106 protein-coding genes, 4 tRNA genes, 2 other RNA genes and 3 pseudogenes (1 of these 115 running past the window's edge) are annotated in these 115,343 nt (G+C 64.9%); 54 read left to right on the top strand and 61 right to left on the bottom strand.

Annotated features, from left to right (window positions below):
- A protein-coding gene (locus CFR72_RS02540; RefSeq protein WP_244182139.1) for a lytic transglycosylase domain-containing protein crosses the window boundary here: on the top strand, positions 1-54 show its end. 1,626 nt of this gene lie to the left of the window's left edge; the window shows 54 of its 1,680 coding nt (coding positions 1,627-1,680); its start codon lies off the left edge, out of view; its stop codon occupies positions 52-54.
- 391 nt (positions 55-445) lie between these two features.
- On the opposite strand, the gene CFR72_RS02535 is transcribed toward CFR72_RS02540, so the two are convergent.
- A complete protein-coding gene (locus tag CFR72_RS02535) occupies positions 446-1,009 on the bottom strand; it encodes a DsbA family protein (protein ID WP_110912484.1) in 564 nt (187 codons plus the stop codon).
- Between the two features lie 107 nt (positions 1,010-1,116).
- Between CFR72_RS02535 and CFR72_RS17445 the strand changes: the two genes are divergently transcribed.
- Positions 1,117-1,365 (top strand): hypothetical protein, encoded by a 249-nt coding sequence (locus tag CFR72_RS17445; RefSeq protein WP_167400280.1) that lies wholly within the window; start codon positions 1,117-1,119, stop codon positions 1,363-1,365.
- Here CFR72_RS17445 and CFR72_RS02530 read toward each other — a convergent pair.
- Positions 1,353-1,427, bottom strand: a tRNA-Thr gene (locus tag CFR72_RS02530). The two genes, CFR72_RS17445 and CFR72_RS02530, sit on opposite strands and share 13 nt — an antisense overlap.
- Positions 1,428-1,567: 140 nt before the next feature.
- On the bottom strand, positions 1,568-3,802 hold the full coding sequence (locus CFR72_RS02525) for an AsmA family protein (protein WP_110912547.1): 2,235 nt from the start codon (positions 3,800-3,802) through the stop codon (positions 1,568-1,570).
- A gap of 220 nt (positions 3,803-4,022) precedes the next feature.
- On the opposite strand from CFR72_RS02525, the gene ilvD reads away from it, so the two are divergent.
- Positions 4,023-5,885, top strand: coding sequence for a dihydroxy-acid dehydratase (ilvD, locus tag CFR72_RS02520; protein ID WP_110912483.1), 1,863 nt, complete (start codon positions 4,023-4,025; stop codon positions 5,883-5,885).
- Positions 5,886-6,054: 169 nt separating this feature from the next.
- On the opposite strand, the gene CFR72_RS02515 is transcribed toward ilvD, so the two are convergent.
- Both CFR72_RS02515 and CFR72_RS02510 read right to left on the bottom strand, forming a co-directional pair.
- Positions 6,055-6,288: a hypothetical protein gene (locus CFR72_RS02515; RefSeq protein WP_110912482.1), complete on the bottom strand. Its 234-nt coding sequence runs from the start codon at positions 6,286-6,288 to the stop codon at positions 6,055-6,057.
- A gap of 440 nt (positions 6,289-6,728) precedes the next feature.
- Positions 6,729-8,117 (bottom strand): NAD-dependent succinate-semialdehyde dehydrogenase, encoded by a 1,389-nt coding sequence (locus tag CFR72_RS02510; protein ID WP_110912546.1) that lies wholly within the window; start codon positions 8,115-8,117, stop codon positions 6,729-6,731.
- Between the two features lie 295 nt (positions 8,118-8,412).
- Between CFR72_RS02510 and CFR72_RS02505 the strand changes: the two genes are divergently transcribed.
- Positions 8,413-9,000 carry a hypothetical protein gene (locus CFR72_RS02505; RefSeq protein WP_233044473.1) on the top strand — a complete coding sequence of 196 codons (588 nt, stop codon included), beginning with the start codon at positions 8,413-8,415 and terminating at the stop codon, positions 8,998-9,000.
- A gap of 134 nt (positions 9,001-9,134) precedes the next feature.
- Here CFR72_RS02505 and CFR72_RS02500 read toward each other — a convergent pair whose 3' ends face one another.
- Entirely contained in the window at positions 9,135-9,323 is a 189-nt protein-coding gene (locus CFR72_RS02500; protein WP_110912481.1) for a hypothetical protein, read from the bottom strand.
- Positions 9,324-9,433: 110 nt separating this feature from the next.
- On the opposite strand from CFR72_RS02500, the gene CFR72_RS02495 reads away from it, so the two are divergent.
- Together CFR72_RS02495 and CFR72_RS02490 are read left to right on the top strand one after the other, a co-directional pair.
- Complete coding sequence (locus tag CFR72_RS02495) at positions 9,434-10,255, top strand: DNA/RNA non-specific endonuclease (protein WP_244182138.1); 822 nt, start codon at positions 9,434-9,436, stop codon at positions 10,253-10,255.
- 155 nt (positions 10,256-10,410) lie between these two features.
- Positions 10,411-10,683: a hypothetical protein gene (locus CFR72_RS02490; RefSeq protein WP_110912479.1), complete on the top strand. Its 273-nt coding sequence runs from the start codon at positions 10,411-10,413 to the stop codon at positions 10,681-10,683.
- Positions 10,684-11,049: 366 nt separating this feature from the next.
- Here CFR72_RS02490 and rpsI read toward each other — a convergent pair whose 3' ends face one another.
- Complete coding sequence (gene rpsI, locus CFR72_RS02485) at positions 11,050-11,553, bottom strand: 30S ribosomal protein S9 (protein WP_110912478.1); 504 nt, start codon at positions 11,551-11,553, stop codon at positions 11,050-11,052.
- Positions 11,554-11,558: 5 nt separating this feature from the next.
- Entirely contained in the window at positions 11,559-12,041 is a 483-nt protein-coding gene (gene rplM / locus CFR72_RS02480) for a 50S ribosomal protein L13 (protein WP_110912477.1), read from the bottom strand.
- A 186-nt stretch (positions 12,042-12,227) separates the two neighbouring features.
- Between rplM and CFR72_RS02475 the strand changes: the two genes are divergently transcribed.
- Both CFR72_RS02475 and CFR72_RS02470 read left to right on the top strand, forming a co-directional pair.
- On the top strand, positions 12,228-13,604 hold the full coding sequence (locus CFR72_RS02475; protein ID WP_244182137.1) for a hypothetical protein: 1,377 nt from the start codon (positions 12,228-12,230) through the stop codon (positions 13,602-13,604).
- A gap of 13 nt (positions 13,605-13,617) precedes the next feature.
- Entirely contained in the window at positions 13,618-14,496 is an 879-nt protein-coding gene (locus tag CFR72_RS02470; RefSeq protein ID WP_110912476.1) for an NAD(P)H-binding protein, read from the top strand.
- A gap of 26 nt (positions 14,497-14,522) precedes the next feature.
- Here the strand turns inward: CFR72_RS02470 and CFR72_RS02465 are convergent.
- Together CFR72_RS02465 and CFR72_RS02460 are read right to left on the bottom strand one after the other, a co-directional pair.
- Positions 14,523-14,598 (bottom strand) — tRNA-His (locus CFR72_RS02465).
- Positions 14,599-14,684: 86 nt separating this feature from the next.
- Positions 14,685-15,860, bottom strand: coding sequence for an aminotransferase (locus CFR72_RS02460; protein ID WP_110912475.1), 1,176 nt, complete (start codon positions 15,858-15,860; stop codon positions 14,685-14,687).
- Positions 15,861-16,059: 199 nt separating this feature from the next.
- Between CFR72_RS02460 and CFR72_RS02455 the strand changes: the two genes are divergently transcribed.
- From CFR72_RS02455 to CFR72_RS02430, 7 genes are all read left to right on the top strand, one after another.
- The gene (locus CFR72_RS02455) at positions 16,060-16,398 is read left to right on the top strand and encodes a P-II family nitrogen regulator (RefSeq protein ID WP_110094874.1); all 339 of its coding nucleotides are present in this window, start codon (positions 16,060-16,062) and stop codon (positions 16,396-16,398) included.
- 134 nt (positions 16,399-16,532) lie between these two features.
- Positions 16,533-17,993, top strand: coding sequence for a type I glutamate--ammonia ligase (gene glnA, locus CFR72_RS02450; protein ID WP_110912474.1), 1,461 nt, complete (start codon positions 16,533-16,535; stop codon positions 17,991-17,993).
- Positions 17,994-18,101: 108 nt separating this feature from the next.
- On the top strand, positions 18,102-18,305 hold the full coding sequence (locus CFR72_RS17085) for a hypothetical protein (protein ID WP_146220637.1): 204 nt from the start codon (positions 18,102-18,104) through the stop codon (positions 18,303-18,305).
- A gap of 172 nt (positions 18,306-18,477) precedes the next feature.
- A complete protein-coding gene (locus CFR72_RS02445; protein WP_208629946.1) occupies positions 18,478-19,500 on the top strand; it encodes an NAD(P)H-quinone oxidoreductase in 1,023 nt (340 codons plus the stop codon).
- Positions 19,501-19,521: 21 nt separating this feature from the next.
- Entirely contained in the window at positions 19,522-20,313 is a 792-nt protein-coding gene (locus CFR72_RS02440; RefSeq protein ID WP_110912473.1) for an alpha/beta fold hydrolase, read from the top strand.
- A 158-nt stretch (positions 20,314-20,471) separates the two neighbouring features.
- The gene (locus CFR72_RS02435) at positions 20,472-21,626 is read left to right on the top strand and encodes an energy transducer TonB (protein WP_110912472.1); all 1,155 of its coding nucleotides are present in this window, start codon (positions 20,472-20,474) and stop codon (positions 21,624-21,626) included.
- 201 nt (positions 21,627-21,827) lie between these two features.
- A complete protein-coding gene (locus CFR72_RS02430) occupies positions 21,828-23,288 on the top strand; it encodes an AMP nucleosidase (RefSeq protein ID WP_244182135.1) in 1,461 nt (486 codons plus the stop codon).
- Between the two features lie 157 nt (positions 23,289-23,445).
- Here CFR72_RS02430 and CFR72_RS02425 read toward each other — a convergent pair whose 3' ends face one another.
- From CFR72_RS02425 to CFR72_RS02405, 5 genes are all read right to left on the bottom strand, one after another.
- Positions 23,446-24,261, bottom strand: coding sequence for a TIGR00282 family metallophosphoesterase (locus CFR72_RS02425; protein WP_110912470.1), 816 nt, complete (start codon positions 24,259-24,261; stop codon positions 23,446-23,448).
- 18 nt (positions 24,262-24,279) lie between these two features.
- Positions 24,280-24,885: a 5-formyltetrahydrofolate cyclo-ligase gene (locus CFR72_RS02420; RefSeq protein ID WP_110912469.1), complete on the bottom strand. Its 606-nt coding sequence runs from the start codon at positions 24,883-24,885 to the stop codon at positions 24,280-24,282.
- Positions 24,886-24,891: 6 nt separating this feature from the next.
- Positions 24,892-25,051, bottom strand: a non-coding RNA gene (gene ssrS, locus CFR72_RS02415) — 6S RNA.
- Positions 25,052-25,060: 9 nt separating this feature from the next.
- Entirely contained in the window at positions 25,061-25,402 is a 342-nt protein-coding gene (locus CFR72_RS02410; RefSeq protein WP_040511332.1) for a cell division protein ZapA, read from the bottom strand.
- 2 nt (positions 25,403-25,404) lie between these two features.
- Positions 25,405-25,737 (bottom strand): hypothetical protein, encoded by a 333-nt coding sequence (locus tag CFR72_RS02405; RefSeq protein ID WP_110912468.1) that lies wholly within the window; start codon positions 25,735-25,737, stop codon positions 25,405-25,407.
- 63 nt (positions 25,738-25,800) lie between these two features.
- Here CFR72_RS02405 and CFR72_RS02400 point away from each other — a divergent pair, with 63 nt between their 5' ends.
- Together CFR72_RS02400 and thiE are read left to right on the top strand one after the other, a co-directional pair.
- A complete protein-coding gene (locus tag CFR72_RS02400; protein WP_233044483.1) occupies positions 25,801-26,247 on the top strand; it encodes a hypothetical protein in 447 nt (148 codons plus the stop codon).
- 60 nt (positions 26,248-26,307) lie between these two features.
- Complete coding sequence (gene thiE, locus CFR72_RS02395) at positions 26,308-26,940, top strand: thiamine phosphate synthase (protein ID WP_110912467.1); 633 nt, start codon at positions 26,308-26,310, stop codon at positions 26,938-26,940.
- A 134-nt stretch (positions 26,941-27,074) separates the two neighbouring features.
- Here the strand turns inward: thiE and epmA are convergent, their stop codons facing one another.
- Complete coding sequence (epmA, locus tag CFR72_RS02390) at positions 27,075-28,079, bottom strand: EF-P lysine aminoacylase EpmA (protein ID WP_110912466.1); 1,005 nt, start codon at positions 28,077-28,079, stop codon at positions 27,075-27,077.
- Here epmA and CFR72_RS17440 point away from each other — a divergent pair.
- From CFR72_RS17440 to CFR72_RS02360, 7 genes are all read left to right on the top strand, one after another.
- Positions 28,078-28,281, top strand: a complete 204-nt coding sequence (locus tag CFR72_RS17440) for a hypothetical protein (RefSeq protein WP_167400279.1) — start codon at positions 28,078-28,080, stop codon at positions 28,279-28,281. The genes epmA and CFR72_RS17440 overlap by 2 nt on opposite strands.
- Positions 28,282-28,290: 9 nt before the next feature.
- Positions 28,291-29,382, top strand: a complete 1,092-nt coding sequence (locus CFR72_RS02385; RefSeq protein WP_110912465.1) for a lysine-2,3-aminomutase-like protein — start codon at positions 28,291-28,293, stop codon at positions 29,380-29,382.
- Positions 29,383-29,429: 47 nt separating this feature from the next.
- Positions 29,430-29,996 (top strand): elongation factor P, encoded by a 567-nt coding sequence (gene efp / locus CFR72_RS02380; protein ID WP_110094863.1) that lies wholly within the window; start codon positions 29,430-29,432, stop codon positions 29,994-29,996.
- Between the two features lie 111 nt (positions 29,997-30,107).
- A complete protein-coding gene (locus CFR72_RS02375) occupies positions 30,108-30,938 on the top strand; it encodes an inositol monophosphatase family protein (RefSeq protein WP_110912464.1) in 831 nt (276 codons plus the stop codon).
- A gap of 119 nt (positions 30,939-31,057) precedes the next feature.
- Positions 31,058-31,852, top strand: a complete 795-nt coding sequence (locus CFR72_RS02370) for an OmpA family protein (protein WP_110912463.1) — start codon at positions 31,058-31,060, stop codon at positions 31,850-31,852.
- A 14-nt stretch (positions 31,853-31,866) separates the two neighbouring features.
- Entirely contained in the window at positions 31,867-32,913 is a 1,047-nt protein-coding gene (locus CFR72_RS02365; protein ID WP_110912462.1) for a flagellar motor protein MotA, read from the top strand.
- A gap of 19 nt (positions 32,914-32,932) precedes the next feature.
- Positions 32,933-33,898, top strand: coding sequence for a peptidoglycan -binding protein (locus CFR72_RS02360; protein ID WP_110912461.1), 966 nt, complete (start codon positions 32,933-32,935; stop codon positions 33,896-33,898).
- A 255-nt stretch (positions 33,899-34,153) separates the two neighbouring features.
- Here the strand turns inward: CFR72_RS02360 and CFR72_RS02355 are convergent, their stop codons facing one another.
- The 3 genes from CFR72_RS02355 to CFR72_RS02345 form a co-directional block, all read right to left on the bottom strand.
- Positions 34,154-34,834 (bottom strand): tetratricopeptide repeat protein, encoded by a 681-nt coding sequence (locus CFR72_RS02355; RefSeq protein WP_110912460.1) that lies wholly within the window; start codon positions 34,832-34,834, stop codon positions 34,154-34,156.
- 13 nt (positions 34,835-34,847) lie between these two features.
- Positions 34,848-34,973 carry a type B 50S ribosomal protein L36 gene (ykgO, locus tag CFR72_RS02350; protein WP_003617324.1) on the bottom strand — a complete coding sequence of 42 codons (126 nt, stop codon included), beginning with the start codon at positions 34,971-34,973 and terminating at the stop codon, positions 34,848-34,850.
- Positions 34,974-35,063: 90 nt separating this feature from the next.
- On the bottom strand, positions 35,064-36,032 hold the full coding sequence (locus CFR72_RS02345; protein ID WP_110912459.1) for a hydrogen peroxide-inducible genes activator: 969 nt from the start codon (positions 36,030-36,032) through the stop codon (positions 35,064-35,066).
- 134 nt (positions 36,033-36,166) lie between these two features.
- Between CFR72_RS02345 and CFR72_RS02340 the strand changes: the two genes are divergently transcribed.
- From CFR72_RS02340 to CFR72_RS02325, 4 genes are all read left to right on the top strand, one after another.
- Positions 36,167-36,709, top strand: coding sequence for a peroxiredoxin (locus CFR72_RS02340; RefSeq protein ID WP_110912458.1), 543 nt, complete (start codon positions 36,167-36,169; stop codon positions 36,707-36,709).
- A gap of 208 nt (positions 36,710-36,917) precedes the next feature.
- Complete coding sequence (locus CFR72_RS02335) at positions 36,918-37,451, top strand: carboxymuconolactone decarboxylase family protein (protein ID WP_110912457.1); 534 nt, start codon at positions 36,918-36,920, stop codon at positions 37,449-37,451.
- Positions 37,452-37,582: 131 nt separating this feature from the next.
- Positions 37,583-37,659 (top strand) — tRNA-Asp (locus tag CFR72_RS02330).
- A 143-nt stretch (positions 37,660-37,802) separates the two neighbouring features.
- Positions 37,803-38,900 (top strand): NADH:flavin oxidoreductase/NADH oxidase, encoded by a 1,098-nt coding sequence (locus CFR72_RS02325; RefSeq protein WP_167400278.1) that lies wholly within the window; start codon positions 37,803-37,805, stop codon positions 38,898-38,900.
- 116 nt (positions 38,901-39,016) lie between these two features.
- Here CFR72_RS02325 and CFR72_RS02320 read toward each other — a convergent pair whose 3' ends face one another.
- The 10 genes from CFR72_RS02320 to tkt form a co-directional block, all read right to left on the bottom strand.
- Positions 39,017-39,490, bottom strand: a complete 474-nt coding sequence (locus CFR72_RS02320; RefSeq protein ID WP_110912541.1) for a low molecular weight protein-tyrosine-phosphatase — start codon at positions 39,488-39,490, stop codon at positions 39,017-39,019.
- Between the two features lie 95 nt (positions 39,491-39,585).
- The gene (locus CFR72_RS02315; protein WP_110912455.1) at positions 39,586-40,152 is read right to left on the bottom strand and encodes a gluconokinase; all 567 of its coding nucleotides are present in this window, start codon (positions 40,150-40,152) and stop codon (positions 39,586-39,588) included.
- Entirely contained in the window at positions 40,149-40,853 is a 705-nt protein-coding gene (rpiA, locus tag CFR72_RS02310) for a ribose-5-phosphate isomerase RpiA (RefSeq protein WP_110912454.1), read from the bottom strand. The genes CFR72_RS02315 and rpiA overlap by 4 nt, the downstream gene beginning before the upstream one ends.
- 97 nt (positions 40,854-40,950) lie before the next feature.
- Positions 40,951-41,688 carry a 6-phosphogluconolactonase gene (gene pgl, locus CFR72_RS02305; protein ID WP_110912453.1) on the bottom strand — a complete coding sequence of 246 codons (738 nt, stop codon included), beginning with the start codon at positions 41,686-41,688 and terminating at the stop codon, positions 40,951-40,953.
- Complete coding sequence (locus CFR72_RS02300) at positions 41,688-42,530, bottom strand: Cof-type HAD-IIB family hydrolase (RefSeq protein WP_110912540.1); 843 nt, start codon at positions 42,528-42,530, stop codon at positions 41,688-41,690. Before CFR72_RS02300 ends, pgl begins: the two co-directional genes overlap by 1 nt.
- Positions 42,531-42,557: 27 nt before the next feature.
- Positions 42,558-43,385 (bottom strand): Cof-type HAD-IIB family hydrolase, encoded by an 828-nt coding sequence (locus tag CFR72_RS02295; RefSeq protein ID WP_110912452.1) that lies wholly within the window; start codon positions 43,383-43,385, stop codon positions 42,558-42,560.
- A gap of 19 nt (positions 43,386-43,404) precedes the next feature.
- A complete protein-coding gene (gene zwf / locus CFR72_RS02290) occupies positions 43,405-44,937 on the bottom strand; it encodes a glucose-6-phosphate dehydrogenase (RefSeq protein ID WP_110912451.1) in 1,533 nt (510 codons plus the stop codon).
- Between the two features lie 112 nt (positions 44,938-45,049).
- Positions 45,050-46,051, bottom strand: coding sequence for a phosphogluconate dehydrogenase (NAD(+)-dependent, decarboxylating) (gnd, locus tag CFR72_RS02285; protein WP_110912450.1), 1,002 nt, complete (start codon positions 46,049-46,051; stop codon positions 45,050-45,052).
- A 126-nt stretch (positions 46,052-46,177) separates the two neighbouring features.
- Positions 46,178-49,045: a bifunctional transaldolase/phosoglucose isomerase gene (locus CFR72_RS02280; protein ID WP_110912449.1), complete on the bottom strand. Its 2,868-nt coding sequence runs from the start codon at positions 49,043-49,045 to the stop codon at positions 46,178-46,180.
- Positions 49,046-49,172: 127 nt separating this feature from the next.
- Positions 49,173-51,239 carry a transketolase gene (gene tkt / locus CFR72_RS02275; RefSeq protein ID WP_208629945.1) on the bottom strand — a complete coding sequence of 689 codons (2,067 nt, stop codon included), beginning with the start codon at positions 51,237-51,239 and terminating at the stop codon, positions 49,173-49,175.
- 678 nt (positions 51,240-51,917) lie between these two features.
- Between tkt and CFR72_RS02270 the strand changes: the two genes are divergently transcribed.
- The 3 genes from CFR72_RS02270 to CFR72_RS02260 all read left to right on the top strand — a co-directional run bounded on the left by CFR72_RS02270 (position 51,918) and on the right by CFR72_RS02260 (position 54,068).
- Entirely contained in the window at positions 51,918-52,466 is a 549-nt protein-coding gene (locus tag CFR72_RS02270; protein WP_110912448.1) for an ankyrin repeat domain-containing protein, read from the top strand.
- Positions 52,467-52,569: 103 nt separating this feature from the next.
- Entirely contained in the window at positions 52,570-53,640 is a 1,071-nt protein-coding gene (gene hisC / locus CFR72_RS02265) for a histidinol-phosphate transaminase (protein ID WP_110912447.1), read from the top strand.
- Positions 53,641-53,789: 149 nt separating this feature from the next.
- Positions 53,790-54,068: a hypothetical protein gene (locus tag CFR72_RS02260; RefSeq protein ID WP_110912446.1), complete on the top strand. Its 279-nt coding sequence runs from the start codon at positions 53,790-53,792 to the stop codon at positions 54,066-54,068.
- A 240-nt stretch (positions 54,069-54,308) separates the two neighbouring features.
- On the opposite strand, the pseudogene CFR72_RS02255 reads toward CFR72_RS02260, so the two are convergent.
- Positions 54,309-55,630, bottom strand: a pseudogene (locus tag CFR72_RS02255) (MFS transporter).
- A 497-nt stretch (positions 55,631-56,127) separates the two neighbouring features.
- The gene (locus CFR72_RS17435) at positions 56,128-56,325 is read right to left on the bottom strand and encodes a hypothetical protein (protein ID WP_167400277.1); all 198 of its coding nucleotides are present in this window, start codon (positions 56,323-56,325) and stop codon (positions 56,128-56,130) included.
- A 45-nt stretch (positions 56,326-56,370) separates the two neighbouring features.
- On the opposite strand from CFR72_RS17435, the gene CFR72_RS02250 reads away from it, so the two are divergent.
- On the top strand, positions 56,371-56,835 hold the full coding sequence (locus tag CFR72_RS02250; RefSeq protein WP_233044507.1) for a hypothetical protein: 465 nt from the start codon (positions 56,371-56,373) through the stop codon (positions 56,833-56,835).
- A gap of 134 nt (positions 56,836-56,969) precedes the next feature.
- Here the strand turns inward: CFR72_RS02250 and mdoH are convergent, their stop codons facing one another.
- From mdoH to CFR72_RS02235, 3 genes are all read right to left on the bottom strand, one after another.
- Positions 56,970-59,111, bottom strand: a complete 2,142-nt coding sequence (mdoH, locus tag CFR72_RS02245; RefSeq protein WP_110912444.1) for a glucans biosynthesis glucosyltransferase MdoH — start codon at positions 59,109-59,111, stop codon at positions 56,970-56,972.
- Positions 59,099-60,643, bottom strand: a complete 1,545-nt coding sequence (locus CFR72_RS02240; protein WP_110912443.1) for a glucan biosynthesis protein — start codon at positions 60,641-60,643, stop codon at positions 59,099-59,101. The genes mdoH and CFR72_RS02240 overlap by 13 nt, the downstream gene beginning before the upstream one ends.
- A 128-nt stretch (positions 60,644-60,771) precedes the next feature.
- Positions 60,772-61,113, bottom strand: coding sequence for a winged helix-turn-helix domain-containing protein (locus CFR72_RS02235; protein WP_110912442.1), 342 nt, complete (start codon positions 61,111-61,113; stop codon positions 60,772-60,774).
- A 131-nt stretch (positions 61,114-61,244) separates the two neighbouring features.
- On the opposite strand from CFR72_RS02235, the gene CFR72_RS02230 reads away from it, so the two are divergent.
- Positions 61,245-61,751, top strand: coding sequence for a GNAT family N-acetyltransferase (locus CFR72_RS02230; RefSeq protein ID WP_110912538.1), 507 nt, complete (start codon positions 61,245-61,247; stop codon positions 61,749-61,751).
- Positions 61,752-61,892: 141 nt separating this feature from the next.
- Here the strand turns inward: CFR72_RS02230 and CFR72_RS02225 are convergent, their stop codons facing one another.
- The 5 genes from CFR72_RS02225 to CFR72_RS02205 form a co-directional block, all read right to left on the bottom strand.
- Positions 61,893-63,356 carry a mannitol dehydrogenase family protein gene (locus CFR72_RS02225; protein ID WP_110912441.1) on the bottom strand — a complete coding sequence of 488 codons (1,464 nt, stop codon included), beginning with the start codon at positions 63,354-63,356 and terminating at the stop codon, positions 61,893-61,895.
- Between the two features lie 220 nt (positions 63,357-63,576).
- Positions 63,577-64,665: an FUSC family protein gene (locus tag CFR72_RS02220; RefSeq protein WP_110912440.1), complete on the bottom strand. Its 1,089-nt coding sequence runs from the start codon at positions 64,663-64,665 to the stop codon at positions 63,577-63,579.
- Positions 64,665-66,263, bottom strand: a complete 1,599-nt coding sequence (locus tag CFR72_RS02215; RefSeq protein ID WP_110912439.1) for a DegQ family serine endoprotease — start codon at positions 66,261-66,263, stop codon at positions 64,665-64,667. The genes CFR72_RS02220 and CFR72_RS02215 overlap by 1 nt, the downstream gene beginning before the upstream one ends.
- Positions 66,264-66,331: 68 nt before the next feature.
- Positions 66,332-67,024: an SGNH/GDSL hydrolase family protein gene (locus CFR72_RS02210; RefSeq protein ID WP_110912537.1), complete on the bottom strand. Its 693-nt coding sequence runs from the start codon at positions 67,022-67,024 to the stop codon at positions 66,332-66,334.
- A 45-nt stretch (positions 67,025-67,069) separates the two neighbouring features.
- Positions 67,070-68,251, bottom strand: a complete 1,182-nt coding sequence (locus CFR72_RS02205) for an OpgC family protein (protein WP_110912438.1) — start codon at positions 68,249-68,251, stop codon at positions 67,070-67,072.
- Between the two features lie 281 nt (positions 68,252-68,532).
- Here CFR72_RS02205 and CFR72_RS02200 point away from each other — a divergent pair, with 281 nt between their 5' ends.
- The gene (locus CFR72_RS02200; RefSeq protein ID WP_110912437.1) at positions 68,533-69,669 is read left to right on the top strand and encodes an Mrp/NBP35 family ATP-binding protein; all 1,137 of its coding nucleotides are present in this window, start codon (positions 68,533-68,535) and stop codon (positions 69,667-69,669) included.
- A gap of 167 nt (positions 69,670-69,836) precedes the next feature.
- Here the strand turns inward: CFR72_RS02200 and CFR72_RS02195 are convergent, their stop codons facing one another.
- From CFR72_RS02195 to queA, 5 genes are read right to left on the bottom strand one after another with little or no spacing between them, the layout of a single operon-like run.
- Complete coding sequence (locus tag CFR72_RS02195) at positions 69,837-70,664, bottom strand: TerB family tellurite resistance protein (protein ID WP_110912436.1); 828 nt, start codon at positions 70,662-70,664, stop codon at positions 69,837-69,839.
- A 27-nt stretch (positions 70,665-70,691) separates the two neighbouring features.
- Positions 70,692-70,976: a ribbon-helix-helix domain-containing protein gene (locus tag CFR72_RS02190; RefSeq protein ID WP_110912435.1), complete on the bottom strand. Its 285-nt coding sequence runs from the start codon at positions 70,974-70,976 to the stop codon at positions 70,692-70,694.
- Positions 70,973-72,070, bottom strand: coding sequence for a tRNA epoxyqueuosine(34) reductase QueG (gene queG / locus CFR72_RS02185; protein ID WP_110912434.1), 1,098 nt, complete (start codon positions 72,068-72,070; stop codon positions 70,973-70,975). Before queG ends, CFR72_RS02190 begins: the two co-directional genes overlap by 4 nt.
- A gap of 3 nt (positions 72,071-72,073) precedes the next feature.
- A complete protein-coding gene (gene tgt, locus CFR72_RS02180) occupies positions 72,074-73,234 on the bottom strand; it encodes a tRNA guanosine(34) transglycosylase Tgt (protein ID WP_110912433.1) in 1,161 nt (386 codons plus the stop codon).
- Positions 73,231-74,289: a tRNA preQ1(34) S-adenosylmethionine ribosyltransferase-isomerase QueA gene (gene queA / locus CFR72_RS02175; protein ID WP_110912536.1), complete on the bottom strand. Its 1,059-nt coding sequence runs from the start codon at positions 74,287-74,289 to the stop codon at positions 73,231-73,233. Before queA ends, tgt begins: the two co-directional genes overlap by 4 nt.
- 242 nt (positions 74,290-74,531) lie before the next feature.
- Between queA and CFR72_RS02170 the strand changes: the two genes are divergently transcribed.
- From CFR72_RS02170 to CFR72_RS18240, 3 genes are all read left to right on the top strand, one after another.
- A complete protein-coding gene (locus CFR72_RS02170) occupies positions 74,532-74,753 on the top strand; it encodes a hypothetical protein (RefSeq protein ID WP_110912432.1) in 222 nt (73 codons plus the stop codon).
- A gap of 118 nt (positions 74,754-74,871) precedes the next feature.
- On the top strand, positions 74,872-75,360 hold the full coding sequence (locus CFR72_RS02165) for a kinase inhibitor (protein ID WP_110912535.1): 489 nt from the start codon (positions 74,872-74,874) through the stop codon (positions 75,358-75,360).
- Positions 75,357-75,485: a hypothetical protein gene (locus tag CFR72_RS18240; protein WP_265176071.1), complete on the top strand. Its 129-nt coding sequence runs from the start codon at positions 75,357-75,359 to the stop codon at positions 75,483-75,485. The genes CFR72_RS02165 and CFR72_RS18240 overlap by 4 nt, the downstream gene beginning before the upstream one ends.
- Before the next feature lie 98 nt (positions 75,486-75,583).
- Here the strand turns inward: CFR72_RS18240 and CFR72_RS02160 are convergent, their stop codons facing one another.
- The 4 genes from CFR72_RS02160 to ssrA form a co-directional block, all read right to left on the bottom strand.
- Positions 75,584-75,976 carry a VOC family protein gene (locus tag CFR72_RS02160; protein WP_110912431.1) on the bottom strand — a complete coding sequence of 131 codons (393 nt, stop codon included), beginning with the start codon at positions 75,974-75,976 and terminating at the stop codon, positions 75,584-75,586.
- 51 nt (positions 75,977-76,027) lie between these two features.
- Positions 76,028-77,698, bottom strand: a complete 1,671-nt coding sequence (locus tag CFR72_RS02155) for a fumarate hydratase (protein ID WP_110912430.1) — start codon at positions 77,696-77,698, stop codon at positions 76,028-76,030.
- A 102-nt stretch (positions 77,699-77,800) separates the two neighbouring features.
- Positions 77,801-78,409: an SspB family protein gene (locus tag CFR72_RS02150; protein WP_110912429.1), complete on the bottom strand. Its 609-nt coding sequence runs from the start codon at positions 78,407-78,409 to the stop codon at positions 77,801-77,803.
- 184 nt (positions 78,410-78,593) lie between these two features.
- Positions 78,594-78,942: a transfer-messenger RNA gene (gene ssrA, locus CFR72_RS02145) on the bottom strand.
- Positions 78,943-79,030: 88 nt separating this feature from the next.
- Here ssrA and thyX point away from each other — a divergent pair.
- The 3 genes from thyX (at position 79,031) to CFR72_RS02130 (ending at position 81,798) form a co-directional block, all read left to right on the top strand.
- A complete protein-coding gene (thyX, locus tag CFR72_RS02140) occupies positions 79,031-79,984 on the top strand; it encodes an FAD-dependent thymidylate synthase (protein WP_110912428.1) in 954 nt (317 codons plus the stop codon).
- A gap of 440 nt (positions 79,985-80,424) precedes the next feature.
- On the top strand, positions 80,425-81,156 hold the full coding sequence (locus tag CFR72_RS02135; protein ID WP_110912427.1) for an MlaA family lipoprotein: 732 nt from the start codon (positions 80,425-80,427) through the stop codon (positions 81,154-81,156).
- A 24-nt stretch (positions 81,157-81,180) separates the two neighbouring features.
- Complete coding sequence (locus CFR72_RS02130; RefSeq protein ID WP_110912426.1) at positions 81,181-81,798, top strand: MlaC/ttg2D family ABC transporter substrate-binding protein; 618 nt, start codon at positions 81,181-81,183, stop codon at positions 81,796-81,798.
- A 269-nt stretch (positions 81,799-82,067) separates the two neighbouring features.
- Here CFR72_RS02130 and CFR72_RS02125 read toward each other — a convergent pair whose 3' ends face one another.
- Positions 82,068-82,595: a GNAT family N-acetyltransferase gene (locus CFR72_RS02125; RefSeq protein WP_110912425.1), complete on the bottom strand. Its 528-nt coding sequence runs from the start codon at positions 82,593-82,595 to the stop codon at positions 82,068-82,070.
- Between the two features lie 479 nt (positions 82,596-83,074).
- On the opposite strand from CFR72_RS02125, the gene CFR72_RS02115 reads away from it, so the two are divergent.
- The gene (locus tag CFR72_RS02115; protein ID WP_244182133.1) at positions 83,075-83,371 is read left to right on the top strand and encodes a DNA-binding protein; all 297 of its coding nucleotides are present in this window, start codon (positions 83,075-83,077) and stop codon (positions 83,369-83,371) included.
- A gap of 164 nt (positions 83,372-83,535) precedes the next feature.
- Entirely contained in the window at positions 83,536-84,282 is a 747-nt protein-coding gene (locus tag CFR72_RS02110) for an OmpH family outer membrane protein (RefSeq protein ID WP_208629943.1), read from the top strand.
- Positions 84,283-84,361: 79 nt separating this feature from the next.
- Here CFR72_RS02110 and ybaK read toward each other — a convergent pair whose 3' ends face one another.
- The 6 genes from ybaK to metH form a co-directional block, all read right to left on the bottom strand.
- The gene (ybaK, locus tag CFR72_RS02105) at positions 84,362-84,835 is read right to left on the bottom strand and encodes a Cys-tRNA(Pro) deacylase (RefSeq protein ID WP_110912423.1); all 474 of its coding nucleotides are present in this window, start codon (positions 84,833-84,835) and stop codon (positions 84,362-84,364) included.
- A 202-nt stretch (positions 84,836-85,037) separates the two neighbouring features.
- A complete protein-coding gene (locus CFR72_RS02100; protein ID WP_208629942.1) occupies positions 85,038-85,787 on the bottom strand; it encodes an SDR family NAD(P)-dependent oxidoreductase in 750 nt (249 codons plus the stop codon).
- Positions 85,784-87,259 carry an amidophosphoribosyltransferase gene (purF, locus tag CFR72_RS02095; RefSeq protein WP_208629948.1) on the bottom strand — a complete coding sequence of 492 codons (1,476 nt, stop codon included), beginning with the start codon at positions 87,257-87,259 and terminating at the stop codon, positions 85,784-85,786. Before purF ends, CFR72_RS02100 begins: the two co-directional genes overlap by 4 nt.
- Before the next feature lie 91 nt (positions 87,260-87,350).
- Positions 87,351-87,875, bottom strand: coding sequence for a CvpA family protein (locus CFR72_RS02090; protein WP_110912421.1), 525 nt, complete (start codon positions 87,873-87,875; stop codon positions 87,351-87,353).
- A 375-nt stretch (positions 87,876-88,250) separates the two neighbouring features.
- On the bottom strand, positions 88,251-88,691 hold the full coding sequence (locus tag CFR72_RS02085; RefSeq protein WP_110912420.1) for a phosphoribosyl-ATP pyrophosphatase: 441 nt from the start codon (positions 88,689-88,691) through the stop codon (positions 88,251-88,253).
- Between the two features lie 76 nt (positions 88,692-88,767).
- Positions 88,768-92,277: a methionine synthase gene (gene metH / locus CFR72_RS02080; protein ID WP_110912419.1), complete on the bottom strand. Its 3,510-nt coding sequence runs from the start codon at positions 92,275-92,277 to the stop codon at positions 88,768-88,770.
- Positions 92,278-92,588: 311 nt separating this feature from the next.
- Here metH and CFR72_RS02075 point away from each other — a divergent pair, with 311 nt between their 5' ends.
- From CFR72_RS02075 to CFR72_RS02045, 8 genes and pseudogenes are all read left to right on the top strand, one after another.
- The gene (locus CFR72_RS02075) at positions 92,589-92,981 is read left to right on the top strand and encodes a hypothetical protein (protein ID WP_110912531.1); all 393 of its coding nucleotides are present in this window, start codon (positions 92,589-92,591) and stop codon (positions 92,979-92,981) included.
- A gap of 80 nt (positions 92,982-93,061) precedes the next feature.
- A pseudogene (locus CFR72_RS02070) lies at positions 93,062-95,240 on the top strand (peptidase domain-containing ABC transporter).
- Positions 95,237-96,721 (top strand): HlyD family type I secretion periplasmic adaptor subunit, encoded by a 1,485-nt coding sequence (locus CFR72_RS02065; protein WP_110912418.1) that lies wholly within the window; start codon positions 95,237-95,239, stop codon positions 96,719-96,721. The pseudogene CFR72_RS02070 and the gene CFR72_RS02065 overlap by 4 nt, the downstream one beginning before the upstream one ends.
- Positions 96,722-96,733: 12 nt before the next feature.
- Entirely contained in the window at positions 96,734-98,575 is a 1,842-nt protein-coding gene (locus CFR72_RS02060; RefSeq protein ID WP_110912417.1) for an SEL1-like repeat protein, read from the top strand.
- Positions 98,562-98,891 carry a tetratricopeptide repeat protein gene (locus CFR72_RS17930; protein ID WP_244182132.1) on the top strand — a complete coding sequence of 110 codons (330 nt, stop codon included), beginning with the start codon at positions 98,562-98,564 and terminating at the stop codon, positions 98,889-98,891. The genes CFR72_RS02060 and CFR72_RS17930 overlap by 14 nt, the downstream gene beginning before the upstream one ends.
- Positions 98,892-98,915: 24 nt before the next feature.
- A complete protein-coding gene (locus CFR72_RS02055) occupies positions 98,916-101,582 on the top strand; it encodes a glycosyltransferase (RefSeq protein ID WP_244182130.1) in 2,667 nt (888 codons plus the stop codon).
- A gap of 142 nt (positions 101,583-101,724) precedes the next feature.
- On the top strand, positions 101,725-103,053 hold the full coding sequence (locus tag CFR72_RS02050) for a hypothetical protein (RefSeq protein WP_167400276.1): 1,329 nt from the start codon (positions 101,725-101,727) through the stop codon (positions 103,051-103,053).
- A gap of 104 nt (positions 103,054-103,157) precedes the next feature.
- On the top strand, positions 103,158-104,417 hold the full coding sequence (locus tag CFR72_RS02045) for a glycosyltransferase (protein ID WP_110912415.1): 1,260 nt from the start codon (positions 103,158-103,160) through the stop codon (positions 104,415-104,417).
- Positions 104,418-104,509: 92 nt separating this feature from the next.
- On the opposite strand, the gene ppa is transcribed toward CFR72_RS02045, so the two are convergent.
- Complete coding sequence (ppa, locus tag CFR72_RS02040; protein WP_110912414.1) at positions 104,510-105,037, bottom strand: inorganic diphosphatase; 528 nt, start codon at positions 105,035-105,037, stop codon at positions 104,510-104,512.
- Between the two features lie 271 nt (positions 105,038-105,308).
- Between ppa and CFR72_RS02035 the strand changes: the two genes are divergently transcribed.
- Positions 105,309-105,382, top strand: a tRNA-Ile gene (locus tag CFR72_RS02035).
- A 96-nt stretch (positions 105,383-105,478) separates the two neighbouring features.
- On the top strand, positions 105,479-107,158 hold the full coding sequence (ettA, locus tag CFR72_RS02030; protein ID WP_110912413.1) for an energy-dependent translational throttle protein EttA: 1,680 nt from the start codon (positions 105,479-105,481) through the stop codon (positions 107,156-107,158).
- 369 nt (positions 107,159-107,527) lie between these two features.
- Here the strand turns inward: ettA and CFR72_RS02025 are convergent, their stop codons facing one another.
- Together CFR72_RS02025 and xseA are read right to left on the bottom strand one after the other, a co-directional pair.
- The gene (locus CFR72_RS02025; RefSeq protein WP_208629941.1) at positions 107,528-107,875 is read right to left on the bottom strand and encodes a BA14K family protein; all 348 of its coding nucleotides are present in this window, start codon (positions 107,873-107,875) and stop codon (positions 107,528-107,530) included.
- A 38-nt stretch (positions 107,876-107,913) separates the two neighbouring features.
- A complete protein-coding gene (gene xseA / locus CFR72_RS02020; RefSeq protein WP_110912412.1) occupies positions 107,914-109,374 on the bottom strand; it encodes an exodeoxyribonuclease VII large subunit in 1,461 nt (486 codons plus the stop codon).
- 64 nt (positions 109,375-109,438) lie between these two features.
- Between xseA and purD the strand changes: the two genes are divergently transcribed.
- Positions 109,439-110,725, top strand: coding sequence for a phosphoribosylamine--glycine ligase (gene purD / locus CFR72_RS02015; RefSeq protein ID WP_110912411.1), 1,287 nt, complete (start codon positions 109,439-109,441; stop codon positions 110,723-110,725).
- 101 nt (positions 110,726-110,826) lie between these two features.
- Positions 110,827-112,212: an MFS transporter gene (locus CFR72_RS02010; protein WP_110912410.1), complete on the top strand. Its 1,386-nt coding sequence runs from the start codon at positions 110,827-110,829 to the stop codon at positions 112,210-112,212.
- Between the two features lie 9 nt (positions 112,213-112,221).
- On the opposite strand, the gene CFR72_RS02005 is transcribed toward CFR72_RS02010, so the two are convergent.
- The 3 genes and pseudogenes from CFR72_RS02005 to CFR72_RS01995 all read right to left on the bottom strand — a co-directional run.
- Positions 112,222-112,725 carry a nucleoside deaminase gene (locus tag CFR72_RS02005; RefSeq protein WP_110912409.1) on the bottom strand — a complete coding sequence of 168 codons (504 nt, stop codon included), beginning with the start codon at positions 112,723-112,725 and terminating at the stop codon, positions 112,222-112,224.
- The gene (locus tag CFR72_RS02000) at positions 112,722-114,065 is read right to left on the bottom strand and encodes a nucleobase:cation symporter-2 family protein (protein WP_110912529.1); all 1,344 of its coding nucleotides are present in this window, start codon (positions 114,063-114,065) and stop codon (positions 112,722-112,724) included. The genes CFR72_RS02005 and CFR72_RS02000 overlap by 4 nt, the downstream gene beginning before the upstream one ends.
- A gap of 245 nt (positions 114,066-114,310) precedes the next feature.
- A pseudogene (locus CFR72_RS01995) lies at positions 114,311-115,174 on the bottom strand (TonB-dependent receptor domain-containing protein); the annotation flags it as partial.
- Positions 115,175-115,343: the final 169 nt, after the last annotated feature.

Raw genomic sequence — 115,343 nt, 5'->3', positions numbered from 1 at the left:
GCCGAGGGCAAGAAAGCCCAACTTCCCTTGGAAGCGGAAACATCCCTCCAGTAAAGAAGGCACATCCTTTCAGGAGTTTTCTGGCGCCCCGGGAATTCCTGCCCGATGGAACAGGCAGGCCTTTGCTTTAATCTGCATGTCGGGAATAAATTCCAATTTTTATCATGCTATTTTTCTGTGCATCTTCGTGCGGATGACGGCCTGCATCCGCCCCCAGCGATTACCAGAAAGCGGTCAAGATACTGGAACCTCCGCCTACCTGCCATCAACCCGGTCAGATCAGGGCCGCACCATCTTCGACAACAGCAGCATCTCTCTGCGCCCCTACCCCGGCCAGAAAATCCCCGAAAGTTCATGAGATGCATGCAGCATGATGCTCCCCATGAACCATTTTTGAAAAAAGCTTCACCAGATCTTTCATCTGGCAGACAGGCGGGATGCAGGATCAGGCGAAAATCCGCTCCATCCATGCCTCCACCGTATCCCCACTGCTGATCGCAGGATCAATCAGGCCATCGACCATGAAGGTGGGCGAGACATGGATGCCGTTCTGCCGTGCGTATTTGCAGTGCCATTTGATGGCCTTCTGCAACTCCGGCACGGCAAAGGCCTGCGCCAGCGCGACGCCGCTATACTGTTCCATGCGCCGGATGATGTCGTTGGGCGTGGCATCCATGTTGGGGCCGGCGCAATGATTGGTGAACTCGAACTCCTCGCGATGCGCGCCAACGGCATCCATGACCCTGCGCGCCGTTTCCTTGCCCCCTTCCAGCGTGGAGGCGGCGAGGATGGCCCGCACGATCACGCCCGAAAACATGTGCCATGGCTGGGACTGGAACCGGATCTTGATCGTGATCCGGTCTTCCCCCGCCTGCCGCAGCAGCGCATCAAGCTTGCCAAGCGCCCGGACCGAGAACGGGCATGTTGGCTCCACGAAAATCTCGAACACCCGGGGGCCATGCCCCCAGACAAGGGGATCGACATGATAGGGCGTGGATGGACCTGACATATGTGGGACTCCCTAATGTTCTGGACGTGTCCGATGGCGCACCGATCAGGCACGCGACTTTTTTTACCGCCTGTTCCCGCCAACCAAAAGCCTGCCCATGAAACATCGTGAAATTCAAAGAAGTTTTTGGTGAAGCTTTTTCCAAAAAGCTTCAGAAGACGCCGCCTTTTTGGAAAAAGGCGGCACCCAAAAACTTCTGTTCATCATCATGGGGCCGGTTTACAGCCGTCCCTGTCATGCACGACTGCTGGCATGTTGCTGCCATGACGGCTTTTTGCCGGGGTCATGTGCAATGCATGCGCCCCGTGCGTCACTTCCAACATCTTGTTTTAACAAAAAAATCTGGTGCCGGGTGAGGGATTTGAACCCCCGGCCTTCGGTTTACAAAACCGCTGCACTACCACTGTGCTAACCCGGCAACTGGCCCCTTTGGAAGGAGGCGGCTTCTGGAGGAAACGGGCCATGGAAAGCCCCATCCCCGGCCCGCCATGGGGCCATGGTTTTTCTTTTGCCCATATCCCCCCGCATGGTCAAGCGGGGATTCCACCCCACCACGCATCAGTGCGACGCCTTCATGCGCGCGGCCCAGACCGACCGGATCCGGGCGCGTTCAGCGGCACTCAACTGCCCTGCCCCCGTGGCCTGTGCGGCTTTGCCATGACGGGCGGCACCATGATGGCGGCGTGGCTGCGGCCGTCCCGCAATCGGTGCCTGACCGGATGCGGGGTTATTCTGCATATCCCGGATGGCCTGCGCACACAGCGACTGCTTGCCCACCCCGGCCTCGATCGTTGGCAGCAGGGCCACCGGCGTCACCACGCCGAGCAGGACGGATCCCACCGCCCGCGCGATCGTCTCCGTGCTCGGCGTGATGGACGGTTTCTTCAGCAGTCCCGTGATATGCAGCGTCCCCGGAAAGGACCCCACCGCGAAATGCCGTGAATCCGTCATCAGCGCGTAATCGATCGTGTTGTTGCGGAAATCGAGGCTCCCCTTGCCAACCGTGCGGGTATCCCCCGTCTCGATCAGGAAGGTGCGCGTATCCAGTATGCCCTGGCGCAACGGCATGTCCGCGATCATGCATTTCAGGTCCGTCTTGCCCGGCAGGCCAAGGATCGACAGCAGCGCCTTGCCAAGTTCCAGTCCCAGCAGGTCCGGCAGCACGGCGGAGATATCGCCCCCCTGATCCAGCGCGACCGTCATGCCGCCATCGCCATTGGCGACGATACCGGCCAGGGACGTGCCGGTGCCATGGATCGCCAGATGCCCGCCAAAGACGCCATTGCCCTCGAACTTGCCCGCGGCCTGCATCAGGCGCGAAAGGTTGATGCGCACAAGGTCGATCCCGATCTGCGCCTCCACCGCGTCACCATGGGGCGTGAACGTGCCATTACTGGCCAGCGTGCCCGACCCCACCGCGAAATTCAGGTGATGGACATCAATCACGCCATCGCGGATATCGGCCAGCACGTCGATATTGTCCAATGGCGTATGGCGGTTTTCGATATGGTCCCCGTGATAGGCGAAATGGACATTCGTCGCACGCAGCTTCGGCATGTTGATCGGCGTGCTGGGCAGGACGGCGTTGCTGTTGGCATGGGCGCGGGCTTCGGCCTGCTGCTGCGCGGTGGAAGGTCTGTCCCCCGGCGTCGCGCCAAAGAACCCGCCAAGGTCGGCAAGGTCCACACGCCGCGAATGTAGTTCCGCATCCACGAACGGCACCGCTTGGTGCGGGTCGATCGACAGGTCACCGCCAAGGTCGCTGGAGCCGACATGCCCGTCAAGGTCACGGAAACGGACATGCGCCGCGCTGTAATCAAGGTTCCCCACCACGCGATAGGGCGGGGTCTGCGGGATGACCACCCCCGTCAGCGGATAGAGCAGCGACATGTCCGGCCCCGCCAGCGACAGCCGCAACCGCGCCCCGGCAAGGGTCAGGGGATCATCCACCGTCCCGCGCAGCGTCAGGCGGGTCGCGCCATGGCGGATGTCGAGGTCAACCGGATAGGGCTGCGTGCGGTCCTGTAGCGAAACCAGCGTCCCGCCGGAAAAATGGCCGACGATCGCCTGCCCGACATAGGTGCCCTTTGCATCCATCAGCAGGCGTGCATCCTCCTTGTCCGTGGCGTCGGTCGTATGGACCTCGCCGCGCATGTCGGTATGCAGCCTGGCATGCGCGACATGCAGTTGCCCGCTGGCGATCCGTATCGCACCGATGCGCGGCATCGTCGTGGTGGCATCATTGGTGGCGGCCGATGTGTCCTTTGCTGCCGTGGCGTCCTGCGGCGCGGGGTGCTTCGCGTCCGCTTTCCTTACCCTCGCCTGCTGTGTCGCCGGGGTCGCCTTGGGATCGGAAAAATCGTAATTCGTGCTGCCATCCGCGCGTTCGCGGAGTTCCACGACCGGGGTGTCGAGCGCGATCAGCGGCAGGTCCAGCCCACCACCCGACAGCAGCGGCCACCAGCGGATGGCGACGTCAAGCCGCCGCACGGTGGCAAGTGGCGGCAGGTCGCCAAAGCCCTCGGGCTGTTCGATCCGAACATCATCGGCCCCGATCGTAATGACCCGGCCGGGATGGACATGCAGGTGCGCGATCGTGACCCTGCGATGGATCGCGGCCCCCGCCCTGCGCTCCACCAGCGGAATGAACCAGTCCCATGACCACAGGATCACCAGCGCAAGCACCGCGACACACAGCGTACCCGCCACGATCGCGCGCACGGGCGGAACCGCGCGTCCCTTGCGTGGTGGGGGATCCTGCCTGCGTACGATTCCCCTGCCTGTCTCGGTCATGCCTGCCCTTTCTTCCGGATTGATGCGAAACGCCTGCCATTGCACGAAGTTTCGACCCGCGTCCCGCATCCCCCGTCCCCATGGCCCTGCATGACCCCGGCATGGGGAACCCGCATGGGCGAAACAACGGGGTGGCGTGGAAGGATGCGGTCCTGTAATTGCCGTGTAGTCATACCCATATCATCACTGGCTGTCCCAGTTACCGCAGAAAGGTTTACCGATGCCTGCCTATCGTTCCCGCACCACGACACATGGCCGCAACATGGCCGGTGCGCGCAGCCTGTGGCGTGCGACCGGCATGCAGGACCAGGATTTCGGCAAGCCGATCATCGCGGTGGCCAATTCGTTCACGCAATTCGTGCCGGGGCATGTCCACCTCAAGGACCTGGGCCAACTGGTCGCGGGCGCCGTGGCCGAAGCCGGCGGCGTCGCGCGGGAATTCAACACCATCGCCGTCGATGACGGGATCGCCATGGGCCATGGCGGCATGCTCTACAGCCTGCCGTCGCGCGAACTGATTGCGGACGCCGTGGAATACATGGTCAACGCCCACTGCGCCGATGCGCTGGTGTGCATCAGCAACTGTGACAAGATCACGCCGGGCATGCTGATGGCGGCGATGCGGCTGAACATCCCCACGATCTTCGTCTCCGGCGGGCCGATGGAAGCGGGGAAGATCCTGAACGAAGGCGTGGAGCGTCGCGTTGACCTGATCAGTTCGATGGTCGCGGCCGCCGATAGCCGCGTCAGCGATGACCAGTCGCAGCAGATCGAACGCTCCGCCTGCCCCACCTGCGGGTCGTGCTCCGGCATGTTCACCGCCAATTCCATGAACTGCCTGACCGAGGCGCTGGGCCTTGCCCTGCCCGGCAATGGCAGCCTGCTGGCCACCCATGCCGACCGGCGCGACCTGTTCGTGCAGGCCGGGCATCGCATCGTCGAACTGGCGCGGCAGTGGTACGAACGTGACGACGCCACCGCCCTGCCGCGCGGCATCGCCACGCTGCCCGCCTTTGAAAACGCGATGTCCGTCGATATCGCGATGGGGGGATCGACCAACACGGTGCTGCACCTGCTGGCGGCCGCGCATGAGGGCAAGGTGCCCTTCACCATGGCCGACATCGACCGCCTGTCGCGCCGGGTGCCGAACCTGTGCAAGGTCGCGCCCTCGCGCTCCGACATCCATATGGAGGACGTGCACCGCGCGGGCGGCATCCCCGCCATCATGGGCGAACTGATGCGCATGGGCCTGATCCATGACGACGTGCCGACGGTGTACGCCCCCACCCTGCGCGCGGCGCTGGCGAAATGGGACATCAGCAGCCCCGACGTGGACGGGGCCGCGCAGACCCTGTTCCGTGCCGCCCCCGGTGGCGTGCGCACCACGCAGGCCTTTTCGCAGGCCAGCCGCTACACCGAACTCGACACCGACCGGGCAGCGGGCGCCATCCGCGACAGCGAGCATGCCTACAGCCGTGACGGCGGCCTTGCCGTCCTGTTCGGTAACATTGCCGAGGACGGGGCCATCGTGAAGACGGCGGGCGTTGCGGCGAACCTGCTGACCTTCACCGGGCCTGCGCGGATTTTCGAAAGCCAGGATGATGCCGTGTCCGCCATCCTTGGCGACCGGATCAAGCCGGGCGATGTCGTCGTCATCCGTTACGAAGGGCCGAAGGGCGGTCCGGGCATGCAGGAAATGCTCTATCCCACCAGCTACCTGAAATCCAAGGGGCTGGCGGAAAAGTGCGCCCTGATCACCGATGGCCGCTTTTCGGGCGGCAGTTCGGGCCTGTCGATCGGCCACATCTCCCCCGAGGCGGCGGAAGGCGGCCTGATCGGCCTGCTGGAGGAAGGCGACACCATCGAGATCGACATCCCCGCGCGCGTGCTGCGCACCACGGTGGGGGACGCCGAAATGGCCGCACGCCGCGACCGCATGGAAGAGCGCGACGAACAGGCATGGCAGCCCAGGCGCGATCGTGTCGTTTCCACCGCGCTGCAGGCCTATGCCGCGCTGACTACCAGCGCCTCGCACGGGGCGGTGCGCGACGTGACGCAGTTGCGTCGCCGCGTCATCCGCTGATGCGTTCCGCCGGGCGTGGTCATTCCTGTTCGGCGGCACTGCTGTTCTTTTTTGAAAAAAAGAACCAAAAAACTTCTATTCATTAAAAGTTTTTGGTGAAGCTTTTTTCAAAAAGCTTCAAAAGGACGCCACTTTCCTGAAAAAAGTGGCTCCTATATCCCTGAATACTTCAGGCCTGCCCCTGCGGACGCAGGCGGCCAAGTGCGCCCATGTCACAGCGCGCCATACGCCGGAATGTCTGCGCCACGCGATGCTTCAGCGCCGTCATGTCCTGCACGATCATGTTGTGCAGCGAACGTACGTTGTCATGCGTGGCATAGAAACGATGGGTCTGGTTCCTGTCCACCAGGATCGCCGTGCCCACGAAGATCCCGTCTATCTCGATAACCTGTGAATCAAGCATGGTATCCTGCCTTCCTGCGACCGGTTGGACCAACGAAGCGGAGCATGGGGGTGTGCCTTACTCCCGCCTTCCTGCTGGTTCCGGTACATATTCTTATTGTCGTCACTGGCGCCCGGAGCATGCTGTCCGCACGTCCTGCCACCCATGCCCCCTGCGATGCCGGCCCTTGCGGCCTGTATGCCAGCGGACATGACGACGCATATTGCCTATCACAGGACAGCATTCAATCGGAAAAACAATATTTTGATGTGAATTTTAAAATAACATCCCGGATATACTTTTGGAAAGCGTGAACCAAAAGTGGAATATTATGTCTTTTTTATGCCGCGCTGTTACTTTTACTTAATGACGCCTGCGAAACGGACTGCGACGGCCCACCATGCGCGACAGGGCACGGACGAAAGCGGGTCGCGTCCGTGCCCTATGCTGCTGCCACCCGATTACGGGGCGTCGATATTGACGACGTTGATCAGTTTCTTGTTGACGAATTCATCAATGCCCATGCCCGAAAGTTCACGCCCGTAGCCCGACTTCTTGATGCCGCCGAACGGCAGTTCGGGGGCGGTCCAGGTCGGATGGTTGATGAACACCATGCCGGTGCGCACCTGACGGGCCACCGCCACGCCGCGCTTCTCGTCACGGGTGAAGACGGAACCGCCAAGGCCGAATTCGGAATCATTCGCCAACGCGATCGCTTCCTCATCGCTGCCCACGCGGAAGACCATGGCCACGGGGCCAAAGAATTCCTGGAAGTAGGCCGGATTGTCACGCGCCACATCCGTCAGGATGGTCGCACGGACGAACGCACCCTGCTTCGGCACTTCCGCCCCGCAATAAAGCGGGCGCGCACCATGGGCGACGGCCTGGCGGACCTGCTCGTTCAGTTCGTCGGCCGCCCCCTGGGAGGACATCGGCGGCAGGGTCGTGGCCGGGTCGCGCGGATCGCCCGCGACCAGTTTGTCCAGTGCTTCCTTGAACTTCGCGATGAACGCATCGGCGATGGACTCCGCGACGATGAAGCGCTTGGACGCCACGCAGCACTGCCCGCCATTGTTCAGGCGGCCCCAGACGGCCCATTTGACCGTCTTGTCGAGGTCCGCGTCATCCAGCACGATGAACGCGTCGGCCCCGCCAAGTTCCAGCGTCGTCTTCTTCAGGCTCTTGCCCGCGCGGGAAGCCACCGAACCGCCGGAGCGTTCGCCACCCGTCAGGCACACGGCGGCAATGCGCGGGTCCTCGATCAGGCGGTTAAGCTGGTCGCGCGTGGCGAACAGGTTGGTATAGGCCCCATCCGGCGCGCCCGCATCGCGGAACAGCCTGTCAAAGGCAGCCGCGCACTGCGGCACGATGGAGGAATGTTTCACGACCACCGTATTGCCCGCCATCAGTTGCGGGCCTGCGACGCGCGCAAGCTGGTAATACGGGAAGTTCCATGGCTCCACCGCCAGCAGCACCCCGATCGGGTCGCTGACGATCATCGGGCGCATGGTCTCGGTCTGCGCCTCCGTCAGCGGGACCGGGGCGAGGAAACGCTCCGCATTGTCGGCATAGTAGTCGAGGATATCGGCCGACAGCCTGACCTCGCCCTGTGCCTCGCGGGCAAGCTTGCCCATCTCCAGCGTCAGGAGCGCGGCGTACTGGTCCGCCTGTTCGCGCAGCAGGGATGCAGCCTTTTTCATGATGGCGCGACGCTCCGCAAAGGAGGTGCGCGACCATGTCTCGAACGTGTCGGCCGCCTGGGTCACGAGGGCCTCGAGCTGCGCGTCGTCAAGATCCGCGAAGCGGGCGACCACTTCGTTGGTATAGGGGTTTGTGGTAATATATGCCATGATTTCGCTTTGGCACATCAAAACAGCCAAGAAAAGAGCGCATCGCCGACGGTGCGGGACATGGCCACAGGGGACAGGCCGCCCCCTTGCGAACACTGCGCGCGCCCATGATCCGGACATGCGATTTTCCCTGCAGGATGCTGGATTTCTGGACATGGCATGGCGCAACAATCGGTCCCGTGCGGATAACCTGCCCGAAAGTTTAAGAAAAAATTTAATGCGAATTTGCTCGTTTCTGTTCCCATCCGAACATTCAGGGACATCTCCTGCCGCCCGATTCGGCGGGACTGCCCGCATGGCCATGATGGCGACGGCCATGCTGGTGCCGGGTGTCGTGGCCCATGCCGCGACCTATCCCGCCGCGCTGCTGCCGCCCAATTCCACCGCACAGGCATGGGGGGTCAGCGCACGGATCGACCATGCGGCGCATGACTGCACCGTGCATGCCACCATTGACCAGGCGCGCTTTACCACGCAGATGCCGCAGATGATCGCCGCCGGCATCTTCAGCGCCCGCCTGACGCCCGACCTGATCCGCAGCACGCCGCATTACCTGATGAACACATTGCAGACGGATATCAGCCCCGGCTTCGTCCATGCCCTGTTCACACAGACAGGCGCCCCGGCGCGATGCCGCTTCACGTGGGATTATGTCGCACCCGGCCCGTCGGGGGCGCTGATATCCCATCCCATGCTGTCATTCGATGTCACGCGCGCGACCCATGACCGGATTGACTGGCCACACCTGAAATTCGGGGACATGGCAGACCACGAGGACGCCGTCAGCGTGGACCGCATCTTTGACGCGCAGGTCAATCAGGAAACGCTCGACATCACCATGGCGCTCGCCCATGACGGCACGGACACGGATGCACCGCCCTGATACAGCCATTGGACAGAAGTTTTCGGTGAGGCTTTTTTTCAAAAAGCTTCAAAAGACGCCACCTTTTTGAAAAAAGGGACACCCGGAAACTTTTATTTTTTACCAGTGGGTTGTCCTGAAATACCTTCCGCCCTTCAGGCGGGGCGCAGCCAGTGCAGCACCATGTCGCCCACCGCCACACAGGCCAGAAGGATCACCAGCACACGAATGCCGACATACAGTTTCCGCTGCACCGGGGTCAGCGGCTTTTCACGTCGCCGCAGCACCACCTTGTCCGGGTCGGGGGCCTGCACATAACGCACATGCGGGGTCTCGTCCGTCATGTATTCACCTTCGCTCTGCTGCCGCCGTCATTAACAGACATGACAGGATTCGACCACCACATGTTCCTCCGTCCCCGTCCCGCCGCCGCCACTGTGCCGACCCCATGAGAATGCGTGTCCCTTCCCTGCTGGCATGCGCCATGCTGCTGATGCTGGCCTCGGGGGCACGGGCGGCGCCATGCGAGTCCATGGGGCCGGACGGACGCCTGCCGGCCCTGACGAACGAAAAACTGTCGGCACAGGCGCGCCTGCTGTGCAATACGGCCTTTGTGGTGCTGCATTCCGGAATTGCGCACGAACCGATCTGGTCCGCCGAGCACCTGACGGCCGAAAGCATCCGCGCGGCCGAATCCACACCCCGGCGGGGCGAATTCCAGCCCGATGAACGCCTGCCCGCCGGCGAAGGCGCGCAGTTGGAGGATTACGTCCATTCCGGATATGACCGGAGCCACATGACGCCGTCGGGGGACATGCCCGATGAGGCCACGCAGGCGGAAAGCTTCCGCCTGTCGAATGTCGTGCCGCAGAGCGCCGCGCTCAACCGTGGCAGGTGGGAGGAAATCGAAAGCGCGGTCCGCCGCCTCGCCGAGAAAGATGGTGAGGTCTATGTCGTGACCGGCCCGGCCTTCCGTGCCCGCCGCCTGTCGAGCATCGGGCACGACCGTGTGCTGGTCCCGACCTCGACATGGAAGGCCATCTATGACCCGCGCCAGCACGCGGCAGGGGTCTATGTGTGCCACAATACGCTGCGCAATCCCACCTGCGCGCGCGTCACGATCGCCGTGCTGATCCGCACGGTGGGGGTCGATCCGTTCCCCGCACTCCCCGCCGCGCTGAAACAGACCTATATTACCCTGCCCCTGCGGACCGTCCGGCACACGACATCACGGCGTCACAAGCGCCGTGTCCATCAACTGGCGGTACTGATATGATGTCCGCATTCCCTTTGCCTTATGGATGGCATCCCATCCGTAACATTCATATTCATCCTGCCGGGAATTCCGCTTCCGGCAGGGGAACATCAATACAGTCGGGGCCCCGAGACTGATGCCCCACGCACATGCATGCCCGATACCGGAGTCACAACATGAAACAGCCCACCCCACCGGCGCTGGTCCCATTTGCCGATGACAGTGCATCCTGCACGATTGACGGGATCACGATCGAAAACGGCACCGACAGCATCGCCTTTTACGGACAGACCGACCTGACCCGTGACAGGGCGGGACTGCGCAAGGCGCAGGACCTGCTGGCGTTCCTGCAGTCGGTGGTGGACAGACTGCAATCCACGCCGGACCTGCCCGCCGCCATCAAGCCCCCATCGCACAAGGGCGGGAAGGTGGATAATCCGTTCATGTAGGGTGTTGGGGCGTAAGCCGGGGCATATGATGCCTCCGCGCCATTCGACCCCGGATCATGGCTCTGCCCTGAAACCTGCCAAAGGGCATTGCCCTTTGGAAACCATGACCTGGCAAGTGTCTGGAACCCGGATCAGGTAACACACTCAAAATAATAAACGTTTTTGGTGAAGCTTTTTTCAGAAAGCTTCAGGACGCCCTGTTTTTTGCCAATCATCGTGCGCGCAACCGGACGCTCCCACGTGCGGTTCCTGCTGCCCAAAATGCAAAAAACGGGACGGACCATGACTGGCCCACCCCGTTTTCCGATAATCGCCTGACCCATCGCATCCCCCGCAAGAGCGGGAGAGACGCAACAGGATCCGCAATCAGCGCTTGCTGAACTGGAAGGAACGACGTGCCTTGGCGCGACCGTACTTCTTGCGTTCGACAACACGCGGATCGCGCGTCAGGAAGCCCGCGGCCTTCAGGATGCCACGCAGGGCCGGTTCGTAATGCGTCAGTGCACGGCTGATGCCGTGACGGACCGCACCCGCCTGACCCGACAGGCCACCACCGGTCACGGTGCAGTAGACGTCGAACTGGTTGTAGCGATCAGCCACCAGGAACGGCTGCGTGATCAGCATGCGCAGGACAGGACGGGCGAAATAGGTGCCGACCGGACGTCCGTTGACGATGATGTCGCCCTTGCCCGGCTTGATCCACACGCGCGCGGCGGCGTCCTTGCGACGGCCCGTGGCATAGGAACGGCCCTGCGCATCGCGCTTGGCTTCGTAAACCGGTGCGGCGTTTTCAGTGGCCTCGATCTGACCCGACGCGACTGCTCCCTGCAGGTCGGCCAGCGTGCCTGTACGTTCTTGGGTTTCAGACATGGTGATCAGGCCCCGTTCTGGTGGCTGGAGACGGAATTCTTGCGGTTCAGCGCCGCAACGTCGAGAACCTGCGGCTTCTGGCCTTCATGCGGATGCTCGCTGCCTGCATAGACATACAGGTGCTTCATCTGCGCGCGCTGCAGCGGGCCGCTGGTGATCATGCGCTCGACAGCCTTGCGCACGACATGGCCGGGGTTCTTGCCCTCAAGGCGCTGGGTGATCGTGCGCTGCTTGATCCCACCCGGATAGCCGGTGTGGTAATGGAACAGCTTCTGCGACACCTTGTTGCCGGTCAGGCGGACCTTCTCGGCGTTGATGATGACGATGTTGTCGCCACAATCAACATGCGGGGTGAACTGCGGCTTATGCTTGCCGCGCAGGCGCTGCGCGACAATGGCGGCCAGCCGGCCCAGGACCAGGCCTTCGGCGTCGATCAGGGTCCAGCCCCGTGTCACCTCGGCAGGTTTCAGGGAAAGTGTGGTCTTCATGGATTCAGTGTTCCGTCTTGATATGAGCGGTAACGGGTGGCGCGTTATCCTCGGACACGACGCAAACGTCAAGAGGACATTGCCAATTTTCCGCACTTTCCCGCAGAAAATCGCCTTGTGGTAATATGATACCACAATATTTGCCACCAGAAGATTGCCCCGCCCCCTGTGAATGATATAGCTGACATGCAAGAGATCACTGTGGACACCGCGCTCGTGAAGAAAATATTTCCCGCCTTACCGATGGTCGCACTTGTCCTTGTGGTGGGCGGCTGGGGCCTCCATCACTTCGCCCAGCGCAGGCTGGAGGCCGGCATAGCGGACTTCCGCGCCGCCATCGGGCCGGACGCCAGCTTCAGCTACGCCACGGCGAAACCCCGCACACTGGCGCGTGGCGCCCGCTTTACCGCCGTGACCTACCATAACCCGGCCATGACGCTGACCGCCGCGAACGTGAAGCTGGGCGGCATGAAGGGGAACAATGTCCAGGGGGAAAAGATCGGCAGCATCGTCCTGCAGAAGGTGCAGGTCATGGCCTGGGGCAACACCTTCTCCCTTGACGAGGTGGACCTGTCGGACCTGACGCTGCCCAACAGCGCGCGGCCCGCGGGCAATGCGCCGCAGTCCCTGGGCTTCGATTCGCTGGTGCTGGGCGAAGGTGACTTCACCAACCTGCACATCGCCGCCCCCGCGACCCAGACGGACATGACGGTCGCGCACATGCGGGTCAGCGATTACGGGCTGGGCCAGTCCTCCCACCTCGACCTCGATCACCTTGCGACACAGATCAACCTGACCCCCACCCGCCGCATCACGGTGGACCACATGCAGCTTGACGGGCCGGATTTCGCCGGACAGGTCGCAAGCCTGACGCAGTCGGGACACCTGATCCATGAAACCCATCCCTACAAGCTGGAGCTGAAGAAGGGGGCGATCGACAGTTCGCACCCGCTTCTGCAGGTGGACAGGCTTGTCTCCTCACGCACCTCGACCGAGGTGGAGGACAAGATGGACACCCGCCTGACCAACCTTGCGGTCTGGTCCACGGGCACCGACAGTCCGTCGCTGCTCAATGCGTTCGGCTATGACCATTTCATGGGCAACGTCCATGCGGTCAGCGCGGGCGACCGCACGGCGGGGCACATGCGGCTGGAACCCCTGACGGTGGAGGCGCCCGACATGGGCAACCTGACGGTGATCGCGGAACTGGACCAGATTCCCTTTGACGACATGACCGTCATCCCGGAAACGGCGCGCGTCGTCTCTGCCGCCATCACGTGGGATGACAGGTCACTGGCCGGGCATGTGATCGAAAGCCTCGCGCGTAGTCGCAACACGCCGGTGGATGAATACCGCCAGGCGCTGCTGTCGGGACTGGCCGCGTCCGACGACGCCTCCATGCGCGCACTGGGCCGGTTCCTGCAATCGCCTGCCGACCATCCGCTGCAGCTTGCGCTGCGGCCGATGAAGCCGGTGAACCTGATGATGATCGGCATTGCCATGTCGATGGCAAGCGACCCGTCCATCGCCGCCCCGCTGGGCCTGACGATTTCCACCCCATAAGGGCCGCCGTCCGATGCGCCCGCCCCCCGTCCCGCACGCCCCGGTCCATGTGATCGGGGCATCGGGCCGGTCGGGACGCGCCCTGTGCGCGGCGCTACTGCGGGCGGGGGTCCCGTATGTGCCGCTGGTGCGCGATGTCGCACGATGGCGGGCGACGGGCCTGCCGGGGGTGGCGCGGCGCCTCGACCTCACCGATCCACCATCCGCCGTGGCATCTGCGCTGCAGGATGCGCGACGTATCGTCTCCACCGCGCATGCACGCCATGTCGGGGCCATCGTGGCCGCCGCCCCGCCTGCCGCGTCGCTGGTCTGCCTGGGCAGCACGCGCATGTTCACGCGCTGGCCCGACGCCCATGGCATGGGCGTGGCGCAGGGACAGCAGGCGCTGCTGTCCTCCGGCCGCGACGGGGTGATGCTGCATCCGACGATGATCTATGGCGCGCAGGGGGAAAACAACATCCGGCGCCTGCTCGGCCTGATCCGGCGGCTGCCGGTCCTGCCGCTGCCTTCGGGCGGGCGGGCGCTGGTGCAGCCCATTTTCCAGGACGACGTGACCAGCGCCATCATGGCGGCGCTGGGGCGTGAGTGGCAGGGCGGACATGCGCTGGTGATCGCGGGGGGACAGGCCGTCGCCTATCACGAACTGGTCGCGCTGGTGGCGCGCCATGCGGGCCTGCGGCGGCGTCCGGTCCTTGATGTCCCGGCATCCGTGCTGATGGGACTGTGCCGCGTGACATCGCGCCTGCCGGGCCTGCCCCGCGTCACCCCGGCGGAGATCCGCCGCCTGACCGAGGACAAGGCGTTCGACATCACCCCCATGCGCGCGGCGCTCGGCTTTACGCCACGCACGCCCGACGAGGGACTGCGCCAGTTTCTTGGCGCGTCGCAATAACCGAACAGTTTTTCAAAGGGAAATGATGGGGCGAATGACGGGGCTCGAACCCGCGACATCCAAGACCACAACCTGGCGCTCTACCAACTGAGCTACATCCGCCGCAACGAGGGGTGATTTAGAGGCTCTTCTGCGGCGCGTCAATAACCCTTTTTACGCCATGTTGCGTTTCGGCGGACACCACCGCGTCATCCCCGCAGTTCTCCTGCCCGGCGCAGGCGCCGCACCGCCTCGGCAATGACTTCGGGCCGCTTGCAGAATGCAAAGCGCACCAGCGTGCGCGGCCCCGGTGCGCCATTGGGGTCATAGAAGGCGGAAACCGGAATGCCGGTGACGCCCAGCGTGCTGGTCATCGCCCGGCAGAAGGCGACATCATCGCCGCCAAAGCCCAGCGGGGCGAAATCGGCGATGACGAAATAGCTGCCATCGCAGGGCAGGACATCGAATCCGGCCTCCCGCAGGCCCTGCGTCAGGATATCGCGCGACTGGCGCATGCTTTCGGATAGCTGGAGGAAATACGCCCCGTCCTTTTCCAGCCCTACGGCCACCGCGCGCTGCAGGTTCGGCGCAACGGTGAAGGTCAGCAACTGGTGCGCCTTCGCCACCAGGGCCGCAAGCGGCGCGGGCGCGGTGACGTATCCGACCTTCCATCCCGTCATGGAAAAGCTCTTGCCCGCGCTGCCGATGCGGATGGTGCGCGCCTTCATCCCCGGCAGGGACATCAGCGCGACATGGCGCACCGGGGCGAAGGTCAGGTGTTCATACACCTCGTCACACACGGCATAGACATCGTGGCGCGCCATCAGGCCGGCGATGAATTCCAGTTCCGCGCGGGTGAAGACCTTCCCCGTCGGGTTCATGGGGGTGTTGAGCAGGATCGCCTTCGTCCGCGGGCCGACCGCCGCCTCCAGCGCCTCGCGCGGCAGGGACCAGTCCGGCGGCAAAAGGCGCACCGGGCGCGCCACCGCACCCAGCATCCGCAGCACCGGCAGGTAGGTGTCATAAAGCGGTTCGAAGACGACCACCTCGTCCCCCGGATTGACCAGCGCCATCAATGACGCGGTAATCGCCTCCGTCGCGCCGCAGGTCACCACGACCTCGGTCGCGGGATCGACCTCGATCCCGCAGAAACGCAGGTTGGCCGACGCCACCGCCGCGCGCAGTTCCGGCAGACCCGCAAGCGGCGGATACTGGTTGCGGCCATCGCGCAGGGCGGCGGCGGCCACGTCGATCAGGTCCGCCGGGCCTTCGGTATCGGGGAACCCCTGCCCCAGGTTCACGGCGTCATGTTCCAGCGCCAGTGCCGACATGACGGAGAAAATAGTCGTCGGCAGCGCCGACAGCATCGCATTTGCGGGTTTCATACCTGCCATCCTGTCCATAAGCGGCAATGACTGACGCCAAGGTTGCGATTTTTGCAATACCATCCGATTGCCTGAAACCCCAACCCGTGCAAACCTGTAGGCGAAAAGAACCTGGTACGGCATCTGCGTCCGTTCCCGCAGGAAACGATCTGGTACCGGAATGCCGCCGGTCCGCAAGACTGGAGATTGACGACGCGGCATGAAAAAGATCGAGGCCATCATCAAGCCCTTCAAGCTCGACGAGGTGAAGGAAGCCCTTCATGAAATCGGCCTGATGGGCATCACCGTGACCGAAGCCAAGGGATTCGGCCGGCAGAAAGGTCATACCGAACTGTATCGTGGCGCCGAATACATCGTCGATTTCCTTCCGAAGGTGAAGCTGGAAATCGTATGCTCGGACGATCTGGCGGACCGGGCGATCGACGCCATCATCAGCGCCGCGCGCACGGGCCGCATCGGCGATGGCAAGATTTTCGTCTCCCCCATCGAGGACGTGATCCGTATCCGTACCGGCGAACATGGCGAGGATGCCGTCTGACATGTGACATGTCCGTGCCCGCACGTCCGCGCGCACCGGCACGGCCCCCTCGACACGGGCATTCCTTTTTCGTAACCGTTTCGGTCTCCGCGTCATTTGCTGCGGAACCGTTCACCACAGGCAGGTAGAGAACAATGCCAAAAAAAGCATCGGGTACCCCTTCTTCCCCGACCTCCGGCGTTTCGGCTGAAGCAGTCGCCAAGGTCTTCAGCCTGATCAAGGAAAACGCTGTCGAGATGGTGGACCTGCGTTTCACCGACCCGCGCGGCAAGTGGCATCACACCACGCAGTATGTCACCACCATCGAGGAAGACACCTTCCACGAGGGCTTCATGTTCGACGGTTCGTCCATCGCGGGATGGAAGGCCATCAACGAAAGCGACATGATCCTGCTGCCGGACCCGACGACGGCGGTCATGGACCCGTTCTCGGCCAAGCCGCAGCTGATCCTGATCTGCGACATCGTCGAACCCTCCACGGGGCAGTTCTATAACCGTGACCCGCGTGCGACGGCGAAGCTGGCGGAACAGTACCTGAAGTCCACCGGCCTGGGCGATACGGCATTCTTCGGCCCCGAAGCCGAATTCTTCATCTTTGACAGCGTGCGCTTCGGCACCGGCCCGAACTACGGCAAGTACGAGCTTGAAAGCATCGAAGGCCCCGGCGCGTCGCTCAAGGACTATCCCGAAGGCAACATGGGCCATCGCCCGGGCGTCAAGGGCGGGTATTTCCCGGTTGCCCCGGTGGACAGCGAAGGCGACCTGCGCGCCGAAATGCTGACCACGATGGGCGAGATGGGCCTGCCGATCGAAAAGCACCACCACGAAGTCGCGCAGTCGCAGCATGAGCTGGGCACCAAGTTCGCGACGCTGGTGGAATCGGCCGACTTCATGCAGATCTACAAGTACTGCGTGCACAACGTCGCCCATTCCTATGGCAAGACGGCGACGTTCATGCCCAAGCCGATCTATGGCGACAACGGTTCGGGCATGCATGTCCACCAGTCGATCTGGAAGGCGGGCAAGCCGACCTTCGCCGGCAACGGCTATGCCGACCTGTCGGACGAGGCGCTGTACTACATCGGCGGCATCATCAAGCACGCCAAGGCGCTCAACGCGTTCACCAACCCGTCCACCAACTCCTACAAGCGCCTGATCCCCGGGTTCGAAGCGCCGGTGCTGCTGGCCTATTCCGCGCGCAACCGCTCGGCCTCGTGCCGCATCCCGTATGCGACAAGCCCGAAGGCCAAGCGCGTCGAGGTCCGCTTCCCCGACCCGACCGCGAACCCCTACCTCGCATTCGCGGCCATGCTGATGGCGGGCATTGATGGCATCAAGAACAAGATCCATCCGGGCGAAGCGATGGACAAGGACCTGTATGACCTCCCGCCCGAGGAACTGAAGCAGATCCCGACCGTCGCAGGCTCCCTGCGTGACGCGCTCAAGGCGCTGGAAGAAGATCACGAGTTCCTGCTCGCCGGTGACGTGTTCACCAAGGACCAGATCGAAAGCTACTGCGCGATCAAGTGGGAAGAAGTGTTCAAGTTCGAACACACCCCGCACCCGGCCGAGTTCGAGATGTACTACTCGGTCTGAGGACCGGTTACGACGCACCTGTTGCGGCGTGACGCAAAAGGCGTCGGGATCACACGATCCCGGCGCCTTTTTTCATGCGTGTCACTTTGATCCGGGACGCCGGTGGCTTTGAAGCTTTTTGAAAAAAGCTTCACCAAAAACTTTTATTATTTTCAGTGTTTTGCCGGGAAAAGTCATGGTTTCCAAAGGGCAATGCCCTTTGGCGGGTTTCAGGGCGGAGCCCTGAGCGACACACCAGAACCCACCCTGCGCCTCCGGCGTTACGCACCGCACGCGGACATGTCATCGGGCCGGGACGTGATCGGGGCATGATACCGACGCACGATATGCTATCCCCCGGTGAGGATATCCGTTGCGGATATTTCCCCGATGGCCTTCCCATGCGCGCTTCCCCCGAGGCGCGCGCCACACATGCCCGTAACGGGCGGGCCTGCCACCGGGCTGCTTTTCCTGTCATGCGTGCGATACGGACGAAAGGACGATCATGAACCCCACCCTTCCGGTCATGATGCAGGCCGTCACCACTGCCGAACCCGGCCCCCCCGATGTCATGACGATCAGCGAGGTGCCCCTCCCCACGCCTGCCGAGGGCGAAGTGCTGGTGCGTGTCATGGCGGCAGGCGTCAACCGCCCCGACATCATGCAACGCAAAGGACTGTATCCGCCGCCGCCGGGGGCAAGCCCGCTTCTGGGGCTGGAGATCGCGGGCGAAGTCGTCGCCCGTGGCCCAGGCATTGCCGATGACGCCTTCCCCGCCATTGGCGCGCGCATCTGCGCCCTGTCCAACTGGGGCGGATATGCGCAGTACTGCGTGGTACCGGCGGGTCAGTGCCTGCCGTGGCCCGCAGGATTCGACGCCATCCACGCCGCCGCCCTGCCGGAGACGTTCTTCACCGTCTGGTCCAACCTGTTCATGACCGCCCACCTGCGCGCGGGGGATCGGGTGCTGGTCCATGGCGGCAGCAGCGGCATCGGCACCGTGGCCATACAGCTTGTCCGCCAGATGGGGGGCATTCCCTATGTCACCGCGGGCACGGCCGAAAAGTGCGAACTGTGCACGACCATCGGGGCGGAGGCCGCCATCAATTACCATGAGGAGGATTTCGTCGCCCGCATCGCCGAACTGACGGACGGGCGCGGGGTGGACATCATCCTCGACATGATCGGCGGTGCCTATCTTGAACGCAACCTGCGCTGCCTTGCCCCCGACGGGCGTCTGGTGATCATCGCGCTGCAGGGGGGCGCGCGGGCGGAAAATATCGGCCTGGCGCGCATCATGACGCGGCGCCTTGTGGTGACGGGCACGACGCTGCGCCCGCGCAGCAATGCCTACAAGGCGGAAATCGCACGACAACTGCACCAGCAGGTCTGGCCGCTACTGGAAAAAAAGACCGTCCGTCCGCTGATCCACGCCACCTTCCCCTTTGCGCAGGTCGTCGATGCCCATAAGCTGATGGAAAATGGAGCGCATAGTGGAAAGATCATCCTGAACCTCCAGACGGCTTGAACCAGGGACAAGGTAATCTCGGTGCTACTGAATGTGATTGAACGCGGTCCGGAGGAAGCATCGGGACAGGATGCGGGGCGGCCGCCGGTCGTCCTGCTGCACGGGCTGTTCGGGCGGGCCCGCAACCTTGGCTTTTTCCAGCGCAGGCTGGCACGCACGCGCCGGACGCTGGCCATCGACCTGCGCAACCATGGCGCAAGCCCGCACGGGCTGATGGATTACAACACGATGTCGGCCGACCTGCTGGACACGCTGGCCCATCACAACGCGCTGCCTGCGACGCTGGTGGGACATTCGATGGGGGGCAAGGTGGCGATGACGCTGGCGCTGATGCGACCGGGCATGGTCCACAGCCTGCTTGTCGCCGACATCCCGCCCGCGCGCACCGGCCATGGGCAGTTCGGGCTGGGCGAACAGATGCTGCATGTCTCCTTCCCGCCTTACCTGAACCGTGCGGGCGCGGACATGCTGCTGCAGCATTACATCCCCAATGCCGATGTCCGCGCGCTGATGCTGCAGAACATCCGCGTGGGGGAAAATCCGGGCTGGTGCATCGGGCTGCGTGAAATCGTGGAGTCGATGCCCAATGTCGAAAGCTGGCCCTATATCCCCGAAGGCTACAGCTATCCGGGGCCGACGCTGTTCCTCGCGGGGGAGAACTCGCCCTATATCCGCCCCGAACATTACATGACGATGCGCCGGCTGTTCCCCAATTACCGGCTGGAACTGATCGAAAAGGCCGGGCACTGGCTGCATGTCGAAAATCCGGAACGCTTTGCCGAACTGCTCGAAAACTTCGTCGAAACCTACTGAAACACCCACAATGGCGGGACATGTGCGGCATCGCTCTTGACATCGTGACCTGTCCCCGCAGTTATGCTGGCAAGCTGGGGCAGGTGATGGCACGATAGTGACGGCACCCTGCCGTTGCGATTGCAGCCATCCACCAAGGCGGAGAAACGCGCCCTTTCATGACGGTGACACTCAGTCCTTCTTCCCGGTACCGCCATGCCGTGGAACCAGTACTGATCCCGCGCGGGGACGGATCGGACCGTCCTGCCGCCCCGCCGCCTGCCGCGCCGTCCCAGCCCGACACACGTGAGAACGAACGGCTGGAATCGCGCGAAATCGTCCCGCGTCCCCCCGGCTATCGCGCGCTGCGGCCTGTCACGTCCGGCCTGATCCGCCCCGATACGCTTGAGGAACCGGGCGCGGGCAAGGCCGCCAGCATCTCCATCCTGCTGCACACGGCCCTGCTCAGCGCGATCATCATCAGTTCCGCCCACCACAACCCGCACGGCGATCCGTCCTCCTCCTCTGAATCCCCGCAGGTGGAGATGGTGTTCTCCCCCCCTTCTTCCAGCGGGATGCAGGGGCAGTCCTCGCCCGACATGGCCGGTGGCGCGGACGCCCCGCGCAAGGAAAGCGAGCACAGCACGTCCGAAAGCGCCACCGCGCCCAAGGAACAGAGCGAGGATTCCTCCCCCGCGCCCAATATCCCGACGCCGGAGACCCCGTCCTCTCCCCCGCTGACGCAGGCGCCTTCCGACCTGTCGGTGCCGCAGTCGCAGGATCAGCAGCAGTTCAATCCCGGCATGCAGAGCCCCGGTCATTCGACCCATCCCGCCCAGCAGCCACGCCATCAGTCTTCCAGCAGGTCGCATTCGTCGCTGCATTCGCCCATGGACCTGTCATTCGCGCCGTCGCCGCTGCCACATCGCAGCAGGCATGGCCGCGCGGGTGGTTCTGGATCGCCCATCGACCTGTCCGTCGGCCCACTGGTCAGCAACGGGAAGATCAACGCCCCCTATTCCACCAATACGCAGATCCATGGCGTGAGCGACGATTACGCCTCCGAACTGGACCAGTGGATCCGCAGCCACATGTACTACCCCGAAGAAGCCGCCCGCGCGGGCGAGGAAGGGCCATCGTCGGTGCATGTCGTGCTGGACCGCAACGGGCAGGTGGCGAAGGTGCGCCTGACGGGGCAGTCGGGTTCGTACTACCTCGACGCCGCGACGACGGGGATGTTCCGCAATGCGCAACTGCCGCCCGTGCCGCCCGACATGTCGGGGGACCATTTCGATATCGACCTGACGATCAATTACATCCTGATCCGTCACTAAAATACTGTTTTAAAACAATACTTTCATAAAGATAAAAGTTTTTGGTGAAGCTTTTTCCAAAAAGCTTCGAAAGACGGCACCCAAGAACTTTTATCAGTTCCCACCCGGCATGTTCCCCTGCGGGCACCATGCCGGTGCGTTAGTTGATTGTTTTTCCCGTCCTCTTCATAGTTTCCACAAGATGGAAGGGAAAAAGCCGCCATGACGCCCACGACGATGCGCCTGCTGGACGAAGTCGGGACCGATTTCGAAGCCTTCGACAATGCGGAAGCCGCGGTCGCACGGATTACCGAACTGTATGACACGGCAGCACGCCTGCTGCGCGACGCCTTTGCCACGCGCGACACCAGCGGACTGGCACGCGGGGTATATCCCTACCTCGCCTTTGCGCAGGAAGGCGGCTTGGCGCGCGACGTGCCACGGCCGCCATTCGACATCGTGCTTGAACCGGGGTTCTACGGCACGACACTGACGCACCCGGAACTGTATCATACCTACTGGCGCGAACAGATCGGCATCCTGCTGCGCCATTACGGACAGCCGGTGCTGGTCGGGCGTTCACGCAGGCCCATTCCCCTGTCCTATGTGATGGAAGACGCCGTAACCTCGCTCAGCGAAGGGGACATGGCATGGCTGCAGCAGCATTTCGCGCTGCCCGATTTGTGGATGACCGACGATTCGATCGCCAACTGCGAACAGATCCCACGTCCGGGCACACCGCGTCCGCTGGCGCTGTTCACCGCCGAACGCACCGATTACTCCCTTGCCCGGCTGCATCATTACACCGGCACCGCGCCGCGACATTTCCAGCGTTTCATCCTGCTGACCAATTACCAGCGCTACGTCGATGCCTTTCGCGAATATGGCCACCGCCAGGTCGATTCCGGCGGGGAATATGACGCCTTCGTCGAACCCGGCGGCATCATCCACCATCGGGGCGACACGCCCGATACCCCCGGCAGCGCGGGCAGCCTGCCGCAGATGCCGGCCTATCACCTGTGCCGTCCCGATGGCGATGGCATCACGCTGGTCAATATCGGGGTCGGCCCGGCCAATGCGAAGACGATCACCGACCATCTGGCCGTGCTGCGCCCGCATTGCTGGCTGATGGTCGGGCACTGCGCGGGGCTGCGCCGGACGCAGCGGCTGGGCGATTACGTGCTGGCCCATGGCTACCTGCGTGACGACAACGTACTGGACGAGGACCTGCCGCCATGGGTGCCCGTCCCCCCCATCGCGGAAGTGCAGATGGCGTTGCAGGATGTGGCCGAACGGGTAACGGGCCTGCATGACGCGGAACTCAAGACCCGGCTGCGCACCGGCACGGTCATGACCACGGACAACCGCAACTGGGAACTCCGGCTGGAGGCGCTGTTCACGCGCATCAACATGACGCGCGCCATCGCGGTGGACATGGAATCGGCCACCATCGCGGCCAACGGGTTCCGGTTCCGCGTTCCCTACGGCACGCTTCTGTGCGTCTCGGACAAGCCACTGCATGGGGAGGTGAAGCTGCGCGGCATGGCCAACGCCTTCTATCGCGAACGCGTGCGCCAGCACCTGATTGTGGGGATCGAGACCATGCGGCAGTTACGCGCGCAGGGCGTGGACCGCCTGCATTCGCGCAAGCTGCGTGGCTTTGACGAACCGGCCTTCCGTTGATGGCAGCCGCCCGCGTGCCGTCAGACGCCATCCGATCAGGAGATAAAAGTTTCTGGTGAAGCTTTTTCCCAAAAAGCTTCAAGGAACGCCGCCTTTTTGAAAAAAGCCGGCACCCAAAAACTTTTATTTATTTTCATATCCTTGCTGGAATGTCTTTTCAGAAATCCGGCAGCGTCTGCGCCAGATGCCCACCCAGCCGCACCGGGGCCATCCGCCGGGCAAGGCCGGTGGCGTCGTCGGTTTCGACCATCATGCCCGCGATGCTGGCCTCCCCATCCGCCGGTTGCAGGCGATCGCCGGGCATCTTGCGCACGAAACGCGCGATGGCGGCATCCTTGCCCATGCCGATGACACTGTCATAATCGCCACACATGCCCGCATCGGTCTGGAACGCCGTCCCCTTGGGGAAGATGCGATGGTCGGCGGTGGGCGTGTGGGTATGGGTGCCGATCACCAGCGACACGCGCCCGTCGCACACATGGCCCATGGCCCATTTCTCGCTCGTCGCCTCGGCATGGACATCGACGACGATGGCCTGCACCGTGACGCCAAGGCGATGGCGCGAGAGGATGTCCGACACCGCGCGGAACGGATCGTCCATCGCATCCATGAACTGCCGCCCCATAACACTGACGACCAGCGCCCTGTGCCCGTTCACCAGTTCGACGACCACGCTGCCCTGCCCCGGCGTGCCGGGGGGGTAGTTGGCGGGACGGATGATCCGTGGCTCGGCGTCGATATGGCCGATCATGTCGCGCCGGTCCCAGCTATGGTTGCCCAGCGTGATGACATCGGCCCCGGCCTCGAACAGGTCACGCGCGATGGCGGGCGACAGGCCGAACCCGTGGCTGGCATTTTCGCCGTTGACCACCACGAGGTCCAGCGACAGTTGGTTGCGCAATCCCGGCAGGCGGCTGATCACCGCCTCCCGCCCGACGCGGCCGACAATGTCGCCCAGAAACAGTATCCTCAAAAAACCCGACCTTCCTGTTTACGCCCGCACCGGTCCGTCCCCGTGACTGCCGATCCATCCATGGTCCGTGACAATGCCCGACAGCCTTGCATCATGCACGCCCATGGGAATGTGCGCGACCTCCTGCGTGGCAAGACCATAGCCGATAGCAACCGCATGGGGCAGGCGCGCCAGCGTGCGATCGTAATATCCCCCCCCATATCCCAGCCGCCCCCCCTGCCTGTCAAAGGCCAGCAGCGGCACGAACACCATGTCGGGGACATAGGCATGCCCGTCGGGATGCCATGTCGCGAACCGCCCGTTGCACATCGTCACATCGGGATGCCAGTGATGAAAGGAAAGCGGCTGCCCCCGTGGCGGGGTAAAGGGCAGCAATACGCGATAGCCCTGCCGGTGCAGCGGCCCGAACAGCGGGCGGAGGTCGATTTCACCGGGCAATGGCCAGACCAGTGCGATCGCGCTGCCGGGCGGGGCCATGCCCACCCGCGCCGCGATGCCCGCACGCAGCGCCGCCTCCTGCGCCGGGGTGGGGGGGGCTTCCTCGCGCAGGGCGCGGCAGCGCCGCCGCAGTTCGGCCTTGGCCGCCGCCAGCGCGGGGGAATCGGTATCAACAGGATTCGTCATGAGAATTACGGAGCCACCATGACCGTTGGTCTTATCAGCCCTCCCGGACCTGCAGGTGCAGGTGGGCGCCAGGTAACGTGACCACGATCACGACAGTGCCAGCTCCCTTAGGAAGTGCTTATCGGCCCAGGGGTTGAATTTTGCCTGACGCGTCCGGCAGCCCCGCACCTGCTATCTAGTCATGTTCGAGGGCGGCTGCAATGTTTTCCGCACGCTCGACAAGATGTTCAAGCTGGTCGCGGCGGCGTTCGTTCTCGATCCTGGCCTGCCGCCCCTGCGCCAACTGGTGGGCGGTGTCGGCGGACATCTTTTCCGCCGTCAGGTCATGGATCTCGTCCGCCATCAGCAGGGCTGCGAGCGCAAGCAGCCGTCCTTCGCCACTATGGCCGCCAATCGCGCGGATGCGGTCGATTCGCCGCTCCACTTCCTGCGCCATGGCCTGAAGGTGCTGCTCCTGCCCTTCCTCGCACCCGACGCTATAGGAATAGCCGTTGATGCGTACTGTGACCTGTCCCATTGTCATTCGCCCTTTTCGCCCTTCATCTCCGCGATCACGACAGTCGGCTCCACTTCGGCAAGAGCGTCGCGCACGCGCGCGATCAGCGCGTCGATATTCGCGGCAAGTGCCTGGAGGTCGATTCCAGGATCGGCGGCCTGCGCCGTCGGCGATGCCGTGGTGGGCGATGGCATGGCGTCAGGGGACGGCCATGTCCCCTGTTCGCGGCATTCGATGGCAAAGGCGATACGCGTCAGCGCCTGTTCCAGCCGGTCCGCGGGGTCGCGCGTGCTGTCCTGCGTGGATACGGATGCTTCCTGCCCCGCCTGCATTGTGTCAGTATTGGACACGTTCATCCTTCATAATTTCCTGCCCTGGTCCCTTGCAACAGATCGCCCGGTGACGTCTGAACGTCAAGCATGATCGATAATCATGACAATTTTGCGCACCTTCTCCATTTCATCGTCATTTCAACGCATGACGAGGTCACATTGCTGCGCGCCATCATGGACGGGGACGGGGGCATGCCGCCCTGCGCACTGATATCGCCGCCGGATGCAGGATGTTCCATGGGGGTGGCGTGGTGGCGTGCCCTGACGGCGGAGGCGCCAGCGCCCGCGTTCCTTGACTGCGGCATCGCGGCGGGACGCGCGGCGGAGGGACTGCGCGCCGGTCTGGCGGGGGTGATCGTCGATCCGGCCTGCACGCAGTACGCAGCCCTTGCCGGACTGGCGCGGGTGACGGGGGGGCAGTGCCTGCGCGCGCGGCCGGATGCCCACGCCATCGGCGGCCCGGACGCGGCGGCGCGCCTGCGTGCCTACCTGCGCCACACCCCGTCCGGCGGGCACGTCCCGCATGGCACATGAAGCCACCGTGCAAAGGGGACTGTTCCCCATGGCGCATGTGCGCCATATGATCGCACCACCATGACCGATTGCCAGCTTTACCTCGTCACGCCCGAGTCGCTTGACCCTCCGAAGTTCGCCCCCCTGCTGGCCCGTGCGCTGGACGCCGGCCCGGTGGCGGCGGTGCAGCTACGGCTGAAGGACGTGCCCGACGACACGATCCGCCGGGCAATCGACGTGCTGCGCCCGGTGGCGCATGAACGTGACGTGGCCTTCATCCTCAATGACCGTCCCGACCTTGCCCGCGCCACTGGCTGCGACGGCGCGCATGTCGGCATGGAGGACATGGCGGTGGAGGAGGCACGCCGCATCCTTGGCGATGACCTGCAGTTGGGCGTCTCATGCTATGACAGCCGTGACATGGCGATGCGCGCGGGCGAAGGCGGGGCCGATTACATCGCGTTCGGTGCGTTCTTCCCCTCACCGTCGAAGGACACCAGCGTGCGCGCGGGCACCGACCTGCTGACATGGTGGAGTTCCATGATGGAACTGCCGGTTGTCGCAATCGGCGGCATCACGCCCGAAAACTGCGCCCCACTGGTGCGGGCGGGGGCGGATTTCCTGGCGGTCATCAGCGCGGTCTGGTCCCATCCCGACGGACCGGGCGCAGGCGTGCGGGCGATGAACGCCGCGATGGATGCAGCAGGTGAGTGAGCGGGATTCCTGAAGTTTTCAGGTGCCGGCTTTTTTCGGAAAGGCGACGTTCCTTGAAGCTTTTTGAAAAAAGCTTCACCAAAAACTTCCGTTCGCCTGCTGCCCATTCCCCGGGCAGGCGCTGAGGGTGGTTCCTATCCGGGCAACCACAGCACGTCTTCGATCCTGCGCGTCCCCGCCGCCAGCATCACAAGCCGGTCCAGCCCCAGCGCGATCCCGGCGCAGGGTGGCATGTTCCCCACCGCATCAAGGAACGCGCGGTCCATCGGCCATGTCGCCTGCGGGTCATCGCCATACAGTTCGGCCCGCCGGGCACGGTCGGCACGAAAACGCGCCTCCTGCTCCACCGGGTCGGTCAGTTCCTCGAACGCGTTGGCCAGTTCGATCCCGTCGGCATAAAGCTCGAAGCGCAGCGCCACACGCGGGTCCGCCGGGTCCCGCCGCGCAAGGGCCGCCTGACTGGCGGGCCAGTGGGTCAGGAAGGTCGGGCGCGCGCGACCGATCTGCGGCTCGACCCGTTCCATCAGCAGGCGGAAGAACAGGTCCTCCCAGCTTTCACCCGCGCGCAGGGTGCATCCGGCGGCATGCGCAAGGGCCGCCGCGTCATCGCCCGTCGCCAGCAGGTCAAGCCCGGCATACCGCGCGAATGCCTCCGCCATCGTCAGGCGCTCGAACGCAGGTGTGATCGCGACCGGCGTGGCCGCACCCGGCAGCACCGGCGGCAGGGTGGCGCGCAGCAGGGCCTCCGTCTCGTCCATCAGGTCCGACAGGCTGGCATGCGGGCGGTACCATTCCAGCATCGTGAACTCATGCGCATGCAGGCGGCTGCCTTCCGCATTGCGCCAGACCCGGGCCATCTGGAACACCGGCAGGTGCGTCGCGGCAACGATGCGCTTCATCGCGAATTCGGGACTGGTGTGCAAAAACAGCGGCAGCACTGATCCGTCGGGGCGGTGCCGCTCGGTGCGGAACACCTTGAGGTGCACTTCCTCCCCCGGCGTGGGCACGGCATAGGGGGTTTCGACCTCCAGATAACCACGTCCCTCGAAAAACGCGCGCACGCCGCGCACCACCAGTCCACGACGACGCAGCAGGGCAAGGCGTTCGGCAATGCGGTCGGGATCGCCAGATTCGGGCATGGGCGCACAAAACTCCGGTTGCAGGAAAAAGCGGCGCGCAGTACAGCGCGGCAGTCCCCCCGCCGGTCAACCCCTTTGCGAACCCGGATATCGTAAAGAAGTTTTTGGTGAAGCTTTTTCCAAAAAAGCTTCAGAAGAACGCCGCCTTTTTGGAAAAAGCCGGTACCCAAAAACTTTTATGATATTTATCAATGTATTATGAGGCACCACCATGCCAGACACCCGACGCCCCACGCCTACGCGCACGTTACGCACCGTCCGCGACCTGGTGGAGGCAGGGCTGGTGTCACAGGCCGCGCAACCCGCGCTGGAGGAGGTGGCGCACGAATACGCCACCGCCATTCCCCCCGCCTTTGCCGAACTGATCGAATATGCCGACGACCCGATCGGGTTGCAGGTCATCCCCGACCCGGCGGAACTGCGCATCACGGCGGAGGAACGCTCCGACCCGATCGGCGACGACGCGCTCTCCCCCGTGCCGGGCATCGTCCACCGCTATGCCGACCGCGCGCTGCTCAAGCCGCTGCTGGTCTGCCCGCTTTACTGCCGGTTCTGCTTCCGGCGCGAACATATCGGCCCAGATGGCGGCGTACTGGACGAGGCCGCGCTGGAACGTGCGCTCGACTGGCTGCGCACACATCCGACAATCGGGGAGGTGATCCTGTCCGGGGGTGATCCGATGATGCTCTCGCCCCGGCGGATGGGCCACATCATCCGCGCGCTGGAGGCGATGCCCCACGTCCACACCATCCGCATCCACACCCGCGTACCCGTGGCCGACCCGGAGCGCGTGACGGAGGACATGGTCGCGGCGCTGGACACCACATGCAGCCTGTGGGTGGTCGTGCATGCCAACCATGCCCGCGAACTGACACCCGCCGCGCGCGCTTCCATCCGCCGCATGCAGGCCCGCGCCATCCCCGTCATCGCGCAGTCCGTGCTGCTGCGCGGGGTCAATGACACGCCTGATGCGCTCGAGGCCCTGCTGCGCGCACTCGTCGCCGCTCGGGTCAAGCCATATTACCTGCACCAGCTTGACCCCGCCCCCGGCACGTCACGCTTTCGCGTGCCCATTGCCGAGGGACAGCGCCTGCTGGCCGCGCTGCGCGGGCGGGTGACGGGTCTGGCATGGCCGACCTATGTGCTCGACATCCCCGGCGGATACGGCAAGGTGCCGATCGGTCCGGGCTACCTTGACGCGGCCGGCGGGGCCATCACGCAGGTCCGCGATCCGCAGGGCAGGCCGCACCGCGTGGAAGAAGGTGAGCGCGCAAACCTTGCCCTTCCGCGCCGGGGAAGGTAGAAGCCCATCCTTGCAAGACATTCCCACAAGTTCAGACAGAGACCCCAATGAAACAGCAGGCGAACCTGATCCGTGCCGGACAGGTCATCGAGCATGACGGCCGTCGCTGGACGGTCCTGAAGCAGCAGATCATCACTCCGGGCAAGGGCGGCGCCTTCATCCAGGTGGAGATGCGCGACCTCAAGACCGGCAACAAGACGAACGAACGCTGGCGCACGGCGGATACCGTCGAACGCCTGATGACCGAGGAAAAGGAATACACCTATTCCTACATGGACGGCGACAACATCGTCCTGATGGACCCCGAGACGTTCGAACAGCTGCTGCTTCCGCTCGACCTGCTTGGCGACCAGGCGCCGTTCCTGCAGGACAACATGACGCTGGTCCTCAACCTCGTCGAAGGTGACCCGGTGGGCGTGGTACTGCCCAGCCAGGTGACGCTCGAGGTGGTCGAGGCCGATCCCGTCGTCAAGGGCCAGACGGCCAGTTCGTCGTACAAGCCCGCGCGCCTGTCCAACGGCGTGAAGACCATGGTCCCCCCCTTCATCGAAGCGGGCGAGAGCATCGTGGTCCGCACCGAGGACAGCAGCTACGTCGAGCGGGCGAAGTCCTGACCTTCGACATGTCGCGACGCCCATGCGGGCGTTCGCGGCGGCCGTGCCCTTTTCCATCCCCTTTCCATTTCCGATTCACCGCCGAACCAGACAGGACCGATCACCGTGGCAATGCGACTTTCCCCTCATATGACGGTGATGCAGAATGCGGCGCAGAAAGCGGCGCGACGGCTGCTGCGTGACTTCAATGAGGTCGAACAGCTTCAGGTCAGCATCAAGGGACCGGGCGATTTCGTGTCGCAGGCGGACCTGCGCGCCGAAGCTACCCTGCGTGAGGAACTTGGCCGCGCGCGTCCCGGCTATGCCTTCCTGATGGAGGAAAGCGGCGCGGCAGGCGGTGATGGCTGGACATGGCGCTGGATTGTCGATCCGCTGGACGGCACGACCAACTTCCTGCACGGCATCCCGCACTGGGCCATTTCCATCGGCCTGCAGCGCCGCCTGCCCGACGGGACGATCGAAATGGTCGCGGGCCTTGTCTACAACCCCGCCGCGAACGAAATGTTCTGGGCGGAAAAGGGCATTGGCGCGTTCCTCAACGAACGCCGCCTGCGTGTTTCCGCACGGCGCAACATGGACGAATCCCTGTTCGCGACGGGCATCCCGTTTGCCAAGGTCCCGGCCAAGAACCGCCTGTCCTTCGCCCGCACGCTGGGCGCGCTGATGCCGCAGGTCGCGGGCGTGCGGCGCTTCGGTGCGGCAGCACTCGACCTCGCATGGGTGGCGGCGGGCCGGTACGAGGGATACTGGGAACTGGGCATCCGCCCGTGGGACTGCGCCGCCGGCGTGCTGCTGGTGCGTGAGGCCGGGGGCTACGCCACCGATCCCAACGGCGTGGACCTCAACGACTTCCCCGATTCGGTGGATGCGGTCGCGGGCAACACGCACATGCATTCCATCCTGCGCGAACTCGTCGCGAACAGCCTCGTCGCGCGGTCCTGATCCTTTCGGGCATCACGGGGCGGTGGGCGCGTGGGGCGTGCGACAGGCGCACGCGGATGTTGAGTGCGCCCTGCCCCTCGTCTAGCGTGTCGGTCACCATGTCACATGAACCGACCCCCATGCCCCCGTTCACGCCACGCGGGACATCCCTCCCCCGACCGCCCGCCTTCACCCGCGCTGCGGCGACGCCCCGCGCGGGCCTTGCACTGACGCTGGGCCTGGTGGCGGGACTTGCCGCACCGGCGGGCCTTCCCACGGTGCAGGCGCAGGTCATCACCCATCCCGACGCGCTCAATTCGCTTGGCGCGCCACCGCCCGCGCGCCCGGCCGAAAAACCGGCGGCACGTCCCGTCGCGGGCAGCAATGAAATGGGGCCGCACGCCACCACCCCATCCACCACGGCAAATCCGGCCACCGCCATTCCCCCCGCCGCCATCCCGCAGGTCGCCACGACCCCGCCGGCCAATCCCGTCCTGCGCCCGCCGGAGGTGCATGTGCCCCTGCATCCCGCGCCCCCACCGCCGGAGGTCAAGCCCGACCCGGCGGCCAAGGGACGCGCGGCGCGCATTCCCGGCGGCACGCGCCTGTATTTCGGCGCACAGAGCGCGGACATGAATCCGCGCATGATCGCGGCGTTGCAGACACTTGCCAGCGTGATGCAGCGCCTGCCGGACCAGCATGTGATGATCGCAGCCTATGGCGAGGGAAATGGCGATGATGCCTCCACCCCGCGCCGCATCGCGCTGTCGCGGGGACTGGCCGCGCGCTCCGTTCTGATTCATGCCGGGGTCGCATCGACCCGCATTTACGTGCGCGCCATCGGACTGCCGCCGGAAAATCAGATCGGAATAACACCGGACTGTATTGACGTGACCCGCTCTGGTGTGGTGGCGTCGAGTCCTTCTCCTTCGTAAGAGAGCAGCCCTGCGTGACGCGACCAACGACCTACATCCTTCGAATCGTCCTGTTTCTTCTGGCTGTGGGCATTGTCGCCTCCATGCTGGGGAGTACGCTGTACCAGGCGTTTTTCAACAATCCCTATCTCGATGGCCTGATCCTAGGCATCCTGGCGCTGGGAATCGCATGGAACGTGTCCATGGTCCTGCGCCTGATCCCGGAGGTGCGCTGGGTCGATACCATCCGCCACCCGCGTGAGGGGCTGACCACGCCGCCGCCGCCGCGCCTGCTGGCCCCCATGGCGTCCATGCTGGCGACGCGCGAACGCGGCACGCGCCTGACGCTGTCGGCCCCGGTGGCGCAGTCGCTGCTCGACAGCCTGTCATCGCGACTGGACGAAGGGCGTGAACTGTCGCGCTACCTGACGGGACTGCTGATCTTCCTCGGCCTGCTGGGCACGTTCTATGGACTGCTGCTGACGGTGGGGTCGATCGCGGACGTGATCGGCGGCATGACCGTGGGGTCGGGCGACATGACGGCCATGTTCGACCAGCTCAAGAGCGGGCTGGCCGGGCCGCTGCATGGCATGGGCACCGCGTTCTCCGGCTCCATGTTCGGCCTGGCGGGCGCGCTGGTGCTGGGCTTCCTCGACCTGACGGCGGGACAGGCGCAGAACCGGTTCTTCAACGAGCTTGAGGAATGGATGGCCAGCATCACGCGGATATCGGGGGGCAACATCTCCGCCACGGGCGAGGAGGCAACCATCCCTGCCTATGTCGAGGCGCTGCTGGAACATACGGCGGAAAACCTTGAAAAGCTTCAGGTCCTGCTGTCGCGCAACGAGGAACAGCGCGCGCATGAGCAGCACCTGCTTGCGGCGCTGAACGAGCGCCTGGCGCATATGGCCGACCCGCGCGGCAGCGAGCACCTGCAGAACATCGAGGCCCTGCTGGCCCGCCTGGTGCAGGATTCCGAAGCGGGACGCACGCAGATCTCGAACGAGATCCGTGGCGACCTGCGCCTTCTGGCCCGTACCATCGCCGCAGCCGCCCCGGGTGCGGGACGTCCGGCCTCCTGACCTACAGAAAGTTCCCGTCATGGCCCGCCGATCCCGCCGCCAGTCCCGTGCCTCCGAACTGAACGCATGGCCGGGATATGTGGACGCGCTGTCCACGCTCCTGATGGTCATCATCTTCGTGCTGCTTGTCTTCGTGCTGGGGCAGGCTTTCCTGTCGGTCGCACTGAACAAGCGCCAGCAGGTCCTTGACCAGCTCCAGCGCGAGGTCGCGCATCTCAGCCAGATGCTCTCGCTGGAACAGGGGCATAACCGCTCCCTCGAACAGTCGGTTGCGACACTGCAGAAGGAACATGCCGCAGACGAGGCCACGGAAACGTCGCTTACGGCACAGGTCAGCCAGCAGGCCGCCGAACGTGACAGCGCACGCCATCAGGCGGACGCCCTGAACGATCAGCTTGCCCAGCTTAGCGCGCAGCTTGCCGCCGTCAGCGCGGCGCTGGAAATCAGCCAGAACGAGGTGCGTGACCGCGATCGCAAGATCGACAACCTCGGCATGGAACTCAACGTCGCACTGGCGCGCAAGGTGGAGCAGTTGCAGCGCTACCGCTCCGAATTCTTTGGCCGCCTGCGTGACGTGCTGAAGGATACCAAGGGGATACAGGTCGTGGGCGACCGCTTCGTGTTCCAGAGCGAGGTGCTGTTCCCCGTCGGCAGCGCCGACCTGTCGCCAGAAGGCATCAAGCAGATCAAGGTGCTGGGCCGGACGCTGAAGCAGGTGGCACAGCAGATACCGCCATCGGTGCCGTGGATCCTGCGCGTGGATGGCCATGCCGACCGCCTGCCGATCCACACCGCCTTTCCCAGCAACTGGGAACTGTCCTCCGCCCGCGCCATCACGGTGGTGAAGATGCTGATTGCCGACGGGATCGACCCGCGTCACCTTGCGGCCACGGGCTTTGCCGATTTCCAGCCGCTGGATAACGGCACGACGCCCGAAGCCTTCGCCCGCAACCGCCGGATCGAATTCCGCCTGACCGACCGGTAATGGCACATCAGGCGCGGGGATAGAATTTCCCTGCGCCTGACCGGTGAGGGATCTGTTTTAGAAAAGCAGCGTCTTCCGAAGCTTTTTGAAAAAAGCTTCACCAAAAACTTTTATAATTTCAATATGTTGAAGGGCCTGCCTTTTCAAACAGGTCCTTAATTTTTCAGAAGTCTTTTTGCTTCTTTTTCTTCCAGAAAAAGAAGACCTCATCCGCCTTCACCGAATAACAGCACATGCCCGAAAAGGCGTGTCCCCTCAGGTCGGGCGCCCGAATGCCTTCAGCCGCAGGTCTTCCGTCTGGTGAGCCGCGCCGGGGAGCAGGGGATAGAGCGTCAGGACATGCTGCCACGCCTTCCATGCCGCCCCCCAGTCGCCCCGCACGCCTTCGGCATTGCTCAGGATCTGCCACGCCAGCACATCGCGCTCATCATGGTGCAGGGCGACGCCAAGGTCGGCCACCGCGCCATTGGCGTCCGCCCCCGCCAACCGCGCCTGCGCACGCGTGCGCCACAGGATTTCAAGGCCGGGTTGCAGCACAAGGGCGTCGTTCAGGTCTTCCTGCGCATCGCCGACCTTCTGCTCCGCAAGGTCGGACTGCGCACGGCGCACCAGCAGGCGGGTCGTGGGGATGATGTCCTTCTGGCGCAACTGCTCGATCCGGGCCAGAAGGTCACTTGCGGCCTGTTTCGACTTTGCGTGGCGCAGTTCGTCCTGAAGCTCGGGGATGCCGGGTTCCTTCGCCGCCCTGTCCTTATCCGTTCCCTTGGCCGCAGGCGCGGGATGGGCCGGTGGCGCAGGCGGGGCGGACGCCGCGAAACAGGGCGCGGCCATGCCCATCATACCAAGGCAGACAACAGACAAAAGGCCGCGCAGGCCCCGGTTCATCCCGGTGCCCACGCGACCCTGTGTCGCATCAATATGGAACCTGACGGTCAAATCCGTCCGGCAATCAGCCCTGACGGGCCTTCATGCGCGGGTTCTTCTTGTTGATGACATAGACCTTGCCACGACGACGGACCACACGGCAGTCCTTGTCACGAACCTTGGCCGACTTCAGGCTGTTTCTGATTTTCATGATCCGACCCTCACTGGCGGCTGATAACCGCAAAGAGGCGCCCGAATACCCCTGACCGCGCGATGAGTCAACTCCAACGACGCGCCGATCCTACTTTTTACCGCTGGAAACCGGCATGCGCAGGGCTTTTTCCTCCACCCCGGTGACATGTGGCGGAATGAAGAACGGGGCCAGCGCCCTGAAATCCCCCATCCGTGGCGAACGCGGCCGCCACGCAAGTCCGATCGTGCGCCATGCCTGACATCCGGTCACAGGGCGCGCCACAACCGCCTGATCGCGCAGCAGGCCCGACTGTACCGCCATATGCGGCAGCAGCGCCACCCCGAGTCCCGCCGCCACCATCTCCACCAGCGTATGCAGGGAGGTGACGGTAAATTCCTCCTCCGCGCCTTCGGTGTTCGACCATCCGCGCACCTGCCGGCACAGGGCCAGCGTCTGGTCACGCAGGCAGTGCCCGTCCTCCAGCAGGATCATGCGTTCGGAGACGATTCGTTCAACCGGCACGCCCGACAGTTTCGACAGCGGGTGCATCTCCGGCATCACCAGCATGAAGGGATCGCGCCACAGGGGCCATGTCTCGCTGTCGGCGCAGTCGCACGGCATCGCCAGCAGCACGAGGTCCAGACGCCCCAGCGCCAGCTTTTCCAGCACGTGATGGGTCAGGTCCTCGTTCAGCGACAGGCGCAGGCGCGGGAACCCCTGGCGCAGCCTGCGGATCAGGTCGGGCACGACGAACGGCCCGATGGTGGGGATGACGCCGATCCGCAGCAGGCCGCTCATCGGTTCGTGGGAGGCCACGGCCACGTCAAGCACCGCCTGCAACGCCTCCAGCGCAAGGCGCGCGCGCGCGACCACCTCGTTACCCAGGGGGGTGAACACCACTTTCTTGCCCACGTCACGGTCGAGCAGCCGCACATCCATCTGCCGTTCCAGCGCCAGGATCCCGGCCGAAAGCGTGGATTGCGTGACGGCGCAGCTTTTGGCCGCGCGCCCGAAATGACGGAGTTCCGCAAGGGTCACGAGATAACGCAACTGCTGTGCGGAGGGCATGGGAATCATCGACTAATTCGATCATGAATATGTGAATTATTCACTGGCATGATAGCAGCATCAAGGTCATAGATATACCCCATCGGACGCGCCCCACCGGGCGGCCTGCCTGATCCCCAACCGAATCAAGGGAGATTCCTCAAATGCTTACAGTCGGTGATAAGTTCCCCAGCTTCAGCCTTGACGCCGTTCCCGGCGGGGCCGAGGGCCTGAAGGGCGAGTTCGTCAAGATTACGGACGAAAGCAACGCGGGCAAGTGGAAGGTCGTCTTCTTCTGGCCGCTCGACTTCACCTTCGTCTGCCCGACCGAGATCGTGGCGTTCGGCAAGCTGGCCGGTGAATTCAAGGACCGCGACGCCGTCGTGTATGGCGTGTCGATCGACAGCGCGTTCGTGCACCTGAACTGGCGCCTGAACAACGAGGACCTCAAGAACCTCGAGATCCCGATGCTCTCCGACATCAAGCGTGAACTGATCGAGGGCGTGGGCGTCATGTCGCAGGGTGCGGGCGCCGCCTATCGCGCGACCTTCATCATCGACCCCGAGGGCGTCATCCGCCATGTCAGCGTCAACGACCTGTCGGTCGGCCGCAACCCACAGGAAATCCTGCGCATCCTCGACGGGCTGCAGAGCGATGAGCTGTGCCCGTGCAACTGGAAGAAGGGCGACGCCTTCATCAAGGCCTGATCGCACCCTTTCCCGGGCCTGAACGGTCCGGGCGCTCCCCCGCGTGGCACCTGCCGCGCGGGGGATGTCCGCATCCCCGGATGTCGTGGCGCGCCACCATGCCCGCGACATCCGGGGATGAGGACCCTTCCCGCGATCCTGCGGCGTGGCATGTGGGATGGGCGGGTTCCCCCTTCTCCCTTCCCCCACCAGTGCAAGGCATCCTCCCATGTCGCTCGATACGCTCAAATCCCTGCTGCCCGACTATGCCAAGGACCTGAAGCTCAACCTCGGCTCGCTCTCCCATGACGTCACGCTCACGCCGCAGCAACTGGCCGGCACGTTCGTGGCGTCGGCCATCGCGTCGCGCAACCCGCTGGTCACCGACCTGCTGCGCGCCCATTTCGCCGACGCCCTGTCGGCCGGGGCGCTGGACGCCGCGCGGGCGGCGGCGGCGATCATGGGCATGAACAATGTCTATTACCGTTTCGTGCATCTGGTGGGCGGCGATTACGCCAAGATGCCGGCGCAGTTGCGCATGAACGTGATCGGCCGCCCGGGCGTGGAAAAGGTGGATTTCGAACTGTGGTCGCTTGCGGTATCCGCCATCAACGGGTGCGGCATGTGCATGGAAAGCCATGAACATGCCCTGCGCAAGGCGGGCCTTACGACCGAACAGATCCAGACGGCGGTGCGTGTCGCCGCCACCGTGCATGGCGTGGCCGTGACCCTTGACGGGGCAAAGGCCCCCGCCACCACCTGATCGGGGGAAAAACGGCATCTTCATGAAAAAGATGCCGTTTTTTTTCATAAGGGCGTTGCCAGACCTGCCGAACCCTGTTATTTGCCCATCCACCGAATGGTTCTCGGGTTTTCTTCTTCCCGAAAGCTTACGCGGGTGTAGCTCAGTTGGTTAGAGCGCCGGCCTGTCACGCCGGAGGTCGCGGGTTCGAGCCCCGTCACTCGCGCCATTTCACGGTGCATTCCCCAAAAAAAATACAATGCCGGTCCGGGTGACGCTGTTATGCGTGGCGGATGGATGGCTTTCGTTGCATCGCATCCCCATCGGCGGCAGGATGGCATCCCATTCTTTCCCTACTCGTCAGAGGACCGGATGCCTGACCTCTTTACGCCCTATACCCTCAAGGGGCGCACCCTGCGCAATCGCATCGCCGTCTCCCCGATGTGCCAGTATCTTGCCGTCGATGGCGTGGCGGGGGATTGGCATAATGTCCATTACGCCTCGCTTGCCCGTGGCGGCAGCGGACTGGTGGTGGTGGAGGCGACCGCCGTCTCCCCCGAAGGACGCATCACACCGGGCTGCCTCGGGCTGTGGAACGATGCACAGGCCGAAGCCCTGCGCCCCATCGCGCGCGCCATCCGTGACGCAGGCGCGGTGCCGGGCATCCAGATCGCCCATGCCGGGCGCAAGGCCAGCGCGAACCGCCCGTGGGAAGGTGACGACCATATCGCCGCCGATGACCCGCGTGGCTGGGAGACCATCTCGCCTTCCGCCATTCCCTTTGGCGCCAACCTGCCAAAGGTGCCGCGCGCCATGACGCCGGAGGACATCACCCGCGTCCGGCAGGATTTCGTCGCCAGCGCGATTCGTGCCCGCGACGCGGGGTTCGGGTGGCTGATGCTGCATTTCGCGCATGGCTATCTGGGGCAGAGTTTCCTCTCCCCCTACTCCAACCAGCGCACCGACCTGTATGGCGGCAGCCTGGAGAACCGCGCGCGCTTCCTGCTGGAAACGCTGAGCGAGGTACGCGCCGTCTGGCCGGAAGACCGGCCGATGAGCGCGCGTCTGGGCATGATCGAATTCGACGGCCATGACGAGGAAACGCTGGAGGACGCCATTACGCTGGCGCGTCACTTCCGCACGCTGGGGCTGGATTTCCTTGATGTCAGCATCGGGTTTTCCACGCCGGAGGCAAAGATCCCGTGGGGTCCGGCCTTCATGGCCCCCATCGCCGCGCGCGTGCGCCGCGAAAGCGGGCTGCCCGTGGCGACAAGCTGGTACATCAGCAAGCCGGAACAGGCCAGCAGCCTGATCGCGGACGAATCGCTGGACCTTGTCATGCTGGGCCGGCCATTCCTTGAAAACCCGCACTGGCCGTACGCCGCCGCACGCGCGCTCGGTCGCCCTGATGCGGCGCATGTCCTGCCCGAACCCTACGCCCACTGGCTGGAGCGCTACCGTTCGGAATAAGCGCCTTATCTTCTAAAAGTTTTTGGTGAAGCTTTTGATCGAAAAAGCTTCGAAAGACGCCGCCTTTTTCGATCAAAAGGCGACACCCAAAAACTTTTATTCTTTAAGGATTTATCCTATCCACACGTCTTCAGGTGCAGGGCCAGCGCCTCGGCCCCTTCGCTGACATCGCGCCATGTGATCGCGAAATCCTCGGCCGTGCCGTAATAGGGATCGACCACGGCCGCGCCCTTGCGATGCGCCACATGATCCAGCAGCAGCGACAGCTCCGCCACGCCATCCGCAGGACGCATCCGCGACAGGTGCTCCAGATTGGCATGGTCCATGGCGATGACATGGGTGAAATCGTGAAAGTCGCGTTCCGTCACGACGCGGGCGCGGTACCGGTCGATATCAATCCCGTTCTGGCGCGCCATCGCACGGGCACGGCGGTCCGGCGGATCACCCACATGCCAGTTGCCGGTCCCTGCCGAATCCACATGCACATCCAGCCCATGGCGGGCCGCCGCCTGCCGGAACGCGGCCTCCGCCAGTGGTGAGCGGCAGATATTGCCCATGCAGACGAACAGGACCGACAGCCTGCGTTTCATGCCCATACAATCCATTGATAAGAATAAAAGATTCAGGAAATGTCGCCTCCCGAAAAAGGCGACACCCAAAAACTCCTGAATTATGCGCCCTCCGGTCAGGCGGAGGCAGGCGCTCCCTTTTCGGGATAACGTTCACGCAGCAGGCCGACCGTCTTTGCGATCATGTCCGCCGGCGTCTCCTCCAGCGTGACGACCACCGGATGTTCGTCGGGCGTCGGCGGCTCCAGCGTGGCCAACTGGCTTGGCAGCAGGCTTGGCGGCATGTAATGGCCACGTCGCCGTTCCAGACGCGCCAGCAGGACATCCGGCGGAATCTGGAGATAGACGAACACGATCCCCGGCGCATCGGCACGCAGGATATCACGATAGGAGCGTTTCAGCGCGGAGCAGGTCAGGATTCCCCCCTGCCCCGATTCCACACGCTGTTTCAGCCAGTCATGGCAGCGTTCCAGCCATGGCAGGCGGTCGGCGTCCGTCAGGGGGATGCCCGCCGCCATCTTGTCCACGTTCGCCTTGGGATGCAGCAGGTCACCTTCCTGATAAGGCCAGCCCAGAAGGTTGTGCAGGCCCGCCGCCAGCGTGGTCTTGCCACACCCCGACACCCCCATGATCACCAGGACAAGCGGACGGATACCCTGATCCTGAAGAACGGCAGAGGTCATGATGGCTCCAGATGCTTCAGCCCGTCATGCGCGGCCACGATCACTTCGGACGTGCGCCCGATGAACAGGCCGGTTTCAATGACGCCCACGATGGCGCGCAACCGGCGCGCCAGGGCAACGGAATCGGCGATGGCGCCGAAATGGCAGTCCAGGATCATGTTGCCGCCATCGGTGACAAACACGTTCCCGCTGCGGTCCAGGCGCTGCGTGATGCGCGCGCCAAGGGCCTCGATCTGTCGCGCGGTGCTTTCCCAGCCAAAGGTCGTCACTTCCACCGGGACGGGCACGTGATGGCCCAGATGATCGACAAGCTTGCTTTCATCCACCACCACGACAAAGCGGCGCGATGCAGCGGCGACGATCTTTTCGCGAAACAACGCGCCGCCCAGCCCCTTGATGAGATTGAGCGTGCCGAGTTCCACCTCATCCGCGCCATCAATGTCGATGTCGATCTGCGGATGGGTGGCGAACGTCACCAGCTTGATGCCATGCGCACGGGCCTGTTCGGCGGAATGTTCGGACGTGGGGATGGCGCAGAATCGCAGCCCCTCCGCCCAGCGACGGCCAAGTTCCTCGATCATGTAGGCCGACGTGCTGCCCGATCCCAGCCCGACCACCATGCCATCCTGCACCATGGACGCGGCCTCGATCGCGGCCTGACGCTTGAGTTTCGCCCTTGGATCGCCACCCTGGCTTGACATTGCCCTGTCTCCTCCCCGCGTGGGCCGTTTCGCATCCATGCGGCGGCCCCTCGTTATTGTTTGTATCGTGCGGTCACGACTGCCCGACAAGGCTGGATTATTGCCCGGCGGCCGCCTTGTCCAGAAGCCAGATGAGTTCGCCCTCGGTCGTGATGTGGCTGGCCGGTTCGGCAGGGTCCCCCGCGCGCACCTTTGCAAAGGCATCCTTCTTCGCCGCCCATGCCAGCATGAACACCACATGGCGGCTGGAATGGATGGCGGGATAGGTCAGGGTCAGGCGCGTATGCGGCGCATCGTCGGGCACGCAGGTGGACACCCATAATTTACGTTCCTGCAGCACGGGCTGGCGCGGGAACAGCGACGCGGTATGGCCATTGTCGCCCAGGCCAAGCATCACGACATCGAACAGCGGGCGTCCCGGCTGCAGCGTATCCGCGCCATAGACCTTCTGCAGTTCGGCCTGGTACTGCGCCGCCGCCGCCGCCGGATCGCCGGAGGTCGGCATGCGGTGGATGTTGCCGATGGGCACCGGCACATGTTCGAGCATCTCCGTCTCGACCATGTTGTAATTGCTGGCCGGGTCGTCGGCGGGGACGAATCGTTCATCGCCAAAGAAGAACTGCGTATTCGCCCACGGGAAGCGTCCGGCGTATTCCTCCGACGCCAGAATCTGGTACAGCCGTTTCGGCGTCGATCCCCCCGACAGGGCAAGGACGAACGGACCGTCCTTTTTCGCCAGCGCCTGCTGCGTCAGCCATTTTGCCATGTACTGGGCAATCGCTTCCCCATCGGCAAGGACGATCATCTCGCCCGTCTTGACGTCATGCCCGCCCATCAGTTCGCATCCCCCAGCACGTATTTCTCGATCCCGTTGGCGAATCCCTCCTCCTCGCACGAGGTGGAGACATAGGTCGCCTGTTTCTGCACTTCGGGGCTGGCCTGCCCCATCGCGATCGACATCCCGCTCTTGCGGAACATCAGCACATCGTTGGGCTGGTCGCCCAGGGTCACCATCTGGGACGCCGGCACCCCCAGAAGCCGCTCCAGCGTCATGACCACGCCGCCCTTGTTGGCGTCGCGGTTGGTGACATCGACATAGTACGGCTGCGACAGGGCGGCGGACGCCGTATCGCCCAGCGCCTGCTGCAGGTCATGTTCCAGCCGCTTCATCAGGTCGAGGTCATCGCTGACGCCGGTGATCTTGACCACCTGGTCCAGTTCCTCGCCAATCACGCCGACCTTTGGCGGGAATCTCACCGTCCACTGTTCGCGCGCGACATGCGGCGCCTTGATGTCGGAGACGATCCAGTCATTGCCGTTATAGACCCACGGGTCGGCCTTGTGATCGCGGATGATGCCGATCACCCTGCGCGCGACGTCGGCCGTCAGGGTCCGTGCCTCGATCACGGAAAAATCCGGCCGCACCATCATGCCACCGTTGAAGCCTGCGATCGGTTCGTCGATCTTCAGCGGCTTGATCAGCATCTCCATCCCCTTGGGGGGACGTCCGCTGGTGATGGCGAACAGGATGCCGCGCTCCCGCAGGCGTTCGACCGCGCGGATCGCACGCGGGGTCAGGATCTTGTCCTTCGTGACCAGTGTGCCATCGACATCGGCCAGCACCAGGCGTATCTGCTGGCCCGTGGCCGGTGTCGCCTGTGTTCCCACTGGTTGCATAACCTTCTCCTTCTGCGTCATCTGACATCAGGCCCGGGGCAGGACGAAACGTTCCATCGCCCGCGCCCAGCCATCATGCGTATTGGCGTCCGTCACGAAATGGGCGTGCTTTTGCACCTCCGCCGGGGCGTTGCCCATCGCGATGGCCACACCGGCGACATCAAGCATCGGGATATCATTGTTCATGTCCCCGATGCAGGCCACTTCGTGAATATCAATCCCCATCAGGGCGGCCAGCTCCCGCGCGGCATGGCCCTTGTTCGCCAGCGGATGGGTGACATCGACCAGCCATTCGGAGGAGCGGTGGACATTCGCCCGCCCGGCAAGCTGCACGCTCAGTTCGCGCTCCACCGTGCGCAGTCGCGCCGCATCGGTGGAGACACCCATGATCTTTCCCACACCTTCGTAATGGCGCGACAGGTCGGGGGCGACGACGGGAATGGTCTTCACCACTTCCGCCTCATGCCGGACCTGCGGCGTGCTGCCGTCGCGCACCAGCCATTCGTAATCAATGAACAGCCACGGATCGACCTCGCGCGACAGCAGTTCCTCCACCGCCTCACGCGTGGTCTCCGGCGCCAGCGAATGGCGCGACATGATCTTGCCGTCGGGGGTGCAGATCAGCCCGCCATTCAGCGCCGCGATCGGGCGGTCAATGCCCAGCGGCCCGAGGAACGGCTGCATCCCCACGGGGCCACGGCTGCTGACGAGGCACAGCGCGATGCCCGCCCTGCGCAGGGCCTGTGCGGCGGCCAGCACATCCGGCGTCACCCTCTTGTCCTGGGGCACAAGGGTGCCGTCGATATCCGAAACCACAAGGCGGATCCTGTCGGACGGCGGGCGTTTTGCTGTCATGCGTGTGTCATCCTGTGTCTCATGACCCGATCCTGAGCCAGTGCCGGTGATCGCGGGCCAGCAGGTCGTCGGCGGCCTTTGGCCCCTCCGAACCGGCGGGGTAGAAATGCAGGAAGCCCGGATCGCGTTCCCATTCCAGCACGGGCTGGACCACCCGCCATCCGGCCTCGATATTGTCGGCGCGCTGGAACAGCGTCGCATCGCCGATCATACAGTCATAGATCAGGGTTTCATACCCCGTGCTCGGCCCTTCGCTGAACCATTCGGAATAGTCGAACTTCATCCGCACCCCGCCCAGATGCACCGTGGGGCCGGGGATTTTCGCGGAAAACTGCATCGTCACCCCTTCGGTGGGCTGGATATGCAGCATCATGATGTTCGGCGTCAGCTTTTCCACCGGCGTATCGCGGAACAGGGCATAGGGCGCGGACTTGAAATGGATGGCGATTTCCGTCTTGCGCGCCGCCAGGCGCTTGCCCGTGCGGACATAGAACGGCACCCCGGCCCAGCGCCAGTTATCAATCCGCAGCTTCATCGCGACATAGGTTTCGGTGCGGGAATTCGGATTGATCCCCGGCTCCTCGCGGTATCCGACGACAGGTTCGCCCCTGATGCTGCCCGCGCCGTACTGCGCGCGCACCACGTCCTCGCGCCCGACGGTGTGGATGGCCTTGAGCACCTTGGTCTTCTCGTCACGCACGGCGTCGGCGTCGAAGGAGGTCGGGGCCTCCATCGCCGTCATCGCCAGAAGCTGCATGACATGGTTGGGCACCATGTCGCGCACGGCCCCCGTGCCCTCATAGAATTTGGCCCGCTGCTCGACGCCCACGGTTTCAGCGGCCGTGATCTGGACATGGTCGATATTGTCGCGGTTCCACAACGGTTCGAAGAAGCCATTGGAAAACCGCAGCGCAAGGATGTTCTGCACCGTTTCCTTGCCCAGATAATGGTCGATGCGATAGATCTGGCGTTCACGCAGGCTCTTGAGCAGGCGCGCATTCAGCGCCACGGCGGAGGCAAGGTCGCTGCCGAAGGGCTTTTCGATGATGACGCGGCGGAACATGCCGTCGGTTTCATGGGCAAGGCCGCTATGGCCAAGCCTGTCCACGATCGCGCCAAAGAAACGCGCCGCCACCGCAAGGTAGAAGATGCAGTTCTCCTCCCCCACTTCCCTGGCGATCTGGGCATAGGTCGCCTCGTCCTCGAACGAACCGCGGATGTAGCGGATACGCGTGCGCATCCATTCCCACACATCCTCGCGCAGGGCGACGGCCTCGGTCGCGCGGCTGGTGACAAAGTTCTTCAGCGCGTCATGGAAATTCTGCTGAAGCTGGCCGGTGGACATGTCGGTCCAGTCAACGGCCACGATCGAGAAATGGTCATCAAGCAGCCCCGCGCAGGCAAGGTTGTAGATCGCGGGGATCAGCAGGCGGCGCGTCAGGTCGCCGCCGCCGCCAAAGATGACAAATGTACCGGGGGGACTGCGACGCGTGGTGTTTTCATGCCCCACGTCGCCAATCTGCGATGATGCCGATGCGACGATGTTTTCCATCAGGCTGCTCCATGATCCGTTTCCATCCAGTAGAAACCCGGCCGCCAGCCTGCGGTCTTTTTGTTGCCGTCTCGATCATGGCAGCCGGGCGTGCGCTCAGACGCGGGACGCGTCAGTTGTTCGTCCCCTCGATATGGCCGCCAAAGCCAAAGCGCATGGCCGAGAGCATCTTCTCGGCATAGTTGTTGCCCGTGCGCGAGCGGAAGCGCGTGAACAGCGACGCGGTGATGACCGGCACCGGCACCGCTTCCTCGATCGCGGCCTCGATGGTCCAGCGACCCTCGCCCGAATCCGCGACGTCGCCCTTGTAGTTCGACAGGTCGGGATTGTTGGCCAGCGTCTGCGCCGACAGGTCGAGCAGCCACGACGACACGACGCTGCCGCGACGCCAGACCTCGGCGATGTCGGGCATGTTCAGTTCGAACCGCTGGTCCTCGGGCAGGGCGGTGGAGTTCTTCGACTTCATGACGTCGAAGCCATCGGCAAAGGCCTGCATGATGCCGTATTCGATGCCGTTATGGACCATCTTGACGAAATGGCCCGACCCGGCGGGGCCGCAATGCAGGTAGCCAAGCTCCGCGCGCGGGTCCATGCCCGGCTTGTCACGGCCCGGCGTGCGCGGCACATCGCCCAGGCCCGGCGCCAGCGCGCGCAGGATCGGGTCGATATGGTCGGTGGCGTCCTTGGTGCCGCCGTACATCATGCAGTAGCCGCGCTCCAGCCCCCACACGCCGCCCGACGTGCCGACATCGACGTAATGGATGCCCTTTTTCGCCAGTTCGGCGGCACGGCGGATATCGTCCTTGTAGAACGAATTGCCGCCATCGATCAGGATGTCGTTCTTGCCCAGGAGGCCGCCAAGTTCCTTGACCGCGGCCTCCGTCACCTCACCGGCGGGCAGCATCAGCCAGATGATCTTGCGATCCGCCGTCAGCTTTCCCACCATGTCCTTCAGGCCGGTGGCGGGCTTCGTCTTCCCGGCCTCGGCGCGTGCGCCGACCTTGGACACCACTTCCGGATCCCGGTCGAAAAGGACCACGTCATGGCCATGACGCGTCAGGCGGACGGAGATGTTCCCCCCCATCTTGCCCAGGCCGACGATACCGATTTGCATGATAACTGATACTCCTGCTGTAAAATCCTGCCCCGTCGCGCGCCCGGCCCATGCGGCGCGGGCGACGGCGCGGACATCCACCCCACCACCGATAGCATCAGTGGCGGGGCGGTGCGTTGCGGTGGATCAGACCGCCGCCCTGATGATCTGCCCCAGCTTTTCGAGGCCGGACTTCAGGTCGCCATGGATGTGCACCCGCACGGCACGGCGGCCGCGTTCGCCCAGCACCTCGAGGTCACCGCGGGCCTGCGCTTCCTTGACGATGCCGAAGGTGTATTTTTCCCCCGGGACCGGCAGGGTGATCGCATCATCCGCCGTGATCTGCACGAACACGCCCGTGTCGGGCCCGACCTTGTAGGCCTGTCCGGTGGAATGCTGGAACCGCGGGCCGAATTCCGCCGCCGTCGCCAGCTTCAGCGCATCGCGGATCGCAAGGCGCACACCCTGGATCCATTCGCGCGTCGCCGTGTCACGCTCGATATAGGCCAGCAGGGCGACATAATCCCCGGCCTTCGCACGGGCGAAATGCGCCTTGAGGATGCCCTCGGCCGTCTTGCCGTCCTTCAGCGCCGCCGCGTTCTTCGGGTCGGCATAGAACGCGAACGTTGCGTCCTTGAAGAAGGGTTCGTAGGGCGGCAGCCTGCCGGTTTCGTTATAGGCGGTGGTGATCTTCTTGGTCTCGATCTTCGAGGCCTCGACATCAGGCTGGTCAAAGGCGTCGATGCCGATGATCGACCCGGCCACGGCGGTCGCGAATTCCCAGCGGAAGAATTCCTCGACGATCTGGCGCCTGTCATGCAGTTCGATGGTCACGACAGGCTCGCCCGCTGCAATCAGCGCCTTGAACGCCGCGTCCTGCTTCTCGCACGGCTTTTCGGCAAGGCGCAGGTAGACGAACAGCCGGTCCTTGCCATAGACCGAGGCCGGGCCCGCTGTCTCATCATCGATGGGGATCAGGCCGCGGCCGTTCTTGCCGGTAGATTCCGCCAGCAACTGCTCCAGCCACGCACCCATGTCATAGATCCCGGGCGAGGCAAGGATCGTCACCTTGTCACGACCGAACGACTTTGCCGCGACACCCAGCACGGTGCCCAGCAGGGCGCCGGGATTCTGGGCCGGGGGCACGGATGCGGCGCAGGATTTTTCACCCCGCAGCGCGGATTCCAGCAGAAGGCGCAGCGGCAGGCCGGCGGCGGCGGCAGGCACCATGCCGAAATCGGACAGCACGGAATACCGTCCGCCGATCTGCTTTTCACCGTAGAAGATCTTCCAGAACCCGTCGGCCTTCGCCACGGCTTCCATGTGCGACCCGGGATCGGTTACGGCGATGAAGTGCGAACCGACCTTATCGCCGAGCACCTTCTTCGCTTCGTCGAAGAAATAGGCCTTCAGGATGTTCGGCTCCAGCGTGCCGCCCGACTTGGACGAGACGATGAACAGCGTCTTTGCAATGTCGATTTTTTTCTCGAACGCCTTGACCTGCTGCGGGTCGGTGCTGTCGAGGATATAGAGGTGCGGGAAGCCCTCGTGCTTGCCGAACGTCTCCGACAGGACTTCGGGACCAAGGCTCGACCCGCCCATGCCCAGCAGCAGCACGTCGCGGAAACCGCGCGCCTTCACCTCGGCCTGGAATTCCTCGAACTTCGGCAGGTCCAGGATCTGGTCGTCAACGATCGACAGCCATTTCAGCCAGTTCGCCTCGTCCTTGCCGGTCCACAGCGTGGCGTCCTTCGCCCACAGGCGACGTACCTTGCCATCCTTGCGCCAGTCCTCAAGTTCCGCCTTGACGGCGGCGTCGAGGTCGGCGGGCAGGTGCAGCGTGGTCGTGGTGACCTTCTTCCCCACGAAGGCCGCCTGCTTTGCCGCAACCGAGCCGAGCAGTTCGTCGAACGCGTCCTCGAACGACTTCACGCCCTCATCGACCAGCACGGTGGTCACGCCAGCGAGGTCGAGGCCAAGGCGCTTTGCCTCCGCAAGGACCTGTTCCGCGCCCTTGAGGTCCTCGGTCAGGGTCGGGGCCACCTTGCCATGGTCGCGGAAGGCGTCGAACGTCTTGGGCGGGATGGTGTTGACCGTGTCCTCGCCAATCAGGGAATCGACATACAGCACGTCGCTGAAGGACTTGTCCTTCGTGCCCGTGCTGGCCCACAGCAGGCGCTGCGGCATGGCGCCAGCGGCCGCCAGCTTCTGCCAGCGCGGGCTTTTCATCACGCCCTGCCAGTATGCATAGGCCTGCTTGGCGTTGGCGATGGCGACCTTGCCGCGCAGGGCCTTCAGGGCTGCGGCGTCCCTGTCACCGGCGGCGACGCGGCGGTCGATCTCGCCATCGATCTTCACGTCGATGCGGCTGACGAAGAAGGAGGCGACACTGGCGATGCCCGCCACGCTCTTGCCCTGCGCCAGACGGTCCTCAAGCCCCACGATATAGGCCTCGAGCACCTTCTTGTAGGCGTCGTTGGAGAACAGCAGCGTGACGTTGACGTTGATCCCCTCGGCAATGGCGGTGCGCACGGCGGGCGCGCCCTCCTGCGTGCCGGGGATCTTGATCATCAGGTTGGCGGCATCGACCGCCTTCCACAGGCGGCGGGCCTCGACGATGGTGGCCTGCGTGTCGCGCGCAAGATAGGGGGAGACCTCAAGGCTGACATAGCCGTCAACGCCCTTCGTCTGCTCATAGACGGGATGCAGCACCTTTGCCGCGTCACGGATGTCCGTGATCGCCAGCATTTCATACAGGGTCCCGGCATCGACGATCTGGTGTTCAAGGATGGAACGGATCTGCGGATCGTAATCCGTGCCCTGCCCCATCGCCTTCTGGAAGATCGCGGGGTTGGAGGTCACGCCCTTCAGCCCGTCCTCATCCACCAGCTTCTTCAGGCTGCCATTGGCGGTATAGGACCGCTGGATGAAGTCCAGCCACGGCGACTGCCCGTATTTCGCAAGCTGCTTCAGCGGGTTGGCCGCGCCGTCCTTACCTGTTTCGTGCACACTCATTTCTGTGCATTCCCTTCTCTTGGGCGGGCGGGTGCGCGCACCATGCGTCGCGGCGCCCCTCCGCCTTGGTCCTGACAAAAACGGAAAACAGGGCCATGCGTGGCCCTGTCCCGTTGTGGATGACGGTCTATGACGCCTTGCGGGCAAGCTGCCTGCGCGCCTCCGCCACGACGGCGTCCACGGTAAAGCCGAACTTGACCTCCAGCTCCTCCGCCGGTGCGGAAGCGCCGAACGTGTGCATGACGATGGTCGCGCCATCGAGCCCGACATACCGGTCCAAGCCAAGCTGCGCCGCCTGTTCCACCGCCACGCGGGCGGTAACGTCACGGGGCAGCACGCTGTCGCGATAGGATTGGGGCTGGGCCTCGAACAGGTCCCACGACGGCATCGACACGACGCGCGCCTTCACGCCTTCGGCCTTGAGCCGCTCGTACGCCTTCACCACCAGACCGACCTCGCTGCCTGTCGCCATAAGGATGACATCGGGTTTGCCATCGGCATCCGCAAGGACATACGCCCCTTTTGCCAGCCCCGACGCAGGCGCATAGGTCTTGCGGCAGATGGTCGGCAGGTTCTGGCGGCTCAGCACCAGCACGCTTGGGCGATCCGTCAGCGGGATCAGCGTGCGCCACGCCTCGGCCACCTCGTTCGCGTCGGACGGACGGATCAGGGTGACACCCGGCGTCGCGCGCAGTTGCGCCAGTTGCTCGATCGGCTGGTGGGTCGGCCCGTCCTCGCCCACGCCGATGGAATCGTGGGTGAAGATATACAGCACCGGCAGCTTCATCAGCGCCGACAGGCGGATCGGCGGCTTCATGTAGTCGGAGAAGATCAGGAAGCCCGAGCAGTAGGGCCGCAGCCCCGCAAGCGCGAGACCGTTGCAGATCGAGCCCATGACATGTTCACGCACGCCGAAATGCAGGTTGCGTCCGCCATAGGTCGCCCCCCACTGCGGCGGCTGGAAATCGCCCGCGCCCTCGAACGTCATGTGCGTCTTGGTGGACGGCGACAGGTCGGCCGAACCGCCGATCATCCACGGATAGTTGACGGCCACCTGGTTGAGCACCTTGGCCGAGCTTGCGCGCGAGGCGATGCCCTTGGCGTCGGCAGGGAAGGTCGCGATGTCCTTGTCCCAGCCCTCGGGCAACCTGCCTGCGAAGATGCTGTCAAGCTGCGCGGCGAGATCCGGGTATTCCTTGCGATAGGCGGCGAACAGGTCGTCCCACGCCTTGCTGGCCGCGGCGCCGCGTGTCGCGATGCCCGCCTGGAAATGCTCCGGCACGCCATCGGGGACATAGAAGCTCTTGTCCTCCGGCCAGCCGTAGAATTTCTTGGTCTCGCGGATTTCCTCGACGCCGAGCGGCGATCCGTGCGCTTCCGCCGTGCCGGCCTTGTGCGGCGAACCCCAGCCGATGATCGAATGCACGATGATCAGCGTCGGGCGCGACGTCTCGGCCTTCGCTTCCTCGAGCAGGCGCCTGAAATCACCCGTGTCGTTGGCGTCGCGCAGTTCGAGCACGTGCCAGCCATAGGCCTCGAAACGCTTGTGCACGTTTTCGGTGAAGGTGATGTGGGTATCACCCTCGATGGAAATGCGGTTGCTGTCGTAGATCCACGTCAGGTTGCCGAGCTTGAGGTGACCGGCGACGGATGCGGCCTCGCTCGAGACGCCTTCCATGTTGTCGCCATCGCCGCAGAACGTATAGACGTGGTAGTCGAACAGCTTGAATTCCGGCTTGTTGAAGCGCGCGGCAAGCCATTTTTCCGCCATCGCCATGCCCACGGAATTGCCGCACCCCTGACCGAGCGGACCGGTCGTGGTCTCGACGCCTGCGGTGTGGTGGTATTCGGGATGGCCCGGCGTGCGGGAATCAAGCTGGCGGAACTGCTCGATATCCTTGACCGTCAGCGACTGTGCATCGACCACCTTGCCGTCCCTGATGTCACGCACCCCGGCCAGATAGATCAGCGAATACAGCAGCATCGACGCATGGCCGATCGACAGCACGAAGCGGTCGCGGTTGGGCCACAGCGGATTGGCGGGGTCATAGTTCAGGACATCGCGCCACAGCGTATAGGCCGGGGGCGCAAGCGCCATGGCCGTGCCGGGATGGCCGGAATTGGCCTTCTGCACCGCGTCCATGGACAATGTGCGGATCGTGTTGATGCACAACGTATCGATGTTGGCCGGCATGCTGCCGCCTCCTTCTGGTGCCCTTGCGGGACAGGGAAACAATGAATGCATAAAACCGCTCTCCTTCATCATGACTGCCCCGATCCGCAACACGCCCGACATGCCGGGGCGGCGGAAGATCCTCCCGCCTTCCCGCTTCAATCCGGCAGGATGCACATCACGCGACAGACGCCGACGTCCCGCGCCGCCCCGACGGGGGCGGTATGCGGGGTTGCGATACGCCGGGGCCTGTCCGAAACGGTTGATGGGGCAACCGTTTTACGCACAATCTCACGACCACCTTATGGGAACAAGCCACCTCATCCGGCGCGACAGCACACGTATTGAAGGCCCGAACCGCCCGTGACGCCAGCCTTGGCGAATCACGACTGCTCGACCCCACGATACGTATCCGTAACGGACCCGGCGCGGATGGGCCTGCTCCCCTGCCATGTTTCGTGCGACATCGGCGCGGCCATGAAAATGACATGACCCCATGCCAGACCCATCCCCGACAATATCACGGCACGAAGACAGCCTGCCCCCCGTCTTGCGAAGGGGGCCGGCATTGCGTAATCATCGACGCTGGCGCCGCGCGGCATCGCGCGACCGGCCCGCCACGGCGCATGCCATGGCGGCAGGGGCGTCCGGGCGGATCCCCGCCCCACCCGTTATCCCTCACATACGCGAGGCAGGCCCATGACCCAGACAATCGCCAGCGGCGACCCCGCCGCCACCGCATCGGAGCAGACCTTTACGGACACGCAGATCGCGGACCTGTACCTGTCCGCCGCACGGGATGGGGAGACGGACCTGGTCAGGGAATTCCTGCGCGCGGGAATCGACCCCGACATCCGCAATGACAAGGGATATACCGCCCTGATCCTGGCGGGGTACAACGGGCATGCGGACACGATGCGCGCGCTGCTCGAAGGGGGGGCGAACCCGGACCTGCAGGACCAGAAGGGGGCGACAGCGCTGGCGGGGGTGGCGTTCAAGGGCGACCTGCCGGGCGCACGCACGCTGATCGCGCACGGGGCGAAAATCGACATCCCCAACGGGGTCGGCCGCACGCCGCTGATCTTTGCCGTCATGTTCAACCGCGACCCGATGGTGGCGCTGCTGCTGGAACATGGGGCGGATCCCGACCTGCGCGATGGCGAAGGCGTCAGCGCACGCATGCTGGCGACCCGGCAGGACAATGCCGAACTTCTGGCGCTGATGGGACGCAAGCCGCCGCAGGCGTAAGCGATTACCCCGCCTGCCATTTGATACACCCATTCCCCACGCCCTGCGTCGGCATGCGCCCTGCATGCCGGCGTATTTCGCATTTCAGTGGAACCCAAATGCAATGAGCCGTTTCTGGAGCCCCGTCGTCCACACCCTGACCCCCTATGTCCCGGGGGAGCAGCCGCGGATGACCAACCTGATCAAGCTCAATACCAACGAATCCCCCTATGGCCCGTCGCCGAAGGCACTGGCGGCCATCCGGGCGGCGACGGACGACACGCTGCGCCTGTATCCCGACCCGTCGGCGCTGGCGCTGCGCCAGGCGATCGGGCGCGCCCATGACGTGCCGGCGGGGCATGTGTTCGTGGGCAACGGGTCGGACGAGGTCCTGGCCCATACGTTCCAGGCGCTGCTGAAGCATGAGGGACCGCTGCTGTTCCCCGACATCTCCTACAGCTTCTATCCCGTCTATTGCGGGCTGTACGGCATCACGGCGCAGATGGTGCCGCTGGATGCGGGCATGCGCGTCAGGGTCGCGGACTACATGCGCCCGTGCGGCGGCGTGATCGTGCCCAACCCGAACGCCCCCACCGGCATGGCGCTGTCCCTTGCGGATATCGAGGCGCTGCTGACGCACCACCGCGACCAGGTGGTTGTCGTGGACGAGGCCTATGTCGATTTCGGGGGCGAGACCGCGATTCCCCTGACCGCGCGCCATGACAACCTGCTGGTGGTGCGCACCCTGTCCAAATCCAGTGCGCTCGCAGGGCTGCGGGTGGGGTATGCCGTAGGGCATCCCGACCTGATCGAGGCGCTGACCCGCGTGAAGGACAGCTTCAACTCCTATCCGCTCGACCGTCTGGCGCAGGCCGGTGCGATTGCCGCGATCGAGGATCGGGAATGGCTTGCCAACATACGCGAACGGATCATAAGATCACGCGACAGGCTGACAGACAGCCTGGGAAAGATGGGGTTCGAGGTCCTTCCCTCATGCGCGAATTTCGTGTTTGCGCACCATCCTGACCATGACGCACTGAACCTTGCCCGGGCCCTGCGGGAACGGGCGATCATCGTGCGGCATTTCAGGACACCCCGAATCGCCCAATGGCTCCGTATCACCATCGGGACCGAGGCCGAATGTCAGGCGCTGTGCGACGCACTGGCTGACATCATGGCCACGGCCCGCGCCTGAGCGCATACGCGCCTTCTGGCTGACACGGACCGGTTGACCGCCGTCATGCCCCATGCATGGAACCTTCCTTCATGGGCGTGTGGGCGTGCGTGTTCTTTCTTCCCTGACCTGAACCGACGTCTTGTTTTCCATTCGAATGGATTATCATCATGCGTGCATTCCACGGACAGATGTCCGACAACCAGCCCATCCGCCGTTCGCTGGCGGAAAAGCAGAAGCAGTTGCGCGACCTGCGTGAAACCCTTGCGGCCATGAAATCGCACACCGCCCCTACCCTGCGTGAAAGCGTGCAGAAGCGCATCCGCCAGCTGGAGGCCGAACTGGCCGCCGCCCCGGCGATGAAAACACCCGCGGGCAAGGGACGCGATACCGCTGGTGGCGCGCGTACGCCCTCACACTCCCCCCGGCGTCGGCCCGAACGGGGCTGAGACGACAGGGGACGCCCCCCTGATGGGGCACCCATATGAAAAAAGCGCGGACCTGCCGGGGCGGGTCCGCGCTTTTTCTTTGGAAAGCCGTTTCGCAAAGCAGAAATGTCCGGGTGCTGCCCTTTTTGTTTTAACGGCGGCGTCTTCCGAAGCTTTTTGGAAGAAGCTTCTTTTGAGCTTTCCGGACAGTTCCGCCCAGGCCTTCCCCGCGCCAGAAGGTGCGGGGAAGGTAAGAGGCGATCAGTGCTCGGCGGCAGCCAGTTCCTCGGCAATGTCACCACGGGCCGCGGCCTCGTCCATGTAACGACGCGCTTCGGGGGAAATCGTCAGCGTGATCGTCAGCAGGGCCGACACCAGATACAGGCCGGAGAAGATCCAGATGATCCCCTCGATCCCGTGCCATGATTCAAAAACCACGTCACGACGGCCGGACCGACCCAGGTGCTTGCCCCCGCGCCAAGGCCCAGCGCGGACAGCGCCGCCGCCTTTTCCTTGGGGCAGATCTGCGGCATCAGGCCCGACAGCGGCACGAAGGCGGCAACGGTGGCGCCATACAGCGCACCCATGGCGGCAGCAATCGCGAAGTTGCCCGGGAACATCAGCGGCACGTAGTAGAACAGCAGGACCGTGATCGCGGCACCGACGCCACCACCGATGGCGACGACCGAACGGTGGCCAAGGCGGTCGGCCATCATGCCCGACACCAGGTTCACAAGGATGTTCGCCAGGAAGATGATCGACAGAAGCTGCAGCCACTGCGACAGCGAAAAGCCGATGACCTTGGTGAAGAACGCCGGCATGATGACCAGGAACGCATATTCCGACGCGGTGTCGATGATGCGCACGATCATGGCGATGAACGTCTTGGGTTCACGCCACAGGATGCTGACGGAACTGAAGAAGATCGTACTCGCAGGCGTTCCCGGTTCGGCAAGGCGCTTGCTGCCGGTGGGTTCGCGCGTCATCAGCAGCGCAAGCAGGCCGCCGAACAGCACGAGTGCCAGCGAACTCCAGAAGGTCATCATCTCGCCAATCACGGGAATGGCGAAGCTGGCGAACAGGGAGCCAAGCGTCGGCAGGCCACCGGAGAAGGCGAACCAGAACCAGCCTGCCGCCGAACCAAGCTGGTGGCGGGGCGTCGCCGCCGCGATCCACACCAGGAAGCCATACGTGAACAGCGGATAGCCGAAGCCACGCATCGTATAGGCCGCAAGCATGATGGAATAGCTGTTGGTCGCAACTCCCAGGGACAGGAACGCGACCTCGAACACGGCCCAGATCGCAAGGCCGATCCACATGACCCGCTTGGGGCCCCACAGGTCGGACAGCGGACCCGATACCCACGAGGAGATGGAAACCGTCACTCCATAAATCGTGAAGAGCAGCGCGGTGTCACGGGCGGAAATGCCCTGCCCTTCAAGATACGGCGCGAGATAACCTGCCTCCACGCCGTCACCGATCATGAAGAACAGCAGGCCGACAAAGCCCCAGAACAGGGGGGTCGGGATGCCAAGCTTATCGGCAAGCGAAGTTCGTTGGGACAGAATGTCTGTCTGTTTCAAGGGGAGATTCTCCTCTTTCACAGGCAGCCAACACTAGATTGAGTGGCTCCGCCTCATTGCGGAGCGTCGATGCAGGCTGCGTCCACGATGCACCGGCATGCCGACATGCGATCGCGGAACCTCAGGTACGAAAAAGCGCGGTCACGCATGCTGCGCCGCGCGCACGGACGGAACTAACGCCGCAACCGGGAAAAAGTGCCGCCAGCAAGGCGACATGTCCGGGACGATGTGCGGATCGTTGCCGACCGTTCTGTTATGTCGTCCACCCACGGCTGAAATATGGGTCACGATATCGGCACCAGCCATATATGCGACAGTCAACATATCCCGTATCACCTGTATCAGGGGCGCGAATTCGTCTTCACGCGGCAATGGATGGACCATGAATTTTTAGGATCAGGCAAAATCATTACGATATCGAACGATTTTGCAGGGCCATATGTCTCTGCACCTCCCGATTTTATGCGACGCAATATATCGAATGGCTGATTTTATACTCAAAACAACATCAGAATGTAAGCAAATTTTCCAATTTTTGCCACGATTGTTATTTGTTGCTGATGGGACAAAGATTTTTTTGACACACATTGAGATATTGGCGCATCTTTTCCCCGTCCTGCCGTGCTGTCATACTCTGCCGTGCCCTTCCGGCGTGCCAACAGGCCGCGCGTCATGGCAGAGGTCAGCTTTCCCAATGTCGCCACCGGCGTCCGGGGCATAAGGTCATGGAACGTTTCACAGTGAGTCTCTTCGCACGTCCCCTTCTCTTCACGCTTCCGGCCCTTGTGGCGCTGCCTGCGTATGTCTGCACCCCCGCACAGGCGCAGAGCCTTGCGACACAGAAGGTACAGCGCGCGATGGACGTGCTGCATTTCAAGCCCGACGCCGCAAGCCAGCCCTGCCTGGACAAGCTTCAGGAACTCCACAAGGTCCAGGCCGTGATCGAAAAGGCGAGCGAAGGCAACCGCGACCCCGACCTGTCCCTTGCCCATGACGTCATGGAATCCGATTACGAGGATGCGACCGAAAGCTGCGTCCCCGATGCGGCAAAGCTCTGCAATGGCAAACAGTTCCAGTCGGACGCGCATTTCCGCCAGTCGTGCGAGAGCCTTGATGCGGTCATGTCCATCGATGGCTCCACCGAAGGCGAGGAAATGGCCACGCCCCCCGAAGGCTCCTCGCCTTCCGACGGTAGCGGCGGCTGACACCCGCCCCCATGGGGACCAGAAGCCCCTAAACCTCAAAGGTTTGTGGTGAAGCTTTTTCCAGAAAGCTTCAAAAAAGAATGCCGCCTTTTAAAAAGGCGGCACCCGGAACTTTCATCAGGACTCCAAGCCGGTCAGGACAGCGCCTCCAGCAGGTGCAGTCCTTCCGCATTGCCAAGGACGGCGGCCTTTTCGCGCGGGCTCAGGGCCTGGCGCGCCGCCTGAAGGTCAGGCACCTCCCGCAGCTTGACCAGTCCGACCAGCAGGTTGGCGTCGATCGGATCCCCCCTGTGCCGGGGCGGCGGCAGCATGGCGCAATGCAGCGCCAGCAGCGCCGGATGCGCACGCAGCACCGCCAGCGCATCGCCAATCGGCCGCCCCGCCATGTCGCGCAGGTTACGCATCGCACGCGCCAGCACGTCGGGCGGGGATGTCTCCTCCGGGATCAGCAGCAGGCCCGCGCGCCGCAGGTCCTGCCCGGCGGCCCTGCTTCCGGTCAGGATCGCCAGCGGAATAGCCAGCACCAGCCCCAGCAGGACCGGCAGCATCCACAGGAACAGCGAAAGAGAGACGACCCACGCCGCAACACCCAGCGCGACCCCGAACACGGTATAGCCCAGATACAGCCGCGCGTTCTGCAGGGCGGACACCCCGCCATCGTCGCGGCGTTGCGCGTTCCATCCAGAATCACGCCCCATCAGGATGGACAGCACACCCATCGTCTGGATCAGCATCGCCACCGGCGCGACCAGACCGCCAAGCACCGTTTCCACAAGGATGGACACAGCCGCACGGACCGCCCCCCCGCACCCGCGCCGCAACGGCCCGTCGCACAGCAGCGCGACATAGGCCAGCATCTTTGGCGCCAGCAGGATCCCCATCGTGGCCAGGAACATGAAGCGCGCCTGCACCGGATCGACATGCGGCCAGTGGGGATAGAGCAGCTTGGTGTCGCCAAAATATTCCGGCCGTGAAAACCGGCTCTGCAACGACACGAGGATACCGGCGAGCAGGAACACCAGCCACAGCGGGGAGGTCACATATGACCCGATCCCCATCAGCATGTGCAGGCGGCTGATCCAGTGCAGGCCCCTGGCCGAGACCACCTTGGCATGCTGCAGGTTGCCCTGGCACCAGCGCCGGTCGCGGATCGCGATATCCGTCAGCGACGGCGGGCTTTCCTCGTACGATCCCATCAGGGCGGGCACCATGTGGATGGCCCACCCGCCACGGCGCATCAGCGCGGCCTCCACGAAATCATGGCTCATGATCGCGCCGCCAAAGGGCTTGCGCCCCGGCAGGTGCGGCAGGGCGGCCTGTTCGGCAAAGGCGCGGGTGCGGATGACCGCGTTATGGCCCCAGTAATTGCCCTCCGACCCGTGCCACCAGGCGATGCCGTGCGCGATCAGCGGGCCATACACCCGCCCGGCGAACTGCTGCATGCGGGCAAACAGGGTCGTGCCATTGACGATCACCGGCAGGGACTGGATCAGGCCGACACCGGGATTGGCCTCCATCGCGGCGGTCAGGCGCACGATGGTGTCGCCCGACATGACGCTGTCGGCATCAAGGGTGATCATCTGCTGGTACGCCGCGCCAAAGCGGCGGACCCATTCGGCGATATTGCCGGCCTTGCGGTCGATATTCTGCGCGCGGCGCCGGTAATAGACACGTATCACCCCCTCCGTCGCGCGGCGCAACGCCATATAGGCTTCTTCCTCCGCCACCCAGACATCGGGATCGGTCGTGTCCGACAGGACGAACAGGTCGAACGCACCGGCCTGCCCCGTGGCGGCAAGGCTGTCGCAGATCGCGCGCAGTCCCGCCATCACACGGCCCGGGTCCTCGTTATAGGTGGGCATCAGAAGTGCCGTGCGCGCCACAAGCCGGGGCAGCGGCCCGTCCGGCCGGATGCCAAGGCCAAGCCCCCCGCCCCGCGACATCAGCGAGCAGAACCACGCCAGCGCGGACGTGAACGCCAGCGCGATCCACAGGAACAGCACCACGAACAGCCCCAGCATGACCACACCGGCGATGGAGACGCTGATGGCATTGAACACGAGGTTCATTTCATACGTGGCCCATCCCGTCAGCACCAGCGCACTGCCAAGGACAAGGACACGGCGCAGCACGATGCCCGACCATTGCGTCACCGGCGTGCCCGCGCGGCCCCCCGGCGGCAGGTGCGACAGGGAATGGACCGGCATCTCCAGCGGCGCGGGCGGCGGCAGCGTCCCCCCCGCGGCAGGGGACGCGCCGGGCGTCACGGCGTCCATCGGTAAACCCATTCCTCCGACACGGTCGCCTGGTCATTCGCCAGCGAGCAGTCGAGTTCGGCGATCTTCGCATCCTTTGGATCGAATTCGAACGTGGCGCGCCAGCCATGGATGTCGGGGTTCGGTTCGACCACGACATTGCGGATCTCGCCCGCGGAGGTACGGGTCTGGAGATGGAATTTCGCGTCCCTGGGAAGGTTCGCGAACGGCTCTCCCGTGAAATCTATGTCAAAGAAGCGGGTATGCGACCCATCCGTGGACGCCCCCACCCGCGTTGCGGAGATGCGGGCAAGATGCGTGGGCCATGGCGTGTCCCATCCCCAGTACATGCGATAGGTGAAGGCATATTCATGCCCCGCCGCCAGCGCATCGCGCGGCCGCCAGAAGGACACGATATTGTCGTTGACCTCGTTCGGGGTGGGGATTTCCACCAGGTCCACGCTGCCCGCGCCCCAGTCGCCGATCGGCTCGATCCAAAGGGAGGGCCGCTTTTCGTAATTGAGCGCCAGGTCCTCGAAATCCTCAAAGGCGCGCTTGCGCTGCATCAGGCCGAACCCGTGCGGGCGCACATCGGCAAAGGCGGAGAACTGCAGGTCCTGCGGGTTGCGCAGTGGACGCCACAACTGCTGCCCGCCGCCGGTCCACATCGACAGCGCCTCGCTGTCATGGGCGGCGGGGCGCCAGTCATCGACATGGTTGCGGTCGTTGGCGTCGAAATAGAACATCCCCGTCAGCGGCGCGATCCCCGACTGCGGGATTTCCTTGCGCGGGTAGAGATAGGTCTGCACGTCAAAGACCGTCGTCTCCCCCGGGCGGATGGTGAAGCGGAACGCCCCCGTCAGCGACGGACTGTCGAGCAGCGCATGCAGCACCACGCTGTCCACGCCGGAGCGCGGCTTTTCCAGCCAGTAGGCACGGAACAGGGCGAATTCCTCCCCCTTGGGATCGCCCGTGCCATCGGCGAACCCACGCGCCGACAGGCCATAGGTCTGCCCCTTGGCCACCGCACGGAAATAGGATGCGCCAAGGAAGACGCAGAATTCCTCCATCACGCCGGGCGTATTGATGGGCGCGCGGATCCGCAGGCCCGAAAAGCCGATATTGTCATCCACCCGCAATGCCGGGTTGCCATAGGTGAACAGGTCCGCCGAATACGGCACGGGGGCGGCCTTGCCGTCGATCACCTCGTACATCTCGATCCGGGGGCGGTAGAGGTAGCCACGGGGGAAGAATTCCACCTCGAACCCCAGGTTTTCCCCGTGCCACAGGGCCTGTTCGGGTCGATAGGCGATGGACGTGAACTGATCGAAATTCATGTCCCGCACGACGGCGGGCAGCGTTTCTTCCGGCGCGCGGTAGGCCTGTTGCGACAGGCGATGCGCAAGCTGTCGGACGGTTGTATCGTCAAAAACGCCCGCATCCGGCGCATCCGCCGCACGCGCGCCACGAAGTGCGTCGATCCCGCCGAAAAGGGAGAGAACCGACAGACCTGCTCCAGCCTTTACAATATCACGTCGCAACACTGAAATCATTCCCCGATCATTATCATTATCGGCCCACCGCGAAGCGGTTGCGGGTGACCTCTTTATCAATCGAATCCGCGCCGTTTTCGCGCGATGGCAGTCCAGTTACCTTCTCCTATGTCCGTGGCATGGCATTTTCACGGCACTTCACACATGCCCGACATCTCCGCCAGTGGCCCATCGGCCGCCTGACGCGAAAGCTGTTCTATTTCCCGGTACAGTTTCAGTACCTTGTGCCCGTCCTCCGACAGGCCGGCCCCACCACCGCCACCGGGGCGGGCGGCGACAAGCGGGTGCACGAAAACAGAGTTCATCGATTCCACCAGAAGCCACGCCCGGCGGTAGGACATGCCCATCGCCCGTGCTGCGGCAGAGATGGACCCCGTTTCCTCGATCTGTTCCAGAAGGCGGATCTTCCCATGTCCGAGCAGGGGTTTGCCATTGGCATCAATACGTAATGTAAGACGCAGATCCGTCATTCTGTCAGGTGCTCCTGCACTTGGGATAAGGGTGGACGCCGGCCCATCAATTACCGGAATATGACTATCTCGTCCAATAATGCCCAGGAAATGTTTTATTATATTTCCCGTCTATACGCACAACGGTGAAAATGACAGCACAATGGCGTTCCCTGTACCATTCCGACCTGCCAGATGTACAGGCGCTGGCAGGGCGGATCCATCCGTCCTATCCCGAAGATGCGGCGGTTTTCGCCGAACGCCTCGCCCTGTGCCCGGCCGGGTGCCTTGGCCTGCACGAAGATGGAAAGAGACTGGCGGGATACCTGCTGAGCCACCCGTGGCGCCTGCGTGCGCCGCCGCGCCTGAACACGCTGCTGCATGCGCTGCCACCGGATCCCGACTGCTGGTATGTCCATGACATCGCCATTGCCCCGGCCCTGCGTGGACAGGGGGCGGCCACCCGTGCACTTGCCCTGGTGGAACATGCTGCGCGCCGGGCGGGGCTGCACCGCATCGCGCTGATGGCGACGGGGCAGGCCGTGGGATTCTGGCGGCGGCAGGGTTTTGCGCCCGTCCCCTCCGATGCGGGGGCCGCCGCGTCCTACGGCGATGGGGCCATGCACCTGTCGCGCGCCGTCCCGGATGTGGGGTCGTGAAACATCCGTCCGGGACAGCACGCGGGTAAAAGTCCTGCGAATTTCCGGATGCCGGCCCTTGATCCAGAAAGTCAGCGTTCCCTGAAGCCTTTCAGATCAGGAGCTTTACCAGAAATTTCTGCTGATAAAGTTGCTTACGCCTCAGTCCGGCAGGCTGGCACGGACGCCATGTTCGCGGATCGCCCTGCGTGCCGCAACGATCGCCTGCGTCAGTTCCGGTGTCTGCACATCACGCCACCCGTCGAACGCCGGCAGCGCAAGGGCCGCGGCAAAATCGGGATCACGGGCCAGCGCGACCTGCCCTTCCGTCAGGGTTGGCTCCAGCGGGGTATAGGTGTCCCCCTTTTCACTGCTGCCGCGCAGCATTTCCAGATAGGCGGCAAGGCCGAAGGCGATGCGCGACAGGTCATGACCCGACTGGAGCGAGCGACGCACCGTATCGGTCCAGAAAACCTGCGATTTCGACGCGCCATCGCTGCAGATCCGCAGCAGCGTATCCGCCACCGCACGGTTGGAAAACCTGCTGATGACCTGGCGGCGATAGGCGTCAAGGTCCAGCCCCTGCGGCGCATGGATCTGCGTCATGACGTCCTTCTGCAGGTAGGCATTGATGAAGCGGTGCAGGTCCGCATCCGCAATCGCGTCATGGACATAGCGATAGCCCAGCAGGAGGCCCAGCGCGCCAAGCGTCACATGCGCGGCGTTGAGCATCCGGACCTTCACCTGTTCATACCCGGTCACGTCGCTGACGAACTGCACCCCCGCCGTCTCCAGCGCGGGACGCCCGGCGCAGAAACTGTCCTCGAGCACCCACTGGCTGAACCCCTCCGCAAGGACCGGCAGCGCATCATCCAGACCACTTTCACGGTTCAGCAGGTCGCGCATGGCGCCATCCACGCTGGGGGTGATGCGGTCCACCATGCTGCACGGGAAGGTCACGTTGGCCTCGATCCACTGTGCAAGGTCCGGGTCATAGGCACGGGCATAGCCGACGAAGGCCGTGCGGGCGACCTGCCCGTTATGGCGCAGGTTGTCGCACGACATCACCGTGAACGGCCCCGTCCCGGCCGCACGCCTGCGGCGCAGGGCCTCCACCACGAACCCGAACACCGTGGCCGGGGCCTGCGGATTGGCAAGGTCGGCCTCCACCCGGGGATTGTCGATGCGGAATTCGCCGGTTTCCTCGTCGATGTTGTAGCCGCCTTCGGTGATGGTCATGCTGACGATGCGGATGGCGGGATCGCACAGGCGCGCCAGCACCGCCTGCGGGTCCGCCGGGGCCAGCAGGTAATCGCGCAGCACCCCGATGACCCGGACGGAACGCGTGCCATCCGCCTCCACTTCCGTCAGGGAATACAACCCGTCCTGCGCACGGAATGTCTCGGCCTTGCGTTCGCTGCGCGCGCCTGATGTCAGGCCGACGCCCACGATCCCACACGGCCCCGGCTTCCCCCGGTCAAGGCAGCGTTCGACGTACCATGCCTCATGCGCGCGAAAGAAATTGCCAACCCCGAAATGCACGATTCCTGGCGTCAGTGTCGCCGGATCGTATTCCGGTCCACGCACACCTTCGGGAAGGTTTCCAAGAATCGCTTTGTTCAGCATGGTGATGTCCAGACTCCTGTGAAGGTTGATCCATTCCCGTAACCGCAAGGCATGGCGATCACGCAGGCACGCGCCTGCAGGCGCATGCCCACCGGGACATTACGGATACCAACGCGCCAGCATGCCGTTGGTGCCATGCAATCTGACATAAACCTGAAACATGTCCAGAATATGCAACAATTATCGTGGGATGGAACCACCCTGCCGCGACGCCGGGGGCCTAGCCGACATGCGCCACGCCGCCATGGGGTGCGTCCGGCGGCGGCGCACCTTCGTCCGTGCGCCCGTCGGCCCAGACATTGCGGATCAGGACCGTCATGTCGGTATGCAGCAGGCCGATGGCGAAACACATCACCGGCGTCCAGTGGGGCCCGGGCTGGTGGATCTGCGACAGGACATCCTCCACTCCCTCGTCCGGCAGGGGCTTGCCCCGCCCGCGTGTCGCGGCAAGGTCGCACCGGTCGGCCAGTTGCCCCAGCACATGGGACAGGACCTCGCGCTCGCTGCGCAGGATGTCGCCGGTGCTTGCGGTCTGCCCCTCCACGGCGGCGCGCGCGACAAAGACCGCATCCGCGCGCAGCTTGCGCAGGAGCCCCGGCAGACGCATCACCAGCGGGTCATGCCGCGCCAGTGACCCGGGATGTTCGACCTCCGCCTCCTTCACCCCGTCATTGAGGTCCTGCAGCAGGGATCGGCATCTGTCATCGATCGCGGCGACCGCGTCACTGTCGGGATGCTGGTGCAGCGCCAGTTCCAGCAGCGCCGACACCTGCCGCAGCAACAGCGCCGAATTGCGCAGTACCTCGCGCCGGGCCTCGTTGCGCAGCACGAAGAAGGAGACGACGAACGACACCACCACCCCGATCATGATGGAGGCGATGCGGTCGAACGGCCGTGCGAACGGCGCGCCATTGCCGGGGAACAGCAGCACCACCATCAACGTGATGACCGCGACGCGCATCTTGGGCCGCGCCGCCGCCAGCACCGCGACAGGCATCAGCATGACCCAGAACACAAGGTCCGTGGGCCAGAACAGCCACTGTTCCATCGCAATGGCGGAAATCCCGGCCGATGCCCCGATCAGGGTGCCGACGATCTGGTCCTGCCCGGTGGACAGCGTCTGTGTCATCCGGCTCTGCGTAATCACCACGACCGAGGTGATCAGCGCCCAGACCGGTTCCTGCAGGTGCACCAGATGGGCGACAACCCCCGACCCGATGAGCGAGACGACCATGCGCACGACCTGCCGCCAGGTGCCACCCGCCGCGATGAAGACATTACGCGCGTAAGAAAAAACGGGACCTGCCATCAATCGGGGTGTGCGCCCGATTCAGCCAGCGGGAACGGCACCCAGCGCAGGCCGTCGCTGTTCTGCACAAGGAACAGCACGGTGCGGCGCTTCTGCGCGCGGACAAGGTCGATCTGGTGCTTCAGTTCGGCAGGCGTGCTGACGGTGGCCTGCTGGACCTCGGTAATGACATCGCCCGTGCGCAGGCCGCGTTCGGCGGCGGGACTGTCATCGGTCACGCCGGTCACGACAACGCCCTTCTGGCCTTCGGGCATGTTGTATTTCTGGCGCGCGATATCGTCGATCGCCCCCACGGTGAAGCCAAGGCCCGCGACCGCCATGCTGCCGCTTGCGGGGGCTTTCTGCGCGGGCTTGCCATCGGCTTTGTCGGTCTTTTCCTCCGGCAGGGCGCCGATGGTGATGGTGACATTCATCGGATGGTCATGGCGCACGATGCCCAGATGCGCGACACTTCCGGCCGGAAGCTGTGCAACAAGGCGCGGCAGGGCGCGGCCGTCGATGTCCTTGCCATCCAGCGTCACGATCACGTCGCCGGTCTGCAGGTGCGCGGCAGCGGCCGGGCCCTTGGCCTCCACCCCGGCGATCAGGGCGCCATGCGCGCTTTTCAGGCCCAGCCCATCGGCGATGTCCTGCGTCACGTCCTGGATACGCACGCCGATCCACCCGCGCGACACCTTCCCGTGCTTGCGCAACTGTTCGATGATGCCCTGCGCCTCGGCCGAGGGGATGGCGAAGCCGATGCCGATCGACCCGCCGGAGGGCGAGAAGATGGCCGTGTTGATCCCGATCACGTCGCCATGCAGGTTGAACAGCGGCCCACCCGAATTGCCCTTGTTGATCGGGGCGTCGGTCTGGATGAAATCGTCATACGGGCCCTGTTCGATATTGCGCCCGCGGGAGGAGATGATCCCCGCCGTGACGGTGCCCGACAGGCCGAACGGGTTGCCGATCGCCAGCACCCAGTCGCCCACGCGCGCATGGTCGCTGTCGCCGAACGGCACGGCGGGCAGCGGCTTGGGGCTGTCAACCTTCAGCACGGCAAGGTCGGTGCGGTCGTCATGGCCCAGCAGGTGCGCCTTGAGCACCGTATTGTCCTGCAGCGTCACCGTGATCTGTTCGGCATTGCGCACGACATGGTTGTTCGTCACGACGATCCCGGCGGGGTCGATGATGAAGCCCGACCCCAGCGCCTGCATCTTGCGCGGTGGCGCGTTGGGGGTGTTCTGCCGGTTCATGAAGTCGTGGAAGAACTTCTCGAACGGGGAGCCCTCGGGGAAATTGGGGATCTGCGGGCTGCTGTCGCCTTCGTCACCGTCATCGTCTTCATCACCGGGACGCACCATCTCGGTGGTGGAGACATTGACGACCGCGGGCAGAAGCCGCGCCGCAAGGTCGGCAAAGCTGTCGGGCGTGTCATGGCCCGGCGCGGGCAGGCGCACGGGATCGCTGACGGGCGTGACATGCGCGGCCGCCGGTGGTGGCGCGACGGTGGCGGCGGGCGGCAGCGCGTATGCCCGCGCCGTCGCCATCGCCAGCAATGCGGCCCCCATGCCCAAGGCGGCACTGGATCTGGAAAAAGCGGAAACGTGGTCGGGCATGTGGCTGGTTGCTTCCTGATCTGGACTGGGCCTGAGCATTTACACCATTGCGGCGGGCGGGGCGAATGTCACGCCCCGTCACCCTGATAACATGACGCGACACCTCCCGGCAGCCCCGTCAGTTCAATAAGCCACGCCGCCAGCGCCTCGCCCAGCAGGCGGTAGCCCCGGTCGTTCAGGTGCAGCCCGTCAGGCGACAGCGCCACAGGCTCCAGCCCCAGTTCCGCGCACCATGACTTCATCCGCACATACCGCGTGAACAGCGGCACATGGTCCTGTTGCGCGATGTGGTGCACTGCTTCACGAAACGCGGGAAAGGCCGGGCAGGTTTCCAGCACCGGGCAGTATTGCTGGTCCATCAGCACGACATCCGCGCCCGACGCACGCATCTGGGCCAGGTCGTCGCGGGTGCGCGCGATGAAAGCACCGACATCATCCCCCCTGAGCGGGTCGTTGCTGCCGGTCTGCCACACGATCAGGTCGGGCCGGTCCGCCAGCATGCCGCCCACGCGGGCGTGCATCGCCTCCGCATCGTCGCCGCCCACGCCATGGCCGATGACCTCCACCCCGCCGGGCGCGAACGGGGCCAGGACGGCATGCATGATGGCGGGCAGGGCATGGGCGGGCGTGCTTGCCCCCACCCCTTCGATGGTGGAGGACCCGAACAGGGCGATCCGCACGCCCTTCCCATCACGCAGCAGGCGCGTCAGGCGGGGCAGCACATCCGCCCCGGCCGCATCCGTCCCTGTCGTATCCGTCATGATCGTTCCCTTCGTTGCCTGTGTCATATCCATCCTACACGACATTCACGCCCTGCGCGCGGCCCGGGCCAGCGCACGCCTGCGGTCCAGTTCGCGCGTCATGCTCCACAGCAGCGCGAACCCCACCACGTTGATCGCAACCTGCATGCCCCAGACGACGCCAAAGCTGGTGAAGACCAGCCGCCCGTACAGGTCGATGATGGTGCCAAGGGTGAACACCTCCAGCGAATGGCGGCCGAACATCGCCATCAACTGCCCCACACGTCCCTGCGCCCAGCGCGTCGCCAGCGTGGAGGACTGCACAAGGTAGAACAGGCACAGCACATCGAGCAGCCGCAGCGGGGAGAGCACCATCTTGTCCGTCCATGGCGTGGCCATGGGCCGCACGTCCGGCAGGCCCCAGTCCATCCACGGGAATGATTCCACCGCCGAAAACACCAGATAGGCCCAGCACGCCGCCGCCAGCACCCGCCAGCGCGGCAGGCTGCCGCCATGCCGGCCCGCAAGGATGGACGCACACGCGCCCAGCACGAACAGGAACTGCCACGCCAGCGGGTCGAAATACCACCCGTCCGGGTCCAGCCAGTTGGGGAAATTGAGCGACGGGTCGAAATTGACCACCGCCCACAGCGCGCCGCTGGCCGCAAGGACGGGCCACGGCCCCACCCGGCGCAGCACCCAGCATAGCGGCGCGAACACCCCGAGCAGCACGATATAGAGCGGCAGGATATTGAGGTTGCCCGGCAGCGCCTGCAGCAGCATCACCCGCCACAGGGAATCCAGCCCATGCGCCAGTTCGGGTTCGAGGAAATCGACCGGCACGGGCCAGTACTGCCGCCACAGCCGGATGGTCGCGATCGTCACCACCGCCATCAGCGTCTGGAAAACATAAAGCCGCCCGCACCGGCGCACGATGCGTTCGACCACGCCCTGCCATGGCTGGCGCGAAAATGCCCGGCCATAGGCCAGCCACGACGCATAGCCCGCCAGCAGCACGAACACCTCCGCCGCGTCGGCAAAACCGACATTGCGCATGGTAAAGCGGTTGAGGACATCCTGCGGGATATGGTCGATGCACATCATCAGCAGCGCCACGCCACGCAGGGCGTCCACGCGATGGTCGCGCACCCGTGGCGCGCTGACGCCCGTCACACCCGCCCCTGATGTGGGGGCGGACACCCCGGCGGGACGGGGGACCTCCGCACCGTCCGGCGGGGTGATGGCCATGTGGGGACCACCTGCCTGCACGCATGATGTCATGGCGACGTACTACTTCTTTCCTGCGCATGAGCCCGCACCACTCCCCACGGGCACGCGGCACCGGGCCACGATGCGCAGGGGGCGGGATTTCACACTTCCGATACGATATGGATAAATACGCCACCAAGGCCAATTTATGACCACGGCCATTCGCATTTTGCACGGACACGACCGCGCATGCCCCCTTCCGTCATCCGGCCATGGCCCCTATATCCCGGCTTCAGCGGTTTTTTCAGCGCAGGGGCAGCATGGCACAGATAACGCAGGCGGCAATCGAACGGGTGCTGCGCGAGGTTCGCGATCCGCGCACGGGGGCATGCGCGCTTGACCTCGGCACGCTCGACGCCGCGACCGTGCGCGATGGCATGGTCCATGTCGCCATCGCCACCGACCGCGACCGCGCCGAACACATCCGCCCGCTGGTCAGCGAGATCGAAGCCAGACTGACGCACGCCATCAAAGGGGTGAAGGGCGCATCCGTCATCCTGACCTCCCACCGCGCGCCCGCTGCCCCCGTTCCGCCTGCCGCACCACAGGGCGGCGGGGGGCACCGTCCGCTCAACCTTGGTGCAAAGCCGGGCGGCGCACAGCCTGCCGGCCCGCTGCCGCCCAATGTGGGGCTGGTGATCGCCGTCGCGTCGGGCAAGGGCGGTGTCGGCAAATCGACCACGGCCGTCAACCTTGCCGTGGGGTTGGGGCTGGAGGGGCTGCGCGTGGGACTGCTGGATGCGGACGTGCATGGGCCGTCCCTGCCGCGCATGATGGGCATGAACAGCCAGCCGGAGGTGCGCGACGGCCGCCTGCAGCCCCTGCATGGCCACGGCATCACCGCCATGTCGATCGGCATGCTGGTGGAGGAAACCAAGGCGATGATCTGGCGCGGCCCGATGGTCATGGGCGCGATCGGGCAACTGCTGTCGGACGTGGACTGGGGCGAACTCGACGTGCTGGTGGTGGACATGCCGCCGGGCACGGGGGATGCGCAACTGACGCTGGCGCAGAAGACGGCGCTGGCGGGGGCGGTCATCGTCTCCACCCCGCAGGATATCGCCCTGCTCGACGCGCGGCGCGGCGTCGCCATGTTCGAGAAGATGCGCGTGCCCGTGCTGGGCATCGTGGAGAACATGTCCTATTTCTGCTGCCCCAACTGCAACCACCGCACGGAACTGTTCGGCCATGGCGGCGCGCGGGCGGAAGCGGAAAAGACCGGTGTGCCCTTCCTGGGCGAAATCCCGCTGCTGGCCGATATCCGCGCCAGCGGCGACAACGGCGCGCCCATCGTCATCTCCGCCCCCGACAGTGCGGCGGGCAAGGCGTATCGCGCGCTGGCGCATACGGTGGGCGGGGCGCTGCGCCGGTTACTGGAGAAAAAGCGGGGGAAGTGAAGGGTCTTCTTTTTCTGGAGAAAAAGAAGCAAAAAGACTTTTAAATTTTCTGAAATCAGCAGAACCGGCTGATATTTTCATGGAATAAAAGTTTTTTGGTTCTTTTTTCCAAAAAAGAACGCCTTTCCCTTCAATCCAGAAGGATAAAGGCGTTCCCCGAAACTTCCTCAGATCTGCCGGTCCCGCTTGATCCGGTCCCATGCGGCGTTGATCTGCGCGATGCGGGCCGCGCCCCTTGCCATCTCGGCCTCATCCGCGCCACGGGCGGACAGGACATCGGGATGGTGTTCACGCACCAGTCGCCGCCATGTCACGCGCACTTCCTCATTGCTTGCGGTGCGTGACAGGCCCAGCACGGCATAGGCGTCAACCTCGCTCACGCTGGGGCGGGCACGGCCGTCACGCGCGCGTTCCCACGCACCGGGGGACAGGCCGAACGCCTTGTGCACGTTGCGCAGGAACTGTTCCTCCTGCGCGTTGATTTCCCCCGACGGGCCGGCATCGGCGCGCGCGATGATGAACAGGGAGGCGAGTCCCTCCTCCAGCATTTCCGTGCGGTTGGCAAACGCCTTGCCCAGTTCGTGGGCGAACTTCGTGTAATCGTCGGTGCGCTGCCGGGCCATGTCGAACAGGCGCCCGACTTCGCCCATGTTTTCGGCAGGGACATTGAAGCGGCGCTTGAACGCGTTGATTTCGGTGCGGTTGACCGGCCCGTCGCACTTCGCAAGCTTGGCCGACAGGACGATGATGACCAGGCCATACATCTGGTCACGCTTGCCCATTGCGGCAGCCATCCGGGCGGCGACAAACGTGGCGGCGCCTGCGGGATCGGCATTGTGGCGGCCGCCCCAGCGTTCGGTCCAGCCACCGGCGGGCGTCTCCAGCAGCGAGCCATTATCGGCGGCATGCCCGAGCGCGGTTCCCACAAGGGCGCCCATGGGACCGCCTACAGCGAATCCCGCGACACCGCCAAAGAGTTTTCCCCATATCGCCATGACCGCGAACCTAGCACGACACGCGTGCTAACCCAACTGTTCTTCCCCGCTTCGCCCCCCTGCTGCCGGCAGGGCAGGCATCCATTCCAGCAGGGCCGCGACCCGCAGCGCGGACGCCAGCGTACGCATCGGATCGCGCGTGGTGTCGATACGCGCGATCAGGGTCGTAAGACCCACCCCCCGCGCGGCGGCCATGCGTTCCAGCGCCCCCCAGAATTCCGGCTCCAGCGCGACGCTGGTGCGGTGTCCCGACAGCATCATGCTGCGCTTGTGCAGCAGCGGCAACGACGCGACGGGGCGCGCGCGCCTCATGACGGCAGGCACCCCACCGCCCAGCGCGCGGCGTCAGCCACAACGGGATCCGGGTCGTCACACAGCGCCTGCGCCACGCACCGCAGGTCGGCGCGCGCGCTGTTGCCAATGGCGACCAGCACATTGCGCACGAACCGCGCCCGGCCGATCCGCTTGACGGGCGATCCGGAAAACAGGGCGCGGAACGCCGCGTCATCCAGCACCGCAAGGTCACGCAGCGCCGGGGCGACAAGGTCGGGCCGCGCGCGCAGCTTCATCTGCCGCGTGGCCTGCGCGAAACGGTTCCACGGACACACCGCAAGGCAGTCGTCACAGCCATAGATATGGTTACCCATCAAGGGGCGCAGGTCATGGGGGATGGGATCGGGATTTTCGATCGTCTGGTAGGAAATGCACCGCCGCGCATCCATCTGCCCCGGCGCGGGAAAGGCCGAGGTCGGGCACACGTCAAGGCAGCGCGTGCAGGTCCCGCACCCCCCGCCCGAGGGCGCGGAATGCGGCAGGTCCAGCGTGGTATAGATCTCGCCAAGGAACAGCCAGCTTCCATGCGTGCGCGAGACGAGGTTGGTGTGCTTGCCCTGCCATCCCAGTCCCGCCCTTTCCGCCAGCGGCTTTTCCATGACCGGGGCGGTATCGACGAACACCTTCACGCCGGGGGGTGGCGCATCGTCGCCGTGTTGCCTGCGTCCCTCCGCCACGACGAACTGCGCCACCTGCTTGAGCATGCCCTTGACCACGTCATGATAGTCGCGATGCCGGGCATAGACCGAGATATTGCCCGCCATGGGGTCACGCAGCGTCGCCAGCGCATCGCCTTCGGGGGCGTAGGACAGGCCGAGCGAGATCACGCTGCGCGCCTCGGGCCACAGGGCGCGCGGATCCCCCCGCCAGGCCATGCGCTGCGCCATCCAGTCCATCGCGCCATGATGGCCCGTGGCCACGAATTCCCGCAGGCGCGCGCGCGTTGCGTCGTCGAGCATGGCGGGCGCGAAGCCCACCGCATCGAACCCCACCGCCAGCGCGCGCTCATGGATCCGGCGCGCAAGCCTGCCCTGCGCATCGGGGGAATATGTTACGGGCCGCGCGCGCGCCATGGGTCAGGGCACGGGCGGAATGTCGGGGAACGGCATCTCGTCGGGGGACCAGTCCTCCATCGCCCATTGCGCGCGCAGGCAGGCCGCGTGTTCGGGCAGCGTGCCGTCAACTATGGCCGCGCGGATGCCACGCATGAGCCGCTGGTAATAGGCGAGGTTGTGCCATGTCAGCAGCATCGGGCCGAGCATCTCGTTCGCGCGGAACAGGTGATGCAGGTACGCACGGCTGTGGCGCGAACAGGCCAGGCAGTCGCAGTGGGGCGAGATCGGACGGCTGTCGGTGGCATGGCGCGCGTTGCGCAGGTTCAGCGTCCCGCGTTCGGTATAGGCCCGCGCCGTACGCCCCGCGCGCGTGGGCATGACGCAGTCGAACATGTCCACCCCGCGTTCCACCGCGCCGAGCAGGTCGTCGGGCGTGCCGACCCCCATCAGGTAACGCGGCGCGTCATCGGGGATCAGACCGACCGTGACGTCGAGGGTGGAGAACATCAGCTCCTGCCCCTCCCCCACCGCGAGGCCGCCGATGGCGTATCCCTCAAACCCGATATCCGTCAGGGCGCGCACGCTTTCGGCGCGCAGTTGCGGCTCCGTCCCGCCCTGGATGATGCCATACTGGGCATAGCCGGGGCGCGCGACGAACGCCGTGCGGCACCGCTCCGCCCAGCGCATGGACATGCGCATGGACTGCGCGATCGCCTCCGCCGGGGCCGGCAGGGCGGGACATTCGTCAAAGCACATGCTGATCGTCGCATCGAGCGCATGCTGGATGTCGGTGGAACGTTCAGGCGTCAGGCGGTGTTTCGATCCGTCGATATGCGAACGGAACGTCACGCCATCGGCATCAAGCTTGCGCAGCGGCCCGAGCGACATGACCTGGAACCCGCCCGAATCCGTCAGGATCGGGCCGGGCCAGTCCATGAACCGGTGCAGTCCGCCCAGCGCGCGCACGCGCTCCGCCCCCGGGCGCAGCATCAGGTGGTAGGTATTGCCCAGCACGATCCCCGCCCCGGTGGACCGCACGGCGTCCATCGTCATCGCCTTGACCGTGCCCACGGTGCCGACCGGCATGAAGGTGGGGGTTGCCACCGTGCCATGCGCGGTGTCGAGGTATCCGGCACGCGCGCGTCCCGAACGGGCCTGCGCCCGCCAGCGAAAAGCGGTCATGCCGCACCTCCGTCATGACGGTGCAGCAGGCACGCGTCGCCATAGGAATAGAACCGGTAGCCCGCCGCGATCGCATGGTCGTAGGCCGCGCGCATCCGCGCCTGCCCCGCAAACGCGCTGACCAGCATGAACAGGGTGGAGCGCGGCAGGTGGAAATTCGTCAGCAGCATGTCCACCGCACGGAAACGGTATCCGGGGCGGATGAAGATCGCGGTCTCCCCATGGAAGGGATGGACCACGCCGTCCTCGTCCGTCGCACTTTCCAGAAGGCGCAGCGACGTGGTGCCGACGGCTATGATCCGCCCGCCCGCCGCGCGCGCGGCATTGATGCGCTGCGCCGCATGGGGGGAGATGGTGCCACGTTCGGCATGCATGCGGTGTTCGGAAATCTGTTCGCTGCGCATCGGCAGGAACGTTCCCGCCCCGACATGCAGCGTCAGCGTCTGGCGCAGGACACCCGCCGCCTCCAGCCCCGACAGCAGGGCGGGCGTGAAATGCAGGCCCGCCGTGGGGGCGGCCACCGCGCCGCGATGCTGTGCGAAGATGGTGCTGTAATCCCTGCGATCCTCCTCCGTCGGGCCATCGGGACGCGCGATGTAGGGCGGCAGGGCAAGGTGGCCCGTGTCATGGAGGAACTGGTCGAACGCCTCCCCTTCCACATCGAAACGCAGGACGACACCGCCCGCGTCCTCGCACACCATCACCTCGGCGGTCACGTGACTGGGCGCAAACGTCAGGGTGTCGCCGGGTTTCAGGCGGCGCGAGTTGCGCGCAAGCGCGTGCCACGTGCCATCGGGCAGGATCCGGTCGAGCGTGATCCCGATCCGTGCCGCCCCGCGCATGGCCGAAAGCTGTGCCGGAATGACGGCGGTATCATTGGCCACAAGGATGTCACCCGCACGCAGGCATCCCGGCAGGTCGCGCACGTGGCGGTCGATGAAAGGCCCCTCCACCGGGACCTCCAGCATGCGCGCGCTGTCGCGGGGCCGGGCCGGGTGGTCGGCGATCAGCGCCGGCGGCAGGTCGAAGTCGAAATCAGAAACGAGATCCGTCATGACCCTCCCTTTACGGAATCCGCGGCCCCCTTGCCAGCGCGAACACGCACGGGCACGCACGATCCGCACGCCGCATCCCGGGCGAATGGCAGGCATGCCGCGCGATGCACCGGCGGCATGCGGCGCAATGGTTGGACACATACGGGCAACGCAGTAAACAATATCGCCAGAAACACACATGGCCCGTGATTCGTATGTGGGGCAGGTCCCGCATGCGATGCCTGAACACAAGGAACTTCCCGATGTCCTATGCCGCACTCGATGCCGCCCGCCTGGCCAAGGCCTGCAAGAACGCTCTGATCACGCTTGAAGCCGCCGACGAGAAGTCCGAAGCCCACCAGCGCAAGACCCTGATGATCCAGCGCATGGGCGCGCTGGCGATGGCGGCCGCGGAATGCAAGCACGGCACGCCCGTCATCACCCTGACGTCCGAGGAATTCTGGCTGATCAGCCAGAACTGGTAACCTGCCACCCCAGGCATGGCGGCCAGGAACATGACCGCCATGCCACGGCAGCCTGCCCCATCACTCCATTCGCATGCCGCCACCCATTGACCGGCGGCGCATGCAGGAAACCGGTATCATGACTTTTACACTCACCAGTCGCGCCTTCCACGACGGCGACCGCCTGCCAGAGGCGCAGGTGTTCGATGGCATGGGCTATTGCGGCGGCAACATCTCCCCCCCGCTGGCATGGTCGGGCGCGCCCGAAGGCACCAAGAGCTTTGCCATCACGATGTACGACCCCGACGCGCCCACGGGTTCGGGATGGTGGCACTGGGTCGTCATCAACATCCCCGCCGATGTTACCTCCCTGCCCGCGGGCGCGGGATCGGGGGATGCCAACATGCCCGAACATGCGGTGATGACGCGCACCGATTTCGGCGGCAACGTCTATGGCGGCGCGGCCCCCCCGCCGGGACGCGAACACCGCTATATCTTCACGATCCATGCGCTTAACCTCGAACGCCTCGACCTACCGTCCGACGCCAGCGGGGCGATGGTCGGCTTCGTCGTGGGACAGCACAGCCTTGGCTCCGCCACGCTGACGGCGGTCTATGGCAAGAAATGAGTATCGCTCCCCGTGCCTTCGGGCATGGGGAGGTCTCTGGCAATCAGGATGAAGAGTCTTCTTTTTCTGAAGAAAAAGAAGCAAAAAGACTTTTAAAATATTATGAAACCATCAGACCGAACTGATTATTTCCTATAGAATAAAAGTTTTCTGGTTCTTTTTTCCAAAAAAGAACACAACCGCGCCAACCTGAAAAAATATCGAAGGGAAGCAACCGCCTCCCTCACCCCTGATAGGACGCGATTTCGATCAGGTTCCCGTCCGGGTCCTCGCAATAGACCGAGGTTACCGGCCCCAGCGCGCCAAGGCGTGCGACCGGCCCCTCGGTCACGCGCACGCCGCACTGTTCCAGATGTTCGACCACATCGGTGCTGCTGACGGCGGTGATGAAGCACAGGTCATTGGTGCCCGGCAGCGCATCGTACGCCGTGGTCCATCCCTGCGCCCCATGGGGACGCAGGTTGACCTTCTGCCCGCCGAATTTCAGGGCCGTACGGTTGTTGCGGCCATACTCCTCCCGTTCCATGCCCAGGACACGCTGATACCACGAGGACGAGATCTCCAGATCCCGGACAGTGATAACAAGATGGTCCAGTCGATCGACGGTAAAACGCATGGCGCGCAGCCTCCGGTTGTCAGACCCGACGGGTCGTGACGGACCGATTCCTCAGCCCGTCAGCCCATCGTAGAAATCATTACCCTTGTCGTCGATGACGATAAAGGCCGGAAAATTCTCGACCTCGATCTTCCAGACCGCTTCCATGCCCAGTTCGGGATATTCCAGCACCTCGACCTTGCGGATGCAGTCCTGCGCCAGACGGGCCGCAGGCCCGCCCACGGAGCCAAGGTAGAAGCCGCCATATTCCTTGCACGCATCGCGCACGGCCTTGGACCGGTTGCCCTTGGCCAGCATCACGTACGATCCGCCCGCCTTCTGCAGCATGGCGACATAGCTGTCCATGCGGCCAGCCGTGGTCGGCCCGAATGACCCCGTGGGCATGCCCTCCGGCGTCTTGGCAGGACCAGCGTAATAGACGGGATGGTCCTTGAGGTACTGCGGCAGTCCCTCGCCCTTTTCCAGGCGTTCGCGGAACTTGGCATGCGCGATGTCGCGCGCCACCACCATCGTCCCCGTCAGCGACAGGCGCGTGCGCACCGGGTACTGCGACAGCTTCTTGCGGATTTCATCCATTGGCTGGTTCAGGTCAATGGCCACTTCCTCCCCGCCCAGATGCTCGTCCGTCGTCTCGGGCAGGAAGCGCGCGGGATCGGTCTCAAGCTGTTCGAGGAACACGCCATCGGCGGTGATGCGGGCCTTGACCTGCCGGTCGGCGGAACACGACACCCCGATTCCCACCGGAAGCGACGCGCCATGGCGCGGCAGGCGCACGACGCGCACGTCATGGCAGAAATACTTGCCCCCGAACTGCGCCCCGATGCCCAGTCGCTGGCTCAGCTTGTGGATCTTCTGTTCCATCTCAAGGTCGCGGAAGGCATGGCCAAGCGCGCTGCCTTCGGTCGGCAGGCTGTCGAGCCATTTGGTGGAGGCCAGCTTCACCGTCTCGAGCGTCTGTTCGGCCGACATGCCGCCGATCACCACCGCAAGGTGGTAGGGCGGGCAGGCCGAGGTGCCAAGTGCGCGGATCTTGCCATCGAGCCACTTCAGCAGGTGTTCCTCGCTCGACAGCAGGGCGCGGGTTTCCTGGAACAGGAACGTCTTGTTGGCCGACCCGCCGCCCTTGGCGACGAACATCAGGTCCATCTGTTCCGCGTGGTAATCGCCCGGTGTTGCGGAGATGTGGAACTGCACCGGCAGGTTGGTGCCGGTGTTGACCTCCTGGAACATCGACAGCGGCGCCATCTGCGAATAACGCAGGCTGGTGCGGGTGTAGGTGTCGTACACCCCGTGGGAGAACGCTTCCTCCTCGTTGCCATCAACCCAGACGCGCTGCCCCTTCTTGCCATAGACGATGGCGGTGCCGGTATCCTGGCACATCGGCAGCACGCCGCCGGCGGCGATGCAGGCGTTCTTCAGCAGGTCGAGGGCGACGAAACGGTCATTGTCCGACGCCTCCGGGTCCTTCAGGATCTTGGCAAGCTGCGCCAGATGCGCCGGGCGCAGCAGGTGGGCGACGTCATTGAAGGCGCGCGCGGCAAGTTCACGCAGCGCCTCGGGGCGGACATGCACGACCGTGCGTCCGCCCAGTACGGAGGTCGTGACCCCCTCGATCTCCAGCTTCTTCCATGGCGTGTCATCGTCATGGAGCGGGAACAGAGGCCCATAGACAAAGGGCTTGGGCGCCGGTTTCGCGGCCCTGGTGGTTGTCGTGGTGTTCAACGGACGGTCTCCTGCCTTTTGGATGCCCCCGGATTGGTTCCAGGTGACGGTTTTATGGCAAGGGCGCCCGGCCCCACCCGGGCGCCCGGATGAAAATGTGGCTCAGCCCGGTTCGGGATCGCGCTTGCGGAAGGCCGCGAGGCTGACAACCTGCGGGGAAGATGACGGCTCCTCCCCGGATGTGGTCGCCTCCTCCTCGTCCTTCGTGGTGGCGGCGCGGTTTTCAGGCTGCGACGCACGCGGGGTCTGTGCCTGGCCGAAGACACTGTGGATCTCGGCCGAGGGGGCGGGCTGTGGCGGCTGTTCGGGCACGCGGAAGGACAGGGCCAGCTTGATGGCCGGATCGGCGAAGGCGGAAATCGCCGCCACCGGGATCACCAGCGTCGCGGGCACCCCGCCAAAGGCGAGGCTGACCGAAATCGTGCGCGCCGCGCGATCGACCTTCAGCCCATGGAACTGGTGCTGCAGGACGATGGTGATTTCATGCGGGTACTGCTTGCGCAGGCGCTCGGGCATCTCCACGCCGGGCCAGTCGGTACGGAATGTCAGGTAGAAATGATGATCACCGGGCAGCCCCCCTTGCTCCACGACATGTTCAAAGGCGCGCAGCATCACATCGCGGTACGCGTCCTCGATCCAGTCGTCATAGGGCAGGAGGCTGTCGGGAATGCTGGCATCGAAACCATTTTCCTCGTCGTGATCATCGGACATTCGGGCTTCTCCGTAACGGCGGCACCGGATTCGCGGGCCGACCTTATCAGACATGCGGGTTCAGACCACGCCGTGCCACAGCATCAAGCTGTGCGTCAAACGTTGTCCCAAGACAAGGGAGCATACCGCGCGTGCGCCTTCACGAAGCGGATAGGCGATGCAACCGGATCAGGCAGGGCGGGAAAGTGGGGGAGCTTCTGTTGCCCGGTGCCCCCCCGGACCGCGCTTATCGCTTATGCAGCGACAGCGAGCACCTCAGAGTTATCATTGGCACTTGTATGTTTAGCCCGATAACGGTGGTACAATGCCGGGCAAAAGGCGGGTCTTTACCATGCGTGTCGAGCCTGTTTCGTTCCCATCTTTCGGATGCCACGGCCCCGCGGGGCCATCCATCGCGAAAATACTGGTGGAAACGCCGGGTACCGCCCCCGGGTCCACAACACTTATTCCACGCGCCGTTTATCGCCATAGCCAAGGGGCGAACCCCTCCGGCACCGACAGATATAGGGACGATGGCACGCGGGCGCAAGATATGTGGAATGATGAAATCCGAAACTGGCAAGGACAATGCCGGGCATGGTATGCGCGGCAACGCTCATACCCCGAACAGAATGGTGGCCCATGTTTTCCAATGACCAGAAATCGGCAATCGAGGCGGCGCGCGCCGCATGGACCCCAACCCGCCGCCTTGTCGTCCCCGCACTCGAGGAGGCGATGTACGAACCCGTCGGCGTGCTGGACACGGGATTCGTCCGCCTGGTCGATTACATGGGCGGCGATGACGGCATCGTGCAGGGTGCGCGCGTGTCCTATGGCAAGGGCACGAAAAGCACGTCGGACGACCGGGGCCTGATCCGCTACCTGATGCGCAACCGCCATACCAGCCCGTTCGAACTGGCGGTCATCAAGCTGCATGTCCGCGCGCCGATCTTCGTCACGCGGCAGTGGTTCCGCCACCGCACCGCGAGCATCAACGAATATTCCGCGCGCTATTCCGTGCTGGAGAAGGAATTCTACTTCCCCCGCCCCGAGGACATCGCGGTGCAGTCCGCAAGCAACAAGCAGGGACGCGGCACCAGCCTGCCCCCCAAACAGGCGCAGCAGGTGCTCGATATCCTGCGTGACGACGCGGCGCGGTGCTATGACCATTATCTCGAACTGCTCAACGAGGACGCGGCGGGTGGAACCGTCGATCCCGCGCGGCCGTCGATCGCGCGCGAACTGGCGCGCATGAACCTGCCGGTCAACATCATGACGCAGTTCTACTGGCAGATTAACCTGTGGAACCTGCTGCATTTCCTGCGCCTGCGCGCAGACAGCCACGCGCAGTACGAAATCCGCGCCTATGCCGACGCCATCCTCGGACTCGTGGAAAAATGGGTGCCGCTGACCTATGGGGCCTTCTGCGACTACATGCGCGACGCCGCCCTGCTGTCGGGTCCGGCGCTGCGGGTGCTGCGCGCGGTCATGGCGGGCAGGCCGGTGGATCCGAAGGCGGAGGGCCTGTCACGGCGCGAGATCACGGAGCTTGCCACCCTGTTTCCCGAAATCGCACCCCGCCTGAATGGCGGCTGAGGACGGCTTCGCCCTCAACATCGCGTGACCACGCCCCGCCCGCGCCGCACGCCATGGCGCGGAGGGGATGGCGGACGCGGTGCGGGGGGAGATGTGGATTCCCGGCCACACCTTTTGCGACAATCGCATGTTACGATGTCATTGCATGTCGGTGTGAAAACCCGGTTTACTCCCATGTCGTCATTGCAATGCAGGCACAATATCCGTCCGATCCCCCGCTTGCGGATTGCACAACGCCCATCCCATGCTAGAGAGGGACGCACGCGGGCATGGCCCACACAAGGTTTTATAAATACATAGCCTCCGGCGTTCTTCCGCCGGAACCTAGAAGACAGAGGGAAGCGGAAACGAGCATGCGCGCAGAGACAGGATCGAATTCTTCGTCGCCCCGCCCGTCCCCGCTTCCACGTCGTCCGGCACTGCGTGTGGCCGGTGCGCTCATGGGCCTGCTGGCCCTGGCCGGATGCGCGACGCCACCGCCCAAGGATCCCGACGCGCTGGCGGAATACAACGAAGCCAACGACCGGTACGAGAAGATGAACCGCAAGGCGTTCGGCATCACCATGTGGGCCAACAAATATACGCTGCGCCCGGTCGCGAAGGCGTATATCTGGGCCGTGCCGCGCCCGCTGCGCAATTCGTTCGGCAACCTGTACCAGACCATGAACGAACCGGTCGTGTTCTTCAACGACGTGGGCGCGGGCAAGTCCCGCCGCGCGGGCGACGCCTTCGTGCGCTGGTGCATCAACATGACCGCGGGCATTGGCGGGCTGATCGATGTCGCCTCCTATGCCGGGTACAAGCATCATGACAACGATGCGGGCCTGACGATGGCGACATGGGGGGTTCCGTCAGGGCCTTACCTGTTCCTGCCGGTGCTGGGCCCGTCCTCCTTCCGTGATGGCATCGGCTATGGCATTGATGTCGGGCTTGCGCCATGGAACTACGTGCCGCGTGGTTATGGTCTGGTGACCTTCAACTGGGCCTACAGCATCATGGGCACCATCAACGGCATGGCCACCAATGTCGATGCGCTCGATCAGGTCCTGAAGGATTCGCTTGATCCTTACGCCACGATCCGCAGCGCCTACCAGCAGCAGCGCAAGGCGCAGGCGGCGGCCATCAAGGCCGACAACCGCGCCACGGTGCCGGACTGGTACAGCAACAGATAAAAAGAACCATACAGGGACACAGCGATGCAGACATCTTTCACCCGTCGCCATGCACTGGGTCTTCTCACGATCGCCGGCACCCTGTCGGTGACAGCCCCCGTCCATGCCGTTGACAGCGGTGCGCAGGCCCGCACGTTTGTCCATGATTTTGGAAACAAGCTGGTTGCCATCGTCAACAACGACATTTCCCTGTCGCAGAAGAAACAGCAGATCGAACCCCTGCTGGATCAGAACGTGGATGTCGATGCGATCGGCCGGTACTGCATCGGGCGGTACTGGCGTATCGCCACCCCGGAACAGCAGACCCACTACCTGCAACTGTTCCACCAGGTGCTGGTCAACGCCATCACGGACAAGATCGGCGATTATCGTGGCGTTTCCTTCACGGTGGGGCAGACTGCCCCCTCGGGCGAGGACATCGCGGTTTCCACCGTCATCAACCGCCCGGGACAGCCACCCGCCAATACGGAATGGGTCATCAGTTCCAGCAGCGGTACGCCAAAGGTGGTGGATGTCGTGGGCGAAGGGGCCAGCCTGCGCCTGACGCAGCGGCAGGATTACAGTTCCTACATCGCGCGCAATGGCGGCAACGTCGATGCGCTGCTGCATGCCCTGACAAAGCAGCTTGCCAACCATCACTGAACAGGCATGACCTGTGGCGTGCCTGTGCGGGGTGGGACCATGTCCCGCCCCGTTCGGGTTTTCAGGCCCCGTGATTGTTGGGCATCAATGCTGGTGCCCCAGGCCGCTGTCCCCTTGGGAACCATAGCTTCATGGAATCGGGAAGGCCGCCGCAGGAAATGGCCTTAAATTCAAAGAAGTTTTTGGTGAAGCTTTTTCCAAAAAGCTTCAGAAACCACAGCCTTCGTGAAAAAAGTCAGAACAAAGCCATTTCTTATAAAGAGGCTGCCTCAGTGAATCACCGGCCCTGACATGACCACGGGACGGCGGACGCTGTGATAGAGCAGCATCTCCCGCCCGTCGGGGCCAGCATAATGCTGGCACAGGGCCATGCCGCTGCCGCCGATGATCTGGCGCCCCATGATGTCGCCATCAGGCACATGGGCGATCACGCGCTCCACCCCTGCATCATGGACAAAGGCCAGCGCGGCGCCCGCCGCCTCCCGCGTCAGGCCACGGCCCGCGCGCGTGGGGCACAGGGCGAATTCGAATTCGTAGCTATCCCCCTGCCCACCGGGACGCACCCCGGCCATGCCCACGAAACGGCCCCTTTCACGCACGGCGAAAAGGCCCACGCCGTTGCGGCCCCAGCTAAAGATGCTTGCGGCCACATCGGCCTCGCTCTGCCCGCGTGAACGTATGCCGCAGCAGCGCACGCCCACGGCCCCGGCATTGGCCTTCAGGCGCGCCACGTCATCAATGTCCCGCCATGAGACGGGGCTGAGTTCCAGTCGTCCGGTGCGAATGCGACGGTCCATGTGTAACCTCACCTCTGCATGGCGTGCCCTGATGCATGGATCAGGGCCGAACCGGGATATCATCCGGGGCGCATATGCGGCGGGGGCGGCGCCCCATCTGATGATATCTGCGATGGACGGCGTTTGTCCCGCTTTTTATACCGCCCGCGCCAGATTCCCCGACCATGACGGGCCGGCCGCCCCCGTGCGGGGGCGCGCATACGGCCCCATGGCGGGCCATGACCGTGGCGTGGCGCTGCATGGGTCATATGTGCGCAGGCCTTACGCCACGGCCATATTCCATTTGACAGGCCAAGGAATGATGGTCGATTTTACCACATATCATGACCGGCCCCATCATCTCTGACGATCCGCAGGCTACGGTTCATATGTTCCCCCTCAAGCGCATGCTTTCGATGCCTGAGGCGGCAGAACATATCGGAATCACCCCCTTTCGCCTGCGCTGTCTGCGGCTGGTGCGGACCGGACCCCATGCCGCCGTGAAGAATGCCCGTGAAATCCTGTTCCGAATCGAGGATCTGGATTCCTATGTCACCTCCCTTTACGAACGGGTAAATATTTCCAGTACCGAACAACTGCGCCACAGGAACGAATGGCGGGGACGGCTGTCGGGCATGCCTGAGGCACAGCGGGGGCGGATGTACGACCCCTTCATGCAGATCCTGACCCGTGACCAGCTTCTTGAGGCCGGGGCCAACCGCGGGTTCCGCATCGCCTTCCTGGGCGGCCTGTTCGTGATTTTCCTGTCCCACACTCCCCTGTTGTGGCGTCTGTGACACTACACGGCACGGCCCGCCTCCACCCGACATTCCACCTGGTCCCCACATGACGCGACACCATGTTTTTCATGGGGGCTTTTTTATGGGACCGGGGCTGTTAATTCGCCATATGATCCGCTACCCAAAGATATTGGATGGCGGAACAATCATGGATTTGGATTATGACAGCTAAGCGCAATGCCGGGCTTGCCACGACCCGTCAGCGGGCAGGGTTCGGACGCTGGGCCACGCTGGCGCTGGCGATGACCCTGGCGCCGGTTGCGGCAATGGCGCAGGGCGTGGCCCCCGGCGCGGAACAGCCGCAGCAGCCGCCGGTCCTGCCGATGCCGGCGGTGCCGGAATTCAAGCCGCTGCCTGCTGGCGTGCGCCCCACGGCCCCCGTGATCGGCGTGTTCAATACCCAGATGATCATGGGACAGTCGGTCGCGGTACAGAAGATTGAAAAGGAACTCGGCACCCGGCGCGAGGCCCTTGTCAGTGATGTCCGGGCCGAGGAAACGCAGTTGCAGGGCATCCGCCAGGGCATCCTCAAGAGCGGCAAGGCCCCGACCCCGGCGCAGCAGCAGGAACTGCAGAAGCGCGTCATGGCGGACCGCACCAAGTTCGGCAACCGCAACCGCATCCTTGAAGAAGACGCGCAGGTCGTCCTGAATCAGGTGCAGCGCGAAATCCAACAGATCGTCTCCGCCATCGCGCGGGCGCGCGGCATGACGATGGTGCTGCAGGCGGGCACGGCGGCGCTGCATGACAATACGCTCGAAATCAGCAACGAGGTCGTCACCCACCTCAACACCACGCTTCCGTCGGTCTACATCCCCGGCCCCAACGAAGACCCCGAGGAAATCGCGAAGTCGGGCAAGTACCCCGTCGCGCCGTTCCAGATGAACGACCAGGGCGGCGAACAGTAAAAACCGTCTTTTAAAAACAGAAGTTTTCGGGTGCCGCCTTTTTTTGAAAAGGCGGCGTTCTTCTGAAGCTTTTACCTATTTACGACAGCAGGTCGGCGGGGAATGCGCCGCTGGCCTGCATCGCGTCAGCAGGCGACAGGCGCACCAGCAATCCGCGCTTTCCGCCATTGATGACCATGTACGGCTCGGCCTGTGCTTCCTGCGCGATGGCGGTCGGGACCTGCTTCTTCTGCCCGAACGGACTGATGCCGCCCACCTTGAACCCGGTGGCGCGTTCGGCGTTGGGGGGCTTCATCATCTGCGCGGACTTGCCGCCGAATGCTGCGGCGACCTTCTTCATGCTGATGCTGCGGGCAACCGGCACGACCACGCAGGCACCCCGGCCATCAACCTCCACCATCAGGGTCTTGAAAACCCGCTCCGGCGGCTCCCCGATCGCCTGCGCTGCATGGTTGCCGACCTGATCGGCGCTGGAATCATATTCATACGGAACAACCGTATAGGCGACACCGGCCTCATCGAGGGCAGCCGTCGCGGGTGTGCTCTTGCTCATGCGGCGCAGTATAGGGGCAGATACGTCCCGATGCACAACCGGAATCCGTGGGTGTCCTCAGGGCTCTGCCCTGAAACCCGCCAAAGGGCATTGCCCTTTGGAAACCATGACTTTGCGCAAGGCGGAATACCGCGACAGCATATTCCTGAATTTATAGAAGTTTTTGGTGAAGCTTTTTTCAAAAAGCTTCAGAAGAACAGCCTCACCCCTGCTGCACAACAGGCATGGCAACAATCCGCTGCCCCTGTCGCATCTCCCCAGGCAGGCACAAGGGCACGATCTGTCGTGCCACCTGCTCCGGACGAGGCAGGGGCGCGGGATCACCGCCGGGCATGGCCTGCCGGCGCATCCGTGTCGCGACGATTCCGGGATCGAACAGGTTGACCCGCAGGCCCGACGTGGCGGGGATTTCGCACGCCCATGTCCGCACCAGCGCGTCCTGCGCCGCACGTGACGCCGCCACCATGCCCCAGAACGGGGCAGGTGCGCTGGCATGGGCATCGGTCAGGAACACGGCGCGCCCATGCGGCGCATGTTCCAGCAGGGGGGCGGTCGTGCGAATCAGACGCCATGCCGCCGTGGTGTTCAGCGCAAGGCAGTCCTGCCACGCCCCCACATCCATGTGGGTCACGGGCGTCAGCACCCCCAGCGTCGCGGCACAGTGGACAAGGATATCAAGCCGCCCGAACCGGGCCATGACCGACGGGCCAAGCATGTCGAGTGCTGCGCCATCGGCAAGGTCCATCGGCAGCAGCGTCGCCCCCGCGCCACCACAGCGCGCGGCAATCAGGTCGTCGGTGCGTTCCAGTCCGCCCACCGTCCGGGCCACGAGGATGCAGTGCGCGCCCGCCCCGGCCAGGGCGCAGGCCACGGCGCGCCCGATGCCCCGGCTTGCGCCGGTCACCAGCGCGACCGTCCCCTCAGGCAACTGGCGCGCGGACGGCGGCGTCACGCCGGGACGTTGGGATGTTCAGCGTTATAGTCCACCAGTTCGATGGGATAGTCGCCGGTGAAGCAGGCATCGCAATACCGGTTGCACGCCCCGTCGCGATCCTTGTAACCCAGCGCGCGATACAGGCCGTCAAAGGAAATGAACGCCAGCGAATCCACACCGATCAGTTCGGCCATTTCCTCAAGGTTATGCTGCGCCGCCAGCAGTTTGCTGCGTTCGGGCGTGTCGATGCCGTAGAAGCACGAATGCATCGTCGGCGGGGAGGAAATGCGCATATGCACTTCCTTCGCCCCCGCCGCGCGCACCATGTCCACGATCTTGCGCGAGGTGGTGCCACGCACGATCGAATCATCCACCAGGATCACCCGCTTGCCATCCAGAACCGGACGGTTGGTGGAATGTTTCAGCTTCACGCCAAGGTTGCGGATCTGGTCGGTGGGTTCGATGAAGGTGCGGCCTACGTAATGGTTGCGGATGATCCCCAGTTCGAAGGGAATGCCGCTGGCAACGGAATAGCCCATGGCCGACGGCACGCCGGAATCGGGCACCGGGACGATCACGTCCGCCTCCACCGCGCTTTCACGCGCCAGTTCGACGCCGATCTGCTTGCGCGTGTCATACACCGCCTTCCCGTCCATGACGGAATCGGGCCGCGCGAAATAGATGTATTCGAACACGCAGAAACGCGACTGCTTGGTGTTGAATGGCCGGATGGAGCGGATGCCCTCGTCATTGATGACGACAATCTCGCCCGGTTCGACGTCGCGCACGAACTCCGCCCCGACGATGTCCAGCGCGCAGGTCTCGCTCGCCAGCACCAAGGTCGGGCCTTCTCCCTCCTCGCCGGGGATCTGCCCCAGGATCAGCGGGCGCACGCCCAGCGGGTCACGCACGCCCATCAGCGCATCACGCGACAGCGCCACCAGCGAATACGCGCCCAGCACCTGCTTGAGCGCGTCGATCAGGCGGTCTTCCACACTCGCATACAGCGAAATGGCGATCAGGTGGATGAACACCTCGCTGTCGGTCGTGGACTGGAAGATGCAGCCACGGCGCACCAGCGCCTTGCGCAGGGTCTCGGCATTGGTCAGGTTGCCGTTATGCGCCACCGCAAGGCCGCCGAATTCGAAATCGGCGAACAGGGGCTGCACATTGCGGATCAGGGTCGCGCCCGTGGTGGCGTACCGGTTATGGCCCACCGCGCTGTGGCCCGGCAGGGTGGCCATCACCTGTGCATCGCCAAAGACGTCGCCCACCAGGCCCAGTCCCTTGTGCGTGTGGAAACGCTCACCGTCATACGACACGATGCCGGTGGCTTCCTGCCCGCGATGCTGCAGCGCATGCAGGCCCAGCGCCGTCAGCGCCGACGCCCCCTTGGTGTTCCACACACCAAAGACGCCACATTCCTCATGCGGCTTGTCATCGTCATGCCATTGGGCCGGAACGTCATCGTTCGGCGCGCATGCCTGCATGGGAGAACCGGACGAGGCGGAGAAGCGGATGCGGGACATGGATCAGCGATCTTTCCTTGGCGGACAGCGGCGGCGGGGACCGGCGGAAGGTTCAGATTGGCGCGTCATGACGCGTTCGCGCCGGTTGCGCAAGGTGTGGCGTGATGGAATCGGACGTAAAATGCGACAGGTATGTCGTACTGTCGCCAATAAGGGGGACAATCCGGCTGTCATTCATGGCATCGGGCCATGTGTCCTGCGGCATGAGGAAACACACCGCCATATACAGCACAAGCAGGCAGGCATACCCGCGCAGCACCCCGAACAGCAGCCCCAGCATCCTGTCGATTCCCCCCAGGACGGAGCCACGCACGGCCTGACCCGACAGATGGGCCGTCATGGTGAAAACGACAAGGAGCGCGATGAACATTATCCCCAGCGCCGCCGCACGCGCCAGCAACGGCGTGTGCACCCACTGCGCGGCATAGGGGATCAGGAAACCGTGCCAGCTAAAGGCCAGGATGCCCGCCATCGTCCACGCGGCAATGCCAAGCACTTCGCGCGAGAAGCCGCGTACGGCGCCGACCACCGTCGAAAGTCCGACAATGGACAGGCAGGCAATGTCGATCCAGTTCATCCGCCACAAGACAGGCAGGGAGGGACCGACCGGGGGAAAATCCTGCGCGCCGGGGGGGCGGACACGCAGCGGGCATGGACCCGATCCATGGATCGCGCTGTTCCTTCTGCTCCGGCGGGAATAAGGGCATCTGCACCTGTGGCGATGCCCCGCCGCCGGGGTGCTTATGCCACCTGCCCGTTCCGGTTCATAGGGGGAAAACCATCAATTCCCCCGCGCAGACGTGACACTGTGCATGGGCGGCCGGACTGATGGAGAAAAGATCAAAAGTTTTTGGGTGTCGCCTTTTTTCAAAAAGGCGACGTTCCTTGAAGCTTTTTGAAAAAAGCTTCACCAAAAACTTCTTTTACTTTCAGTGTATTACGTAAGCGCGGCTTATGGCAGCTTGGTGGTGCGGATCTTCCACGGGCGGCGGCGCAGGGCGGGGGCGGCGCTGCGGCGTTCGGCCGTATTCAGCGCCAGCAGCAGGTTGCCCATGCGCGTACGACGGTCAAGTTCGATCCAGATATCCTCCGGGTCGATCCCGCAGGCCACCCAGGTCCGCACCAGTTCCGACAGGACATCGGCGCTGTGGCGCACCAGTGCGCCATGATCCTCGCTCATCAGGGCGATCAGGCACTGTTCGGCCTGGATGGTGAACTGCCGGGCCGCCGCACGGATATGCGCCAGTTCACGCGCATCGGGCGCAATACCGGCCCGCGCGGCGCCATCATTCCCCGCACGCGCGCGCAGACCTTCATAAAGCCGCGTCATCACCGCCCCGGCCCGCAGGCCAGAATCCGGATCGGCACTGTCATGGTCGTCGGGATGGGACATGTCCCGATGATGGGGGCCAACAGGTTCGCGGTCAACAACGTGCGCGCGGCATCACCCGCGCGCACGGCGTGACCCTTCAGATGGAGAAATACTTGGCGTGGGGATTGAGGATCACCAGCGCCGAGGTGGACTGTTCGGGGTGCAACTGGAACCCGTCGGTCAGCGTCACGCCAATCTTTTCGGCATCCAGCAGCTTGAGGATCGGTTCCTGCTCCTCAAGGCGCGGGCAGGCGGGATAGCCGAAGGAGTAGCGCGACCCGCGATAGCCCTGCTGCAGCAGTTTATTCATATCGCGCGCATCCTCCGCCGCGAAGCCGAGTTCGGCGCGGATGCGCTTGTGGGTGTATTCGGCCATCGCCTCCGCCATCTCCACCGACAGGCCGTGAAGGTAGAGGTAATCCTGGTACCGGTCGGCCTCGAAACACTGGCGCGCGATGTCGGACGCCTTCTGCCCCACGGTCACGACCTGCAGGCCGATGACGTCACGCTGCGCATCGTCCACATCGCGCACGAAATCGGCGATGCATTCTCCATCCGCGCGTGGCTGGCGCGGCAGGGTAAAGCGCGCCACCTGCGTCGTGCCGTCGGTGTCGAACAGGATCAGGTCGTTCCCCTCGCCCGCCGCCTTCCAGTAGCCATAGGACGCCTGCGGGCGCAGGATGTCGTCCTGCGCGCACATCGCCAGCATCCGGCGCATGACCGGGCGCAGTTCCTTGCGCGCCCAGACCATGAAATCCTCCAGGGAGCGGCCCTGTTTGCGAAAGCCCCACTGGAACTGGTACAGCGACCGTTCATTGAGGAACGGCAGCACCGCCTCCGGCGTGGCTTCCAGCACGCGCGGCCCCCAGAATGGTGGCGTGATGACGGGTTCGTCGCGCGTCAGCCGCTCACGCCGTGCCCGCGCGGCGGGGATATCAGCAGGGGCGAAGCCACGGTTTTCCGCCTGCTCCAGGTCACGCGGCGTACTGCGTGTCGCCTTGGTCGCACGACGCGACTGGATGGCGGCGATATAGGCGTCGAATTCGCCCTTCACCACCTTGTCCATCAGCGAAAGCCCGTCGAATGCGTCGCGGGCATAGGCCACGCGCCCGTCCTCGCCATAGGCGGCGGCGCAGTCTTCCTCCACGTAATTGCGCGTCAGCGCCGCACCGCCCAGCAGGACCGGCGTCTCGATCCCCTGCCGGTTCATCTCCTCCAGGTTTTCGCGCATGATGACGGTCGATTTCACCAGCAGGCCGGACATGCCGATCGCATCGGCCCCATGTTCGCGCACGGCGGTAATCATGTCCGCCACCGGCACCTTGATGCCAAGGTTGACCACGCGGTAGCCATTGTTGGTCAGGATGATGTCCACGAGGTTCTTGCCGATGTCGTGGACGTCGCCCTTGACCGTCGCCAGCACCATGGTGCCGCGCGTCTGGCCTTCCTTGCGCTCCATGTGCGGCTCCAGCCACGCAACGGCGGCCTTCATCGTCTCGGCCGACTGCAGGACGAAGGGCAACTGCATCTTGCCCGCGCCGAACAGTTCGCCCACCACCTTCATCCCGTCAAGCAGGACGGTGTTGATGATGTCCAGCGGCGCCATGTCGCGCATCGCCTCGGCCAGGTCATCCTCCAGCCCCTTGCGGTCGCCATCGACGATGCGGTCCTTCAGGCGTTCGGGCGCCGTTTCGGCGCGCACCTTCTTCACCGCGTCGGCGGCCTTGCGGTCGGCAAACAGTTCAAGCATGCGCTGCAGCGGGTCGTACCCCTCGGCACGGCGGTCGAAGATCAGGTCCTCGGCCACCTTCACCTCTTCCTCCGCGATCAGGTGCAGCGGACGGATCTTGGAGACATGCACGATCGCCGCCGTCATGCCCGCGCGCACAGCATGGTCGAGGAAGACGGAATTGAGCACCGCGCGCGCCGCCGGGTTCAGGCCGAAGGAAATGTTCGACAGGCCCAGCACGATCTGGATGTCGGGGAATTTCTCATGGATCAGGCGGATGCCCTCCAGCGTCCACAGCCCCAGCTTGCGGTCGTCCTCCACCCCCGTGCCGATGGTGAACGTCAGCGGGTCGATCATCAGGTCGGACTGCGGCAGGCCGTGCTTGTTGCACGCGTAATCCACCAGGCGTTCGGCAATCCGCAGCTTGTCTTCGGCAGTCTTGGCCATCCCCACTTCGTCGATGGTCAGCGCAATGACCGACGCGCCGAACTTGCGCGCCAGCTTCAGGCGGTCATTGGCCGCCCCCTCGCCATCCTCGAAATTGATCGAATTGATGATCGGCTTGCCGCCATGCAGCTTCAGCGCGGCCTCGATGACCGGGGTCTCGGTCGAATCGATCACCAGCGGCGCATTGACCGAGGAAGTGAAGCGGGTGATGACCTCGTTCATCTCGCGCATTTCGTCGCGCCCGACGAAGGCGGTGCAGACATCGAGCGCATTGGACCCTTCGGCCACCTGTTCGCGCCCGACGGCAACGCACCCGTCCCAGTCGCCGGCTTCCTGCAACTGCCGCCATTTCTTCGACCCGTTGGCGTTGCAGCGCTCCCCGATGGAGAAGTAGCTATTTTCCTGCCGCAGCGGCACCTGCGAATACAGGCTCGCGACCGATGGGACCCACACCGGCCTGCGCGGCACGGGCGCGGGGCGCAGGGTGCGGCCCGTCTCCTCCGCACGGCGGCGCAGCATCGCGTCGAGCGCCTGCGTATGCGGCGTGGACGTGCCGCAGCACCCGCCGATCAGGTTCAGGCCGTCCTCGACGATGAAACGTTCCACCCATGTCGCCATGTCCTGCGGCGTCAGGGGATAATGCGTCTTGCCATTGACCAGTTCGGGCAGGCCCGCATTGGGCTGGACCGAGATCATGCCCGGCCAGTTTTCCGACAGCCAGCGCACATGCTCGGCCATTTCCTGCGGCCCCGTGGCGCAGTTCAGGCCCATCACCGGCACGTCGAGCGCATTGATGACCGTCGCCGCCGCCCCGATATCGGGCCCGACCAGCAGCGTTCCGGTGGTCTCCACCGTGACCTGCACGAAAATGGGGGTGTCCGTGCCCAGTTCGGCGCGCGCGATCTTGCCCGCGTTGACCGCCGCCTTGATCTGCAGCGTGTCCTGGCACGTCTCGATCAGCAGGCAGTCCACGCCGCCTTCGATCAGGCCACGGCACTGTTCTGTCAGCCCGGCTTCGAGCGTATCGTAATCGATGTTGCCCAGCGACGGCAGCTTCGTCCCCGGCCCGACCGATCCCACGACATAGCGGTGGCGCCCGTCCGAAAACTGCTCCGCCGCCTCGCGGGCAAGGTGGGCGGCCGTGCGGTTGATTTCGCGCGCCCGGTCGGACAGCCCGAATTCGCCCAGCGTGATGGGGGAGCCACCAAAGCTGTTGGTCTCCACCATGTCGGCCCCGGCCTCGAAATAGCCACGGTGGATTTCGCGCACCAGTTCGGGCCGCGACAGGTTCAGGATCTCGGTGCAGTTTTCCTGGCCCCAGTAATCACGCTCCACCTCCAGGTCCAGAAGCTGAACGCGCGATCCCATCCCGCCGTCACACAGCAGGACCTGATCACGAAGGGCGTCAAGGAGATGGGGACGAGTGGTCATGGGTATCCTGATCTGTCATATGCGCAAAGGGTGCAGCCGTACCGGAACACGAAGGCATGGAAGGGGACGGAACACCCGCGGCATCGCAAACATGCCGGTTCATGCCCATCTTATTCCCCTACTCCCGCATGCCTGTCCAGTTCAGGGATGCGTCCATAACGCATTTCGCGCCGATCGGTCCCCCGCGCCATGCCCACCCGCATGACGGGGTGGCGGACGGACGGCACGCACGATATCGCAAAGGACACCCGCGCATGCCCGACATCGCGCCCCGGCCCCGGACGAAAGGCCCCGAAACGAAAGGCCCCGATATGCAAGACGATGACGGACGCATCCGCCTTGACCTGTGCGGACCCGGCGCGCTGCCCCCCGACGCCCGCGCCGTGCTGGTGCGCGTGGGGCCTGACGCCCCGGCCGCGGCACAGGACCGGGGATGGGCGGCGGTCGTGCCCTTCGCCCCGCCCGCGCCCACCGCGTTCGGGCACGGGGCGGGATGCGGGTGCTGCCTCGGGCGGGGGGGAATCGGCGCGCTGCTTGGCGACCTGTTCCGCAGGCGCGCGACGGGGGACATCGCGTGGTTCGCGCGCGTGGTGGTCATGGCCGACGCGGCGTCCCTGCCCGCGCTGCGCCGTGACGTCACGACCGATATCGTCGTGCGCGCCCGCTATCGCGCGACCGACGAACAGACGGGTGAAAACGCCTAGCCGCCGTTAAGAAACATTTTGCTTTCTGGACCTAGTTTGCAGGCTTCATTTGACGACAGCATTGCAAGCAGGGGATCACCGTGGGCGCTCTGGACCCGAAGACAGATCCCGCCCTTCCCCCACCGGAGGATGAACCCCACGCACCCGTCATGGTACGGCTGCAGGCGGTGGTTCGGGCGGCAAAATTTCATGGTATCGACCTTGAGGCCCGTGATTACCGGGCGGAACCGGGTGAAGAGGTCCCCTCCGTCGCGTCCCTTGCCCGCTGGCTGGAGGAAAACGGCCTGAGCGCGCGCGGCATGCACCTGCAATGGGCGACGCTGGTGCAGATGCGCGACGTCCCGCCGATCGTGCTGATGTTCACCGACGGGTCGGCCGGCCTGATGGTCGGCGCGGACGCAGGCGATGGCGTCGTATGGCTGGTGGACCCGTTCGCCCCGGACGGCAGCGCGCCGGTCGCGGTGGACGGACTGCGCATGGAACAGGCATGGACCGGCGATGTCCTGCTGGTGCGCGCCCGCAGCGAGACACGCCAGGCCGAACCGCCGATCGACGCCACGTGGCTGGCGCATATGGTGCTGGGCGAACGCGCCCTGCTGCGCAACATCATCCTGGCGTCGATGGTCATCAGCGTCCTTGCGATCTTCCCGCCGCTGATCGTCATGCAGGTGATCGACCGGGTGGTGAACTACCACTCCATGTCAACGCTGATCTCCATCAGCGGGCTTGTCATCGTCATGAGCCTGTATGAAATCCTGCTCAGCTACGGGCGGCGGGAACTCACGCTGGTCATCAGCACGCGCCTCGACACGAAAATCTCGCTCGCGGTGTTCGACAGGCTGCTCGCGCTGCCGCTGGAATTCTTCGAACGCGCGCAGGCGGGCAACGTCATCGGCCGCGTGTCCGCCATCTACAAGGTGCGGCAGTTCATGACCGGGCGGCTGCTGTCCACCTTCCTCGACCTCTTTACGCTGGTGGTGATCCTGCCGGTGCTGTTCTGGCTCAGCGCGACGCTGGCGTGGATGACACTGGCGGCGGCGGGGGCGATCGGGCTGGTGGTCGTGATCGGCATGACCCCGATGGGACGGCTGGTGGGGCGGCAGGTCAATGCCGAGATGGCGCGCAACGCCGTCATGTATGAAACCGTCTCGGGCATCCGCACCATCAAGACGCTGGCGCTGGAACCCAGCCGCCGCCGACTGTGGGACGAACGCACCGCCGATGTCGTGCGCACGTCGCTGGCGTCGGGGCGGATGGGCAACTGGATCAACACGATGGTCATGCCGCTCGACCTGTTCATCAATCGCGGCATCATCCTGATCGGGGCGTACCTGGCCATTTCCTCCACCTCCACCGGGCTGGAGGCAGGCGCGCTGATGGCGTTCACCATGCTTGGCGGCCTGGTCGGTGCTGAACCGTCCCACCGAAACGCAGGCGCTGACCACCGGCATGCGCCCGGCCATCCATGGGGCGCTGTCCTTTGTCGATGTCTGCTTCACCTATCCCGGTGCACCGACGCCCGCGCTGTCGGATGTCACGTTCAACGTCCCGGCGGGCACGATGCTGGGCCTGGTGGGACGCAGCGGGTCGGGCAAGTCCACGATTACGCGCCTGCTGCAGGGCGTCAGCCGGTCCTATACCGGCTACCTGCGGCTTGACGGGATCGACCTGCGCGAAATCAACCTGACCTACCTGCGGCGTTCGTGCGGGGTGGTGCTGCAGGACAATTTCCTGTTCCGCGGCACCATCCGCGACAACATCGTCGCAGGCCGCCCCGGCCTGACGATGGAGGCGGTGGTCCGCGCCGCGCGCCTTGCCGGGGCGGAGGAATTCATCGAACGCATGCCCGCAGGGTATGAGACATGGATCGAGGAAGGCTCCACCAACATCTCCGGCGGGCAGCGCCAGCGCCTCGCCATCGCGCGCGCGGTGATTTCCGACCCGCGCCTGATGATCCTTGACGAGGCGACCTCCGCCCTCGACCCCGAGAGCGAGGCGCTGGTCAACGCCAACCTGCAGCGCCTTGCGCGCGGGCGCACGATGGTCATCGTCTCGCACCGGCTGTCGTCGCTGATGGAATGTGACCAGATCTGCGTGATGGACCAGGGGCATGTGGTCGATATCGCCCCGCACGCGGTCCTGCTCCGCCGTTGCGAGATCTACCGCACGCTGTGGATGCAGCAGAACCGCCACCAGTCCGCGCCGCCCGACATCGCGGAGGCGGACATGCTGCCCGACCTTCATGAGTCCGAAGAATGAGCGAGCGCGACATGACCCCCCATGATGCCGACACCCCGGACGGGGCGCACGACGCGACCGCCAACGCCAGCCGCGGGCTTGCCCGCCTGCTGCCCGCCACCGATGCTGGTGCGACGGCGATGCCGCCCGGCCTGCTGGAGTTCTATTCGCCCAGCGCCGCGCTGATCGACATGCCGCCGCAGGACGCGGCGCTGTACATCATCTGGGTGATCGGCGGCCTTGCGATCGCGGGGCTGCTGGTGATGACGTTCCTGCCGCTGGACCGGGTGGTCACGACGAACGGGCGGCTGGTCGCGGCCGACGGCACCCTTGTCGTGCAGCCGCTCGAGACGTCGATCATCCGTTCGATCAACGTGCATGAGGGCGACATCGTCCACAAGGGCGACATCCTCGCGGAACTCGACCCCACGCTGAGCGACGCCGACGTGGAGAACATGCGCAAGCAGGCCGCATCCTACCGCGCGGAAGTGGCGCGCCTGTCGGCGGAGGCGGCGGGACGGGACTATGCCCCGGACATGTCCGACCCTGCCTCGGTGCAGGAGGCGGCGGATTTCATGCGCCGCAAATCCGAATATTCCGCCAAGGTCGCCAATTACGACCGCCAGGTGGCCGGCCTGCAGAGCGACCTGCAGGGATACGAGGCCAGCACGGCGATGTACGCCGCCAGCGCAAAGGTGGCGAGTGACGTGCGCGACATGCGCGAACGCCTGCAGCGCGAACAGGTCGGCAGCCGCCTGTCCACCCTCGCCTCGCAGGACAGCCTGATGGAGGTCGTGCGCTCGCAGATCACCGCGCGCCACGATGCGGAGGCCACGCGCGCACGGCTGGACGCGATGAAGGCGCAGCGCGACGGCTATATCGGCAACTGGCAGGCGACGGTGTACCAGGACCTCAGCGTGGCGCAGCATCACCTTGCCGATGCCGACAGCAGCTATCGCAAGGCGATGCTGCATCACACGCTGGTGCAGATGCGCGCGCAGAAGGACGCCGTGGTGCTCAGCATCGCGCGCCTGTCCACCGGGTCGGTGCTGCAGGCGGCCTCCCCACTGATGACGCTGGTTCCGATCGACGGGCGGCTGGAGGTGGAATCCGTGATGCGGGGGCTGGATGTCGGCTATGTCCGCACCGGCGACAGGGCGCTGCTGAAATTCGCGGCCTTCCCCTATACGCAGTATGGCGGGGCGGACGCCACGGTACGCGTCATCAGCGCGGATTCCTTCGCGGGTGGTGGCACGAACGTCGCAGGCGGCATGACGGCGCAGGAAGGCGGCACCTCCGATACCTCGGGCGATCCGCAGGCGGCCTATTACCGCGTGCGCCTGGCGATCGACCGCTACAGCCTGCACGGGGTTCCGCCCTTCTTCCGCCCGCAGCCCGGCATGCCGGTGGAGGCGGACATCCATGTCGGCCGACGCACCATCATGCAGTACCTGCTCAACAAGCTGATCCCTGCGATGACCAATGGCATGCGTGAGCCCTGATTTGTCGGCACCATGAAAATCTCGCGCATTTTCGACCGTTTTTTCGCGGGCATCGCGCCGGGGGCCGCCTATGAGCATGCCTGCCGCCTGCTCGAAGGCGGGGAGGCCGCGCGCGGCTTCGCCCTGCTGGGGCAGATGGCGCGCGACGGCATGGCGCAGGCGCAGTTCCGTGTGGCGCAGGCCTATCTCGACGGTCTTGGCACCGCGCCGAGCGTGCCCGAGGGAGCGCGCTGGCTGCGGCGCGGGGCGCAGGCGGGGCATACGGAATCCTGCTTTGCCTTTGGCATGCTGCTGCTGCTCGACATTGCGCACACTGACCCGGCGCGCACCTTGCTGCCCGGCGGGGATGCGCCCCCCGTCCCCGCCCATGACCCGGTGGAGGCAACGCGCTGGATCGGGCGCGCCGCCGAACTGGGCCTGCCTGATGCGCAGGCGCTGTATGGCCACCTGCTGGCCCATGGCCCGGAGGAGGTGCGCGACCTTGCGGCGGCACGGGAATGGAGCACCCTTGCCGCCGAAGCCGGATGCGCACAGGGCTATCTGGGGCTGGGGCTTGCCAGGCTGGACACGGATGCCGCGGCGGCGATGGACGCCCTGCACAAGGCCGCGGCGGAGGGACTGGGCAGTGCATGCTACGTGCTGGGCATGCTGCATGAAACCGGGCGGGGGGGAGAGATCGACCTCGCGGCGGCGGCGCGGATGTACCAGCAGGCGGCGGAGCAGGATATCCGTCCCGCCTGCGCGCGCTATGGCATGGCGCTGCTGCGTGGGCGGGGTGTGGCGCGCGATGTCCTGCGGGCGGAGACATGGCTGCGCCGCGCGGCCCTGCAGGGCGACCGCGAGGCCGCGATCGTGGTGGGCGACCTGCATGCGCGCGGCATCTCGGAAATGGCCAGCGACCACGAGGCGATGTCATGGTACCGCCGCGCGGCACAGGCCGGGCGCGCCGACGCCTGCCGCATGATGGCGGTGATGTGCATGTCCGGCCGTGGCCTGCCCGCCCCGGACCCACGGGCGGCGGCGCACTGGCTGCGCCGTGCCGTCACGTGCGGGGACGGTGCGGCGACGGCGGACCTTGCCGCCGTGCTCGACAGCATGACGGGCGGGCCCGGTCCCGATGCCTTACGGGATGGGGATGAAGGCGGGCATGATGCCCTGACGGACGGGTTCGCACGCGCGGCGGACGCGGGCGATCCGGTCGCGGCCTTCAATTACGCCAAATGCCTGCTGGAGGGATTCGGCCATGCCCCCGAGCCCGCACGCGCCGCGCACTGGATGCAACATGCGGCGCAGGCGGGCGTGGTCAATGCGCAGTACTGGTACGGGCGCATGCTGCTGGGCGGACAGGGCGTTGCGGCCGACCCGGTGGCGGCGCGCCACTGGATCATGCAGGCGGCCCGCGCCGGCATGGCGGAAGCGCAGGCCGCGGCCGCACAGATGCATGTGACGGGACATGGCGGCCCGCGCGACCATGACGCGGCACTGGCGCTGTATCATCAGGCCGCGCAGCAGGGACTGGCCGACGCCATGTTCTCGCTCGGCGCGATGTATGGCGGCGGGCACGATATCCCGACCGACCGCACACAGGCCCAGCACTGGTTCACGCAGGGCGCGCAGGGGGGAAACGCGCTGGCGCAACTCATGCTCGGGCGCTACCTCGCCCGGGGGCTTGCGGGCACGGCGGACCCTGCGCGCGCGCGCCTGTGGCTGCAGCGCGCACAGGCGCAGGGGGTCACGCAGGCGGCGCAGGATCTGGCCCGCCTGCCCGCCGCCACGGCGGATGCCGCCCCACCTGCCGGTGCCGCACCGGACGCACCACCTGAGGCACAGGCCCCGCAACATGTCGCGCGATGACGTTGCGACACCCCCGTCCCCCGGTAATGAGGCCTCCGGTGACGAGACCGCCGGGGGCGACGCCCATGCCGCCCTGCGCCATGCCCAGTCCCTGATCGCGCGGGGGGAGGACGCCGCCGCCCGTCCCTGGCTGGACCGGGCGTGGCGTCTTGCGCCGCAGGATGCGGGGATCGGGTTCGCCCTGGCGGTCGGGCGGATGGGCATGGGCGATCATGCGGGCGTCGTGCGCCTGCTGCACCCCATGCTGCGACAGCATGATTTCCGCGAGGGCTGGACGCTGCTGGCGCTGGCGCACATCGCACTGACGCAGTGGTAGGAGGCCCGCACGGCGGTCAGCCATGTGCTGTCGCGCCACGGGTTCGATACCGCCATCGGGGAGTGCGCCACACGGACCTGTAGCGCGCTGGGACTGCCCGGATGGGTGGGCATGGCAGGCGACGGGACGCTGCACTGGGGCGGACTGCCCGACGGGGCGGCGCCCGTGCTGCACGGGGGAAAACACGCGCCCGACCTTCGTCGGGGCCGCAGGTCGCCCACATCATGCCTGCTGCCCCCGCGCGCGCGCCGCGCGGCGACGATGGAGGCCACGGACCGGCAGGGGCGCGCCCTGCTGGGCAGTCCGCTGCACCCTGCCGTCATCCGCCGTACCGTCGGGGCCGTCCGGCTGGATCGTGGCGGGATCAGTGGCTGGGTCTGGCATCCGGCGGACCCGGCGCACGCACCACGCATCACGCTCCGCGATGGGGAGGGGCGCGTGCTGATGCCGCCATTCGACGCCACGCGGGATGCCGTGCCCTGTCCCGGCCTGCCGCCACTGGCGCGGCCGCGTGCGGTGCGTATCGCGCGCACCGCCCTGCCCGCCAGCGGCAGCGTGCATGTACAGACCAGTGACGGCCGCGACATGGCGGGCAGTCCGATCCTGCTTGGCCCCCTGCCCGCCCCGCAGCGCGCCGGCACGACGAAGGCCGGCGCGCGGTGCCGCCACATCCCGCGACATGGCGGCAGGGTGCATGTCATCATCCCGGTCCATGGCAGCCGCGACCTGACGCTGGCCTGTCTCGACAGTGTGCTGCACGCCCCTCCCCAACCCGCAAGCGGCATCGTCATGTCGGTCATCGTCGTCGATGACGCGACGCCGGACGCCCTGCTGCGCGCGGATCTGGACCGGATGGCCGCGACCGGGGCGATCACGCTGCTGCGCCATGCGGCCAACAGGGGGTATCCCCATGCCATCAATACGGGACTGGCGCAGGCGGGCGGAACGGATGTCGTCCTGCTCAACAGCGATACGCTCGTTGCACCGGGATGGCTCGACGAACTGGCGATCGTGGCTTACGGGCACGCGGAAACCGGCACCGTCACGCCCTTTTCCAACGATGCCAGCATCCTGACATGGCCCGACCCGCAGGCCGACGGCCACACCGCACCGCCCCCCGATGCACGGCAGGTCCGCATGCTGATGGAGGCCGCGCGCACCGCCAATGCGGGCCGGGCGGTGGACATTCCCACCGGGCACGGGTTCTGCATGTTCATCCGCCATGACTGCCTGAACGCCACCGGCCCCCTGCGCACCGACCTGTTCGCCCATGGGTATGGGGAGGAGAACGATTTCTGCATGCGGGCCACGCGACTGGGATGGCGGCATGTCGCGGCCCCCGGCGCGTTTGTCGGGCATGTCGGCGGCGCATCGTTCGGGGTGGCGCGACAGACGCTGATGCAGCGCAACCTGTGGCTGATCAACCGTCTCTATCCCGGCTATGACGCCCTGATCCGCGACCATGTGGCGCGCGACCCGCTGGCCCCCGCGCGGCGGCGCATGGGGGTGGTGCTGTGGCGGCGGATGTCACGTGCGCAGGGGTTTTCACGCGCCGTCGTGCTGGCTACGCACGCCATGAGCGGCGGGGTGGACCGTGTCATCACCGATCGCGCACGGATGTGGCGGGCACGCGGCCTGCGTCCGCTGATCCTGCGTCCCGTCGCGGATGCCACCCGCGATACCGTCGGCTTCCGCATCGCGGAAGACAGCGACGGGACGCAGGGGCTGAAGATGCCGGTGCTGGAATTCCGCTGGCCCGCTGAACGCGATGCGCTGCTGGCCTTCCTGCGGACCGAGGGCGTGCGCACTGTCGAATGGCATCATGCGCTGGGCCATGGCGCGCGCCTGCGTGAACTGTGCGCGGCCCTTGGCGTGCCATACGAGATGTATGTGCATGATTATGCGGGGCTGTGCCCGCGCCTCGTCATGGTCGGCCCGTCCGGCCGGTATTGCGGGGAACCGGACATCGCGGGCTGCACACGATGTATCGCGACACTGGGAAGCCTGCTGGACCCGGAGGAGGATGGCGGCATCATCGCCCTGCGGGAGCGGTTCGGAGGCGACATGGCGCGCGCGCGGCGGGTCATCGTGCCGTCGCACGATGTCGCACGCAGGCTGGCGCGGTATTTCCCGGCACAACCCGTACAGGTCCGCCCGCCGGAGGATGACCGTCCCACGCTTTCGCTCCCAATGCTTGTCGCCGCCACGCCCCTGCCGCCGGACATGCAGGTCGTGGCGCCACGCCCGCGCACGCAGCGGGTGCGTGTCCTTGTCGTGGGCGCGATCGGCATGGAAAAGGGTTACGACATCCTGCGCGATGCGGCGCGCGATGCCCGGGCGCATGGCCTGCCGGTGGAATATGTCATCGCCGGATACAGCGCCAATGACGCGGAACTGCTGGCGACGGGGCATGTCTTCATCACCGGGCGGTACGACCGGGCGGAGGCGCTGGCCCTTGTCCGCGCGCAGCAGGCGGATGTCGGGTTCGTGCCCTCCGTCTGTCCCGAGACATGGTGCTTCACGCTGGGGCTGCTCTGGCGCGCGGGCCTTGCGGCCGTGGCGTTCGACATCGGGGCGGTGGCCGAACGTCTCCGCGCGACGGGGCGGGGCGTGACGCTGCCGCTGTCGATGGGCGTTCACCAATTGAACATGTTTTTCATGTCTTATGCCACCCACACACCGCCGCCCTGACCGGTGCGGCGCACCCGAACACGACACGCGACACAGCCAACAGGGGAAATCCGGCCTTGATCCGCAACCCGGCCCATGCCCGGCCTTCGACATGCCTTGCGAGGCACGCACGCGCGCGCTCTTGCAACCAGGACGCCCACGCATGACGGGACAGCCTGAACGAATCCTCAATGTCGGCGTGGCGGCGCAACTGATGCTGCTGGAACCGGGGACATTCTGCATCTTCCACGCCCCCGTCGCCGCGCCATCGGGGGCCGGGGCACTCGGCGGACTGCCGGGGGTGCGCGTCACCCCGTCGCCCACGGACCCCGATGGCGCGATCACGATCCGCGGCCTTGATGAGGACGGGTGGCTCGGCCTCGACCGTGGCGCGGCACTGGTCCGGGTGGACAACCGGCCGACATGGATCATGGTCACGACCTATCACGACCCCGCCCATGAAAATGTGCGGCCCAACCTTCAGGTCGCGCGGCTTTACACCCCGGTGGCGAAAGCCGCCGCCACACCGGCATTCCCCGCACCCGCAACCACGATGCCGCAGGCGGCGGCCCGCACGGCATCCCCCCAGCCCTCCTCGCGCACCGCAGACGCGGATGAACGCGGCATTGTCGCCCATATCCAGCGGCGCGGCGACGTGCATGTCGCGTGCGATGCATGGATGGGCACGATCGGCAGCAAGGCGTGGATCGAAGGGTTCGCCATCCTGCCCGACGCCCCCCTCGCGCCGGAGCAGATCGAATATCAGGCGGTGCTGGGACAGGGATGGTTTTCCCCCTGGGTGACGGGCGGCACCTATTGCGGCAGTCGCGGCATGGCGCTGCCGCTTCTGGGCCTGCGCGTGCGCCTGATCGGACAGGCGGCCGAGGCATTTACCTGCCGTGTCAGCGCCACCTTCGTCGATGGCAGCCGCATCGGGCCGGTGGAGGACATCGCCGCCATGTCCGACGACCTTTCCCCGCTGGAAGCCTTCCTGATCGAGATTGCCCCGCGCGACACGCTGCGCGACGGTGCGGCGGAAGGCACGTGGCCGGATGCCGACCCCACGCGGGAGGCGCAGGTGCTTGAACTGCTGGAGGCCGCGGAAGCCGAAAAACCGGCCCCCACCCCCACGCGGCCTGCCCGTCGCACGGCGCGCAGGGGCAGGGTGCGGCCCGATATGGCGGCCCATGCCAACACCGCCACGGAACCGCCGGACACCGACACCACGCGCACGGGCAGGGCATCCCCCCGCAAGGGCCGTGCCGGCGGGTCCGCAAAGGCCGCAGCAAAGACCGCCACAGCGACCACGGGAAAAGCCGCCGCAAAATCCACTGCAAAAGCCACCGGGAAAGCCACGGCGGCCCCCCGGACAGAAGAAACCACCCCCCTGTCGCCCGAGGACATCCATCCCGGTCGTGGGCGCAAGGTTCCCGGATCACGGGTGGCGCTGCTCAAGGCCCGCAAGAAGGCCGCAACCCGGCGACGGAGTTGAGGCGGCAACGTGACGCCACGCCCTTCTCCCCGTCCGGCCGGCCGCTGTTCCATGGTGCGCATGGCGCCGCACGACCGGGGGGATGAGAACCGGGGGGACGAACGGTGAAATACCTGTTCATCCACCAGAATTTCCCCGGGCAGTTCCTGCACCTGCTGCGCCACCTGCATGCGCAGGGCGGCAACGAACTTGTCTTCATAAGCGAGACCGGGTCCGGCGCGATGCCGTGGGTCCGGCGCGTGGGATACCGCATGCCCCCGCCCGCAAAGGTGGGCGGGCCGCCGCCGGTGGGCGAGATCGCCCATGCGATGGAACGCGCCGCACAGGTGGCGCGCGCGGCGCGGACGCTGCGCGACCTCGGGTTCATGCCCGACATCATCATCGGCCATCATGGCTGGGGCGAACTGCTGGACCTTGGCGATGTCTATCCCGGCGTGCCGGTGCTGGGATATTACGAATTCTTCTATCACCCGTCGGGGCTGGATGTCGGGTTCGACCCGGAATTTCCCTTCTCTCCCGCGTCGGCGCCCATGGTGCGCGCGCGCAATACGCTCAACCTGCAGGCGCTGGCGCAGCCGGGATGGGGACATTCCCCCACCCGTTTCCAGCGCGACACCTATCCCGACTGGGCGCGCCCGCGCATCACCCTGCTGCGCGAAGGGGTGGACCTTGCGCAATGCCGCCCCGACCCCGCGGCCGCGACCCGTCCTTTCGCGCTGGGGGATGTCCGCATCTCCCCGCATGAAAAGCTGGTGACCTATGTCGCGCGCGACCTTGAACCCTATCGCGGGTTTCACGTCTTCATGCGCGCCCTGCCGCGCATCCTGCGTGCCCGGCCGGATGTGCGGGTGGTCGTGGTCGGCGGCGATGGCGTCAGTTACGGCACGCCACCGCCACAGGGATGCTGGCTGGAGCGGATGCTGGCGGAACTTGGCGCATGGATCGACCCCGCGCGCGTGCATTTCGTCGGCAGGCTGCCTTATGACAGGTTCCTCGACCTGCTGCGCCGCTCCGACGCGCATGTCTACCTGACCTACCCGTTCGTGCTGTCATGGTCCCTGCGTGAGGCGATGGCCTGCGGATGCGCGATTGTCGGCAGCGACACCGCACCGGTGCGGGAATTCCTGCATGACGGGAAGACCGCGCGCCTCGTGCCATTTCTGGAGCCACGGCGCATCGCGGACGGGGTTTTGGAACTGCTGGAGGATCGCGCCCTGTCACGGCACCTGCGCGGCAGGGTCCGGGCGCAGGCGGTGCGCACGCTGGACATGGGCGATTACATGGCCCGCTACATGGCGCTGGTGGCGCGCCTGACGGGGAAACCGGCCTGTATGGATGATGCGGCACGCGCGATGATGGCCTGACACGCACGACACGACGCGCGGGGCGATCACACAAGGGCCGCCATGGGGGCGGCACGGGACCGCACGGGCCCCGCCACCCCGCGATGGTGTTCTTATTTCTTCTTGATGGCGGCGATGGAATCCATGATCGCCTTGCCGGCTTCTTCCTTGCCGGCCCAGCCGGAAACCTTCACCCACTTGCCCTTTTCAAGGTCCTTGTAGCGGGTGAAGAAATGCTCGATCTCCTTCAGGGTGATCTCGGGCAGGTCTTCAAGCTTCTCGACCTTGGAATAGTACGGGTGCACCTTGTCGTGGGGGACGCAGATGATCTTCTCGTCCTGGCCGCTTTCGTCTTCCATCTTCAGCATGCCGATGGGACGCGCGCGCACGACACAGCCCGGAACCACGGCGGCAGGCAGCAGCACCAGCGCGTCGGTCGGGTCGCCATCGGCGGCCAGCGTGTTGGGGACGAAGCCATAGGCGGCCGGATAGACCATGGGCGTGAACAGGATACGATCCACAACGATTGCGCCGCTGTCCTTGTCGATTTCGTACTTCACGCCCGATCCCTGCGGGATCTCGATGACCACGTTGATGTCGTTGGGCACGTCCTTGCCCGGGGAAATCTTGGATACGTCCACGTTATGGCTCCTGCCACGCAAAGGGTTGTTCTGTCATACTCAGATCCACATGCACGAACACGCGGGCGCGTGGCGCCGCGGTCGTGCATGTCCTGGCCATGCCCGATACAGTCAATCGTACCCCCCGGACATGAGCCAGATCATGGACGTTACACATATGTCATCTCCGCCGTGAGGGGGGCATGCATGAAAAAAGATGTAAAATCGACTTCACCGGCCCCCATGGCATCTTGCAAAAAGATCGCACATGCGCGAATCACTACCTGCCTGCGCGCCCGTAGCTCAATTGGTTAGAGCGGGCCGCTCATAACGGCTTGGTTGCGGGTTCAAGTCCTGCCGGGCGCAGGCCCTGTTGCACGAACGCGGCCCTTTGCCGTAGGGGCCCACAACCATGTTCCTTGCACATTCCTGTATCCTTCAGCTTTCGGGAGCCTGACCGTCATGGCCGCCACGCAATATGTCTATGTGATGAAGGACCTGACCAAGGCGTACCCGGGTGGGCGCGAGGTCTTCAAGGGGATCACCCTGTCATTCCTGCCCGGCGTCAAGATCGGCGTCCTTGGCGTCAACGGCGCGGGCAAGTCCACCTTGCTGAAAATCATGGCCGGCATCGAAAAGGAATTTGGTGGCGAGGCCTGGGCCGCCGAAGGTGCGACCATCGGCTACCTCGAGCAGGAACCCAAGCTCGACGAAAGCCTGACCGTGGGTGAAAACGTCGCCCAGGGCTTTGGCGAACTGAAAAAGGCGGTGGACCGCTTCAACGAGATCTCAATGAAGTTCGCCGAACCCATGTCCGACGAGGAGATGAACACCCTGCTCGCCGAACAGGCGGAACTGCAGGAAGTCATCGACGCGGGCGACGGGTGGGAACTCGACCGCAAGCTGGAAATCGCGCTCGACGCGCTCCGCTGCCCCCCGGCCGACAGCCCGGTGGACAAGCTGTCGGGGGGGGAGCGCCGCCGTGTCGCGCTGTGCCGCCTGCTGCTGGAAAAGCCCGACCTGCTGCTGCTTGACGAACCGACCAACCATCTTGATGCCGAAAGCGTCTCGTGGCTGGAAAAGACCCTGCGCGATTACGAGGGCACCGTCATGGTCATCACCCATGACCGTTACTTCCTCGACAACGTGACGAACTGGATCCTCGAACTCGAACGTGGCCGTGGCTACCCGTTCGAGGGCAACTACTCCTCGTGGCTGACGCAGAAGCGCAAGCGCCTCGCACAGGAGGAGAAGGAGGAAAGCGCGCGCCAGCGTGCCCTTGCCGCCGAACAGGAATGGATCGGTTCCTCCCACAAGGCGCGCCAGGCCAAGAGCAAGTCGCGTATCGCCCGGTATGAGGAAATGCTGGCCCAGAGCGGGGAGAAGGCGAACGGTGTCGCCGACATCGTCATCCCGCCCGGCCCGCGCCTTGGCAGCACGGTGATCGAGGCCGAGGACCTGCGCAAGGGCTTTGGCAACCGCCTGCTGATCGACGACCTCAGCTTCAAGCTGCCGCCCGGTGGCATCGTCGGCGTGATCGGGCCGAACGGCGCGGGCAAGTCCACGCTGTTCAAGATGATCATGGGCCTTGAAAAGCCCGACAGCGGCGAACTGAAGATCGGGGATACCGTCAAGCTCGGCTATGTGGACCAGTCGCGCTTCAGCCTCGATGACAACAAGACCGTGTGGGAGGAAATCTCCGGCGGGACGGATGTCATCTACCTTGGCAAGCGCGCGGTGCCGTCGCGTGCCTATGTCGGGGCCTTCAACTTCAAGGGGCCGGATCAGCAGAAGAAGGTCGGCGTCCTGTCGGGGGGTGAACGCAACCGCGTCCATCTGGCCAAGATGCTGCGCCAGGAAAGCAACGTCATCCTGCTTGACGAACCGACCAACGACCTTGACGTCGATACGCTGCGCGCGCTCGAGGAGGCGCTGGCCGAATTCGCAGGCTGCGCGGTCATCATCAGCCATGACCGATGGTTCCTCGACCGCCTTGCAACGCATATCCTCGCCTTCGAGGGCGACAGCCACGTCGAATGGTTCGAAGGCAACTTCCAGGCCTATGAAGAAGACAAGCGCCGTCGCCTCGGCCCGGATGCGACCGAACCGGGCCGTATCAAATACCGCCCGATCGAACGCTGACCACGCGCCCCGCTCTCCCGTTACAGGGCGGGGCTCCTCCGGTTTCCATGGGGCTTTGCCCCATACCCCACCAAAGGGCATTGCCCTTTGGAAACCATGACTTCACAAAACAGATCAGGGTGCAGGGAGCACGCTCCCTGCCGGGTCCGGGCAGCGCCCGGAAGGCCCATCCACGCGACGACGTTGCATCGTGGACGGCAGGGTCTCAGGGGCTTTGCCCCCGAACCCCCACCAAAGGGTATTACCCTTTGGAAACCATGACTTCATAAAACAGATCAGGGTGCAGGGAGCGCGCTCCCTGCCGGGTCCGGGCAGCGCCCGGAAGGTCCGTCCACGCGACAGCGCTACATCGTGGACGGCAGGGCCTGCCTACCGGCAGACATGGCGGTTACCATCGGCCCCGATATAAGTCCCCGTCTGCGGATCGAAACACGCATTGGCGGCGCAACTGCTGCGTTCGGGGGTGATGTCGGGATGGATCGTCGCCCCGATGGCGTTGGCCTCCCGCGCGGCATGGCCACATAGCGGCGTGTCCGCCGGGGCGGACGGGTCGTTCACCAGCACAGGCTCCGCCGTGCCCGTCGCCGCAACGGCAGCGGGTGGCGGGGATGCGACGGGGGCCGCGCGGTGATGCGGCGCGCAGGCCGACAGGCCCGACGCCATTCCCCCCAGCACCGCCACCGTCAATGCCATACGCGACATCCCGCGCTGTTTCATGCTCACGCCCTGCCTTGCCACTGTTCTTTCCTTTGTTATCACAGGTCCAGCCGTCCCTGTCCGCTGCGGGGATCGCGTTCGGTCTGCGCCGCGATTTCCCCATCGGCAAAGGTCATGATGACCTGCGATCCGGCCTTCACCTCCGCCGCAAGCGTCAGCGGATGGCCCGCACGGTCGCGCACCAGCACATAGCCACGTTCCAGCACCGCGCGCGGCGACAGGGAGTCCAGACGTCCGCCCTCCCCCTGCACCCGCGCGCGCTGCTCGCGCAGCAGCGCCAGCAGGGCGGGCGCCGATGGACGCAGCGACGCCACCCGGTTGCGCCGGTCACGCAGGTAATGCGGCAAGCCACGCACCAGACCGGCCGAAGCCAGCGTCAGGCCGGAGCGTTTGAGCGCGATGACGGTGCCCGGCGTGGGCAGGCGGTCGCACGCCGCCTGCAGCCGCGCGCGCCGCCGTTCCAGCAGCGCGGGCAGCGCCATGTCGAGTCGATAGGACCGGTCATCGAGCCGTATGCGCGCCGTCTCCAGCAGGGAGGGCAGGTCCGGCAGCCCTGCGGACGCCCTCTCCAGCCGCGCACGCGCCAGTTGCAGCACACGTCCCAGCCCGTTCGACAGCCGCGCCATGCGGTGCGCAAGGTCGGCCTCCAGCTCCGCCCGGACGGGAACGGCCATTTCCGCCGCCGCCGTGGGGGTCGGTGCGCGCCGGTCGGACACGAAATCGATCAGGGTCGTATCCGTTTCATGCCCCACGGCGGAGATGACCGGAATCGTGCACGCCGCCACCGCGCGCAGCACGGTTTCGTCGTTGAAGGCCATCAGGTCCTCCAGCGAGCCACCACCACGCGCCACGATCAGCACATCGGGCCGCGCCACCCCCGAACGACCGTCGATGCGGTCGAACCCGGCCACGGCCTCGGCAATGCGTTCGGCGGCCCCCTCCCCCTGCACCGGCACGGGCCAGACCAGCAGGTCGCGCGGGAAACGCCGGGCGATGGTGGTGCGGATGTCATGCAGGACCGCCCCCTGCGCCGAGGTCACGACGCCGATCACGCGCGGCAGGAACGGCAGCCGCCGCTTGCGCTCCGTATCAAACAGCCCCTCCTGCGCCAGGCGCTGGCGCAGCTTCTCGATCCGGGCCAGCAGCGCGCCCTCGCCCGCATATTCCATCCGGTCGATCATCATCTGGTAGGAGGAACGCTCGCCATAGGCGGAAATCTTGCCCGTGGCGATGACCTCCAGACCGTTTTCCGGCTTCAGCCCCAGGCGCGCGACGCTGCCGCGCCAGACGACCGAAGACAGCTTCCCCTTCTCGTCCTTGAGGGAAAAATACAGGTGGCCGGAGGAATATCGCTTGAATTCCGTAATCTCGCCGCGCACACGGATACGTCCAAACGTACCTTCAAGCGTGTTTTTGATCGCGCCCGAGATTTCGGAGACGGAATATTCCGCAATGTTGGTGGCGCCCTGCGCGCCAGAGGGATGGCTGGGTTCATGCATGACCCGAAGGTATGATAGAGACGCGCATCCCGAAAGGGCGGATTGCAAACAGGAGAATTGATTCATGCGGGTGCTGCTGGTCGGATCGGGGGGGCGTGAACATGCCATGGCGGCGGCGATCGCGCGTTCGCCCCTGCTGGAGGCGCTGTTCATCGCGCCGGGCAACCCCGGCACGGCCGCGCTGGGCACCAACTGCGCCGTGCGCGCCGATGACGTGGCGGGCCTGATCAAACTTGCGCGTGATGAGCGCATCGACCTTGTGGTGCCCGGACCGGAGGCCCCGCTGGTGGCGGGACTGGCCGATGCCTGCGCGCAGGCCGGGATCGCCTGCGCCGGGCCGTCGCGCGCGGCGGCGGAGCTTGAGGGCAGCAAGACCTTCACCAAGGAAGTCTGCGACGCGGCGGCCATTCCCACCGCGCGCTGGGCGCGTTTCGACAACGCCGCCGATGCGCTGGCATATGTGCGCACCACCGGCGCGCCGATCGTGGTCAAGGCTGACGGCCTTGCTGCGGGCAAGGGCGTGATCGTGGCCCAGAGCGTGGAAGAAGCCGAGACCGCCATCCGCGACCTGATGACCGACGCCACCATGGGCGACGCCGGACGCACGGTGGTGATCGAGGAGTGCCTTGTCGGTGACGAGGTCTCGCTCTTTGCCTTCTGCGCGGGGGAGGAAGCCGTGCTGATCGGCGCGGCGCAGGACCACAAGCGCATCGGCGATGGCGATACCGGCCCCAATACCGGCGGCATGGGCGCGGTCTCCCCCCCCGCCGGGTTCGATGCCGCGCGGCAGGAAGCCGCCCTCGATACGATGGTGCGCCCCATGCTGCGCGAGATGGCGCGCCGTGGCACGCCGTTCCACGGCATCATCTTCGCCGGCCTGATGCTGACGCCCGAGGGGGAGAAGCTGATTGAATACAATGTCCGCCTTGGCGACCCGGAGGCGCAGGCCCTGCTGATCCGGCTGCACAGCGACCTGCTTGCCGCCCTTGTCGCCGTGGCGAAGGGCGATCTGGCGGGCACGGACATCCGCTTTTCCAACCAGCCTTCCATCAGCGTGGTCATGGCCGCGCGCGGCTATCCCGGCAAACCGGTGACCGGCGGCGTGATCACGGGCATCGAGGACGCGGAAAAGCTGCCCGGCGTGCAGGTATTCCAGGCGGGCACGAAGCTGGATGCGAAAGGGGAACTGGTCGCGGCGGGTGGCCGTGTGCTGGCGGTCTGCGCCACGGGTGATACGCTGGCGCAGGCGCGCGACCGGGCCTATGCCGGGGTGGGTGCGATCCGGTGGGATGACGCGATCTGGCGCCGTGACATCGGCGCGCGTGCGCTGGACCGCGCCGCCGACGCCTGACGGTCCCCGCCCGCCACGCACAGCCCCGGAAACGGGGTTGCGTGCCCCATCCCCCGCGCACGTCCGCCCCTGCCGGATACCGCGCAAGACAGCGACATGCCATGCCACGCGATACCAGGATACTGACCGAAGGAGAGGGCCTGCACGGCGCGGCCCGGATACAGGCGATGTGCGCGGTCGCGCTGTCGGTGCTGCTGGCGCTGCTGGATTACGCCATCGCCAACGTGGCGCTACCGACCATCGGGGCGGACCTGCATGTCTCTGCCGCGTCGGCGGTATGGATCATCAATTCCTACCAGTTGGCCAGCGTCATCGCCCTGCTGCCCTCGGCAGCACTGGGCGCGCGGATCGGTTTCGGGCGGCTGTGCCAGATCGGGCTGGTGCTGTTCGTCGTCTCCTCCCTGTTCTGCGGGATCGCACATTCGCTGCTGGCGCTGTCGCTGGCGCGCGCGGTGCAGGGCCTTGGCGGGGCATGCATCATGAGCGTCAGCATCGCGCTGATCCGCTTCATCTATCCCCATGCCATCATCGGGCGCGGCATCGCGCTCAATGGCGTGATGGTCGCCCTTGGCGTGGGGGCAGGGCCGACGGTGGCATCCATCATCCTGTCGGTCGCGACATGGCCGTGGCTGTTCTTCATCAACATCCCGCTCGGGCTGGCCGCACTGGTGCTGGCGCTGATGTCGCTGCCGCGCACGCCGCTGCAGCACGGGGCCTTTGACGGGCTGAGCGCGCTGCTCAACGCGCTGGCGTTCGGCGCGCTCATCATGGCGGGCGATTCCATCGCGCATCATGCCAGCGCCGTGCAGGTCTGCGCCTTCGCCGTCACCGGCATCGTGGCGGGCTGGATGCTGGTGCAGCGGCAGAAGGGGCGCGCCCATCCCATGTTCCCGATCGACATGCTGCAGGTTCCGGCATTCCGCACCGGGGTCAGCATCGGGTTCCTGGCCTTCGTCTCCTCCAACCTGTTCATGGTGTCCTTTCCCTTTACGGTGCAGAACCTGTTCCATGCCTCGCCCTCGGTGGTGGGGCTGATGATCACGCCGTGGCCGGTAGGGATCATGCTGGTCGCCCCGGTCATCAGCAGGCTGAGCGATCGGGTCCCGGCGACGATCCTGTCCTCCGTGGGGCTGTTCACCACGTCGATGGGTTTCCTCGCGCTTTACCTGCTGCCGGATGCGCCGCACTGGTATGACATCGTCTGGCGCGTCGGGCTGGCGGGGATGGGGTTTGGCATCTTCCAGCCCCCCAACAACCGCATCATGATGGTCACCGCCCCCGCCGGACGTTCCGGCAGCGCCAGCGGCATGGTCCAGGTCTCGCGCCAGTGCGGGCAGGCGACGGGGGCGATGCTCGTGGCGATGACGTTCGGGCTGATCGCGATACGACCGTCGATGCGCTGCCTTGAATTCGCCTCCATCATCGCCTTCCTCGGCATGATGCTCAGCGCATCGCGGCTGTTTTCGGACAGGCGCGGACAGGCCTGATCTTCGCCCTCAGGGGGCGTCGCGGGTCCAGAACCCGTCATGCGCAAGGGCGGCCTCGTCCTCCAGCGCGGGGCCGATGACCGCGACCTTGCGCTGCCCATGGGCAAAAACCGTGCGGCATGGCAGGGAAAAGGTCGGGTTTTCCGGGTGGTCCCCCGTCAGCGCCAGCAGGCGCCGTTCCGACAGGGCATAGACCACGCGCCCGATCCCGCCCCAGTACACGGCACCCGCACACATGCAGCATGGCTCCGCACTGCTGTAGAGCGTGCAGGCCGCCAGCGCGTCGGGGGCAAGCAGGCGCGCGGCCTGCGCCACGGCGACCAGTTCGGCATGGCGGGTGGGATCACCATGCGGCGGCAGCGAATCATTGATGGCGCGCGCAACGACATGGCCCGCGGCATCGGCCACAAGCGCACCGAACGGGTGGCGTCCCTGCGCACGCGACCTGGAGGAAAGCGCGATCGCTTCGCGCAGCAGCGCGAGGTCGCGGGCGGACAGCGATGGTGCGGTCATGAGGTCTGCCGCGCGCTGTCGGGGTCGAGTTCTTCTTCAAGCGTGGGGATCTTCTCCCCGATCAGCAGGTTGAGCACCACCGCCGAACACACGCACAGGAACACTCCGTTGCCAAGGAACAGCCGCGCCATCCCGCTGGTATGGGCGAACAGCGTGGGACACGCCATCGGCAGCATGCCCAGCCCCATGGACACCGCCGCGATCATGCCATTGCGCGTGCCATCAAAACGCACATGCGACAGTTCACGGATCCCCCCCATTGCCGTCATGCCGAACATCACCAGCGCGCATCCGCCCAGCACCGGCGCGGGCATGGCCGCGATCAACGCGCCAAGCTTCGGAAACAGGCCCAGCACGATCAGCACCACCCCCGCCGCCGCAACGACAAAACGGCTGCGGATGTCGGTCATCGCGATCAGGCCGGTATTCTGCGTAAAGGCATTGAAGGGGAAGCTGTTGAACACACCGCCCAGCATGGTGGACAGGCCATCGGCGCGGAATGCCGCGATCAGCGTTTCCTCATTCGTGGGGCGTTCGACAAGGCGCCCGACCGCGATGCAGTTGCCCGTCGTTTCCGCCAGGATCACCAGCATCGTCAGCGTCATGATCACCACCGGCATGAGGTGGAAGGTCGGCACGCCAAAGGCCATGGGCATGCTGAGCGCGAACCACGGCGCATCATGCACCGCCTGGAAATGTCCCATGCCACAGGCCAGCGCGACAAGGCTGCCGACAATCAGGCCCAGCAGCACGCTGATGTTGGAGACAAAGCCCGACCCCAGCGCATAGACCGCAAGCGTGACCGCCATCGTCACCCCGCCCAGCAGCAGGTTCGGGGCCGACCCGAACGCCGCGTCCGACGGCGTCCCGCCGCCAAGCCACATGCCCGCCACCGGGATCAGCGTCAGGCCGATGACCGTCAGCAGGCAGCCGATCGCCACCGGCGGGAAAAACCGCATCAGCCGTCCAAGTGCCGGGGCCAGCACCAGCGTGCATCCCCCCGCCCCGATGATCGCGCCGAAGATGGCGCTGGTCCCGTACGCCTGCCCGATCATGAGCATGGAGGCCAGCGTCACGAAGGACGATCCCTGCACGATCGGCAGGCGTGAGCCGATCTTCCCGATCCCCACCGTCTGGATGATCGTGGCGATCCCCGATGTCATCAGGCCGGAATTGATCAGGGTGATCGTCTGGCCCATGTCCATGCCCAGCGTCGCGGCGAAGATGAGGGGCACGGCCACGGTGCCCGAATACATGACCAGCGCATGCTGGAGCCCGAACGTGAACAGCATGCCAAGCGGGAGGACTTCATCAACCGGGTCGGGTCTGCTGTGCTGCATGGTGGTCGTTGCCTTCGGCGTCACGATAAAAGGCCGTTGCGGGACAGCCTGCTGATAAAAACAAAAGTTTTTGGTGAAGCTTTTTTCAAAAAGCTTCGAAAGACACTGCCTTTTTCAATCAAAGGGCAGCACCCGAAAACTTTTCATGATTCACGGCATGTCTCATCTGGCATGGCCATGCGCCCCCCCCACGTCCGGGCCGGGACACACGAAAGGCCCGCCGGAAGACCGGCAGGCCACCACCGTCAGAACGAGGTGGAAATCGTACCCGTCATGGTAAAGCGCGGTTCCACCATGAAGGAGTTGCCGTTCGCGCTACGTCCGCCGGCCGCACCGTAATAGACGTTGTAGCCCCCCTGGTTGCCCGCGGTGTAGATCGCCCCCATTGCACCGGTGCGCACCACCGATCCCGTCAGGTTGGTGAAGTTCAGGCGGAAGGTGGGTGACTTGGCATACATGAACGGCTTGAAGCGATAGCCAAGCGACAGCGTATCGGTGACATAGCCGGGGATGCGTTCGCTGTTGTCGAGCGCCACCGACTGCGGGCCGGTGTAATGGACGCTCGCATTGGCGAAGAAGCCCTTGTATTTATAGGTCAGGCCGAAATTGGCCATGACATGCGGCGCCATGATCGCCTGCTGGCCCTTGGCGCGGATCAGGTTCCCGTTGCCATCCGTCACGTTGGAATCCTGCGTCGCATGCAGGTACTCGAACGAGGCATAGGGGCTGAACCCGTAATACGAACGCCCCGCCACCATGACGTCAAAGCCACGCATGGTCTGGTTCCCGCCCTCGATCGGGGCATACTGGTTCGCGCCGATATAGGTGTCGAGGATGCGGTTCGTCACGTTGTAGTTGAACAGCGCAAGGTCAACCATCACATATTTGTCGTGATAGCGGTAGCCCAGCTCTTCCTTGATGGAATACTGGTTCTTGAGCATCTTGTTGCCCGGCGTAGTCCAGCCAAGGTCCACGGCGCTGGGTTCGCGGTAATCGCCCTCGGCGTTCACATAGACCTGGTGGTGGTCATTGAACTGGTAGCCGATCGAAAGCTGCGGCAGCGGTTCGGTCGTATTTGCCTCGCTGCGTGCGCCGGTATAGTTGGAACTGGAGACTGTGTAGAATTTTGTGCGGTGGCACTTTTTCAGGCCATTGGGAAACGATCATCGAACATGATGGCGAGCTGGCATCTGACAGCATACCATTCGCTCACTGAGCGCTTCCACTCTGAGGAGGTAGCATTGAGCGCCAGGTAAATCAATTTTGCTGCGGCCTCGT

Source organism: Gluconacetobacter entanii (genome assembly GCF_003206495.1).
Lineage (GTDB): Bacteria > Pseudomonadota > Alphaproteobacteria > Acetobacterales > Acetobacteraceae > Novacetimonas > Novacetimonas entanii.
The sequence above is the reverse complement of the archived record's forward strand: the minus strand, read 5'-3'. Positions and strand labels throughout refer to the sequence as shown.

Coding starts and splice junctions, on each gene's coding strand:
- metH (WP_110912419.1), bottom strand. CDS start 92,277: ATGACCACTCGTCCCCATCTCCTTGACGCCCTTCGTGATCAGGTCCTG.
- CFR72_RS02005 (WP_110912409.1), bottom strand. CDS start 112,725: ATGACCGCACCATCGCTGTCCGCCCGCGACCTCGCGCTGCTGCGCGAA.
- CFR72_RS02445 (WP_208629946.1), top strand. CDS start 18,478: ATGAACCCCACCCTTCCGGTCATGATGCAGGCCGTCACCACTGCCGAA.
- thiE (WP_110912467.1), top strand. CDS start 26,308: ATGACCGATTGCCAGCTTTACCTCGTCACGCCCGAGTCGCTTGACCCT.
- mdoH (WP_110912444.1), bottom strand. CDS start 59,111: ATGGACGCCGTGACGCCCGGCGCGTCCCCTGCCGCGGGGGGGACGCTG.
- CFR72_RS02000 (WP_110912529.1), bottom strand. CDS start 114,065: ATGCAGCACAGCAGACCCGACCCGGTTGATGAAGTCCTCCCGCTTGGC.
- CFR72_RS02135 (WP_110912427.1), top strand. CDS start 80,425: ATGGGCCTGCTGGCCCTGGCCGGATGCGCGACGCCACCGCCCAAGGAT.
- CFR72_RS02535 (WP_110912484.1), bottom strand. CDS start 1,009: ATGTCAGGTCCATCCACGCCCTATCATGTCGATCCCCTTGTCTGGGGG.
- zwf (WP_110912451.1), bottom strand. CDS start 44,937: ATGGAAAACATCGTCGCATCGGCATCATCGCAGATTGGCGACGTGGGG.
- CFR72_RS02235 (WP_110912442.1), bottom strand. CDS start 61,113: ATGACGGATCTGCGTCTTACATTACGTATTGATGCCAATGGCAAACCC.
- CFR72_RS02385 (WP_110912465.1), top strand. CDS start 28,291: ATGCCAGACACCCGACGCCCCACGCCTACGCGCACGTTACGCACCGTC.
- purF (WP_208629948.1), bottom strand. CDS start 87,259: ATGCAGGCATGCGCGCCGAACGATGACGTTCCGGCCCAATGGCATGAC.
- CFR72_RS02455 (WP_110094874.1), top strand. CDS start 16,060: ATGAAAAAGATCGAGGCCATCATCAAGCCCTTCAAGCTCGACGAGGTG.
- CFR72_RS02060 (WP_110912417.1), top strand. CDS start 96,734: ATGAAAATCTCGCGCATTTTCGACCGTTTTTTCGCGGGCATCGCGCCG.
- CFR72_RS02075 (WP_110912531.1), top strand. CDS start 92,589: ATGCAAGACGATGACGGACGCATCCGCCTTGACCTGTGCGGACCCGGC.
- CFR72_RS02410 (WP_040511332.1), bottom strand. CDS start 25,402: ATGGGACAGGTCACAGTACGCATCAACGGCTATTCCTATAGCGTCGGG.
- CFR72_RS02220 (WP_110912440.1), bottom strand. CDS start 64,665: ATGGCAGGTCCCGTTTTTTCTTACGCGCGTAATGTCTTCATCGCGGCG.
- CFR72_RS18240 (WP_265176071.1), top strand. CDS start 75,357: ATGAGTATCGCTCCCCGTGCCTTCGGGCATGGGGAGGTCTCTGGCAAT.
- tgt (WP_110912433.1), bottom strand. CDS start 73,234: ATGACCGCTTTTCGCTGGCGGGCGCAGGCCCGTTCGGGACGCGCGCGT.
- CFR72_RS02085 (WP_110912420.1), bottom strand. CDS start 88,691: ATGTCCCATCCCGACGACCATGACAGTGCCGATCCGGATTCTGGCCTG.
- queA (WP_110912536.1), bottom strand. CDS start 74,289: ATGACGGATCTCGTTTCTGATTTCGACTTCGACCTGCCGCCGGCGCTG.
- CFR72_RS02260 (WP_110912446.1), top strand. CDS start 53,790: ATGCGTGCATTCCACGGACAGATGTCCGACAACCAGCCCATCCGCCGT.
- CFR72_RS02205 (WP_110912438.1), bottom strand. CDS start 68,251: ATGGCCATCACCCCGCCGGACGGTGCGGAGGTCCCCCGTCCCGCCGGG.
- purD (WP_110912411.1), top strand. CDS start 109,439: ATGCGGGTGCTGCTGGTCGGATCGGGGGGGCGTGAACATGCCATGGCG.
- rplM (WP_110912477.1), bottom strand. CDS start 12,041: ATGAAGACCACACTTTCCCTGAAACCTGCCGAGGTGACACGGGGCTGG.
- CFR72_RS02505 (WP_233044473.1), top strand. CDS start 8,413: ATGGCCATGATGGCGACGGCCATGCTGGTGCCGGGTGTCGTGGCCCAT.
- CFR72_RS02500 (WP_110912481.1), bottom strand. CDS start 9,323: ATGACGGACGAGACCCCGCATGTGCGTTATGTGCAGGCCCCCGACCCG.
- xseA (WP_110912412.1), bottom strand. CDS start 109,374: ATGCATGAACCCAGCCATCCCTCTGGCGCGCAGGGCGCCACCAACATT.
- queG (WP_110912434.1), bottom strand. CDS start 72,070: ATGGCGCGCGCGCGGCCCGTAACATATTCCCCCGATGCGCAGGGCAGG.
- CFR72_RS02065 (WP_110912418.1), top strand. CDS start 95,237: ATGAGCGAGCGCGACATGACCCCCCATGATGCCGACACCCCGGACGGG.
- CFR72_RS02300 (WP_110912540.1), bottom strand. CDS start 42,530: ATGCAACCAGTGGGAACACAGGCGACACCGGCCACGGGCCAGCAGATA.
- epmA (WP_110912466.1), bottom strand. CDS start 28,079: ATGCCCGAATCTGGCGATCCCGACCGCATTGCCGAACGCCTTGCCCTG.
- CFR72_RS02295 (WP_110912452.1), bottom strand. CDS start 43,385: ATGACAGCAAAACGCCCGCCGTCCGACAGGATCCGCCTTGTGGTTTCG.
- CFR72_RS02130 (WP_110912426.1), top strand. CDS start 81,181: ATGCAGACATCTTTCACCCGTCGCCATGCACTGGGTCTTCTCACGATC.
- gnd (WP_110912450.1), bottom strand. CDS start 46,051: ATGCAAATCGGTATCGTCGGCCTGGGCAAGATGGGGGGGAACATCTCC.
- CFR72_RS02315 (WP_110912455.1), bottom strand. CDS start 40,152: ATGACCTCTGCCGTTCTTCAGGATCAGGGTATCCGTCCGCTTGTCCTG.
- CFR72_RS02325 (WP_167400278.1), top strand. CDS start 37,803: ATGCCTGACCTCTTTACGCCCTATACCCTCAAGGGGCGCACCCTGCGC.
- CFR72_RS17930 (WP_244182132.1), top strand. CDS start 98,562: ATGTCGCGCGATGACGTTGCGACACCCCCGTCCCCCGGTAATGAGGCC.
- pgl (WP_110912453.1), bottom strand. CDS start 41,688: ATGGGCGGGCATGACGTCAAGACGGGCGAGATGATCGTCCTTGCCGAT.
- ykgO (WP_003617324.1), bottom strand. CDS start 34,973: ATGAAAATCAGAAACAGCCTGAAGTCGGCCAAGGTTCGTGACAAGGAC.
- CFR72_RS02335 (WP_110912457.1), top strand. CDS start 36,918: ATGTCGCTCGATACGCTCAAATCCCTGCTGCCCGACTATGCCAAGGAC.
- CFR72_RS02270 (WP_110912448.1), top strand. CDS start 51,918: ATGACCCAGACAATCGCCAGCGGCGACCCCGCCGCCACCGCATCGGAG.
- hisC (WP_110912447.1), top strand. CDS start 52,570: ATGAGCCGTTTCTGGAGCCCCGTCGTCCACACCCTGACCCCCTATGTC.
- CFR72_RS02475 (WP_244182137.1), top strand. CDS start 12,228: ATGCAAGAGATCACTGTGGACACCGCGCTCGTGAAGAAAATATTTCCC.
- CFR72_RS02375 (WP_110912464.1), top strand. CDS start 30,108: ATGCGACTTTCCCCTCATATGACGGTGATGCAGAATGCGGCGCAGAAA.
- ybaK (WP_110912423.1), bottom strand. CDS start 84,835: ATGAGCAAGAGCACACCCGCGACGGCTGCCCTCGATGAGGCCGGTGTC.
- CFR72_RS02525 (WP_110912547.1), bottom strand. CDS start 3,802: ATGACCGAGACAGGCAGGGGAATCGTACGCAGGCAGGATCCCCCACCA.
- CFR72_RS02090 (WP_110912421.1), bottom strand. CDS start 87,875: ATGAACTGGATCGACATTGCCTGCCTGTCCATTGTCGGACTTTCGACG.
- CFR72_RS02420 (WP_110912469.1), bottom strand. CDS start 24,885: ATGACGAATCCTGTTGATACCGATTCCCCCGCGCTGGCGGCGGCCAAG.
- CFR72_RS02460 (WP_110912475.1), bottom strand. CDS start 15,860: ATGAAACCCGCAAATGCGATGCTGTCGGCGCTGCCGACGACTATTTTC.
- CFR72_RS02320 (WP_110912541.1), bottom strand. CDS start 39,490: ATGAAACGCAGGCTGTCGGTCCTGTTCGTCTGCATGGGCAATATCTGC.
- CFR72_RS02125 (WP_110912425.1), bottom strand. CDS start 82,595: ATGGACCGTCGCATTCGCACCGGACGACTGGAACTCAGCCCCGTCTCA.
- CFR72_RS02160 (WP_110912431.1), bottom strand. CDS start 75,976: ATGCGTTTTACCGTCGATCGACTGGACCATCTTGTTATCACTGTCCGG.
- CFR72_RS02190 (WP_110912435.1), bottom strand. CDS start 70,976: ATGAGGCGCGCGCGCCCCGTCGCGTCGTTGCCGCTGCTGCACAAGCGC.
- CFR72_RS02490 (WP_110912479.1), top strand. CDS start 10,411: ATGAAACAGCCCACCCCACCGGCGCTGGTCCCATTTGCCGATGACAGT.
- CFR72_RS02510 (WP_110912546.1), bottom strand. CDS start 8,117: ATGGCATATATTACCACAAACCCCTATACCAACGAAGTGGTCGCCCGC.
- CFR72_RS02225 (WP_110912441.1), bottom strand. CDS start 63,356: ATGCTGAACAAAGCGATTCTTGGAAACCTTCCCGAAGGTGTGCGTGGA.
- CFR72_RS02210 (WP_110912537.1), bottom strand. CDS start 67,024: ATGACGGATACGACAGGGACGGATGCGGCCGGGGCGGATGTGCTGCCC.
- rpsI (WP_110912478.1), bottom strand. CDS start 11,553: ATGTCTGAAACCCAAGAACGTACAGGCACGCTGGCCGACCTGCAGGGA.
- thyX (WP_110912428.1), top strand. CDS start 79,031: ATGTTTTCCAATGACCAGAAATCGGCAATCGAGGCGGCGCGCGCCGCA.
- CFR72_RS02010 (WP_110912410.1), top strand. CDS start 110,827: ATGCCACGCGATACCAGGATACTGACCGAAGGAGAGGGCCTGCACGGC.
- CFR72_RS02280 (WP_110912449.1), bottom strand. CDS start 49,045: ATGAGTGTGCACGAAACAGGTAAGGACGGCGCGGCCAACCCGCTGAAG.
- CFR72_RS02515 (WP_110912482.1), bottom strand. CDS start 6,288: ATGCTTGATTCACAGGTTATCGAGATAGACGGGATCTTCGTGGGCACG.
- glnA (WP_110912474.1), top strand. CDS start 16,533: ATGCCAAAAAAAGCATCGGGTACCCCTTCTTCCCCGACCTCCGGCGTT.
- CFR72_RS02025 (WP_208629941.1), bottom strand. CDS start 107,875: ATGAAACAGCGCGGGATGTCGCGTATGGCATTGACGGTGGCGGTGCTG.
- CFR72_RS02050 (WP_167400276.1), top strand. CDS start 101,725: ATGACGGGACAGCCTGAACGAATCCTCAATGTCGGCGTGGCGGCGCAA.
- CFR72_RS17440 (WP_167400279.1), top strand. CDS start 28,078: ATGGGCGCACAAAACTCCGGTTGCAGGAAAAAGCGGCGCGCAGTACAG.
- CFR72_RS02435 (WP_110912472.1), top strand. CDS start 20,472: ATGACGGTGACACTCAGTCCTTCTTCCCGGTACCGCCATGCCGTGGAA.
- CFR72_RS02200 (WP_110912437.1), top strand. CDS start 68,533: ATGGCACAGATAACGCAGGCGGCAATCGAACGGGTGCTGCGCGAGGTT.
- CFR72_RS02230 (WP_110912538.1), top strand. CDS start 61,245: ATGACAGCACAATGGCGTTCCCTGTACCATTCCGACCTGCCAGATGTA.
- CFR72_RS02360 (WP_110912461.1), top strand. CDS start 32,933: ATGGCCCGCCGATCCCGCCGCCAGTCCCGTGCCTCCGAACTGAACGCA.
- CFR72_RS02110 (WP_208629943.1), top strand. CDS start 83,536: ATGACAGCTAAGCGCAATGCCGGGCTTGCCACGACCCGTCAGCGGGCA.
- CFR72_RS02405 (WP_110912468.1), bottom strand. CDS start 25,737: ATGAACGTGTCCAATACTGACACAATGCAGGCGGGGCAGGAAGCATCC.
- CFR72_RS02165 (WP_110912535.1), top strand. CDS start 74,872: ATGACTTTTACACTCACCAGTCGCGCCTTCCACGACGGCGACCGCCTG.
- tkt (WP_208629945.1), bottom strand. CDS start 51,239: ATGCCGGCCAACATCGATACGTTGTGCATCAACACGATCCGCACATTG.
- efp (WP_110094863.1), top strand. CDS start 29,430: ATGAAACAGCAGGCGAACCTGATCCGTGCCGGACAGGTCATCGAGCAT.
- rpiA (WP_110912454.1), bottom strand. CDS start 40,853: ATGTCAAGCCAGGGTGGCGATCCAAGGGCGAAACTCAAGCGTCAGGCC.
- CFR72_RS02400 (WP_233044483.1), top strand. CDS start 25,801: ATGATCGATAATCATGACAATTTTGCGCACCTTCTCCATTTCATCGTC.
- CFR72_RS02470 (WP_110912476.1), top strand. CDS start 13,618: ATGCGCCCGCCCCCCGTCCCGCACGCCCCGGTCCATGTGATCGGGGCA.
- CFR72_RS02150 (WP_110912429.1), bottom strand. CDS start 78,409: ATGTCCGATGATCACGACGAGGAAAATGGTTTCGATGCCAGCATTCCC.
- CFR72_RS02495 (WP_244182138.1), top strand. CDS start 9,434: ATGCGTGTCCCTTCCCTGCTGGCATGCGCCATGCTGCTGATGCTGGCC.
- CFR72_RS02340 (WP_110912458.1), top strand. CDS start 36,167: ATGCTTACAGTCGGTGATAAGTTCCCCAGCTTCAGCCTTGACGCCGTT.
- CFR72_RS02430 (WP_244182135.1), top strand. CDS start 21,828: ATGACGCCCACGACGATGCGCCTGCTGGACGAAGTCGGGACCGATTTC.
- CFR72_RS02370 (WP_110912463.1), top strand. CDS start 31,058: ATGCCCCCGTTCACGCCACGCGGGACATCCCTCCCCCGACCGCCCGCC.
- CFR72_RS02345 (WP_110912459.1), bottom strand. CDS start 36,032: ATGATTCCCATGCCCTCCGCACAGCAGTTGCGTTATCTCGTGACCCTT.
- CFR72_RS02215 (WP_110912439.1), bottom strand. CDS start 66,263: ATGCCCGACCACGTTTCCGCTTTTTCCAGATCCAGTGCCGCCTTGGGC.
- ilvD (WP_110912483.1), top strand. CDS start 4,023: ATGCCTGCCTATCGTTCCCGCACCACGACACATGGCCGCAACATGGCC.
- CFR72_RS02170 (WP_110912432.1), top strand. CDS start 74,532: ATGTCCTATGCCGCACTCGATGCCGCCCGCCTGGCCAAGGCCTGCAAG.
- CFR72_RS02240 (WP_110912443.1), bottom strand. CDS start 60,643: ATGATTTCAGTGTTGCGACGTGATATTGTAAAGGCTGGAGCAGGTCTG.
- ettA (WP_110912413.1), top strand. CDS start 105,479: ATGGCCGCCACGCAATATGTCTATGTGATGAAGGACCTGACCAAGGCG.
- CFR72_RS02195 (WP_110912436.1), bottom strand. CDS start 70,664: ATGGCGATATGGGGAAAACTCTTTGGCGGTGTCGCGGGATTCGCTGTA.